This window comes from Xenorhabdus littoralis (genome assembly GCF_033949345.1).
Taxonomy (GTDB): Bacteria; Pseudomonadota; Gammaproteobacteria; order Enterobacterales; family Enterobacteriaceae; genus Xenorhabdus; species Xenorhabdus littoralis.
Genome location: NZ_VCDP01000035.1, coordinates 1 through 115343 on the forward strand (window position 1 = coordinate 1; position 115343 = coordinate 115343).

General features: G+C 42.0%; 100 protein-coding genes, 1 tRNA gene and 1 riboswitch (1 of these 102 running past the window's edge). Of the genes, 57 read left to right on the forward strand and 44 right to left on the reverse strand.

Features of this window, described 5'->3' with window-relative positions; genetic code table 11:
* Positions 1–783: DUF2829 domain-containing protein (locus tag FE394_RS10285; RefSeq protein WP_319926302.1), on the forward strand; the 783-nt coding region annotated here is incomplete at its 5' end.
* A 680-nt stretch (positions 784–1463) separates the two neighbouring features.
* On the opposite strand, the gene FE394_RS10290 is transcribed toward FE394_RS10285, so the two are convergent.
* The 3 genes from FE394_RS10290 to FE394_RS10300 all read right to left on the reverse strand — a co-directional run bounded on the left by FE394_RS10290 (position 1464) and on the right by FE394_RS10300 (position 3615).
* Positions 1464–1540 (reverse strand) — tRNA-Pro (locus FE394_RS10290).
* A gap of 75 nt (positions 1541–1615) precedes the next feature.
* On the reverse strand, positions 1616–3355 hold the full coding sequence (gene yejM / locus FE394_RS10295; protein WP_319926303.1) for an LPS biosynthesis-modulating metalloenzyme YejM: 1740 nt from the start codon (positions 3353–3355) through the stop codon (positions 1616–1618).
* A 32-nt stretch (positions 3356–3387) separates the two neighbouring features.
* Positions 3388–3615: a YejL family protein gene (locus FE394_RS10300; RefSeq protein WP_092548779.1), complete on the reverse strand. Its 228-nt coding sequence runs from the start codon at positions 3613–3615 to the stop codon at positions 3388–3390.
* Positions 3616–3889: 274 nt separating this feature from the next.
* Here FE394_RS10300 and yejK point away from each other — a divergent pair, with 274 nt between their 5' ends.
* Positions 3890–4897 carry a nucleoid-associated protein YejK gene (gene yejK / locus FE394_RS10305; RefSeq protein WP_319926304.1) on the forward strand — a complete coding sequence of 336 codons (1008 nt, stop codon included), beginning with the start codon at positions 3890–3892 and terminating at the stop codon, positions 4895–4897.
* 97 nt (positions 4898–4994) lie between these two features.
* Here yejK and rplY read toward each other — a convergent pair whose 3' ends face one another.
* Both rplY and radD read right to left on the reverse strand, forming a co-directional pair.
* On the reverse strand, positions 4995–5276 hold the full coding sequence (gene rplY / locus FE394_RS10310) for a 50S ribosomal protein L25 (protein ID WP_038235979.1): 282 nt from the start codon (positions 5274–5276) through the stop codon (positions 4995–4997).
* 209 nt (positions 5277–5485) lie between these two features.
* Entirely contained in the window at positions 5486–7243 is a 1758-nt protein-coding gene (radD, locus tag FE394_RS10315) for a DNA repair helicase RadD (protein WP_319926391.1), read from the reverse strand.
* 284 nt (positions 7244–7527) lie between these two features.
* Here radD and rsuA point away from each other — a divergent pair, with 284 nt between their 5' ends.
* From rsuA to FE394_RS10330, 3 genes are all read left to right on the forward strand, one after another.
* Complete coding sequence (gene rsuA / locus FE394_RS10320) at positions 7528–8235, forward strand: 16S rRNA pseudouridine(516) synthase RsuA (protein WP_319926305.1); 708 nt, start codon at positions 7528–7530, stop codon at positions 8233–8235.
* Positions 8236–8271: 36 nt separating this feature from the next.
* Positions 8272–9453, forward strand: a complete 1182-nt coding sequence (locus FE394_RS10325) for a Bcr/CflA family multidrug efflux MFS transporter (RefSeq protein ID WP_319926306.1) — start codon at positions 8272–8274, stop codon at positions 9451–9453.
* Between the two features lie 684 nt (positions 9454–10137).
* Positions 10138–10482 (forward strand): YejG family protein, encoded by a 345-nt coding sequence (locus tag FE394_RS10330; protein ID WP_319926307.1) that lies wholly within the window; start codon positions 10138–10140, stop codon positions 10480–10482.
* Between the two features lie 111 nt (positions 10483–10593).
* On the opposite strand, the gene mepS is transcribed toward FE394_RS10330, so the two are convergent.
* Together mepS and FE394_RS10340 are read right to left on the reverse strand one after the other, a co-directional pair.
* The gene (gene mepS / locus FE394_RS10335; protein ID WP_319926308.1) at positions 10594–11181 is read right to left on the reverse strand and encodes a bifunctional murein DD-endopeptidase/murein LD-carboxypeptidase; all 588 of its coding nucleotides are present in this window, start codon (positions 11179–11181) and stop codon (positions 10594–10596) included.
* Between the two features lie 374 nt (positions 11182–11555).
* Positions 11556–12260, reverse strand: a complete 705-nt coding sequence (locus FE394_RS10340) for a phosphatase PAP2 family protein (RefSeq protein ID WP_319926309.1) — start codon at positions 12258–12260, stop codon at positions 11556–11558.
* A 470-nt stretch (positions 12261–12730) separates the two neighbouring features.
* Between FE394_RS10340 and FE394_RS10345 the strand changes: the two genes are divergently transcribed.
* Entirely contained in the window at positions 12731–13054 is a 324-nt protein-coding gene (locus FE394_RS10345) for a type 1 fimbrial protein (RefSeq protein WP_319926310.1), read from the forward strand.
* Between the two features lie 284 nt (positions 13055–13338).
* Positions 13339–13650: a type 1 fimbrial protein gene (locus FE394_RS10350; protein ID WP_319926311.1), complete on the forward strand. Its 312-nt coding sequence runs from the start codon at positions 13339–13341 to the stop codon at positions 13648–13650.
* Between the two features lie 77 nt (positions 13651–13727).
* Here FE394_RS10350 and yeiP read toward each other — a convergent pair whose 3' ends face one another.
* The 3 genes from yeiP to FE394_RS10365 form a co-directional block, all read right to left on the reverse strand.
* On the reverse strand, positions 13728–14300 hold the full coding sequence (yeiP, locus tag FE394_RS10355; RefSeq protein WP_319926312.1) for an elongation factor P-like protein YeiP: 573 nt from the start codon (positions 14298–14300) through the stop codon (positions 13728–13730).
* A 128-nt stretch (positions 14301–14428) separates the two neighbouring features.
* Positions 14429–15673: a tryptophan permease gene (gene mtr, locus FE394_RS10360; protein WP_319926313.1), complete on the reverse strand. Its 1245-nt coding sequence runs from the start codon at positions 15671–15673 to the stop codon at positions 14429–14431.
* A 165-nt stretch (positions 15674–15838) separates the two neighbouring features.
* Complete coding sequence (locus FE394_RS10365; protein WP_319926314.1) at positions 15839–16258, reverse strand: nucleotide triphosphate diphosphatase NUDT15; 420 nt, start codon at positions 16256–16258, stop codon at positions 15839–15841.
* Positions 16259–16508: 250 nt separating this feature from the next.
* On the opposite strand from FE394_RS10365, the gene fruK reads away from it, so the two are divergent.
* Positions 16509–17447: a 1-phosphofructokinase gene (fruK, locus tag FE394_RS10370; protein ID WP_319926315.1), complete on the forward strand. Its 939-nt coding sequence runs from the start codon at positions 16509–16511 to the stop codon at positions 17445–17447.
* Here the strand turns inward: fruK and nfo are convergent, their stop codons facing one another.
* Both nfo and FE394_RS10380 read right to left on the reverse strand, forming a co-directional pair.
* Positions 17448–18290: a deoxyribonuclease IV gene (nfo, locus tag FE394_RS10375; protein WP_319926316.1), complete on the reverse strand. Its 843-nt coding sequence runs from the start codon at positions 18288–18290 to the stop codon at positions 17448–17450. It abuts the gene before it with no gap.
* A 180-nt stretch (positions 18291–18470) separates the two neighbouring features.
* Positions 18471–19553 carry a YeiH family protein gene (locus FE394_RS10380; protein WP_319926317.1) on the reverse strand — a complete coding sequence of 361 codons (1083 nt, stop codon included), beginning with the start codon at positions 19551–19553 and terminating at the stop codon, positions 18471–18473.
* Between the two features lie 188 nt (positions 19554–19741).
* On the opposite strand from FE394_RS10380, the gene yieE reads away from it, so the two are divergent.
* The 8 genes from yieE to dld all read left to right on the forward strand — a co-directional run bounded on the left by yieE (position 19742) and on the right by dld (position 31587).
* Positions 19742–20605 carry a DNA-binding transcriptional regulator YeiE gene (gene yieE / locus FE394_RS10385; RefSeq protein WP_319926318.1) on the forward strand — a complete coding sequence of 288 codons (864 nt, stop codon included), beginning with the start codon at positions 19742–19744 and terminating at the stop codon, positions 20603–20605.
* Positions 20606–20743: 138 nt separating this feature from the next.
* Positions 20744–22231, forward strand: a complete 1488-nt coding sequence (locus tag FE394_RS10390) for an amino acid permease (protein WP_319926319.1) — start codon at positions 20744–20746, stop codon at positions 22229–22231.
* 273 nt (positions 22232–22504) lie between these two features.
* Positions 22505–23605 carry an ABC transporter substrate-binding protein gene (locus FE394_RS10395; protein WP_419836328.1) on the forward strand — a complete coding sequence of 367 codons (1101 nt, stop codon included), beginning with the start codon at positions 22505–22507 and terminating at the stop codon, positions 23603–23605.
* A 19-nt stretch (positions 23606–23624) separates the two neighbouring features.
* Positions 23625–24710: a FecCD family ABC transporter permease gene (locus FE394_RS10400; RefSeq protein ID WP_319926321.1), complete on the forward strand. Its 1086-nt coding sequence runs from the start codon at positions 23625–23627 to the stop codon at positions 24708–24710.
* Positions 24707–25495: an ABC transporter ATP-binding protein gene (locus FE394_RS10405; protein ID WP_319926322.1), complete on the forward strand. Its 789-nt coding sequence runs from the start codon at positions 24707–24709 to the stop codon at positions 25493–25495. The genes FE394_RS10400 and FE394_RS10405 overlap by 4 nt, the downstream gene beginning before the upstream one ends.
* 157 nt (positions 25496–25652) lie before the next feature.
* The gene (locus FE394_RS10410; RefSeq protein ID WP_319926323.1) at positions 25653–27620 is read left to right on the forward strand and encodes a ligand-gated channel protein; all 1968 of its coding nucleotides are present in this window, start codon (positions 25653–25655) and stop codon (positions 27618–27620) included.
* A gap of 676 nt (positions 27621–28296) precedes the next feature.
* Positions 28297–29673, forward strand: coding sequence for an APC family permease (locus FE394_RS10420; protein ID WP_319926325.1), 1377 nt, complete (start codon positions 28297–28299; stop codon positions 29671–29673).
* Between the two features lie 168 nt (positions 29674–29841).
* Entirely contained in the window at positions 29842–31587 is a 1746-nt protein-coding gene (dld, locus tag FE394_RS10425) for a D-lactate dehydrogenase (protein WP_319926326.1), read from the forward strand.
* An 83-nt stretch (positions 31588–31670) separates the two neighbouring features.
* Here dld and sbcB read toward each other — a convergent pair whose 3' ends face one another.
* Positions 31671–33101 (reverse strand): exodeoxyribonuclease I, encoded by a 1431-nt coding sequence (gene sbcB / locus FE394_RS10430; protein ID WP_319926327.1) that lies wholly within the window; start codon positions 33099–33101, stop codon positions 31671–31673.
* Positions 33102–33310: 209 nt separating this feature from the next.
* Complete coding sequence (locus tag FE394_RS10435; RefSeq protein WP_319926328.1) at positions 33311–33844, reverse strand: hypothetical protein; 534 nt, start codon at positions 33842–33844, stop codon at positions 33311–33313.
* Between the two features lie 692 nt (positions 33845–34536).
* Between FE394_RS10435 and tmaR the strand changes: the two genes are divergently transcribed.
* On the forward strand, positions 34537–34857 hold the full coding sequence (gene tmaR, locus FE394_RS10440; RefSeq protein ID WP_086112913.1) for a PTS system regulator TmaR: 321 nt from the start codon (positions 34537–34539) through the stop codon (positions 34855–34857).
* 70 nt (positions 34858–34927) lie between these two features.
* Here tmaR and FE394_RS10445 read toward each other — a convergent pair whose 3' ends face one another.
* A complete protein-coding gene (locus tag FE394_RS10445; protein WP_319926329.1) occupies positions 34928–35554 on the reverse strand; it encodes an SDR family oxidoreductase in 627 nt (208 codons plus the stop codon).
* Between the two features lie 215 nt (positions 35555–35769).
* Positions 35770–38994, reverse strand: coding sequence for a ribonuclease E (gene rne / locus FE394_RS10450; RefSeq protein WP_319926330.1), 3225 nt, complete (start codon positions 38992–38994; stop codon positions 35770–35772).
* A gap of 558 nt (positions 38995–39552) precedes the next feature.
* On the opposite strand from rne, the gene rluC reads away from it, so the two are divergent.
* Positions 39553–40509, forward strand: a complete 957-nt coding sequence (gene rluC / locus FE394_RS10455; protein WP_319926331.1) for a 23S rRNA pseudouridine(955/2504/2580) synthase RluC — start codon at positions 39553–39555, stop codon at positions 40507–40509.
* On the opposite strand, the gene FE394_RS10460 is transcribed toward rluC, so the two are convergent.
* Positions 40503–41096 (reverse strand): Maf family protein, encoded by a 594-nt coding sequence (locus tag FE394_RS10460; RefSeq protein ID WP_319926332.1) that lies wholly within the window; start codon positions 41094–41096, stop codon positions 40503–40505. The genes rluC and FE394_RS10460 overlap by 7 nt on opposite strands.
* 144 nt (positions 41097–41240) lie before the next feature.
* On the opposite strand from FE394_RS10460, the gene yceD reads away from it, so the two are divergent.
* From yceD to umoD, 19 genes are all read left to right on the forward strand, one after another.
* Positions 41241–41765, forward strand: coding sequence for a 23S rRNA accumulation protein YceD (gene yceD, locus FE394_RS10465; RefSeq protein WP_319926333.1), 525 nt, complete (start codon positions 41241–41243; stop codon positions 41763–41765).
* Between the two features lie 12 nt (positions 41766–41777).
* Positions 41778–41948, forward strand: a complete 171-nt coding sequence (gene rpmF, locus FE394_RS10470) for a 50S ribosomal protein L32 (protein WP_004247080.1) — start codon at positions 41778–41780, stop codon at positions 41946–41948.
* A 28-nt stretch (positions 41949–41976) separates the two neighbouring features.
* Positions 41977–43005: a phosphate acyltransferase PlsX gene (gene plsX / locus FE394_RS10475; RefSeq protein ID WP_319926334.1), complete on the forward strand. Its 1029-nt coding sequence runs from the start codon at positions 41977–41979 to the stop codon at positions 43003–43005.
* A gap of 6 nt (positions 43006–43011) precedes the next feature.
* Positions 43012–43965, forward strand: coding sequence for a beta-ketoacyl-ACP synthase III (locus FE394_RS10480; protein WP_319926335.1), 954 nt, complete (start codon positions 43012–43014; stop codon positions 43963–43965).
* An 18-nt stretch (positions 43966–43983) separates the two neighbouring features.
* Positions 43984–44916: an ACP S-malonyltransferase gene (gene fabD / locus FE394_RS10485; RefSeq protein ID WP_319926336.1), complete on the forward strand. Its 933-nt coding sequence runs from the start codon at positions 43984–43986 to the stop codon at positions 44914–44916.
* 17 nt (positions 44917–44933) lie between these two features.
* Positions 44934–45668, forward strand: a complete 735-nt coding sequence (gene fabG, locus FE394_RS10490) for a 3-oxoacyl-ACP reductase FabG (RefSeq protein ID WP_319926337.1) — start codon at positions 44934–44936, stop codon at positions 45666–45668.
* Positions 45669–45819: 151 nt separating this feature from the next.
* The gene (gene acpP, locus FE394_RS10495; protein WP_004247087.1) at positions 45820–46056 is read left to right on the forward strand and encodes an acyl carrier protein; all 237 of its coding nucleotides are present in this window, start codon (positions 45820–45822) and stop codon (positions 46054–46056) included.
* Between the two features lie 74 nt (positions 46057–46130).
* Entirely contained in the window at positions 46131–47372 is a 1242-nt protein-coding gene (gene fabF, locus FE394_RS10500) for a beta-ketoacyl-ACP synthase II (protein ID WP_319926338.1), read from the forward strand.
* A gap of 169 nt (positions 47373–47541) precedes the next feature.
* Complete coding sequence (pabC, locus tag FE394_RS10505; protein WP_319926339.1) at positions 47542–48369, forward strand: aminodeoxychorismate lyase; 828 nt, start codon at positions 47542–47544, stop codon at positions 48367–48369.
* Positions 48370–48495: 126 nt separating this feature from the next.
* The gene (mltG, locus tag FE394_RS10510) at positions 48496–49521 is read left to right on the forward strand and encodes an endolytic transglycosylase MltG (RefSeq protein ID WP_319926340.1); all 1026 of its coding nucleotides are present in this window, start codon (positions 48496–48498) and stop codon (positions 49519–49521) included.
* On the forward strand, positions 49518–50159 hold the full coding sequence (tmk, locus tag FE394_RS10515; protein WP_319926341.1) for a dTMP kinase: 642 nt from the start codon (positions 49518–49520) through the stop codon (positions 50157–50159). The genes mltG and tmk overlap by 4 nt, the downstream gene beginning before the upstream one ends.
* A complete protein-coding gene (gene holB / locus FE394_RS10520) occupies positions 50156–51145 on the forward strand; it encodes a DNA polymerase III subunit delta' (protein ID WP_319926342.1) in 990 nt (329 codons plus the stop codon). Before tmk ends, holB begins: the two co-directional genes overlap by 4 nt.
* 22 nt (positions 51146–51167) lie before the next feature.
* Entirely contained in the window at positions 51168–51947 is a 780-nt protein-coding gene (locus FE394_RS10525; RefSeq protein ID WP_319926343.1) for a metal-dependent hydrolase, read from the forward strand.
* 27 nt (positions 51948–51974) lie between these two features.
* Complete coding sequence (hinT, locus tag FE394_RS10530) at positions 51975–52328, forward strand: purine nucleoside phosphoramidase (RefSeq protein WP_319926344.1); 354 nt, start codon at positions 51975–51977, stop codon at positions 52326–52328.
* A 70-nt stretch (positions 52329–52398) separates the two neighbouring features.
* Positions 52399–52971 carry a penicillin-binding protein activator LpoB gene (lpoB, locus tag FE394_RS10535; RefSeq protein ID WP_319926345.1) on the forward strand — a complete coding sequence of 191 codons (573 nt, stop codon included), beginning with the start codon at positions 52399–52401 and terminating at the stop codon, positions 52969–52971.
* The gene (locus tag FE394_RS10540; protein ID WP_319926346.1) at positions 52934–53818 is read left to right on the forward strand and encodes a phosphotransferase; all 885 of its coding nucleotides are present in this window, start codon (positions 52934–52936) and stop codon (positions 53816–53818) included. The genes lpoB and FE394_RS10540 overlap by 38 nt, the downstream gene beginning before the upstream one ends.
* An 84-nt stretch (positions 53819–53902) precedes the next feature.
* Positions 53903–54922: a beta-N-acetylhexosaminidase gene (gene nagZ / locus FE394_RS10545; RefSeq protein ID WP_319926347.1), complete on the forward strand. Its 1020-nt coding sequence runs from the start codon at positions 53903–53905 to the stop codon at positions 54920–54922.
* Between the two features lie 504 nt (positions 54923–55426).
* The gene (locus FE394_RS10550) at positions 55427–56731 is read left to right on the forward strand and encodes an NAD(P)/FAD-dependent oxidoreductase (RefSeq protein WP_319926348.1); all 1305 of its coding nucleotides are present in this window, start codon (positions 55427–55429) and stop codon (positions 56729–56731) included.
* An 839-nt stretch (positions 56732–57570) separates the two neighbouring features.
* Positions 57571–58044: a UmoD family flagellar biogenesis regulator gene (gene umoD, locus FE394_RS10555; RefSeq protein WP_319926349.1), complete on the forward strand. Its 474-nt coding sequence runs from the start codon at positions 57571–57573 to the stop codon at positions 58042–58044.
* A 99-nt stretch (positions 58045–58143) separates the two neighbouring features.
* On the opposite strand, the gene mfd is transcribed toward umoD, so the two are convergent.
* The gene (mfd, locus tag FE394_RS10560) at positions 58144–61584 is read right to left on the reverse strand and encodes a transcription-repair coupling factor (RefSeq protein ID WP_319926350.1); all 3441 of its coding nucleotides are present in this window, start codon (positions 61582–61584) and stop codon (positions 58144–58146) included.
* A gap of 197 nt (positions 61585–61781) precedes the next feature.
* Here mfd and lolC point away from each other — a divergent pair, with 197 nt between their 5' ends.
* The 5 genes from lolC (at position 61782) to pepT (ending at position 67262) form a co-directional block, all read left to right on the forward strand.
* On the forward strand, positions 61782–62984 hold the full coding sequence (gene lolC, locus FE394_RS10565; RefSeq protein WP_319926351.1) for a lipoprotein-releasing ABC transporter permease subunit LolC: 1203 nt from the start codon (positions 61782–61784) through the stop codon (positions 62982–62984).
* A complete protein-coding gene (gene lolD / locus FE394_RS10570) occupies positions 62977–63693 on the forward strand; it encodes a lipoprotein-releasing ABC transporter ATP-binding protein LolD (RefSeq protein WP_319926352.1) in 717 nt (238 codons plus the stop codon). The genes lolC and lolD overlap by 8 nt, the downstream gene beginning before the upstream one ends.
* The gene (lolE, locus tag FE394_RS10575; protein ID WP_319926353.1) at positions 63693–64940 is read left to right on the forward strand and encodes a lipoprotein-releasing ABC transporter permease subunit LolE; all 1248 of its coding nucleotides are present in this window, start codon (positions 63693–63695) and stop codon (positions 64938–64940) included. Before lolD ends, lolE begins: the two co-directional genes overlap by 1 nt.
* Positions 64941–65110: 170 nt before the next feature.
* Positions 65111–65950: a Sir2 family NAD+-dependent deacetylase gene (cobB, locus tag FE394_RS10580; protein WP_319926354.1), complete on the forward strand. Its 840-nt coding sequence runs from the start codon at positions 65111–65113 to the stop codon at positions 65948–65950.
* A gap of 64 nt (positions 65951–66014) precedes the next feature.
* Positions 66015–67262, forward strand: a complete 1248-nt coding sequence (gene pepT, locus FE394_RS10585; RefSeq protein WP_319926355.1) for a peptidase T — start codon at positions 66015–66017, stop codon at positions 67260–67262.
* Positions 67263–67329: 67 nt separating this feature from the next.
* On the opposite strand, the gene FE394_RS10590 is transcribed toward pepT, so the two are convergent.
* The 8 genes from FE394_RS10590 to rluE all read right to left on the reverse strand — a co-directional run bounded on the left by FE394_RS10590 (position 67330) and on the right by rluE (position 75419).
* The gene (locus FE394_RS10590) at positions 67330–68451 is read right to left on the reverse strand and encodes a ribosomal protein uL16 3-hydroxylase (RefSeq protein WP_319926356.1); all 1122 of its coding nucleotides are present in this window, start codon (positions 68449–68451) and stop codon (positions 67330–67332) included.
* 125 nt (positions 68452–68576) lie between these two features.
* Complete coding sequence (gene phoQ, locus FE394_RS10595) at positions 68577–70010, reverse strand: two-component system sensor histidine kinase PhoQ (RefSeq protein ID WP_419836329.1); 1434 nt, start codon at positions 70008–70010, stop codon at positions 68577–68579.
* Positions 70000–70683 carry a two-component system response regulator PhoP gene (gene phoP / locus FE394_RS10600; RefSeq protein WP_319926357.1) on the reverse strand — a complete coding sequence of 228 codons (684 nt, stop codon included), beginning with the start codon at positions 70681–70683 and terminating at the stop codon, positions 70000–70002. Before phoP ends, phoQ begins: the two co-directional genes overlap by 11 nt.
* Before the next feature lie 396 nt (positions 70684–71079).
* On the reverse strand, positions 71080–72450 hold the full coding sequence (purB, locus tag FE394_RS10605) for an adenylosuccinate lyase (protein WP_319926358.1): 1371 nt from the start codon (positions 72448–72450) through the stop codon (positions 71080–71082).
* Positions 72451–72502: 52 nt separating this feature from the next.
* Positions 72503–73129 (reverse strand): high frequency lysogenization protein HflD, encoded by a 627-nt coding sequence (hflD, locus tag FE394_RS10610; RefSeq protein WP_319926359.1) that lies wholly within the window; start codon positions 73127–73129, stop codon positions 72503–72505.
* A gap of 2 nt (positions 73130–73131) precedes the next feature.
* Entirely contained in the window at positions 73132–74235 is a 1104-nt protein-coding gene (gene mnmA, locus FE394_RS10615) for a tRNA 2-thiouridine(34) synthase MnmA (protein ID WP_319926360.1), read from the reverse strand.
* Positions 74236–74344: 109 nt separating this feature from the next.
* Entirely contained in the window at positions 74345–74797 is a 453-nt protein-coding gene (locus FE394_RS10620) for an NUDIX hydrolase (protein WP_319926361.1), read from the reverse strand.
* Positions 74790–75419 (reverse strand): 23S rRNA pseudouridine(2457) synthase RluE, encoded by a 630-nt coding sequence (rluE, locus tag FE394_RS10625; RefSeq protein ID WP_319926362.1) that lies wholly within the window; start codon positions 75417–75419, stop codon positions 74790–74792. The genes FE394_RS10620 and rluE overlap by 8 nt, the downstream gene beginning before the upstream one ends.
* 140 nt (positions 75420–75559) lie before the next feature.
* Between rluE and icd the strand changes: the two genes are divergently transcribed.
* The 5 genes from icd (at position 75560) to prfH (ending at position 80858) form a co-directional block, all read left to right on the forward strand.
* Positions 75560–76813, forward strand: coding sequence for an NADP-dependent isocitrate dehydrogenase (icd, locus tag FE394_RS10630; RefSeq protein WP_319926363.1), 1254 nt, complete (start codon positions 75560–75562; stop codon positions 76811–76813).
* Between the two features lie 635 nt (positions 76814–77448).
* Complete coding sequence (locus FE394_RS10635) at positions 77449–78186, forward strand: ankyrin repeat domain-containing protein (protein ID WP_319926364.1); 738 nt, start codon at positions 77449–77451, stop codon at positions 78184–78186.
* A 231-nt stretch (positions 78187–78417) separates the two neighbouring features.
* Entirely contained in the window at positions 78418–78789 is a 372-nt protein-coding gene (locus FE394_RS10640; RefSeq protein WP_319926365.1) for a putative signal transducing protein, read from the forward strand.
* Positions 78790–79122: 333 nt separating this feature from the next.
* A complete protein-coding gene (locus tag FE394_RS10645; protein WP_319926366.1) occupies positions 79123–80244 on the forward strand; it encodes an RNA ligase RtcB family protein in 1122 nt (373 codons plus the stop codon).
* The gene (gene prfH, locus FE394_RS10650) at positions 80241–80858 is read left to right on the forward strand and encodes a peptide chain release factor H (RefSeq protein WP_319926367.1); all 618 of its coding nucleotides are present in this window, start codon (positions 80241–80243) and stop codon (positions 80856–80858) included. Before FE394_RS10645 ends, prfH begins: the two co-directional genes overlap by 4 nt.
* A gap of 96 nt (positions 80859–80954) precedes the next feature.
* Here prfH and FE394_RS10655 read toward each other — a convergent pair whose 3' ends face one another.
* From FE394_RS10655 to FE394_RS10665, 3 genes are all read right to left on the reverse strand, one after another.
* On the reverse strand, positions 80955–81326 hold the full coding sequence (locus FE394_RS10655) for a hypothetical protein (protein WP_319926368.1): 372 nt from the start codon (positions 81324–81326) through the stop codon (positions 80955–80957).
* 112 nt (positions 81327–81438) lie between these two features.
* Complete coding sequence (locus tag FE394_RS10660) at positions 81439–81921, reverse strand: PliI family lysozyme inhibitor of I-type lysozyme (RefSeq protein ID WP_419836330.1); 483 nt, start codon at positions 81919–81921, stop codon at positions 81439–81441.
* A 256-nt stretch (positions 81922–82177) separates the two neighbouring features.
* A complete protein-coding gene (locus tag FE394_RS10665) occupies positions 82178–82369 on the reverse strand; it encodes a hypothetical protein (RefSeq protein ID WP_319926370.1) in 192 nt (63 codons plus the stop codon).
* A 777-nt stretch (positions 82370–83146) separates the two neighbouring features.
* Between FE394_RS10665 and FE394_RS10670 the strand changes: the two genes are divergently transcribed.
* Positions 83147–84601: an alanine/glycine:cation symporter family protein gene (locus tag FE394_RS10670; protein ID WP_319926371.1), complete on the forward strand. Its 1455-nt coding sequence runs from the start codon at positions 83147–83149 to the stop codon at positions 84599–84601.
* Between the two features lie 222 nt (positions 84602–84823).
* Positions 84824–85657, forward strand: coding sequence for an N-acetylmuramoyl-L-alanine amidase (locus FE394_RS10675; RefSeq protein ID WP_319926393.1), 834 nt, complete (start codon positions 84824–84826; stop codon positions 85655–85657).
* A gap of 99 nt (positions 85658–85756) precedes the next feature.
* On the opposite strand, the gene FE394_RS10680 is transcribed toward FE394_RS10675, so the two are convergent.
* Positions 85757–86143, reverse strand: a complete 387-nt coding sequence (locus tag FE394_RS10680) for a helix-turn-helix domain-containing protein (RefSeq protein ID WP_319926394.1) — start codon at positions 86141–86143, stop codon at positions 85757–85759.
* A 181-nt stretch (positions 86144–86324) separates the two neighbouring features.
* On the opposite strand from FE394_RS10680, the gene mgrB reads away from it, so the two are divergent.
* The 4 genes from mgrB to thiD all read left to right on the forward strand — a co-directional run bounded on the left by mgrB (position 86325) and on the right by thiD (position 90209).
* The gene (mgrB, locus tag FE394_RS20120; RefSeq protein WP_319939277.1) at positions 86325–86471 is read left to right on the forward strand and encodes a PhoP/PhoQ regulatory lipoprotein MgrB; all 147 of its coding nucleotides are present in this window, start codon (positions 86325–86327) and stop codon (positions 86469–86471) included.
* A 283-nt stretch (positions 86472–86754) separates the two neighbouring features.
* Positions 86755–88128, forward strand: a complete 1374-nt coding sequence (locus FE394_RS10690) for an amino acid permease (RefSeq protein WP_319926372.1) — start codon at positions 86755–86757, stop codon at positions 88126–88128.
* An 812-nt stretch (positions 88129–88940) separates the two neighbouring features.
* Positions 88941–89150, forward strand: coding sequence for a transcription antiterminator/RNA stability regulator CspE (gene cspE / locus FE394_RS10695; protein WP_319926396.1), 210 nt, complete (start codon positions 88941–88943; stop codon positions 89148–89150).
* Positions 89151–89274: 124 nt separating this feature from the next.
* A riboswitch (TPP riboswitch) is annotated at positions 89275–89367 on the forward strand.
* 44 nt (positions 89368–89411) lie between these two features.
* The gene (thiD, locus tag FE394_RS10700) at positions 89412–90209 is read left to right on the forward strand and encodes a bifunctional hydroxymethylpyrimidine kinase/phosphomethylpyrimidine kinase (RefSeq protein WP_319926373.1); all 798 of its coding nucleotides are present in this window, start codon (positions 89412–89414) and stop codon (positions 90207–90209) included.
* A gap of 90 nt (positions 90210–90299) precedes the next feature.
* Here the strand turns inward: thiD and fbaB are convergent, their stop codons facing one another.
* From fbaB to FE394_RS10740, 8 genes are all read right to left on the reverse strand, one after another.
* The gene (fbaB, locus tag FE394_RS10705) at positions 90300–91349 is read right to left on the reverse strand and encodes a class I fructose-bisphosphate aldolase (protein WP_319926374.1); all 1050 of its coding nucleotides are present in this window, start codon (positions 91347–91349) and stop codon (positions 90300–90302) included.
* 611 nt (positions 91350–91960) lie between these two features.
* Positions 91961–93337, reverse strand: coding sequence for a prephenate-dependent tRNA uridine(34) hydroxylase TrhP (gene trhP / locus FE394_RS10710; protein WP_319926375.1), 1377 nt, complete (start codon positions 93335–93337; stop codon positions 91961–91963).
* A 168-nt stretch (positions 93338–93505) separates the two neighbouring features.
* Positions 93506–93859 carry a YegP family protein gene (locus tag FE394_RS10715; protein ID WP_319926376.1) on the reverse strand — a complete coding sequence of 118 codons (354 nt, stop codon included), beginning with the start codon at positions 93857–93859 and terminating at the stop codon, positions 93506–93508.
* A gap of 148 nt (positions 93860–94007) precedes the next feature.
* Positions 94008–94715, reverse strand: a complete 708-nt coding sequence (gene baeR / locus FE394_RS10720; protein ID WP_319926377.1) for an envelope stress response regulator BaeR — start codon at positions 94713–94715, stop codon at positions 94008–94010.
* Between the two features lie 41 nt (positions 94716–94756).
* The gene (gene baeS, locus FE394_RS10725) at positions 94757–96148 is read right to left on the reverse strand and encodes an envelope stress sensor histidine kinase BaeS (RefSeq protein ID WP_319926397.1); all 1392 of its coding nucleotides are present in this window, start codon (positions 96146–96148) and stop codon (positions 94757–94759) included.
* Positions 96149–96153: 5 nt separating this feature from the next.
* Positions 96154–99264 carry a multidrug efflux RND transporter permease subunit MdtC gene (gene mdtC / locus FE394_RS10730; protein ID WP_319926378.1) on the reverse strand — a complete coding sequence of 1037 codons (3111 nt, stop codon included), beginning with the start codon at positions 99262–99264 and terminating at the stop codon, positions 96154–96156.
* Positions 99261–102425, reverse strand: coding sequence for an MdtB/MuxB family multidrug efflux RND transporter permease subunit (locus tag FE394_RS10735; protein ID WP_319926379.1), 3165 nt, complete (start codon positions 102423–102425; stop codon positions 99261–99263). Before FE394_RS10735 ends, mdtC begins: the two co-directional genes overlap by 4 nt.
* Positions 102425–103672, reverse strand: a complete 1248-nt coding sequence (locus FE394_RS10740) for an MdtA/MuxA family multidrug efflux RND transporter periplasmic adaptor subunit (protein ID WP_319926380.1) — start codon at positions 103670–103672, stop codon at positions 102425–102427. Before FE394_RS10740 ends, FE394_RS10735 begins: the two co-directional genes overlap by 1 nt.
* A 309-nt stretch (positions 103673–103981) precedes the next feature.
* Here FE394_RS10740 and FE394_RS10745 point away from each other — a divergent pair, with 309 nt between their 5' ends.
* Both FE394_RS10745 and FE394_RS10750 read left to right on the forward strand, forming a co-directional pair.
* The gene (locus tag FE394_RS10745) at positions 103982–104182 is read left to right on the forward strand and encodes a hypothetical protein (protein ID WP_319926381.1); all 201 of its coding nucleotides are present in this window, start codon (positions 103982–103984) and stop codon (positions 104180–104182) included.
* A gap of 329 nt (positions 104183–104511) precedes the next feature.
* Complete coding sequence (locus FE394_RS10750) at positions 104512–104991, forward strand: Hcp family type VI secretion system effector (RefSeq protein WP_319926382.1); 480 nt, start codon at positions 104512–104514, stop codon at positions 104989–104991.
* Positions 104992–105183: 192 nt separating this feature from the next.
* Here FE394_RS10750 and mgtE read toward each other — a convergent pair whose 3' ends face one another.
* The 6 genes from mgtE to purM all read right to left on the reverse strand — a co-directional run bounded on the left by mgtE (position 105184) and on the right by purM (position 113085).
* Positions 105184–106647: a magnesium transporter gene (gene mgtE, locus FE394_RS10755; RefSeq protein WP_319926383.1), complete on the reverse strand. Its 1464-nt coding sequence runs from the start codon at positions 106645–106647 to the stop codon at positions 105184–105186.
* 259 nt (positions 106648–106906) lie between these two features.
* Positions 106907–108439, reverse strand: coding sequence for an exopolyphosphatase (gene ppx / locus FE394_RS10760; protein WP_319926384.1), 1533 nt, complete (start codon positions 108437–108439; stop codon positions 106907–106909).
* A 3-nt stretch (positions 108440–108442) separates the two neighbouring features.
* On the reverse strand, positions 108443–110512 hold the full coding sequence (gene ppk1, locus FE394_RS10765) for a polyphosphate kinase 1 (RefSeq protein WP_319926385.1): 2070 nt from the start codon (positions 110510–110512) through the stop codon (positions 108443–108445).
* Between the two features lie 55 nt (positions 110513–110567).
* On the reverse strand, positions 110568–111131 hold the full coding sequence (gene speG / locus FE394_RS10770) for a spermidine N1-acetyltransferase (RefSeq protein WP_319926386.1): 564 nt from the start codon (positions 111129–111131) through the stop codon (positions 110568–110570).
* A 266-nt stretch (positions 111132–111397) separates the two neighbouring features.
* Positions 111398–112036, reverse strand: coding sequence for a phosphoribosylglycinamide formyltransferase (gene purN, locus FE394_RS10775; protein WP_319926387.1), 639 nt, complete (start codon positions 112034–112036; stop codon positions 111398–111400).
* Positions 112033–113085: a phosphoribosylformylglycinamidine cyclo-ligase gene (gene purM, locus FE394_RS10780; protein WP_319926388.1), complete on the reverse strand. Its 1053-nt coding sequence runs from the start codon at positions 113083–113085 to the stop codon at positions 112033–112035. Before purM ends, purN begins: the two co-directional genes overlap by 4 nt.
* Before the next feature lie 226 nt (positions 113086–113311).
* On the opposite strand from purM, the gene upp reads away from it, so the two are divergent.
* Positions 113312–113938, forward strand: coding sequence for a uracil phosphoribosyltransferase (gene upp, locus FE394_RS10785; RefSeq protein ID WP_319926389.1), 627 nt, complete (start codon positions 113312–113314; stop codon positions 113936–113938).
* A 131-nt stretch (positions 113939–114069) separates the two neighbouring features.
* Positions 114070–115343, forward strand: partial view of a uracil permease gene (gene uraA, locus FE394_RS10790; protein ID WP_319926390.1) — the 5' portion only. It continues 37 nt past the right edge of the window; the window shows 1274 of its 1311 coding nt (coding positions 1–1274); its start codon is at positions 114070–114072; its stop codon lies off the right edge, out of view.

Below are 115343 nucleotides of genomic sequence, written 5' to 3' on the forward strand. Positions count from 1 at the left end.
TGTATTACTGCTCCGGTAGGCTCCTTCTCTTGGGCTTTGATTCAATTAAAACTACGCAAGCGTGTTACCCGTTCTGTTTGGGGTGACAAAGGCATGTATCTGGCTATTACGCCACGTGTGAATGAATTAACGGTGGAAGAAGGTAGCGCCTATGCGGTTGATGGTGTCGCGGTTGACACTAAATACGATTACCTGACACATATCGATCTGCGCAATGAACATGGTAACTTTGTGCCGTGGCAGCCAACGCAAGAAGATATGATGGCGTGTGATTGGGAGTTTGTGGGAGAAAAAGTAAAACCGGAGCCAATGCCTGATCCGAAACCAAAACCTGAATTGAATGATAGCATGCTTGTATTTGATCTCACTTTAGGGTCTGGACGTTATAGGGATGGGGAGAATAGCACTAATGACTGGGGATATCTTGTCGATGATAGATACTTAAATACAGGGAAGGAAGCTGCTTTTGGTGCCTTAAATATAATCCAAAATAAGACAAGTATTGAAAAAATAAACATATTTTACTGGAATGAGAATAATCAATCTAAAGAATCGGGTCTTCGTTGGATAGTAGACTCTCTTGAAAATGATCAGAGTTACCAACAAATGCAAGATCTATTCAAAAATAAATCTCTTTATATAACAGTGGATGATATGACTTATAGTCTAGGTAAGCGCTCACCTAATAGCGGTTTGTATGAAGATAATACTGATGCACAAAAACTGAGTTTTATTTTGAAGCAAACAGGCCAAACTAAACGTTTATACTGTAACTGGCGTTAATTTTAATTTATATCCTAAATCCAAGGCTGCGCATTGCGTGGCCTTCTTCATAAAGGACAATCTTCCTCTTTAACCTAACCCCTCGATATCCCCACCATTAAAAACCACTACTCCCACCCTGAGCAGGAATTAAACAAAATCAGCTACTTGCCTAAAGGCGGGATTTCCCGTCTTTATAACCCTTTGATTTCATTAATTTCTGGCACTGTGACGGAAATAAGCAAAATCAACAGGTTACGTTAAAGGGGAGAATTGTCCTCTTTTAACTCTTTGATATATCTTATCTCCTGCATGGTTCAAGTTTCCCGATTTCAAATCGGAAAATTCTTTCAGGTGATTACCCCATATGTTAAAGGGCAGGAATCTGCCTTATGGTGAATCACTGTATTCCTGATATCCTGTCAATGTAGTCAGCAAACCATTGCATCATTGGTGGGGTGGGTGGGTGTGGAGGCAGGGAACAGAAAAATTAAACTGATGAGCATTCATCATAATTATAAAATTGAGAGGATAAAAGGCGGGTTGGCCAGATAATTTTGAATGAGAAGATAATCAAAATATGGTTATTTCTAGCTCAATAAAGCTGTCGTTTTTAGAGAGGGTTTTACACCCATTTTACACCAAGCAATTTTCAGAAATAAAAAAACCAACCCTAACAGGTTGGTTTTTCTGGGGAAATTTGGTCGGCATGATAGGATTTGAACCTACGACCCCCGACACCCCATGACGGTGCGCTACCAAGCTGCGCTACATGCCGATGACTCTTACTATACTACCGCTTTTTATTTTCAAAGCAAGTCCCTAATTTAGTGAGTGGTTGATTTTTAAGCTATTAGTTTGCTAAAAATCGTTTCACTTCAGTTAGTATCTGTAATAGTTGGGTAAGATTTGGTTTGGCTCCCTGAATTTCATCGCCATTTAAATCATACAGATGATATTCTCCATCTTTGGAAAGATAGACGTTATTTTTAGCTGTTGTAATAATCAATGAGCCATCATTACCAGTAATAAGCCAAGGGTTTTCTCTTTGGGCGTTAAAGAGATCTTCGCCTTGTGAGTAGTCTTCTGGTGAATTATTGACGTGTAGTAAACGTTGCATCAGTGTTGTCATAACATCCTGATGACTAGTCAGTTTGTTAATGATTTGTGCTGGTGTGTCCGGCCAGTGAATGATCAGGGGAACATGCATTTGTTTACGATTGAATTTGCCATCAATAAACCATTTTGCTGTACGATCTGTCGTTAGTTTATTTTGTTTAGTTGTAATAACAACGATGGTGTTATGCAGAGCGTCTTTGTTTGTCAGGGTTTCTAAAACATCATTGATTTGAGTATCCAGAATTTTCCGGTCAAATTTACCCAATGGATGAGTAAGGCCATTGATGTCCAAAAATGAGAACCACGGTGTAGAGCCATTACGTAAATTCAGCCATTGACGCCATTGGTCTACGGTTAAGCTATCGTTTTGTTCGTTGGTAATGGGCAGTGAGTAATCAGTCAGGATGGCTTGACGATACAGAGGGGTTTTAAACCCATCTGAAGAGAAGAGACCAAATTGATATCCTTGATGTGTCAGAGCATCGAGAAGTACGGATGATTTCCTTGCATTAAGGATGCCATCCAGATAACCCGATGATATGCCATAAAATAAACCGAACAGTGCGGTGTCGTTATAAATACCCGTACTGAAATGTTGAGTAAACTGGATGTTATTCTTTGCGAAATGTTCCAGAGCTGGCATACCATTGGTGATGTCTTGATTGTCCAGACCATCCACGACAAGCAGAAGAAGATTATAGCCGCGTCCACTATCCTGATAAGACAAGTTATTCAGCGGATAATTGACGCTTAAAGCCGCTGGATTTCCCTGTTGGTTCATTCGGCGCTGGTATTCCTGATGATCCAGTAGACCATGTTTTTCAAGAAACTTACGAGCGGTCATTGGATAAGACAACGGCAAATTTGAGCGCTGCATGGTAATTGGCCGGTAGAAGTTAGCATCCGCCCAGATATACATGAGGTGTGTGGCAATAAAAGTAGTGATAAATATCGCCGCCAGTGGTTTGCCAAATCGTTGGCGATTCAGGCTACGTAATTTTTGCCAACTCCATGTGCCAAAGAGCATCTGCATCAAAAAAATAACAGGTATACAGATGAACATCAGTTGCCATTCTCTTGCCAACTCTCCTTTCTCTGGGTTGGTTACTAAATCCCAGACCAAAGGGGTCAAGTGCAGGTGAAAGCGTACATAGATGGAAGAATCAAAGATCAGGAGCGTTAAGCCTGCCGTTGCCAGTGCCGCGGAAAGAAACCTCAGTAACCGCTGAGACATAACGACAAATGTCAGCGGAAATAAAATAAGTAAGTAGATGGCAAAGACAATGAAACTGAAATGACCAAGCCAACTGACGAACGCATAGATGCGACCAAACAGTGAACCCGGCCAGTCAGATGCAAATAAATAGCGACTGCCCAGCACAAGACTGAACATAATGTTGAACAGTGCGAACCAGTGCCCCCAACTGATCATTTGAGAAACTTTTTCGCGGTAATGCTGACGGCTAGTCACCATATTTTCTTTACATTTAAGGTGTTAAGTAAAAATTAATGCGCTTTATCTTCATTGATTGAAGATTGTAAAGCGCGTGCAAACGAGTCTGCGATGTGCTTGCGCTGTGCAGGAGCAATGCTCGTATTGATCAAATTCGTTACCATATTACCCAAGACCATCAGAGTAAGGTCAGTTGGTGTATGGTTTTTCTCGAAAACATTTACTAATTCAGTTAATAAATGTTCTACTTTTTCATCGCTATAGCGAGATGACTGTGGCATAAATCGAATATCCTGAATGTACAAAGCCCCATATCTTACCGTATAGAGGGGTAACTTTCTGCTTTTTTATGACAAATTAATTTCCTATTGTGGGAGTTGTTGCCATTCTTGAATCTGTTGCATCATTTTAGTCTCTGATGTGTTGAGCGTTGATCTTAAATTGCGGATACTTTTCCATCATTTTGGTTTTTGGTTGCAGCAGAAAGATAACGGTGTTTGAATACGCCGCTAACCGCGAAGCCATATGGCGAAAGTTGCAAGAGGAGTATAAATAATGAGTCTGGAAATTACCCAGATCGCGTTACATCGGTTGATTAAGCGTGATGAGCAAACGTTGGAAGTGGTTTTGCGTGATTCTCTGCTGAATACCAATCAAGTGGTTGATGATATGATGGCTGAGTTACATCGTGTATACAGCGCGAAAAACAAAGCCTATGGTTCGTTCAATGAAGAGAGCGAACTGGCAGAGTCTCTCCGTCATCTGCGTAAAGGAGATGAGGGTTTCCTCGGTTTTAGCCGCGCAGCAACTGTTCGTTTGAAAGATGAATTGGCAAAGTATCCGTTCGCGGAAGGGGGAACGGTGTTGTTCTGCCAATATCGATATCTTGCCGTGGAATATTTGCTGATTGCGGTGCTCAATAGCTGTAACAGTATGTCCGTCAATGATGAACTTGATGTGAATACAACACAATATCTTGATATTCCTCATGCTGATATCGTTGCGAGAATTGACCTGACTGAATGGGAAACTAACCCTGAATCCAGCCGTTACCTGACTTTCTTAAAAGGCCGGGTAGGGCGTAAGGTTTCTGACTTTTTTATGGATTTTCTGGCTGCCAGTGAAGGTATGAATGCGAAGGTGCAGAATAAGGGATTATTGCAGGCGGTAGACGACTACTGTGAGTCAGCACAGTTGGATAAAAATGAACGTCAGGCTTATCGTCAGCAAGTCTATGGTTACTGTAATGAGCAGCTACAAGCAGGCGAGGAAATTAAATTACAAGAATTATCTCAGGAATTGCCTCCACTGGGTGAGCAAAATTTCCAGCAGTTCTCGCAGGAACAGGGATATGAATTGGAAGAAAGCTTCCCTGCTGATAGAGGAACTTTGCGTCAATTAACTAAGTTCGCAGGCAGTGGGGGAGGATTAACCATCAACTTTGATGCGATGCTTATGGGAGAGCGGATTTTTTGGGATCCAGCAACAGATACTTTGACGATTAAAGGTACGCCCCCAAACTTGCGCGACCAATTACAACGCCGAGGCAGCGGTAATCGTTAGTTTCTGTTGGCAATAAAAATTAAGCCTTATAAATAAATAACGCCGCGAATGCGGCGTTATTTACTCGGCGTCCCGATAAAAGCTCGACTGTGGCTAATTAAGCACGCAGGAAATCGATGTGCGTCAGTTTAGGTTTAAACGGATGACGCTGTACTGCCTGCACTTTAACTTTAGTTTCTTTACCATCAACAACCAGAGTCATAACTTCGTAAAATTCTGGTTTGCTTTCGTGGTTGATAACTGCATCGTGATCCAGTTCGATAGAAACTGGTTCTTGGTTACCACCGTAGATGATCGCTGGAAACTTGTTAGCTCTACGCAGGCGGCGGCTCGCACCCTTGCCCTGCTCTTTACGTACTTCTGCATTAATAGTTAACATTATTTTTTCTCTGTAAAAGAAGAAAATAAATCCTGCTACAGGCGACCCAGCAGCAGGTTCGAGATTTGGCTTAACATTATGTATTACGCTAAGCGGGCGGCATTCTAACGAAAAACCGTTATGGCGGCAAATAGAAATGCACTTTATGGCTGTCAATACCCAATGGATTTTAAGTTGTAGCCTGAAAGATGACGGGATATTTAGTCGATTCAGTACAGATCATCTGCTCGTCTGAATCTTCCCTGGTAGTCAAAAATCTTTTCCCGAATCTGCCAGAATTGGCCTTTTTTGCGTGCGACCACAAAATCAGGATGACGTAATGAAGGAAGTTGATGGACAATATCTGTTGCTGTTTTCCACTGAAAAGTAATACCCGGCGCACGTTGATGCTGGCGAAGAAATTGCAGTTCAAATACTTTTTTTTGGGCGGGGGTGGATAAGCGGAACCGTTCTGAGACATCGGCACCATCTTCATCATAGTAGGTAATTTTCAGCCATTCACCTTTGTTGTCATGGCCCGGAGTTAATTGCATTCCGCCACAACGCAGTACCAAAGCATTTTTGAGTTTCAGGGCTGCTTTCAACATATCATCAGGATCGACCAGTACTTCTTTACAACGATGGCAGCGTCGGGCGGCGATATCGTTTTCTGCGCCACAATGTGGGCATGATTTGAAACGAAAACGAAAATCACATTGCTGACGTTTCCCATTTTCGTCTTCTTCCCAACCTTGGCAGCGTCGTCCAAAGTGTTCAATGATTTTTCCATCTGCGGTGCAGGTTCCCCAAAAAGTATTGGCAAATTGGCAGACAGGACAAAAGACCTGTACGGGCTGACTTTGTGAATTGGGTTTGCTACTGCCAACTTCGGGCGTGTAAAGATCGTGAGGATTCCCTGCATAGTCCAGGATCAGGCAATCTTTTTTATCGGGAAATAAACGCAAGCCACGCCCGATGATTTGCTGATAAAGGCTGACCGATTCCGTTGGTCGCAATATGGCGATTAAATCAACATGAGGAGCATCAAACCCTGTTGTAAGTACGGCAACGTTGACCATATAGCGAAGTCGCTGTTCTTTGAATGCAGAGATCAAGAGATCTCGTTCAGATGCTGCGGTATCTGCGCTGACTAACGCAGCTTGCTCCGCTGGCAATAATCGGAAAATTTCTTTGGCATGCTCGACCGTAGCCGCGAAAATCATGACACCTTTTCGATCTTGAGCGTATTCAATGACTTGCTTGATAATATGGGGTGTAATGCGCTTTTGGCGTTTGATTTCCCGATTTAGCTCCGCTTTGTTGAAGATTCCTTGTTGGCTGGTACGCACCTGGCTGAAATCATACTGTACAATCGGCATGTCCAGTCTTTCCGGAGAAACAAGAAAGTGATGTTTAATCATATAACGCAATGGAAGTTCATAAATACAATCACGGAAAAAACTGCGTTCATCACCGCGTATCATGCCATGATGATGATATTGATATATCCAGCCAGAGCCTAATCGATAAGGTGTTGCCGTTAATCCCAAGATACGTATTTGAGGATTGTTTTTCTGAAGTTGCTGGATTATTTGTTGGTATTGACTGTTTTCGTCATCACTAATGCGATGGCACTCGTCAATGATTATCAGTGAAAAATGATGATCGAAGCGATTCAGGTTACGGGCAATGGATTGGATACTGCCAAAAACCACCTTGCCTTCACTTTGTTTTTGATTTAATCCCGCTGAGAAGATATCTGCGTTCAACCCATAAGCACAATATTTATCGTGATTCTGCGCAACAAGTTCTTTGACATGTGCCAAGGCTAAAACCCGACCATGAGCCAGCTTTGCTAATTCGGCTATGACAAGGCTTTTACCCGCACCGGTTGGCAAAACAATAACGGCGGGTTCTTTATGCTGGCGAAAATAACGAATGGTAGCGTCTACCGCTTCTTGTTGATAAGGGCGTAAAGTAAAAGCCATTTTTATGTTACTGTCATAGGTATCAGGTAAAAGATAATTGATGTAGAGAATAACATTTTTCATTTAGCCGTGCTGCTGAGAAAATTCTTGTCATTCTTTTTTAGGGTTAGACGGACTATAACGATTAATTTATTATTGTTATAGTTATTAGCGTGACGATTTTCCTTAAAATTATCCGTTTAATCTCGTATCCCAATAGCGACCTTCAAATTGTTCACAATAGTTTGTTTGCAATATTTAAGGCACGTTTATGTGTGTTTGTTTTTTGTCAGGGACATCTGTTCATGCGATTGGATAAATTTTTATCACAACAGTTAGGTATTAGCCGTAATGATGTAGGTCGAGAGTTACGTGCAGGGTTAGTTACCGTCGATAACGAAGTTATCAAAGCAGGAGCCTATAAATTAAAGCCCGATCAGCAAATTGCCTACGATGGAACGATATTGCAACAACTGGATGGGCCGCGTTATTTCATGTTGAATAAGCCTCAAGGTTACGTGTGTTCGACAGATGATCCGTCAAATCCGACAATTCTATATTTTATTGATGAGCCTGTTGCCCACAAATTACACTCAGCAGGGCGGTTGGATATTGATACCACAGGATTAGTTTTGTTGACGGATGATGGACAGTGGTCACATCGTATTACATCCCCCAAGCATCATTGTGAAAAAACCTACCTTGTGACATTAGAACTTCCAATCTCGGAAGAGACGGAGCAAAAATTTCTAGCAGGGGTGCAATTGAACGGTGAAAAAACACTGACAAAACCGGCAAAGCTGGAAGTTATTGAACCGCAAGTTGTTCGTTTAACCATCAGTGAAGGGCGTTATCATCAAGTGAAAAGGATGTTTGCTGCGGTGGGTAATCATGTTGTTGAGCTTCATCGGGAGCGAATCGGGGAAATTTATCTCGATCCTGAGTTGGCGCCTGGGGAATATAGGGCACTGACTGCTAATGAAATTAACAACATACAGACACCAATAGTGTAATCATCTTTTCTCTTCAACTGATTCAGGAGTAACTACGTGCAACAACAGCGATTGTCCTATTTGGGATTAGTCTTGATCCTTGGTCTACTTTCTATGTTAATGCCACTGGCAATTGATATGTATTTGCCGAGTATGCCAACGATCGCTGAAAATTTTGGTGTTAGTGATGGTTTAGTTCAAATGACGCTCAGTGGCTATATTTTGGGTTTTGCCATGGGGCAAATAATTTATGGACCAATGTCAGATAGTCTGGGGCGAAAACCAATCATTGTAGGCGGTGTTATTGTTTTTGCTATTTCTTCTGCTGCATGCGCTTTAGCACAAGATATTGATACTTTTATTTCCATGCGCTTCTTGCATGGTTTTTCTGCGGCAGCCGCAAGTGTTGTAATCAACGCCATGATGCGTGATATGTTCACGAAAGAAGAATTTTCCCGCAGCATGTCTTTTGTGACGCTGGTGATGATCATTGCACCTTTATTGGCACCCATGTTAGGTGGGATGATGATGATCTGGTTAAACTGGCATGCTATTTTCTGGTCGATAGCGATTGTTGCAGTCATTGCTGTAGCTCTGGTTGCTTTCTTTATCAGTGAAACGTTACCGAAGGAGAAAAGGCAGAAATTTAACTTAAAGACCACCCTGAGGCAGTTTATTATGCTGTTTCGGCAGCGGCAGGTATTGTGCTATATCTTAGCTAGTGGCTTTTCTTTCGCAGGAATGTTCTCTTTTCTCAGTGTCGGGGCATTTGTTTACATCAAGCTAAACGGAGTGCCTGCACAGCATTTTGGTTATTATTTTGGACTGAATATTATTTTTCTGTTCATAATGGCAACTATCAATAGTCAATTTGTTCGTAAATATGGCCCAGTGAAAATGCTGCATGTTGGGCTATTTGTTCAATTTGTCATGGGATTGTGGTTGTTGTTTAGCACTATGTTTGATTTGGGGTTCATTTCACTGGTCATGGGTGTGGCTATTTATATCAGTGGGATATCCATGATTACATCGAACACGATGGCTGTTGTACTAGATGATTATCCTCACATGGCCGGAACGGTTTCTTCGCTGGCGGGGACTATACGTTTTAGTATTTCTGCATTGGTCGGTACTATTTTGTCTTTATTACCCGAAGAAAGTGCGTGGCCAATGGTGGGATCGATGGCGTTATGTGTGACATTGGCTATGCTGCTTATTATCTACGCACGTAAAGCATAAAAAATAAAATACGTTGAAAGGCTGTCTATCTGTAGATGATAGCCTTTCACTTTTCTCAGTATCTATATTTTGTCTATTGGCATTCGTCTGATATTTACTCTCATAAGAAAGATGCATGATTATTTAATTGTCAACCGTTCTAATAAAGAGTGGTTAAGTTTCTATACCTTTCTAAAGCATTTGGAATATCCCAGAAGAGCTGTCGATTATCCTGATAGACAGGAAATAGCGAAAGATCATCAAATAAGCATGAGAATTTGTTAATTCTCTTGTAGTTGAAATCACTTTGGTGTTGTTTTTTTGTTAACTTTTTGTGGCTAAATCTATGGATATAGATGATAATGGTGCTGAAGGTAATTAACTGGTTGTAAAAAAACAATTTTATACTTTTATTGGTATGTAACAAAGTTTGAAAAAAACAAATATGTAAATAAATTTTGAATGAAAAGTTGCTGTTTTGCATAAAAATAAGTTGAATTATTTACCTAAACAGTATAAATATATACAAAATGAGAGATTGGTCTCACTTTCGTTAAGTTGGAAAGTGTAGGACGTAGGGTAATGTAGTTTCTATTTTAACCTTTTGTTTACTTTTTTTTGTTGGGAGGTTATTCGGTTTTGGCGAACCAATAGCCTACATCTGGTGGTTAGATGTATTAATGTTGTTTCTGATAGGAATGATACGTGAATAATATCCAACTTTCGGTAGTACACAGGCTGCCGCAAAGTTATCGGTGGTCATCTGGCTTCGTTGGTACAAAAGTTGAAATTTTACCGACAGAAGAAGCCGATATAGAAAACAGCCTGACGGGGCTGAAACTGTTAAGTCATGAAGGCGAGAAAGCACGAGATATTTTGCATTTTATAAATCAGTCTATTGCTGATATACAAATATTGAGTGCAGTAATTGAGTGGGAAGGAGAACCATGTTTGTTTTTTGCTAAGGATAATGAGAGTGCAGTGATATGCCGCCTAAAGACTTTAGGTGCTGCAATCGCAGAAAACATAACCGCGCTATACCCACTATAGTTTTTTACTCGCTGAATTTTTGTTTACTGATAAAAAACGCTTCCTTTTAGGAAGCGTTTTTTAGTTTCTGCAAGGGAAATTTTTGAATACTACTTTTGCTATATTCGATGGTTATATCTGGGTTTTCATCTCATCTGACAGCACTCGTCTAGCACCGTAGTAGCGTTTATTCCAATAGGTATCGCTTAGTTTAGAAACGATAACTCCGTTACTTGTTGAAGCATGTACAAATTGATTATTGCCGATATAAATTCCGACATGGCGCATACGTATGCCTGTTTTGAACAGCACTAAGTCACCTTCACGCAATTTAGAGCGACTGACAGTTCGGCCTATATATTGCTGCTCTGACGTAGAACGCGGTAGCTCCATGCTAAACTGGTCATGAAAAGTACGCTGTACAAAAGCAGAACAATCAATACCGCGCTTTGTGTTCCCACCAAGCCGATAGGCAACACCTTTCCAGTCCGCATATTGGTTAAGTAGCTTAGACTTAATATCTAATTTGTTAACCAGAGTTTCAAATTCATCCTGAGACGCTTGCAGTAAGAAATGCTTTTGAGAGTTTACTGCATGCGTATCAGTTGATTTATTACGGAGCTTTGAATCAGGTGAACTACATGCAGTCAGTACCACTGCCGCGAGAATTGCGGGTATCAGCCGCAATATGTATCTCAGTATTGGTTGAGACTTGACCATTGTATTAATTTTCCCTTGCAGTCCTTAACATTATTTATCAGCATCATAAAAACACTAAACGTTTTAAAGCCTAGTCAGAAGATGGTGAATTAACAAATTTTCTGTCCTGAAAGTGTGTGAAACAACACATTTTATTAATATATTTACAAAGCGTGTGATTTTAATAAAAGGACTCAGGGAGAGTACATAAATGGTGAGTAAAAAGCGAGAGTCAAAAAGGGTTCTTTACAAAAAATTAGATTAGGAACTAATGAGTTAGAATGGTTTGTTGCTATTTTATACTAGATTGGTAAATGTTATGTAATATGAGGAGATAATGGATATCTCCTCATGTTTATGACGTCAAGTGATGATGACTTAACTTAACTCTATTTTTATTTGGTTCGCCCAATATGTGGCAATTTCTTATCCAACCATGCTGCTATAGTGTCACTTAATGGAGTCAGTAATATCCAGCTCATACCAATCAATGTCAGAGATAAAGAACCGACTGCAATATCTGTAAACCAATGAGCACCTGCCATGATTCGAGGGAGGGCAAAGGTGATCATAATCAGCAGAGCAATGAAAAATGCACCGCGAGAGATGTAGCGCAGAATAAAACTGCTGAAAATCAACAGCATCAGGCCATGATCCCCAGGGAAACTATCTTTTGACGCATCTTTTGTATGCCAGCTTGTGATCTCGCTTATGCGATTGACATTTTCAAATGTCAGTGTCGGACTTGGATGGCTGACAGGAATTTTGTGGCCTATCTGATTAATAATAACAGCCGAAACGAGCATCACGAGACCAATCATGAAAAGTCGACGCTTGCCGGCATAGTCCTGTTTGCGAAATGAACTGTAGTAAAGCAGTCCCATGCATAGAAGTGATATGACATCAAATGCTCTGACATTTGCAATGGCAACAAATAGGGAAAATTTTGAATCTGGCAGTAGTTTCTCATTAAAGAAATAAAAAATGGTGGAATCAATATGAAACCAAAGGCCATGATTCTCAGGCAAATACCATGAGAGAAACAAGGCAATACCAAGGATATTGAGCAAAAGTATGGCTAGCGGGTGACTGCGGGTCATGAGATACCTATTTAACTTAACGCGGAAATGGATTTTGGTAGTCAAATTAACTGGAGGGGCACTATAGCAAAATTTACAGGAAAGCGTAATCGATATGGGAGGCAATGGTTAATGTATCGCTATATCAGCATATTATCATTGGCTATTGATAAAATTTTTTATTGTTAATATAGAAATTCTTCCATCATATCGGAAAAATAGCTAAATCTCTAAGTCAGTACCGATAATATATATTTGGTGCAATATTGGCACCTGACTATTATTAAATAACAATAAATAGATTCCTTCATATCTAAACTTATTAGAATATTATGTTGAATTGAGTTCTGGTTAAATAAAAAGTATAAAGAAATTTTTTCATTTTCCGTTATACCGTTATATAGATAGTGGAGCGTTACACCATTATGTAGTTTTCAAATTGGCGCGGGCTAAAATTGAAAAAAGATAATAATAATCATGATGGAGGTTGAATGCTTATGTTACGAAAAATGACGACTTTTTTGTTTATGTCCTTATCCTATCCTGCAATGGCGAATTCTCCGTCAATTTCTAATTCTGGAACTATTCACTTTAGTGGTGCTATCGTTGACCCTCCATGCCAATTTAGTTGGGATGAAGAACATACAGAAGTGGTCTGTTGGTATAATGGTGAGCAGCTAAGTCAGGATAAAAAAATAGAATATAAAAAGGACGGTAGTTCTTTGTTATCTATGAAAAAACATATCGGAACAGAAGAGGTAAGATGGGTGGGGAAAAATAAAAAATTAGGAATTGTCATTATAACATATCACTAAATTTTATATTAAATTTATTTAATTTTCCGGCGTATTTCGCTTAAGGAATATAAAAAATTGTGAATTTTATTTATGATTTAGTTCAAATAATTATTATTAATAGCAGCTTTCAAATTATTTGATAAGAGTGATGTTTTTATTTTTCTAGCTAAAAAATCACCTTTGATATTTATCAATAAAATGTGCCAATGTTGTATTTTTTTTATGTGAAATAGTTATTATGGAGATGAAGGAATAAAAGGTAACTGAGTTTTAGTTAACGGAAAAACGAAAGTGAGGTGACCATGAAAAATTGTCTTAAATATTTCATTAGCTGCTTGTTGGTTTCATGGCTTTCTTATGGATATGCAGAATCTCAAGGAGGGATAATCCGGTTTTCAGGTGCTATAGTTGACCCAGGATGTCAAGTCGTCGTAACAAATGCTCAAGCCAAGATCTCTTGCTATCGGTTAGGAAAAAATCTCACTGTTAAACAAAACATTTTAACTCACAAAACAACAGGTAATGTCATGCTTCCTGGTAACATAGGTGTTTCCAGTGTGAAGTGGACTGATAACCAGAAACGTGTGGCAATCATTAATGTGGACTATTTTTAATTTATTAAGCAATGAGTTGCTCTTTTGAGCGAGCGATCTTTTCGTCGAAAGAGCAACTTATATTTAAATATATAGAACTAATCACAGCGTCCCATATAGCGACGTTCTGCAATATGAATGCGGATTTTTTCACCTGAACTCAGGTATTCCGGAACTTGAATTGTGAGCCCTGTACTCATCTTAGCAGGTTTAGTCCGAGCACTGGCTGATGCACCTTTAATACCCGGAGATGTCTCTTCAATGACCATATCAACAGTCTGTGGTAATTCAAGAGCCAACAATTGTCCATCCATTGTCAGGACTTGCATTCCCGGCAAACCTTCTTCTGGGATAAATAGTAATTCCTCTTCTATTTGATCTTTTTTAAAGTGATAAGGTGTGAAATCTTCATCGTCCATAAAGACATATTCATCACCATCAATATAAGAAAAATTTACACCACGACGAATTAATGTGATGGTTTCAATAATGTCATCACCTTTGAAGCGCTCTTCCACTTTCTGACCAGTACGGATATCAGTAAAACGCATTTTATACAGAGTACTGGCGCCCCGTGCGCTGGGTGACTGAATATCAATGTCTTTAACTAATAGTAATTTTCCATTGTGGTTGATTGCAGCACCGCGTTTAATTTCATTGGCTTTAGCCATGGATACCTTCCGTAAGAACAGGGAAATAGTGGAATGAAGATTCGAATGGCGACAAAATTACTCGCAGTCAGCCGATTAGGCAAGAGATGAATGAATGCCCCGCTAAAATGCGGGGGCGAAGGGAAACATTAACGATAAGTCGGCAACAAATTAAACAAGGAGAGGATATGCGCTATTGCATTTATCAAACCGAAAAGGATAACAAAGGCTATCAGGAAATTTCCTCCCGGAGCGCGGTAGCTAGATTCAGGATAACGCTTACGACTGGCGCGAGCCATTAATGCAGGAATAATAACTGCCCATATCGTTGCCGCCAGACCGGCAAAACCAATCGCATACAGGAAGCCGTTTGGAAATAACAGTGCCAGTACAGTAGGCGGAGCAAATGTTATCAGGGCTGTTTTAAAACGGCCTTTTCCGCTGTCATCAGATTTAAAAAAGTCTGCCAGATAATCAAATAATCCCAGTGATACCCCTAAGAATGAACTTGATAACGCCATGTATGAAAAAGCATTTAGAAAACGGGCCACGGTTGGATTATTGGATGTATTATCCATCTGTTGCAGTAAGTTACCAATATTGCCACCATCAGCAATAATTTGTTTGAAAGCGTCACGAGGAATATTTCCCTGAATCACATACTGCCACAAAATATAGATCACCAAGGTTATCAATGTGCCGTATAGCAGGCTACAAGTAACAGCTTTACTGTCTTTGTGATAATACTTAACCAGTCCGGGAACATTACCGTGATAGCCAAATGACGCCAGTAGATAAGGTAAGGCTCCCAAAGCGTAAGGTAAATAATTCGTGTCGGTGTTGGCCAGATCGAACAAAATGGTTGTTTTAACTTCAGTAAACATACCGCCGACAGACATGATAAAGGTAATTACCATACCGCCGATCAAAATTATGCTTAAACGATCCACTGCTTTAGTGGATATCCAGACAATAAAGGCAACAATAAAGGCGAATATCAGGCCAGCTACGGACTGTTTTATCGGAATAATATGCTCAATATTATGCAGAATTATTGAGCTTCCCGCTGAAATATAAGCATAGGTCAGGATATACAAAACGAAAGTGATAGATAAACCGGTAATAACGCTCCAACCTTTACCCAATAAGTCTTTGCTAACAGTATGAAAGCTGGAACCAACAGGATAATTCAGATTAGCTTCCAGAATCATCAGGCTAGAAAAATAAAGGCATATGCAGGTATACACCAGTAAAATAATTGATCCTGTAAACCATACGCCTGAGGTGACAATCGGAATGGAAAACATACCAGCGCCGATAGCAGTACCGGCGATGATCATAGCGCCTCCGAATATGGGGGGGCGTTTCAAATTCTGGGTTACCTCAATGGTCATATAGACTCCCTGATGAATGGTGTTACCTTGTACTAGCGAGACGATACATTAATGAATAATATGTGTAAACAAATATTTATGAAGGATAACTAAAGGTTTTTGTCGCATTGTGTATACAAAGGTAGAGGCAGGTTTCACAGTCAACCTGCCTGAATAACACCGATATCAAGTTGCAGAGTAGAATAGCGATTTTTGCCATAGCTTGATGGCATTACGGCTGGCTTCAAAATGAGGTTCAGGGAGGCGATTAGGAACACACCAAATTAATTGTTCACATTTCTCGGGTTCCATTAATCTGGGTTTTCCTCCGGTATATTTTGCCAATAAGCAGACTGAAACAGTGTGCTTTCCTTCTTCGTGATAAGTTTCGATATTATTGCAAATACCGTAAACTTTGGGGTCTTGGATTGTCAGACCAATCTCCTCCTGAATTTCACGGATGGCACATTCTTCAAAGGTTTCTCCGGGATCAACATGTCCACCGAAGATTGACCAGTATGGGGCATGTTGACTGGTACGTTTTCCCAGTAAAACTTCACCCTTATCGTTAACAATAATGACACCAACTCCGACAACAACTGACATTGTTCTATTCCTCCGGACTATATCCATGGTCTTTCAAATTGCAGCTTGAAATCCATTGGGTGTACGCAGTGATTCTGTTTTCATTATCTGACAATAAATCCTTCCTCGTCATATTTTTACTTTTAGATCGAGATAACACAATGATCAATCAAGTAGTAATTTTAACTGAAACGATTCAATTTTGATGTTATAAATAACAGATAAATCTTAATGTTACTTATGACTGTTTATTCAGGAGACACTGGGCAAGATGAGCCGTCGAGTTGCCACAATTACCTTAAATCCAGCTTATGATTTAGTTGGCTTATGCCCAGATATTGTTAAGGGAACCGTTAATCGAGTACAAACGGCAGGGCTTCATGCTGCTGGTAAAGGAAATAATGTTGCGAAGGTTTTGCGTGATTTGGGCATTGATGTCACCGTCAGCGGTTTTCTGGGAGAAGATAACCAAGAGGGATTTCAGCAGTTTTTCCGCGACAATAATATGGAAAATCGTTTCCATTTAGTCTCCGGGCGAACGCGCATCAATGTGAAACTGACAGAAAAACACGGTGAAGTGACGGATTTTAACTTTTCTGGTTTTCATGTGACGCAAGATCAGTGGGAGCAATTTGTCAGTGATTCCCTTATGTGGATAGATCAATTCGATATGGTAGTGGTCAGTGGCAGCTTGCCAGAGGGAATAGCGCCAGAATTATTTGCGGATTGGATGATGCAGTTACGGCAACGTTGCCCTTGCATTATTTTCGACAGTAGCCGTGAAGCCCTTGTTGCAGGTCTCAAGGCATCGCCTTGGCTGGTAAAACCTAATCGGCATGAGCTGGAAGTTTGGGCGGGTAAGCCATTGTCGGATTTGGATAGTGTCATTGACGCGGCCCATCAATTGCGTAATAGAGGGATCGCTCATGTTGTTATTTCATTAGGAGAGCAGGGCGCATTATGGGTCAATGCCTCCGGCGCATGGTTGGCGAAACCACCAGCTTGTGAGATTGTCAGTACTGTTGGGGCAGGAGATTCCATGGTTGGTGGATTGGTTTATGGCTTGCTGATGCGAGAATCCAGCGAACATACATTGCGTCTGGCAACCGCAGTTTCTGCACTTACGGTCAGCCAGCCGAATGTTGGGATCAGGAGCCGAACAGAACTTGCATCAATGATGTCAAGGATCGAACTGGTTTCGGTCAGATAATCAATTCTGCTGAGATTTCAGCCAAGCAATTTCTTGATCCCAAATATCTGGATTGACTGTTTCAAGGACTAAAGGAATTCCATTGAAACGGTCATCTTTCATAATATAGCTGAAAGGTGTTTTACCGATATTACCTTCGCCAAGGCTGTGGTGTCGGTCAACACGACTAGAAAACTCGCTCTTGGCATCGTTCAGGTGCATGGCTTTCAGATACTGGAAACCAACAATTTCATCGAAAGCTTTGAAAGTTTTATCGCAATCTTTTTCTGTGCGTAGGTCATAACCTGCGGCGAAAGCATGGCAGGTATCGATGCAGACACCAACACGTGTTTTGTCTTCAACACCATCGATAATCGCGGCCAGTTGCTCAAACTTGAAACCGAGGTTGGTTCCTTGCCCGGCGGTATTTTCGATGACGGCAATAACTCCCTGTGTTTTGTCCAAAGTGATATTAATGGATTCAGCAATACGAATGAGACACTGATCAACATCTATTTTGTTAAGATGACTCCCCGGATGAAAATTAAGCAGATTAATGCCTAATTGTTCGCAACGCAGCATTTCATCGAGAAATGCTGTTCGGGATTTTTCCAGTGCTTCTGTTTCAGGATGACCCAGATTGATCAGATAACTATCATGGGGAAGAATTTGGTGGCTGCCATAGCCGTAGCGTTCACAATTCGCTTTGAATTTGTCAATGACATCTGTTGATAATGGCGGGGCATGCCATTGGCGCTGATTTTTCGTGAACAGGGCAAATGCCGTTGCATTTAATTCATGAGCGCGGATCACTGCCTGATCAACACCGCCTGAAGCGCTCACATGTGCTCCAACAAATTTCATATTTTATTCTCCTGTTTTTTCATCAACTTGCTTTCTTAAAACTTTGGCCTTCAGAGTAGGAAGTCATCAATATTATGTCATTGTTCGTCCGGCTAATAAAATCTGCTCTATACCCGTCGTCTTTCAAGTTGCCGCTTTGTTGGCTGCAACTCGAAATTCATTGGATATAAAACAGTTAATTCAATAGCATAATAAATGTTGAATAGTTTGATTGATAATTAATCCACCACCCATTAGCCAGATAAACAAAACAAGTGCCAATAGTATAGGTTTTGCTCCAGCCTGACGAATGGCGCTAATATGCGTGGTTAAGCCTAATGCGGTCATCGCCATTGCCAGCATAATGGTATCAACGGTAATGATATGATTGACAAGGGATACGGGTAATAAATGAAAAGAGTTGAAACCTGTTATGGCAATAAAAAATACAGCAAACCATGGAATAGTGATCGGGGATTTTATTCGATTACTGTTGGCTTGAGTTTCCATGCGACTGATATAAGCAGAAAGCAGCAACAAAAATGGTGCCAACATCATAACGCGGATCATTTTGCTGATGACCGCTGCATTTTCAGCATCACTCCCTAACGCATGTCCAATGGCAACAACTTGAGCCACTTCATGGACTGTTGAGCCAGAGAAGATACCAAAGGCTTCCTGAGAGAAGCTAAACCACTGGTAATGAGCGTTGAGTTGATAAAACCATGGATAGATAAAAATTGCGATCGTACCAAAAATCACTACGGTAGAAACGGCGACAGCAACTTTACTGGCAGAGGCTTTGACAACTGGCTCTGTTGCCATAACTGCTGCTGCACCGCAAATGCTGCTTCCTGCTCCAATCAGTATAACTGTTTGTTTATCCAGCTTAAAAATAGTGCGTCCAAGCCATAAAGCGAGAAAAAAGGTCGAAGAAAGCATCATGACATCAATGAGTATCCCAAGTGCACCAACATCCGTGACTTGTTGGAATGTCAGTCTAAATCCATAAAGAATGATGCCAGCTCGCAGTAGGTAGTGCTTAGAGAATTGGATACCACTATCACAAGAGGATTTTAATAAAGGGTATAGTGTATTACCGACAATAATCCCCAAAAGAATAGCAAGCGTCAGAGCACCCAATCCCATCTCAATAAACCACGAAATACTGCCTATATAAATAGCGAGCATAGTCAGGGTTGCGGCTAATGTGAACCCGGGGATTAATTTTAGTACGTTATATTGGTAATTTTTGGTGAGTTCACTGAGCTGATTTTCAGACATGGCGGTTACTCTATAGCTTATATATTTTAGTAATAAGCTTATAGTAGGTCATCAAATCAATAAAATTGATAATTTGTATATATATAACCACTATAATAGATTGATTAGGGGTGACTTTTGTTAAGTTGCATATTACTGTCTAAAATCAAGACTACCTTTCTACTTTATTTTGCTTCCAGCGAGGCCATATGCGTATCACTCTGAGACAACTGGAGATTTTTGCAGAAGTTCTGAAAAGTGGTTCAACGACACAGGCTTCCCGGCAGTTAGCGTTATCACAATCTGCTGTGAGTGCTTCACTGACCGATCTCGAAGGGCAGTTGGGAGTACAGTTGTTTGATAGAGTAGGCAAACGGCTGGTTACCAATGAACATGGGCGTCTGCTCTATCCAAAAGCATTAGCACTGCTTGAACAGACTGGTGAAGTGGAGCAGCTTTTCAAATTAGAATTGGGGGCTCTGCGCTTGGCGGCCAGTAGCACGATTGGCAATTATATGTTGCCTGAAATGCTGGCGAAATACCGTCATGATTACCCTGATACACCGTTGGAATTGAATATCGGCAATACTGAAGATGTCATAAAGGCCGTTGCTGAGTTTCGTGTTGATTTGGGGCTGATTGAAGGTTTGTGCCATGATCCTGAATTGATCACTCAGCCGTGGATGAAAGATGAGTTGGTCATCTTTTCTTCACCGGATAGCCCACTGTTGCAGAGTGATATTACGGTGCAGGATTTGATTAAGGCGCCTTGGATATTGAGGGAAAAAGGCTCAGGGACGAGGGAAGTACTGGATCATCTGTTATTCTCGCAGATGCCTCGATTCAATATTGCGATGGAATTGGGTAATTCGGAAGCTATCAAGCATGCTGTCCGGTATGGGATGGGAATCAGTTGCCTTTCACGGCGAGTTATTCAAGAACAATTGAAGAGTGGGACATTGGCTGAACTTGTGATCCCTGAAATTAGCTTTAGTCGGACTCTTTACCTGATTTATCATCGCCAGAAACATATGTCCAATGCATTGAAGAAGTTACTGAGTTATTGTAACTAATATTGAGAATATAATCGTACAGCTAATAATTAGCTATGGATTATGAAGGTATCTTATAACCATAAATCGCCGCTATTCTGGAGACGAGGATTTGTTACAATTCCTCATTAAATTCATTTTCAATGATATAGGAATAGAATGTCTCAAGAACAACGTACGCCACGGGATCAGGCTCCACAGACTCTGCGTCGTGAATTAAAAGCACGGCATATGGCAATGATTGCCATTGGCGGCTCAATTGGTACGGGGTTATTCGTCGCTTCTGGTGCCACGATTTCTCAGGCTGGTCCTGGTGGCGCTTTACTTTCCTATGCATTAATTGGCCTGATGGTCTATTTTCTGATGACCAGTTTGGGAGAATTGGCAGCGTTCATGCCAGTTTCTGGATCATTTTCGACCTATGGCTCTAAATATGTTGATGAAGGTTTCGGTTTCGCGTTGGGCTGGAACTACTGGTATAACTGGGCTGTAACGATTGCGGTTGACCTTGTGGCTGCACAATTGGTCATGGGATATTGGTTCAATGATGTTCCGGGCTGGGTATGGAGTGCGTTATTCCTTGGCTTGATTTTCCTGCTGAACTTCATCTCAGTCAAAAGCTTTGGTGAAGCAGAATATTGGTTCTCTTTGATCAAAGTTTCTACGGTAATAGTCTTTATTATCATTGGTATTCTAATGATCGTCGGCATAATGAAAGGTGCAGAGGGAGCAGGCTGGCATAATTGGGGAATAGATGACGCACCATTTGCGGGCGGTTTTGCTGCCATGATTGGTGTGGCAATGATTGTCGGTTTCTCCTTTCAGGGAACAGAACTGATTGGTATTACTGCGGGTGAATCCAAAGATCCGGCAAAAAATATCCCACGCGCTGTTCGTAAGGTATTTTGGCGTATTCTATTGTTCTATGTGTTTGCTATTTTAATCATCAGCCTGATCATTCCTTACACTGACCCTAGCTTATTGCGTAATGGAGTAAAAGATATCAGTGTCAGTCCATTCACGCTGGTATTTGAGAATGCAGGATTATTATCCGCAGCAGCGATAATGAATGCGGTGATCTTGACTGCCGTACTTTCGGCAGGAAATTCGGGAATGTATGCTTCTACCCGTATGCTATTCACATTGGCAAGAGAAGGTAAAGCGCCGAAATTTTTTGGTCACTTGTCGAAAGGTGGTGTTCCACGTAATGCACTTTACGCGACAACCATAGTCGCGGGATTGTGTTTCTTCAGTTCCATGTTTGGCAACCAGACAGTATATCTGTGGTTATTGAATACCTCGGGGATGACGGGGTTCATCGCATGGCTGGGAATTGCGATTAGTCACTATCGCTTCCGCAAAGGCTACGTCGCACAAGGTCTGGATTTGAACAACCTGCCATATCGCTCAGGTTTCTTCCCTATCGGGCCGATTTTCGCCTTCATTTTGTGTTTGGTGATCACATTGGGGCAGAATTATCAGGCATTCTTGCAAGATAAGATCGATTGGTACGGAGTCATTGCAACGTATATCGGCATTCCATTATTCCTGATTATTTGGTTCAGTTATAAACTGAAAAAGAAAACTTGCTTTGTCAAATACAGTGAGATGAAATTTCCAGTATTCAAATATAGTGACAACGAGTAATTTGTTAATAAATAAACAATGAATTGTTATTAAACATACATAGATTGATTAACGCATTATTGCTTTTATATAACAAAAAACTGTCTATTCTGTGATGGAATTGGCAGTTTTTATTTTTCATGAGGTTAGAGAAATAATCTAGGCGGTAAATTTAGGTTATACCGACCTAACCGGATTGATAAGTATTCTTATTTGCTTTATTGTTAGCGTCACAATTGTTGTATGAAGAGGCTAACTAAAGTGAAGTTTGTATTTCGAGCAGTAGTGAAAAGTATGAGTATCAGTCTGGTGGCAGGATCAGCCATGATGGCAAGTTTTGCATCTTGGGCTGAGACAGTCACTGATATTGCTGGACGTACTGTTGAGGTACCTGAAAAAGTCAATCGTATATTATTGGGTGAAGGTCGCCTGTTCCATTCTGTAGCGTTATTAGAAGGGAATAAGCCTCTGGCCCGAATCGCTGGTTGGCAAGGTGATTTCCGTAAACTGGACCCACAAACTTACTCTATCTATAAAGCTAAATTCCCTGAAATCGATAATATCCCTTTGATTGGTAATACCAGTGCTGATAGTGTCAGCTCCGAAAAAGTGCTTACACTTAATCCTGATGTCGCTATTTTTGGCTTGTCTGGACATGGTCCGGGAAAAAACAGTGAATTAGTGAAGCAGTTGGAAAAAGCAGGAGTTCCTGTTGTTTTTGTCGATTTCCGCAATGATCCTTTGAAAAACACATTACCTAGCATCCGTATGCTGGGCAAAATCCTGCATCGCGAAGAGCAAGCTAATGCTTACGCTGATTTCTATGAAAAGAATCAGAAGCTGGTAACTGATATTACTGACCGTATACCGGAAGCTCAGAAACCCTCCGTGTTTATTGAACTAAGAGCAGGTTCTAGCGAAGATTGCTGTGGTACTGCGGGTAACGGCAATATGGGGAACTTCATTGACCTAGCCGGAGGTAAAAACATCGCCAAAGCTGTGCTGCCATCTCCACTGGGAACCATGAATCTGGAAAAAGTGATTGTCGAAGATCCTTATATTTATATTGCAAGTGGTGCACAAGATCCGGGTGAAAAGGGTATGGGAGTCCAAATGGGAGCCAAAACTTCTGTGGATGTTGCCCGTGCTAGCCTGAAAACTATTACTGAACGTAATGGCATTAATACACTAACTGCCGTGAAGGAAGATCGTAGCCATGCTATTTGGCATCACTACTATAACTCTCCTTATAACGTTGTTGTGACGCAAGTTTTTGCTAAATGGTTCTATCCTGAAAAATTTACTGATTTAGATCCACAACAAACATTGAAAGAGCTGCACAATAAATTCTTGGCTGTTGAACCAGCAGGTACGTATTGGGTTAGTGAAAAATAAGCAGTAACAGGTAATAAAAATGAGCGTCACTACCGAGTCTATACCAATGGTGAAACAGCAATTGAGTGAGTGCGATATAAAAGCACATTATCGTCATATCCTGCGTCGACGTATTGTATGGATATTGTTCATCATTTTGATGATTGGCACCTCTGTTGTACTGGATTTTACAATGGGGCCATCAGGATTATCACTGCAAACCTTCTGGCAAACACTGATTTCGCCAGAAAGTGTTAATGCAGCAACCCGGGTGATTGTTTGGGATATCCGATTACCCTATGCCTTGATGGCGGTAGTGGTCGGTCTGTCACTTGGGCTGGCTGGCGCTGAAATGCAGACAATTTTAAATAACCCGTTAGCCAGCCCATTTACTTTGGGTGTTTCCAATGCGGCTTCTTTTGGTGCAGCATTGGCAATTGTGCTTGGGATCGGTATTCCCGGAATACCGGATCAGTGGTCCATCTCCGCAAATGCTTTTCTCTTTGCGTTTCTGGCTGCTTTGATGCTTGATGGTATTACCCGTTGGACAAGAGTAGCAACCTCAGGTGTTGTGTTATTTGGTATTGCGATGGTGTTTACTTTCGAAGCATTGGTTTCCATGATGCAATTTATCGCCACGGAAGATACTTTGCAGGGATTGGTTTTTTGGACAATGGGTAGCCTTTCCAGAGCGACGTGGGAAAAACTGGGTATTATGATGTTAGTGTTCTCCATCATGATGCCTATCTCAATGAGTAACTCTTGGAAACTGACAGCGTTGCGTCTGGGAGAAGATCGTGCGACTAGTTTCGGGATCAATATCAGCCACCTTCGTTTAGGAACATTGCTGCGTATCAGCATCCTGACTGCATTAGCGGTTGCGTTTGTTGGCCCAATTGCTTTTATCGGGCTGGTGGCTCCGCATATAGCCAGAATGATGTTTGGTGAAGACCATCGTTTTTACTTGCCAGCGAGTGCACTGATTGGCGGATTGGTTTTATCTATGGCTTCCATTGCTTCTAAGAACCTGATCCCGGGCATGATCATACCTGTGGGGATTGTGACATCATTGGTCGGTGTACCTTTCTTCCTTAGCATCGTTTTACGCCATAGGGGGAATGTATGAATCAGGGGCTAAAAATAAATCAGTGGACGACGGGGTATCCGAAACATCCTGTGATTCAAAATCTGGATGTTAAGTCATTGCCGCGTGGTCAAATCACCGTATTACTGGGGCCGAATGGTTGCGGAAAATCCACACTTCTTCGTTCGTTGGCTGGCTTGAATAAAGCCAGTGGTGAATTGCTGTTGGACGGGCAGGATTTGATGCAAATGAACTTTGCGCAACGTGCTAAGAACGTAGTTTATTTGCCTCAATCATTACCTGCGGGTGTTCACCTTCATGTTTTAGAATCAGTGATTGTTGCCCAGAGAGCATCGGGTGGTGTGAGTAATAGCCAATGCGAGCAAGATGTCATGGAGCTTTTGCGTCAGCTTGGAATAGAGCATTTGGCTTTAAGCTATCTGGATCAATTATCGGGTGGACAAAAACAGTTGGTGGGATTAGCTCAATCGCTTATTCGGCATCCAACCCTATTATTATTAGATGAACCATTAAGTGCTCTGGATTTAAATTACCAGTATCACGTTATGGATTTAGTTGCCCGTGAAACACGTCGTCGTAATATTATTACGATTGTCGTTGTCCACGATATCAATATTGCATTGCGTCATGGTGACCATGTATTAATGCTGAAAAAAGGCGAATTAATCTCCGAAGGTACGCCTGAACAGGTTATCACATCGGATAGTTTGGCTGAGGTTTATGGTATTAAAGGCCGAATTGAATGTTGTTCCCGGGGGGTACCACAAGTATTAATTGATGGTTTAGTGGCAGAATTAGAGAGTTAGAATAATAAAGCCAGAAATATTTTTATTAATATTAAGTTTAATTAATTTAATAATTATAACATTGACAGGGATAATTATTTATCCCTGTGCTGCGGGCGCATGTCGGTTATTTGTGTTTAATTTAAATAATTCTATTCTACCTTTTGGAGAATCGGGAATGGCTGTTTTTGCAAAGAAAAAAATTGTACTAGGCATTATTGCTGCTATTTCATCCAGCTTTGTTTTGGTTGCCAATGCAGCTAATAGTGGCGAAGATAAAATTGTTGTGACTACCGCAGCGGGTTTCCAACAAAAGATTGAAGATGCGCCTGCGTCTATTTCAGTTATTAGCCGTGAACAGCTAGAAACTAAAGCTTACCGTGATGTCACTGATGCATTGAAAGATGTGCCGGGAGTGGTTGTTACTGGTGGTGGTAGTAGCAGTGATATCAGCATACGTGGTATGTCTTCAAAATATACCATGATTCTGATTGATGGTAGACGTGTTGATACACGTAATACTCGTCCGAATAGTGATGGTTCAGGAATTGAACAAGGATGGTTGCCACCATTATCTGCTATTGAGCGTATTGAAGTAGTGAGAGGGCCAATGTCTTCTCTATATGGTTCTGATGCTATGGGCGGTGTGATTAATGTTATTACTCGTAAAACTCAGAAAGAATGGCATGTCAGTCTGAGTGCAGATGCGACTCTGACTGAAAGTAAAAATTCTGGTAACAGCCATCAAAACAGCATTTATGCAGCAGGGCCAATAATTGATGGATTATTGGGGTTAAGAGTAAATGGCCTGTATTCGCATCGTAATGAGGATAAATTCCTGGGTGGATTTAGAAAGCAGGAAATGCGTAATGGTGCTGTAGCCCTTTCTTTGACTCCAGACGAGGAAAATGCCTTTACTTTTGAAGCTGGTCGCTATGAACAGGATCGCGACTCAACTATCGGCAAGACACGTGATTGCACGCCAAAATCTTGTAATGACGATACCAGCCGTTATAAACGCAATAATTATGCTATTACTCATCAGGGCGTTTATGATTTTGGTACAACGACTTCTTATATTCAAAGAGATGAAGCTGATAATCCTGAACGTGAAATGACAAATAACGATACGGTATTTAATAACCATACGACGCTTGTATTTGATGATCATACAGTAAGCTTCGGTGGCCAATATCGTTATGAAGATTTACGGGATAATGGTAATCAACTACCTTCAGCTAAAGATGTTAATAAGCTAACCCGCTGGAGTTGGGCATTAGTCCTGGAAGATGAATGGCAAATGATTAATGATTTTGCCCTGACGGGTGGAATCCGATTAGATAAAGACCAAAATTTCGGCATGCACTGGACACCTCGTTTATATGGAGTGTGGCATGCTGATGAACAATGGACGATTAAGGGTGGGGTTTCTACGGGTTATCGTTCTCCTGATCTGAGGCAAGTAGCTGCTAATTGGGGGCAGGCAACAGGTGGACGGTTCAGTAATGGCATGATTCTAGGGAACCCTGACCTCAAGCCAGAGAAAAGTGTTAATGAAGAAATTAGTATCATCTGGAACAATCAAGATAACTTTAATATTGGCTTAACTGTTTTTAATACTGACTTTAAAGATAAGATTACTGAAGTTAAAGATTGCGAGACAGATTGTAAACTGGGTAGTAAAACTTATGACTTTATTAACAAACGCATAAATGTTGATAAAGCTAATATCCGGGGTATCGAAACCACCATTAATTGGGATATTATTGACAGTTTGTCATTGGCAGCCAACTATACTTATACCGACTCTGAACAAAAAAGTGGTAAGTACAAAAGCCAGCCGTTAAATAAAATGCCAACACATATGGCAAATGCAACGTTGAGCTGGCAGGCATTACCTGAGTTGGATACATGGACTCGTATTAACTTCCGTGGTAAAACCAAAAACTATCAGTACCGTTCCAGCATGAGAGACGGAACTCCTTCCTATACTTTTGTCGATCTGGGAATGAGTTATAATCTGGTTAAAAATGTACGCCTGTCAGGTGGAATTTATAACATCTTGGATAAACGAGTAACTGAAGAATCCCATGACGCAGTTCTCGATGGCCGCCGTTATCAGATTGGCATTAATTACGACTTTTAATTAATATTTCACTTCATTATTAATATTAGTCATAATACTTAACATCTATGTGTAATATCGAATCATCCCTCCATCAATTTCGTGATGAAGGGATGATTTTTTTGTATAAAAATCATCCCCATTAAATAGCAAATAATTTCCTTTTGTGCTAAAAATTTATTAGAAGCTAAGTAGTGAATCTAATGACGTCAAGTTTCAGCACAAACTCAGTAAAAGCCTACTCTACAAGACATTATTGTGTCGTAAAAAATAATAAGTTTTTAGTGTCATAGCCCTTGCTATTTCTGGACTTGAAGTGCAGAATGCGTGCACTAAAAAATAACTGGTGCGTAAATATGCACCAGTTATTTTTTTTGCATTGAGTTATTTTTTACAACACAAAGAGAACACAAAGAGGCCGGATTTTGTTCCGGATCGATACTGACCATAAGCAACCACAATTGAGGCTGGGTTGCTATACTGAGGAATGTAAATATGGAGCAATTATTTTCTTTTGCACTTGTGCCGATTGGCGCTCGTTGCTGCAATGACGACTACGGAGCATGCTCCTTTGTCAATTCATCATCTTCTAATTCTTCATTCTTTTCTGTCTATAGACAGATGCGAAGTCTACCCAGTAACTATCGATTAAGTAGTTGTATCAGTACCCAGATCGAAGTTATGGGAGGATTCGCTCATGTCGCATAATTCAATCACTCTCGATACTAACCAAGCGAATGCTAGTAACCGCGTTCAACTAAGAAGAACGTTGACACTGTTTCAAGTAGTTATGATGGGTCTTGCTTATATCCAGCCGATGACTATTTTTGATACATTTGGCATTGTTTCTGGTCTTACGGGCGGGCATGTCGCGACATCTTATGCAATCGCATTGATCGCAATTTTATTTACAGCCTTAAGTTACGGGAAATTAGTAAAGCGTTTTCCATCAGCAGGTTCTGCCTATACATACGTACAAAAATCAATGAATCCCCATCTTGGGTTTATGGTAGGTTGGTCATCTTTGCTTGATTATCTGCTTATGCCGATGATCAATATCCTGCTGGCAAAAATTTATCTTCAAGCCATTTTTCCGGGAATTGATCCGTGGGTTTTTGTGGTTGGTTTGGCGGTACTAATGACAGTTTTCAACCTGAGTGGCATTAACGTTGTGGCGAACATCAACGGCCTGATTGTGGTTGTTCAAGTTGCTGTCATAGTGGCCTTTGTTGGCTTATTAATGTATGGCGTACATCATGGTGAAGGTACTGGAACATTGTTCAGTATGCGACCATTTACGTCGGAAGAGGCAAAATTGATTCCAATGATAACCGGGGCAACAATACTTTGTTTCTCTTTCCTCGGATTTGATGGTATCAGTTCTTTGTCTGAAGAGACTCCTAATGCGGAAAAAGTTATTCCGAAAGCGATTTTCCTGACCGCATTAATTGGTGGTGTTATTTTCATTTCAGTGTCTTATTTCTTACAGCTCTATTTTCCTGATATTTCCAGGTTTAAAAACCCTGATGAGTCTCAACCGGAAATTATGCTGTTTGTTGCAGGGAAACTATTCCAAGCGATTATTTTGGTATTCTCCTGTGTTACCGTAATGGCTTCAGGTATGGCTGCACATGCAGGTGTATCCCGTCTGCTCTATGTAATGGGACGTGACGGCGTACTGCCTGAGAAAGTATTTGCCTATGTTCACCCGAAATGGCGAACACCGGCAATCAATGTCATATTGGTTGGTATTGTTGCGTTATCTGCTGGTTGGCTGGATTTGGTGACTGCAACTGCCCTGATTAACTTCGGAGCATTGGTTGCGTTTACTTTCGTCAACTTGTCGGTGATCTCTCAATTTTATATTCGTGAGCGTCGTAACAATACACTGAAAGACACGCTGAATTTCCTGATCCTGCCACTTCTTGGTGCAGCGACAGTCGGTGTTTTGTGGATAAACCTTGAAGCAAACTCAATGGAGTTAGGTTTGTTTTGGGGGGGGATCGGTCTCATTTACATGTTCTTTGTAACTCGTAGCTTCCGTCAACCAATGCCACAGTTTACTGAATCATAGTGAGAAATATATTTCAGACAGCACCTTCGGGTGCTGTTTTTTTTGAAGTAAAAAGAGCGTTAATCACACAAAAATAATTAAAAGACGTCATATAATAATAGCAATTCAGCCATACCTAATTTCATTAAGAGCCTGTTTGTCTGGTTCCTGTAAGGTAAGAAAACGATTATGAATGATGCTAAAACTCCCCAGAATCAGCAACTCATTGCTATCCTCACGAATATAGTTGGATCTTCCCATATCCTCACTGAACCACGAAAAACAGAACGTTATCGCAAAGGCTTTCGTTCTGGACAAGGAAATGCCCTTGCGGTTGTATTTCCTGGTTCATTATTGGAGTTGTGGAAGATTTTCAAATCTTGTGTTGATGCCGACAAAATTATTTTGATGCAGGCAGCCAATACAGGATTAACGGAAGGCTCTACACCTAATGGCAATGACTATGATCGTGATATTGTCATTATCAGCACCTTACGTATGGATAAAATCCAAGTTCTTCAACCCGCCAATCAGGTCATTGCATTTCCCGGTAGTACATTGTGGCATTTGGAAAAAGTTTTGAAACCACTGGGGCGCGAACCTCACTCAGTTATAGGCTCTTCCTGTATTGGCGCATCTGTTGTTGGTGGGATCTGCAATAATTCAGGGGGTTCTTTGGTTCAGCGTGGGCCAGCTTACACCGAAATGGCATTGTATGGTCGTGTTAATGAAAAGGGTGAAGCTGAACTTATTAACCACTTGGGAATATCATTGGGCGATACGCCTGAAGATATTTTGACTTGTTTGGAAGAACAACGTTACCGTACTGAAGATATCCAACATAATGACAGGGTTGCATCTGATCATGAATATGCACAGCGCATCCGGGATATTGACGCCGATAGCCCATCACGATTCAATGCTGATGAACGCAGGCTATTTGAAGCTTCAGGATGTGCGGGTAAATTAGTTGTTTTTGCTGCCCGTCTTGATTCATTTCCGGCAGAGCCATCTTCGCAAGTCTTCTATATCGGTACTAATCAGCCTGAAGTATTAACGGAATTACGTCGTTATATTTTATCGAATTTCCAGCATTTGCCAGTTGCTGGAGAATACATGCATCGGGATATTTTTGATATTTCTGAAGTTTATGGAAAAGATACTTTTGTTATGATTGATAAATTAGGCACAGATAAAATGCCCATGTTTTTCAATCTGAAAGGACGAGTAGATGCCGTATTAGGTAAAGTCCCATTTTTACCATCTCATTTGACAGATCGTATCATGCAAGGAATGAGTCGTTTATTACCGTCCCACTTGCCTGAACGCTTGAAAGAATATCGAAATCGCTTTGAACACCACTTAATGTTGAAAATGTCTGGTGAAGGTATCAAAGAGGCAAAAGAGTGGCTGGAAAGTTATTTCAAACAAGCTGATGGAGAATATTTTGCCTGTACATCAGAAGAAGGGGCAAAAGCATTTTTACACCGTTTTGCAGCTGCAGGTGCGGCCATTCGTTACCAAGCCGTTCACAGTAATGAAGTGGAAGATATTCTGGCGCTGGATATTGCCTTGCGACGTAATGATCGTGAATGGTTTGAATCTTTGCCGGCAGAAATTAATAAAGCGCTAGTACATCGTCTCTACTACGGACATTTTATGTGTCACGTATTTCATCAGGACTATATTGTCAAAAAAGGTACGGATGTTTATGCGCTGAAAGCAAAAATGCTGGAGATTTTAAATCAGCGGGGAGCAGAATATCCTGCTGAGCATAATGTTGGTCATCTATATCAAGCGAAACCACAACTTAAGCAATTCTATCAAATGACTGATCCTACCAATACCTTAAATCCGGGAATTGGTAAAACCTCCAAACTGAAAAACTGGGAAGGAGAATGTGGTTGTCAGCACTCTGAAAAACCGCATGACTAGCCAGTTCCTATGTTTATCTCAAATCAGAAAAAGACAAACATAATAGTTTGTCTTTTTCTTTTTTAAAGAACCTGAAATGAATATTATCCTGCCAATTGGATGGCATAATCAAACAGTGATTTCAACTGGCGACACTTTTCTTCATCAGATTGATATTCAATATAAAGTTGATCGATAGTTGCAATATATTGACGGAGGTTTTCCTGCGTTAAGACATCCTGACGATGGCGTAACCAGCGTTGTTGCTCGTCATAATCCAGAGTATTTGGATAGTTTCTGGCACGATAACGAAACAATAGAGCTTTAATCCGTATATCTTGGAAAGTTAAATCCAAGGCAGGCAGATTCTGAGGGGACGTTTTCCGGATAATTTCCATTGCTGTTTTATCGGCATCACTGAAAAATCCACTATATAGCTTAGTATCAACATTATCAGATTCTGGAAATTCTTCAGGATAACCAAACAGTTCAACGACTTTTTCCCTGATTTGTGGGTTATTGCGCAAGAGAGCCAGATTTTGCTCACATTGGTTGCGATCTAATCCTACTCGTTCTGTATCTTCTGGCCGCAATGTATTTTCGGGCGCGATGATTGGACATTTATTGATATGTACCAATTTAATGGGTACCGGATTTTGGCCTGGTTGTAATTTATCACGTCGGGTATACAGGCGCTCACGTAATTTATCCACATTGAGCTCCAGTAACGGAGAAATATCACCTGCCAGATCGCACATGATAATGGCATTACGGTTTGTCGGATGCCATGCCAAGGGCGCAATAAGACTAATATTGCTGCGAAGAGTCCCAAACATACCTGATACATGAATCAGAGGTTTCATTTGAGGAATATCGATTTGATTGATTATTTTCTGCTTGTTTCTTAATTGGAAAAAATAATCAAACAAACGAGGCTGCGCTTTTTTCACTAATTTAGCCATTGCGATAGTGGCATAAACATCGGACATGGCATCGTGGGCATGAGTATGCTCAACACCATTGGCTTTTGTCAGATGTTCCAGTTTGAAGCTTGGCAATCCATCATCATTTTCGGGCCAGATAATTCCTTCCGGACGCAGGGCATAGCAGGCTCGTAATACATCGAGCAGATCCCAGCGGGAGTTACCTTTTTGCCAACTATATGCGTAAGGATCATAAAAATTGCGATAAAAAATGTTCCGGCTGACCTCGTCATCAAAACGAATATTATTGTATCCAAGAATACAGGTATTGGGTTTACTGAATGCATCATGGATTTGACGAGCAAACTCAGCCTCTTTGGCCCCTTTTTTTAATGCTAATTGCGGTGTAATTCCCGTGATCATGACAGCTTCAGGGTCGGGAAGGTAATCATCAGCAGGAGCACAATACACCACTAAAGGTTCTTCAATGATATTGAAATCACTGTCGGTGCGAACGCCTGCAAATTGAGCGGGACGATCCAGGGCAGGGTGTTTACCAAAAGTTTCATAGTCATGAAAATAGAAACTTTGTTGTTCTTTACCGGTGTTCAACGTTGTGTTATCTCCGTTAAATCTAATTTCTTACTTTACGTTTTTTACATGGTAAACCATATTCAGGCCAATCTGAATAATTAGATATGGACAGAGGCTCTTCTTTTACACCTAAAAAGCACACTCGCCATAATCAGATGACGAGTGTTTTAGCCAAGGTGTACTTTTTGATATGAGAGAGTGGCAGGGTGCCCTTCAATTAGATGTTGTTATGTGGTGAGAGAAAGTAGCGCATATGCATGGATGTTAGCAGCATCTGAGTTAAGGTGAACTAAACCTCTATCTAGTAAACGTAAATCTATATTGCTGTTATCCCATACAAGGGGATCAATACGATCTTTAGCCAGCAGATCAGGCACGTAGTATTTTGTGCCTTTTAGTGGCGGTTTTCTTTCAGGCGCAGGAACGTCCCATTCACCAATGCGAATAATTTTGGGATTAGGTTTTAACCTAAATTCCAATGTGTAAGTAAAATTTAAATGTTTGGTGCAATTTTGCCAGTCTTCAGAAGCGCTTTTACGGTATTGAAACCAACGCCATGGTTCATCGTGTTCGATGGATAGTTTTGCGTATTCCTCAATTAAAGTTGCGTGTGGATGTGGGTATGCAGCTATTACTGTGTCAGAGTGTACAAAAACGCCATTAATTTGATATTTACCGTCACTTTGCTCCGTAAGTTTATAAATCTTGTTTTTAACTAAATTGTGCTGGGGGTCATCTTCCCCGATATATTTGACGTACATGTATATTCCTCGATCTAATGCAATGTTCAACTCATCGCAGCCCACTCGAAAATGAGCTAGAGGCTAGTGAAATCTGTGGTGGTTCAAGCTTGATCTGACAGTCACCTTCTGCTGAAATGGTTTTTTCAATGCATTTGGCACTTTTTATCATTCTCTAGATTATTCTTTAACTTATTCTTTAACTTAATTGGATGATTACCCATGGCGGAAAACCCCCTTTTCTGCCATAAGTCGGTTCTTAAGCTCAGATATGAGGTAGCTTTAGAGCTATTGGGTATAGATTCTGCTGTTTTCAACAGACTCGGGTAGCGTTAAAACACGTCTATTGAAATTCCCATAATTTTACCGACATGGGGAATATTACCGAATGTTTCGGCAAGATTTAATAAACCAACTTTGTGTTTTATGATGGAACATGTTCTATGCCTTGACTTGTAAATCTTTTGATGAGGTGGATGGTCATGATGATAGAAAATTCTATGAGAAATTATGAGAAATTAAGTTACCGGGTTGCAGAGCCAAGTGTGTAAGGTCTGTACTGTTGTTGGAAGCTGTACTCATCGCACTGTAACTTGAAATCCATTGGGTATACATCAATAAATTGTCGAAACTGACTTGTCTATGCATGGTTTGAAACTGTATTGTGTAGTTATCATAAGAAATTATCAGTCTGATTAAAAAAGGTGTAAAAAATGGACAACACAAATAAACCAACATTCCACAATGTATTGGAGTTTGTGCGTATATTTCGTCGTAAAAACAAATTGCAGCGTGAAATCGTAGATAACGAGAAAAAGGTTCGGGATAACCAAAAACGCGTATTATTACTGGATAACCTGAGCGATTACATCAAACCGGGAATGTCAGTTGAAGATATTCAAGGAATTATTGCGCACATGCGTAGCGATTATGAAGAGCGAGTTGATGAATATATCATCAAAAATGCTGAGCTGTCTAAGGAACGCCGGGAATTATCTAAAAAACTTAAGGCTATGGATGGCGGGATAAAATAACATCTTGGTTGTTCAAATTTTTATTGACAGTTAACCACGCCGTCGGGCGTGGTTGTCTTTTTTTGGTAACTTAGCTCCAGTGAGGTTTTAATTCTGGATCAACTAAGGTATAAATCTGATAGTAAGTCTGTGTATCCTCGGCCATTTGTACCAATTGCTCTGCTACGTCTTTTCGGCTCACCATACCATGAATTTCTTTTTGATAACGCTGACAATGTCCAGTACCTGATTGGTCAGTAAGACCGCCGGGGCGAATAATTGTAAAATCCAGTGTGCTGGTTTGCAGGTAGCTTTCTGCCAATGATTTATGTCTGACTGATTGACCAAATAATGATTTGGCTCTTGGTGATAATGTCTTCCAACTTTCTCCGCATCCGATGGATGTTACCAATAATAAGCGTGAGATTTGAGCTTGCTCAACTGCGTCTACGATTGCAATGTTCCCATAATGATCTGAATTTCCTCCGCCAATAGTTGAGAAAACAACAGGATTTTCTCCCGCCTGTGTAATCGCTTTTTCTATGCTTTTTTTGTCACAGGCATCACCGTGTATCACGTTAACGCCTATTGCACTCAGTTCCGCTGCTTGTTGTTGATTACGAATTAATGTGGTGACTGGGCGGTTTTGTTTCAGGGCAATAGTCACTAAATGGCGTCCAACGCCTTTTCCGGCACCAAAAATTAGCCAAGGTTTCATAGGCGGGGTGTTCTCCATAAAATAATTCCATCTTAAATGATAATGATAACTATCTAAGTTTATTGGAATCGTTAACTGAAAGAAATGAAGCTGGCACGTTTTTATAGTGTGTAAGGTAAAAAAATGGCTCCTAACAAGAGGAGCCATTTTAGTTTTATAAAGAATAGCTTCACAAGAACTAGTCTTACAAGAAACTACACATTCAGTTATTCGAATTACTGTGGTTTAAACATTGCAGAGGTTGCAATGTTTGTTGCAGAGTGCCCACCTGCGCCACCTTTTCCTTGGAATGGATAGGAAGGACGTTGCCATTCAGTGATAATAACTGGTTGTGCCATCATATCTGGTGCTGGTGCCTTCGTCATTGGGGAATAAGCGTGATGATTTTTTTCCACGACAATCGAAGACTCAACAACTTTTGTCTCTTCCGTTTTAACTTCCTCTGCCTTAGCGCAAGTTTCCGTTGCGACAGTTGGTTGTTCTTCATGATGTTCCTGTTCAACAATAGACGCCACAATGATAGGTTCTGCCGTGTGACGGGTTTCTTCAGAATCATGTGATACAGCATCATACTGTACTGTACTGCCAAAAACTTCTGTCTGATGTTTTTCATCATGATTGATGGCAGTTTTAACAGTTTCAGGCTCTACTTTCACATGTGTGGTGATAGAAGAGATATCGGCAGATTTGGCGCTATCATGAGCAACGGTATCTTGCAGTTCAGCAACCTCAGTAACTTCTTCTGTTGAGGTTGGAGCAGATTCAGTGCTGACAGGTATCAGAATCACGTTTTCTTGTTGTACAGGTACCGTTTCTGTCACTATTTCTTCAACGGTATTAGAGACTTCAAGTTCAGCAGTTGTCACAGGTGCAACAGGATAACGAACCCAAACCTTGCCTGATGCCAGTTCTGGTGATACCACAGCCATTGTTAATGGAACAGGGGATTGAGTCAGGTTACGCTCATCACGATAACGGCGGCGACGTTGACCACTGACACGCAAATGGCGTGGAGAACGGCGGGAACGACGTGGCATTATGTTATCTTGTTGCTCATTGCTTTGTGACGTAATGTTTTGTGAAGCAGAGTTCTGTGATGCTGCGTTCTGTGCGATTGTGTCTTGTGGCGTTACCGATTGGTTAGCCGCTTCAACATTCGTATCAATAATGGCAGGTACAGATACAGGCGCTTTCTTCTCTTCCACGGCTTTCGGCGGTGTGGCTTCAGGCATCACTGCTGGTAAGGCGGTAATGATAGCGTCTTTCTTAACTTCATCAGTAATACGTACTTTCTGCTCAAGCTGACGGCGCTGGCGACGAGGCATGACAGGTTGACGCTCTTCAGCCTCTTCCTCTACAACATCAGGTCTGACTATCGTTTGCTGAGCTTTAGCTTCCAGCTGTTGCTGACGCTTTTCTTCCTGACGGCGACGTTGACGCTCTGCTCGTTGTTCACGGCGTTGTTGTTGCTGTGTTTCGCGAGCTTCATTATTGTCTATAGCAATGTTGTCATCTTGAACATTAGGTTTCTGTTGTACATTGCGGCCTTTGCGTTGTTCATCGCGCTCACGATTGTTACGGGTCTCATTCTCGTTACGTTCGCGACGTTGATTCTGACGGCGAGGATTACGACGTTCTGAGGAGCGGCGATTATCATTACCAGAAGGTTTTTTATCTTTTTCTTGAGTCTGTGTTTCTTCTTCACCACTGAACATCTTTTTCAGGGCACTGAAGAAACGACTGAATAATCCAGGTTTCTCTGTTTGCTGCTGCCTGTTGATTGTGGCGGCTTTTTTCTCTTTTGCTTTTGCTGCTACAGGCGCGGGTGTCTCTGCTGGCAGATCAAACGTTGAAATAGCAGGCTGTTCCGGGCGTTTGCGTTCATGCTGTACATCATCCTGAGTATTTGCCATTTCCGCTTCATGTAATTGTGGAAGCAAATAGCTCAAAGCAGAAATTTCTTCGCCTTTACGCACACGCAGTACAGAGAAATGCGGGGTTTGCATTTGATCGTTCGGAACGATAACAACACCCACACCACCTTGGCGATGTTCTATCGCACTGACAGCCCTACGTTTTTCATTCAACAAGTAGGACGCAATTTGTACAGGAACAATAGCATGAACCTGATGTGTATTTTCTTTCAGCGCTTCTTCTTCGATTAGACGCAGAATTGACAAGGAAAGTGATTCATTATCACGAATAGTTCCGGTGCCGCTACAGCGAGGACAAACGTGATGGCTGGATTCGCCCAGTGACGGACTTAAACGCTGACGAGACATCTCCAGTAAACCAAAGCGGGAGATGCGGCCGATCTGAATACGGGCACGATCCTGACGTACGGCATCACGCAGTCGGTTCTCAACTTCACGCTGGTGACGTACAGGTGTCATGTCAATGAAATCGATGACAATAAGACCACCGAGGTCACGCAGACGCAATTGACGCGCAATTTCGTCGGCAGCTTCCAAGTTAGTATTAAAGGCTGTTTCTTCGATATCCACACCACGGGTTGAACGGGATGAGTTGATATCGATTGAGGTCAGGGCTTCGGTCGTATCAATAACTACTGAGCCACCGGAAGGCAGCCGAACTTCACGTTGGAATGCTGATTCAATCTGCGATTCTATCTGATAATGGCTGAATAGTGGAACTTCACCGCTATACAGTTTGATTTTACTGGCAAAATCAGGACGCCCCAGAGCGGTAATGTGCTGACGCGCTAAATCAAGGATTTTGGGGTTATCAATCAAGATCTCCCCAATATCTGGGCGCAGGTAATCACGGAAAGCCCGTACTATAACATTGCTTTCCTGATGGATCAGAAATGGGGCAGGGTGGCTATCAGCGGCTTTCCTGATTGCTTCCCAATGTTTCAAGCGAAAATTTAAATCACCCTGTAAGGCTTCTGCTGATTTGCCTACACCGGCTGTACGGACGATAAGGCCCATCCCTTCCGGGACGTCAAGAGAAGAAAGTGCTTCTTTTAATTCAATGCGATCATCGCCTTCGATCCGGCGGGAAATCCCACCTGCTCTCGGGTTGTTTGGCATCAGAACCAAATAGCTGCCAGCCAGACTGATAAATGTTGTTAAGGCGGCACCTTTATTGCCTCGTTCTTCTTTATCAACTTGAACAATGACTTCCTGGCCTTCCTTTAGGATATCCTTTATGTTCGGACGGCCATGAGAGTGATAATTACTTGGGAAATATTCGCGAGCAATTTCTTTAATAGGCAGGAAACCATGTCGTTCAGCGCCATAATCAACAAAAGCAGCTTCCAGGCTAGGTTCAATTCGAGTAATTTTACCTTTATATATATTCGCCTTTTTCTGCTCGTGTCCTGGACTTTCAATATCCAAATCATAAAGTTTTTGCCCATCGACAAGGGCAACACGCAACTCTTCCTGTTGAGTTGCGTTGATTAACATTCTTTTCATTCTAACTTACTCATTATTTTTTACATTAGTATAGAGCTGCAAGTAAAAAAGAGACGAGCTACTGGTTACCGATGGCCTCGTGTCTTTTACAAAACCGCCAGCCTCACGGCTATCGTTTGTATAGAGGCGCCTATTTGTGTCGGCGAGTCTGAATTTCATTTAAATACAGCACTCTTTATTGGGATACTGTAATAAATCAGTACAGATTTCCCTCAATCCAGTAAACTGCAACTTACAGCCCATAAATTGTTTGATTAAACATTACGTCTTACGCCATTGCTGCGTTTTTGTTCAATCAAACAGATAACAAACAATTTCAATCTTGCCATTCATAGTTTAGTAAACTGTGGCCAGAAAGCATTATTCCATTGCTATTGGGGTGATAGCAAGGTGACTTTACCGCTTTGGCGGTTTTTTATCAGGAAATAGTGATAAGTTGTTAATCTTTAGTCTTTATCCTGAGGCGTTTGAAACAATGAAGTAAGAAAGCATGATTGTTATGTAGACATATTTAAAAATGAGTAGCGCTCTGTTTGTTGGATAATTAGAATCTCGGCCATGAAAACAAATAATCAAATTGTACAGTTTGTCACTATTGATGACGATGAGGCCGGCCAGCGAATTGATAATTTTTTGCTGGCTCGTTTAAAAGGTGTACCGAAGAGCATGATCTATCGGATCTTGCGCAAAGGTGAAGTTCGAGTTAACAAGGGTAGAGTCAAGCCTGAATATAAATTGACAGCAGGAGATACCATCAGGATCCCACCGGTCAGGGTAGCAGAAAAGCAGGAAGCCCCTGTTTCTGCAAAACTGGGCAAGGTGGCGGCTCTGGCGGAATGTATTGTATACGAAGATGACCATATTCTGGTCATTAATAAACCATCGGGAACGGCAGTACATGGTGGTAGCGGACTGAGTTTCGGCGTGATCGAAGGACTCCGTGCGCTGCGCCCTGAAGCACGTTTTCTTGAATTGGTGCATCGTCTTGATCGCGATACGTCGGGCATTTTGCTGATTGCGAAAAAGCGTTCTGCATTACGTACTTTACATGAGCAGCTACGTTTGAAGCAGATGCAGAAAGATTATCTGGCGTTAGTGCGTGGGCAATGGCAATCCCATTGTAAAGTGGTTGAAGCTCCCTTATTGAAAAATATCCTGCAAAGCGGGGAGAGGGTGGTTAAAGTCAGCAGTGAAGGCAAACCGTCTGAGACGCGCTTCAAAGTTGAAGAGAGGTATGAGTTTGCTACATTGGTGCGGGCTAGCCCAGTAACGGGACGAACTCACCAGATTCGCGTACATACTTTACATGCCGGTCATCCTATTGCCTTTGATAATCGATACGGTGATAGAAACTTCGATGCACAGCTTGCAGGAACAGGCCTTAACAGGCTATTCCTGCATGCCAGCTCATTGAAATTTACCCATCCATCCACAGGAGAAACTTTGCGTTTTGAAGCACCAATGGATGATCGGTTACGGCAGTGTTTAAAAATACTGAGACAAAATAATCACTGAGAATATACCGTCAGTGGGTTTACCCCCTGACGGATAAGCATTTTTGTCAGAGTAATTAACGGTAAACCGATTAGTGTGTTGGGGTCTCTGCCATCAAGTTTTTCAAATAATGTGATTCCCAATCCTTCACTTTTAAAACTACCTGCGCAATTGAAAGGCTTTTCTTTGTTTAAGTAATTGATAATTTCTGTTTCGGTAAGATCTCTGAAATAGACATAAAATAGTTCACAACGAATATCTGTGTCCCCTGTTTTACTATTGAACAGTGTAATGCCGGTATAAAAAGTGACACACTTGCCACTGGATTTTTTAAGTTGTGCGAAAGCGTTCTCAAAATTATGTGGTTTGCCTGTAATTTTGTTATCTAAAACACAAACCTGATCTGAACCTATAATTAGATGATTGGAGTAATCCCGTTGTAATGCGGTAGCTTTTGCACATGATAATCGCATGACTAATTGTTCTGGGCTTTCATTCTCCTGTGGGCTTTCGTCAATATCGGGGGATGCACAGGTAAAAGATAACCCCATTTTTTCCAATAATTGGCGACGATATACAGAAGTTGACGATAAAACAATCGGAAGCATCATTTTTCCATAAAATACGTAGAGAAATATTCGCAGACATTTTAAACTATACGCCGCTTAATAAGCGAATTTTTGGCGGAAAGGTGCAGATGTATGGCCTTTTTCTTTGACTATATCCCATTACAAAGATAATATGCGCGCCTTATGCAGAAGGTAAAATTACCCCTGACCATCGATGCACTTCGAACAGCTCAGAAAAGATTAGACTACCAAGGTAGTTATTCCGCTGAGCAAGTTTCTCGTATTGCAGAATCAGTGGTCAGTGTGGATGGTGATGTTGATAGCTCACTATCATTTGAAATTGATAATCAGCGTCTGGCAGTTGTAAAAGGGCATTCCGATGTGGATGTTACACTTGCCTGTCAGCGTTGTGGCAGTCATTTCAGTCACCATGTTCACACAACGTATTGTTTTAGTCCGGTCACCAATGATGAGCGGGCTGAGGCATTACCGGAAGAGTATGAGCCAATTTACGTTAATGAATTTGGCGAAATAGATTTGCTGGCAATGATTGAAGATGAAATAATTCTATCTCTGCCGGTAGTTCCGGTACATGATTCTGGACACTGTAAAGCGTCCGACGCGGACATGGTGTTTGGTGTACTGCCTCTTGAAGCAGAAAAACCAAACCCATTTGCCGTATTAGCCAGTTTAAAGAAAAGTACTTAAGGAGTAAGGTCAATGGCCGTACAACAGAATAAACCAACTCGTTCTAAACGTGGTATGCGTCGTTCTCATGACGCACTGACTGCAACACATGTATCTGTAGACAAAACTTCTGGTGAAACTCACCTGCGTCACCATGTGACTGCTGATGGCTATTACCGTGGCCGCAAGGTAATCAACAAGTAATTTTGCTAATCATTAGCAAGTTGATATCTTGACTAATCTAACCTTAGCGTTAGATGCTATGGGCGGGGACTTTGGTCCTCGCGTCACGGTGCCTGCTGCATTGCAGGCACTGGTATCTAATCCGCAACTAAAATTATTGTTGGTCGGCAACCCCGAAACCATCTCTCCTTTGCTTGCAAATAAAAATGCTGAGCTGCTCAGCCGTTTGCAAATTATCCCTGCGGAATATGTCGTTTCTAACGACGTAAAGCCATCTCAGGCTATTCGTTCCAGTCATGGCACTTCAATGCGTATTGCACTAAATTTGGTTAAATCAGGTGAAGCGCAAGCCTGTGTGAGTGCGGGAAACACAGGGGTTTTGATGGGGATGGCTAAACTGATGTTGAAATCCATAGAAGGAATTGAACGGCCTGCTCTGATGACAGTGATACCTAATCTAAAACAGCGGAAGACTGTTGTATTGGATTTAGGCGCTAACATTAATTGTAATAGCAGTATGTTAGTTCAGTTTGCGATTATGGGCGCCGTAATGGCAGAGTGTGTTGTTGGCGTGAGTCATCCGAATGTCGCACTACTCAATATCGGGGAAGAAGAATCTAAAGGGCTGGATAATATCCGCGAAGCCGCTATGACCTTACGCAATACTACAGCCATTAATTATATAGGCTATGTGGAAGGGAATGAGCTACTGACGGGGAAGGCAGACGTACTCGTGTGTGACGGCTTCGCAGGTAATGTTACGCTGAAGACGATGGAAGGTTCGATCAGAGTGATCTTATCTCTGGTAAAAGGTCAGCAAAAAAAATCATCTTGGTTGATGAAAATTTTCAAAAAATGGTTACTGAAGCATGTAACAAAGCGGTTTAGCCATTTAAACCCTGATCAGTATAACGGAGCAACTTTATTAGGGTTGCGTGGTATCGTTATCAAAAGTCACGGAGCTGCCAATGAGCAAGCGTTTAAGGCTGCTATTGATCAAGCTGTTCAGGCTGTAGAGAAGCAAGTTCCTGACAGAATTGCTGCCCGGTTGGATGCAGTATTACCCAAGAGTGAATAGACATAAATGTATACAAAAATCTTAGGTACGGGCAGTTATTTGCCTGCGCAGGTGCGTACTAACGCAGATTTGGAAAAAATGGTGGAGACGTCTGACGAATGGATTGTAACTCGTACAGGCATCCGTGAACGCCGTATTGCAGGTGAAGGTGAAAACGTTGCAGTCTTGGGTTTCAAGGCGGCTGAGAAAGCCATTGAAATGGCTGGTATCGATAAAACACAAATTGATTTAATTGTTGTTGCAACAACCAGCTCGACTCACGCATTCCCAAGTGCGGCCTGTCAGATCCAGCAATTTTTGGGAATTCCGGGCGTTGCGGCTTTTGATGTTGCAGCAGCGTGTGCTGGCTTTACTTATGCATTGAGCATCGCAGATAAATTTATTAAAACTGGCGAAGCTAAGCATGCATTAGTGATTGGCTCTGACATTATTTCAAGAGTTGTAGATCCTGAAGATCGCAGTACAATTATCCTCTTTGGTGATGGGGCAGGAGCAATGGTAGTGGGGGCTTCAGAGGAGCCCGGCATATTATCTACCCATCTTCATGCTGATGGGCGTTATGGTGATTTACTGTCATTACCTCACCAAAGCCGGGTGAATCTCGACACACCTGAATATGTTACGATGGCTGGCAATGAAGTATTTAAAGTTGCCGTCCGCGAGTTGTCGAATATCGTTGAGGAAACGTTGGCAGCCAATAATTTGGCTCACTCCCAGCTTGATTGGCTGGTACCTCATCAGGCAAATTTGCGTATCATTTCAGCGACTGCCAAGAAATTGAATATGACAATGGATAAAGTTGTCGTGACGCTGGATCGTCATGGCAATACCTCGGCAGCATCTGTTCCGACAGCGTTTGATGAGGCTGTACGTGATGGAAGAATCCAACGCGGTCAACTTATCTTACTAGAAGCATTCGGCGGTGGCTTTACCTGGGGCTCAGCGCTAGTACGTTTTTAATTTAACAGGAAAATAAACATGTCTGATTTTGCAATGGTGTTTCCCGGTCAAGGTTCTCAATCCCTGGGTATGTTGGCGGATTTAGCCTCAGAGTTTCCGCTTGTTGAGCAGACTTTCGCAGAGGCTTCTGCGGTTTTGGGATATGATTTATGGGCTTTGGTTCAGCAAGGTTCTACAGAAGAACTGAACAAAACGTGGAAAACCCAACCTGCGTTGCTGGCAGCTTCAGTGGCTATTTGGCGAGTGTGGCAGGAGAAGGGCGGTAAAGCACCTTCCATGATGGCGGGCCATAGTCTTGGAGAATACTCTGCGCTGGTTTGTGCTGGTGTGCTTGAATTCCAGCAGGCGATTCAACTCGTCGAATTACGTGGAAAACTGATGCAGGAAGCTGTATCAGAAGGGCAAGGAGCGATGTACGCAATTATCGGTTTGGATAATGAGTCCATTGCAAAGGCATGTGAAGAATCCGCACAGGGTCAAATTGTATCACCGGTAAACTTTAATTCACCGGGACAGGTTGTGATCGCTGGTGATAAAGACGCTGTAGAACGTGCAGGTGCGGCATGTAAAGCGGCCGGAGCAAAACGCGCTTTGCCTTTGGCTGTCAGTGTGCCTTCACATTGTGCACTCATGAAACCCGCAGCCGAAAAACTGTCTGCTGTGTTGCAAGAAGTTGTGTTTAACCAGCCACAATTTCCAGTCGTCAATAACGTCGATGTAAAAATAGAAAATTCTGCTGACGCTATTCGTGATGCACTTGTCCGCCAGTTACATAATCCTGTACGCTGGACAGAATCAGTTGAATATATCGCTGGGCAGGGTATTGAACAACTGTTGGAAATTGGGCCGGGTAAGGTATTAACTGGGTTAACTAAACGAATTGTTGATACTTTAAGTGCTGTAGCAGTAAATGACGTATCATCACTCACAGTTGCTCTGAGCAAAGACTAAGAAAGGCTGAGGAAAACATGAGCTTTGATGGAAAAATTGCACTGGTCACAGGCGCTAGCCGTGGTATAGGTCGCGCTATTGCTGAATTATTGGTTGAACGTGGGGCATGTGTTGTTGGCACTGCAACCAGTGAAAAAGGCGCAGAAGCAATTACTGCCTATCTTGGTGATAAAGGCAAAGGTTTTGTACTGAATGTCACAGATTCAGAATCCATTGAAAATGCACTATCGAATATTCGTGCTGAATTTGGTGAAATAGACATTTTAGTTAATAATGCGGGCATCACTCGTGATAACTTGTTGATGCGCATGAAAGATGATGAGTGGCAAGACATTATTGACACTAATCTTTCTTCGATTTTTCGTCTGTCAAAAGCAGTAATGCGCTCTATGATGAAAAAACGTTATGGACGTATTATTTCCATTGGATCTGTTGTCGGAACGATGGGAAATGCAGGGCAGGCGAATTACACGGCAGCGAAAGCAGGAGTCATTGGGTTTAGTAAATCATTGGCTCGTGAAATCGCTTCTCGTGGCATCACCGTCAACGTTGTTGCACCTGGTTTTATCGAAACAGATATGACCAAGGCGTTGACAGACGAACAACGCGCAAGTATTTCAGCTGGAATTCCTGCCAATCGTCTTGGTGATGCAAAAGAAATTGCCAGTGCTGTAGCGTTTCTTGCTTCGGATGAGGCCGCTTACATCACGGGTGAAACATTGCATGTCAATGGTGGCATGTACATGATCTAAAAAATGAGCGAACCCCCTGTTTTTGATGTATTTTTTGTACAAAAGAAGCAAGATGTGGTTCGACCAGCCGGGATTTGGTTGCATCTTTTCCTGTATTTTATAAACTACGAAAACCATCGCGAAAGCGAGTTTTGATAGGAAATTTAATAGTATGAGCACTATCGACGAACGCGTTAAGAAAATCATCGTTGAACAACTGGGTGTTAAAGAGGAAGAAGTTGTAAACTCAGCTTCATTTGTTGATGACTTGGGCGCTGATTCTCTTGACACAGTTGAACTGGTAATGGCTCTGGAAGAAGAGTTCGATATCGAGATCCCAGACGAAGAAGCTGAAAAAATCACTACAGTTCAGGCTGCTATTGACTACGTTGAAAACGCAGGTAAATAAGCACACATACCTAGGCGGTCATTCGACCGCCTATGTTTTTTGTCCTAAATTTTTTCCCTCCCTGGAGGATAACCGTGTCTAAGCGTCGAGTAGTCGTGACCGGACTAGGCATGTTATCTCCTGTCGGCAATACAGTAGAATCTTCTTGGAATGCTGTTTGCGCCGGACAGAGTGGTATCAGCCTTATCGAACATTTTGACGCCTCTAACCATGCAACTAAGTTTGCTGGTGTGGTGAAAAATTTTAATCATGAAGATTTCAATATTTCACGCAAAGAAGCGCGGAAAATGGATCTCTTCATTCAGTATGGTATTGCTGCAGGCGTACAAGCCATTGAAGATGCAGGAATCGAAGTAACAGAAGCCAATGCTAGCCGCTTTGGTGCTGCTGTTGGTTCTGGTATTGGCGGTTTAGGTCTGATTGAAGACAATCATAATACATTGCTTGCGGCGGGGCCTCGTAAGGTCAGCCCGTTTTTTGTACCGTCGACCATTATCAATATGGTGGCAGGTCATTTAAGCATCCTTTATGGTCTGCGTGGTCCTAGCATCTCCATTGCAACTGCATGTACGTCTGGCGTACATAATATCGGCCATGCGGCTCGTATCATTGCTTATAATGATGCTGATATTATGCTGGCAGGCGGTGCCGAGAAAGCGAGCACAGAATTTGGTGTTGCCGGATTTGGCGCGGCTCGTGCATTATCGACTCGTAACGACGATCCTCAGGCTGCAAGCCGTCCTTGGGATAAAGATCGTGATGGTTTTGTTCTTGGCGATGGTGCAGGTGTTGTTGTTCTTGAAGAATATGAACACGCTAAAAAGCGTGGTGCAAAAATCTATGCTGAAGTTGTTGGCTTTGGTATGAGCAGCGATGCTTATCATATGACATCACCTCCTGAAGATGGCGCAGGTGCGGCTTTAGCGATGGAAAATGCCCTGAAAGATGCGGCTATTTCGCCAGAGCAGGTGGGTTACATTAATGCTCATGGTACTTCAACATTTGTTGGTGATCTTGCAGAAGCCCGTGCAGTTGAGTCTGTTTTTGGTGAAGGCACTAAAGTATTGGTGAGTTCAACCAAATCGATGACTGGTCACCTGTTGGGTGCTGCTGGCGCTGTTGAATCCATTTTCACAATTCTTTCGCTGCGTGATCAAATTGTTCCTCCAACCATTAACTTGGAAAATCAGGATGAGAATTGCCACTTGGATTTAGTACCAGGTGAAGCACGTAAAGTAGAAGGGATGGAATACGCATTGTGTAATTCTTTCGGTTTCGGTGGCACTAATGGGTCATTGATTTTCCGTAAGATCTAAAAACGCGCTGTGTTTATAAAAAGCCTCAACGGATGTTGGGGCTTTTTTATAGCTGTTTTTGACAATTGAATTTTAACGGTCTTTTGCACTGCTAACGCTCCTATACTATTATACCTCCCCCTTAGTAACTAAAGTTATTACGCCTTTTTATTGAAGATAAGAAATCAAAATGACGTATTGGATTAATGGTAATCAGTGCGACCTCTTACCTGTGAATGATCGCGCAGTACAATTTGGAGATGGTTGTTTTACCACAATAAGAATAGAGCGAGGGCAGCCAGCTTTGCTGCCTTTGCATATAAAACGTCTGCAAAAAGGCGTCGAAAAACTGTTTATGCCAGAATTGGATTGGTCTTGTCTTGAGCACCATATCAAACAAGTGGTAGAAGGGTGTGAATCAGGTGTTTTGAAAGTTATTCTTTCCAGAGGTGCGGGGGGACGTGGTTATAGTATTGATGGCACTGTTCAGACCACTCAGCTCCTCTCCTTGAGTTCATATCCTGAACAGTATATTACCCAGCGTCAAAAAGGTGTTTCATTAGAACTTAGCCCCATTTCTATGGGAATTAACCCTCATTTGGCAGGTATCAAGCATCTGAATCGTTTGGAACAGGTATTGATCAAAAGATTCATTGAACAATCCAAAGTGGATGACGCACTGGTTCTCGATAGTGATGGTTTATTAGTTGAGTGTTGTGCTTCCAATATATTCTGGCGAAAAGGAAAAAATGTTTATACTCCTGATCTCAGTCAGTGTGGTGTAGAAGGGATTATGCGGCAGAAAATAATCGAATTATTGGCGGAAAGTGATTATAACCTGTCATGTATTATGCGTTATCCTGAAGCATTAGCTCATGCGGATGAAGTACTCATTTGTAATTCCCTGATGCCAGTGATCCCCGTAAATCAAATTCAAGCACATAAAAATCAACCAGTATGGGAATATCAATCAAGAGAATTACATGAGTATTTATTACCCAAATGTTTAACGCTCTGATGTTTAATGATTGAATGTTTAGTAATCGAATGTTTAAGATCTTAGCTACTGAGTACTCATCATTGAAGTATCAGTCAAAGTCTCAATAAAGGTCTCAATAAAAGTCTCAATAAAAGTGATTACCGAATGAAACTAAAAAAATGCATTTTCATTCTGCCTGTATTGATTATTGTGGTTGCAGCGATAGTGTTTTTCTCTTTTGAGAAAAAAATAGAAAATTTTGCTGATCAGGAAATTAACCTTAATCAAGAACTCATCTTTACTGTACCGGCAGGAACGGGGCGTACAGGCTTAGAAACTTTACTGATTCAGCATAAACTGATTGAGAATAATCAATTATTGCCGTGGTTATTTCGATTTAAGCCGGAGTTGGCAAAATTTAAGGCCGGAACGTATCGCCTGAAATCAGGTATGGCCTTAAAAACTGTCTTGCAACTATTTGCCAGCGGCAAAGAGGCGCAATTTTCTATCCGTTTTATTGAAGGCAGTCGCCTTTTAGATTGGGCAAAAATATTGCAGAGTGCACCATACCTAAAGCATGAAACAGAGAATAAAACACCACAAGAACTCATCGATGCTTTGGGTATGCAAGCGGGTGAATCGCTGGAAGGTTGGTTTTATCCTGATACTTATTTGTATACGGCTGGTACGAGTGATATCGAATTACTCAAGCGAGCCCATAACAAAATGAAAACGATACTCGATCAGGAGTGGGAAAGCCGCGAGAAAAATCTGCCGTACAAGAATGCCCATGAAATGCTGATCATGGCGTCCATTATTGAAAAAGAGACTGCAATTGAATCTGAACGTACTAAAGTTGCCTCTGTATTTGTGAACCGTCTACGTTTAAAGATGCGATTGCAAACTGATCCGACAGTGATTTACGGACTGGGAGATAAATATACGGGTACGATTTTTCGCAGTAATCTCACCATGTTTACACCGTACAATACCTATATGGTTGAAGGATTACCGCCAACACCTATTGCGATGCCAGGATTGGCTTCTATTAAGGCAGCCGCGCATCCAGCAGTCACAGAATACTTATATTTTGTTGCGAATGGCGATGGTGGCCATACGTTCACCACTAATTTGGTAGCACATAATAAGGCGGTAAATATTTATCGTCAGAGGTTAAAGCAGGATAAATGAATAGCAAATTTATTGTAATTGAAGGACTTGAAGGCGCAGGAAAAACGACTGCAATCCAAACGGTGGTTAAAACATTGCAGCAATATGGAATCTCTGACCTGATTTTTACCCGTGAACCGGGTGGAACGCCATTAGCAGAAAAATTGCGCCAGCTGATCAAACAGGGTGTTGAAGGTGAATCCCTGACAGATAAGGCAGAAGTATTGATGATATATGCTGCCAGAGTTCAATTAGTCGAAAATATCATCAAACCGGCATTGTTGAAAGGAACTTGGGTAGTCGGCGATCGCCATGACCTTTCTTCTCAGGCGTATCAGGGCGGCGGCCGTGGTATTGATCAAAATCTGATGGCTTCATTGCGTGAAGCTGCATTGGGTGATTTTTGCCCGGACTTGACTATTTATCTTGATTTACCTCCAGAAGTAGGTTTACAACGTGCTCGTGAGCGTGGTGAATTGGATCGTATTGAAAAAGAATCGTCGGACTTTTTCCATCGTACCCGTGAAAGATATCTTGAGTTAGTCGAGAAAGATGACAGCATCAGAAAAGTGGATGCAACTCAATCATTGGAAAAAGTACAGGATGATATTCGCCATACTTTATTACAGTGGCTGCAACAACAGGAAACACAGGCATGAGTTGGTACCCGTGGCTTAATCATGCGTATCGCCAGTTAGTTGAATCTCATCAACAGGGGCGTGGACATCATGCTATTTTGCTTCATGCACATGAAGGAACTGGAGCAGATGCATTAGTGTATGGATTGAGTCGCTGGTTAATGTGTCAGGACAAACAGGGCATGAAAAGCTGTGGAAAATGCCATGGCTGCCACCTGATGTTGGCAGAAACCCACTCTGACTGGCATGTTCTTGTCCCTGAAAAAGGAAAAAACACGATTGGTGTGGATGCAGTACGCCAGCTCAACGAAAAGCTCTACGAACATTCTCAGCAAGGAGGCGCCAAAATTGTCTGGTTGCCATCAACGGAATCCCTGACGGATGCAGCATCCAATGCTTTGCTGAAAACATTAGAAGAGCCACCCCAAAATACTTACTTTCTGTTGCGATGCCTGAATCCAGAAAATTTGCTGGCAACATTGCGTAGTCGCTGTTTTTACTATTTTCTCTCTGCCCCTGAAATCGCCGTAGGCCTTTACTGGCTACAAAACCAATTTCCCGCTATATCTGCATTGGATATACAAACAGCATTAAAACTTTCTCAGGGAGCACCACTGGCAGCCAAACAGTTACTTCAGACTGAAAAATGGCAGCAGAGAAATGCGCTTTGTCAGGCAATTGAACAGGCATTGAATAAATGTGATACCCTGTCACTTTTACCATTGTTGAATCGCGATGATGTACAGGAATCGTTGCATTGGCTGATCAGTTTGTTATCCGATGCGGTGAAATGGCGGCAGAAGGCGCAAAATTACTGTGTTAACCAAGATCAGCAAACTTTGATCCATCATCTTGCTTTCGCCCAAAATGTGAAAATATTATTAAATATCGTTGATGATTGGGTACATTGTCGTCATCAATTATTATCTGTAGTGGGTATCAATCGGGAATTGTTGCTGACAGAACAATTACTCAATTGGGAAAAACAACTTTGTCCCGCCCAGTAACTTATTTAGACACGAGCACATTATGTTTTTAGTTGATTCTCATTGCCATCTTGATTGCCTTGATTATGAAACCCTGCACAAAAGTGTAGATGATGTGGTGGCGAAAGCTGCTGAACGGGATGTGAAGTATATGTTGGCAGTGGCGACGACATTGCCTGGCTTCCAACAAATGAAAAACCTGATTGGTAAACGAGAAAACGTAGCATATTCCTGTGGTATTCATCCATTGAACTTGGATGAAGGTTACGATTTCAACGAGCTTGCCCGACTGGCTGCGGATGAAGATGTGATCGCTATGGGTGAAACAGGTCTGGATTATTATTATCAGAAAGAAAATGCTGAACTCCAGAGAACGTCATTTCGTGAACATATCCGCATAGGTCGTGAACTGAATAAGCCAGTGATTGTACATACCCGTGATGCAAGGGACGATACACTGATGGTCTTGCGGGAAGAAAAAGTACAAGAATGTGGTGGCGTTCTGCACTGTTTTACTGAAGATAAAGATACGGCAAGAGCTTTACTGGATTTGGGTTTTTATATCTCTTTTTCTGGCATCGTTACCTTCCGTAATGCAGAACAGATCCGTGAAGCGGCAAGATTTGTGCCACTTGACCGAATTCTGGTAGAAACTGACTCACCTTATCTGGCACCGGTTCCTCACCGTGGCAAACAAAATCAACCAGCGTATGTACGTGATGTTGCTGAATATATGGCTGTCTTGAAAGGCATTAGTATTGATGAGTTAGCAGAAGTAACCACAAGAAACTTCTGTGAACTATTTCATGTTGATATTAAATAAAACTAGATGATAAAAAGGAGAATTAAAATGGCAGAAGAAACTATTTTTAGTAAAATTATTCGTCGTGAAATTCCTGCTGATATTATTTATCAGGATGATTTAGTAACAGCATTCAGAGATATCTCTCCTCAGGCGCCAAACCACATTCTGATTATACCTAATGTGCTGATCCCGACGATTAACGATGTTACTGCGGATCATGAACTTGCACTGGGTCGTTTATTTACAGTTGCGGCTAAAATTGCAAAAGAAGAAGGTATTGCAGAAGATGGCTATCGCCTGATTATGAACTGCAATCGTCACTCAGGACAGGAAGTTTTTCATATTCATATGCATTTGGTGGGTGGACGTCCATTGGGCCCGCTGTTGGCCCAATATTAATAATAGATTTAGCAACAGACCCTCATTCACGAGTGTCAATATAAGGCAGCGATGTAACTGGAGTAGATTAATGAAAAGAATTCTCTTTGTTGTATTATCAGCAATGCTGCTGGCGAGTTGTGTATTGGTAGAAGAACCGCAACAGCCTGCTCCTGTTACACCAGTGGAACCAAAGGAAAAACCAGAGCCACCAGCAGAGCCGTCGGAAAAAGTTCCTCAACCTCCCAAGATCCAGTCTATTAATTGGCATAATATCGTTCAGCCATTGGTTGAACAGATGATTAAGGCCAATGGTGTGGAAGAAGGAAAGTTATTGCTTGTTGATTCCGTCAAAAATAACACTAGTGGCTCTTTGCGAACTTTGAAAGCTACAGATGCAATCACTGATGAAGTCAGTAACAAACAGGTCTTTCAGGTTGTTCCGAAGTCTCAGATCCACGTAGCTCGCCAGGCTCTGGGGCTGTCATCGGAAGATAGTCTGGGATTGCGCAGTAAATCCATTGGGCTGGCGCGTTACTTGAACGCTGATTATGTTCTCTATTCCGCAGTTTCTGACAATAAAGGTCAGCGTGATATAGAGATGCAGCTGATGCTCGTCAAAACAGGTGAAATACTCTGGTCTGGTCGTGGTGACGTTCACTAACGATAGCTCTTTATTGATAATACTGCGTCAGCGATGGCCTGACATTCCTGCGGAGTCGTGGGAGGTTAGGCCATTAACGGGTTTGACGCAGGGAAGTTACTATATCACGGATGGGGTGCGTCAGATGGTCGGGCGCGCGCAAACATCATATAGTGAAACACTGGGCGTTGATCGCCAGCGGGAAAACAGGATCTTACGTCGACTATCTCTGACGGGTATTTCTCCTAAAGTAATGGTGATGAGTGACGGCTGGTTATTATTAGAGTGGTTCAGGGGAACAAAAATAGATCCTGATACATTCAACTCGTCTGTGTTACAGCAATCTCTGGCTCAGATAATTACCATTCTTCATAATCAGCCTCAATTAGGATATCCCCTTAAGCTTAAGCAGCAATTTGCATCCCAATGGCAGCAAATTGATCGCCGTCGGTTGTCTCCTCGCTGGTTACGCCTGCATAAATTTTTTATGGCAACCAGAATGCCTACCGCTTTAAAAATAGCCCCTGCTCACATGGACATTCACCCCGATAATTTGTTGATGACCGAAGAAGGGCTAAAATTGATTGATTGGGAATATGCTGCTGATGTCGATATTGGCTTCTCATTGGCTGTACTATTTGAGGGAAACCAATGGGATGAGATACAGCAGCAGGCATTTTTAGATTATTATTGTATCCGGACATCGGGATACTCAGATATCCGACGATTGCAACAGCAGATTAAGCGATGGAAACCGTGGGTCAGCTATATGATGCTGATATGGTATGAAGTGCGCTGGCAGCAAACAAAAGAGCCGCAATTTTTATTACTGGCGCATCCTTTGCGCAATGCTTTTAAACTGGCGTAATAAGTTTAAGGCGGTAAACTCGCAGGTGAAAATTCGCGATAATTAATTACAGATGGCAACCAATAAAGAGAAATGAGGAATGCTATGGGTCCAGTAATGTTAGATGTTGTTGGCTATGAATTGGATAATGAAGAACGCGAAATTCTGCAACATCCATTAGTGGGCGGTTTAATTCTGTTTACCCGCAACTTCCATGATACAAAACAATTACGTGAGTTAGTTCGCCAAATTCGTGAGGCTTCCCGCCATCGTCTGGTGATTGCTGTTGATCAGGAGGGAGGGAGAGTCCAGCGTTTTCATGACGGTTTTACTCGTTTACCTGCCGCACAATCTTTTGCTTGTATGAATGACACACTTCTGGGAGCACATCTGGCAGAAGAGTCTGGCTGGTTGATGGCCTCAGAAATGATTGCGATGGACATTGATATCAGTTTTGCGCCCGTTTTGGATTTGGGTCATAAATGCACAGCAATTGGTGAGCGATCATTCCACGAAGAGCCTGAACCTGCCATGATTATGGCAGAAAAATTTATTAAGGGTATGCATTCTGCGGGAATGAAGTCGACGGGAAAACACTTTCCGGGACATGGAGCCGTGACGGCCGATTCCCATAAAGAAACACCGAGGGATAATCGTTCAATGGATGCTATTAATTGTCATGATATGGTGATTTTTCGCGATTTCATCCAACGTAATTTGCTGGATGCCATTATGCCGGCTCATGTGATTTATCCTCAGATAGATCACCGTCCCGCCAGTGGTTCACCGTATTGGCTGAAATCGGTATTGCGTCAGAAATTAGGGTTTGAGGGCGTCATTTTTTCCGATGATCTCTCAATGGAAGGTGCTGCTGTAATGGGGAATTATGCCGAGCGCGCGAAAGCTTCATTGAATGCAGGGTGTGACATGATTTTGGTATGTAATAATCGGGAAGGTGCCGTCAGTGTGCTGGATAATCTGCCGATTATTAACTCAGATAAAGTCACACGGTTATATCATCAAAGCAAAAAATTTAGTTTAGAAGAATTACAGAGATCTGAACGTTGGCAGCAAGCGAATAAGGCATTACGTGGCCTGTGTGAAAAATGGCTAAGATGTGAATAATTAATGAGTTATATACTCTACGGATTTCAAGATGTAGCCAACAACGTAGAAGCTTGGATGGTGAAGGGTATATAATTTATTCAATAAAATCAGGAATAAGTCATCATCGGTGAGCTTATTCCTTATTCCTTATTCCTTATCCCTTTTTTCAATATCTCTTTCCTTGTACTTCTCCTGATAGCGTTACTTGTCGCATCCTGAAAGTCATATTCACATAATATTAACATTGTAAATGATTTTTACTGATAATTTGGATTATCATCCAATTAATTGGAGATTATCATTAAAATTTTGTGATTGATGTCTAATTAATCAAAAGAATTTGATTGGGGATATTTTTGGTATGACCAACTGACCTGCCATGATATTCTGGAGATATTTGCAGTATGAAATTTGTTTAGCCTGATGTTATTTAAGGACGTTATTGAAGGTCTTTATTCAACTATATGATGAGCTTAATTTCGCACCTTACATAACATTAGTTGTATTTTCAGTGGGGTAGTCATGACAACGCCAAAGACAAGAATTGTCATTATTGGTGGGGGCGCGGGTGGTTTAGAGCTGGCAACGCGTTTGGGACATAAATTGGGACGTAAGCAGAAAGCCGAAATTACTTTGGTGGATCGCAACAACAGCCATTTATGGAAGCCATTATTACATGAAGTAGCAACGGGTTCTCTTGATGATGGTGTTGATGCATTGAGTTACTTAGCTCATGCGAGTAACCATCACTTCAATTTCCAGCTAGGTACGCTGACGAATATTAATCGTGATGAAAAGAAAATCACCTTGGCAGAGATCCGTGATGAAGGCAGTGATTTGTTGGTTCCGGAACGTGAACTGGCTTATGACTTCCTGGTCATGGCTCTGGGCAGCCAGTCGAATGATTTTGGCACGGCGGGTGTGAAGGATAACTGTATTTTCCTTGATAATCCACATCAGGCACACCGTTTCCATAATGAGATGCTGAACTTGTTCCTGAAATATTCTGCAAACCAATGTGCAGAAGAAAAAGTGAATATTGCCATTGTTGGTGGTGGTGCGACGGGCGTAGAGCTTTCAGCAGAGCTGTATAATGCGGTTAAGCAATTTAACAGTTATGGCTTTGAAAGCTTGAATAGTGATGCCTTGAATGTGACTTTGGTCGAAGCGGGCGAGAGAATTCTGCCGGCGTTGCCAACGCGCATTTCTAGTGCGGCTCATCAAGAACTGACTAAACTGGGTGTCAAAGTATTGACTAAAACGATGGTTACCAGTGCTGATGAGCATGGCCTGAATACTAAAGATGGAGAGCTGATTAAAGCATCTCTGATGGTATGGGCGGCAGGAATCAAAGCTCCTGATTTTATGAAAGACATCGGCGGGCTGGAAACTAACCGTATCAACCAGTTAGTGGTGAAACCAACTTTGCAGACCACTCTGGATGATCGTATTTTTGCGATTGGGGATTGTGCATCGTGCCCGAAAAAAGAGGGGGGTTTTGTTCCTCCTCGTGCCCAGTCTGCTCATCAAATGGCAAGCCGTTGCTATGACAATATTCTGGCATTACTGAATGAAAAACCATTGAAAGAATATGTATATAAAGATCATGGTTCATTGGTTTCATTATCTAAGTTCAGTACCGTTGGTAGCTTGATGGGGAACTTAATGCGTGGCTCAATGATGGTAGAAGGTCGTATTGCCCGCATAGTTTATATCTCTTTGTATCGTATGCATCAGGTAGCCCTGCATGGATATATTAAAACAGGCTTGATGATGCTGGTTGGTGGGATAAACCGTGTTATTCGCCCACGGTTGAAATTACATTAATTAGCCGTTAAATGGCTCATCTATAGTGAAGGTAATTCATTTAGATGAGCCACTTATTCTTCTTTGTTATATTTATTGTTACACACGCCATAATTATTCTTCTCTGAATTCTCCTCAATTATTTATTATAATGAATAAGCTGTATTATAATAAATCCAATTATCTATTTGAATTAACTCATTATTTTTTCAGTAAATTTATTTGCATAATGAACTTATCTTTATACATTTGGATAACTAAATTCAACGTCTGTATCATGTATAGATTGCTTACTAATGGTTGAAATAGTTTATCTATATATTTAACTAATCATTGTAATAAAGCCTGTTTTAGTCAGGTTACTGTAGTATCAAATTTTTGATCTGGCTGTTAGTATCATTGATATTGGAAATTATATATCCATTTTATTTGTCAGGTTATTATTTTTGTTAACTGTCCTTACGGATATTTACTTTCTGTATGTGGTGATTAGATGCTTATTAGATATACCTATCTTTTTTAGTTACAGCTTTATTGGTTGCGTTTATTCAGTTTGGCTACGTGATTATGAATTAAATATTTATAAATCAAATGATTATAGATTAAGTGGGTAGGCATGGTTGTAGTTATAGAGTGAGTTGTGCTTCTGAGAAGTTGATCCATTACTGTTGACTGCACCTTGAAATTTATTGGTATAGAGGGAGAATTAAAATTATAAAATCAATAATTTTATTACATTAGGATAAAGGAATGGGACTTTTCTTAAATAATGAATTGAGCGTATTTTTAGTTACCTCTAAATATGAGAAATATTTGTTAATTGAAATGTGTGTAAAATTATTAATATATCAAGGTGCTATGTGGATAAAATAAAGATAAAACAATACGTAATTGGTTTTGTAATTACTATTGCCATCATTGCTATTGCTACAATATTTTATTTTAAATGGTCACAACCCAGAGTTGCGCAGGTATTATCTTCGTATCCTATAAAATCAGCAGTTACTGTTCATCAATCCTATTGCCATATCTCGGCATTTCCCATTCCTAATACAGTAAAAAATATCGAAGGTGGTCTTTTGACCGATTATGAATACCGTATATTATTTCTTCTGACTAGCTTAAAAACAAAGAAGGAATACCCCATTTTAACCCATTCAGCATTAAAAAATTGTGTGGCAGTTGATTTTAAAAAACTAAATATTGTCGGGTATGACGTTATTTATGTTATCGGAGATAAGCCAGGAAAAGTCAGAATACGGTATAAACCAGAAGAAATTATTCCGTTAAATGAGAAAGGTCAATTAATTCTTAATCCACATTCAGAGCAGTGATTTTCTTTTGGATTTACATAAAATATTACACTATTTCGTATGCAGTTCGCATAAAGTTGTATTAGCGAACTACATCGACGAAATAGTGCAATTATCCGATTAGATCTGATGCTGCTCGAAAGCCTCCAATAATTGCCGGATAAAAGATAAGCGGGCGGCCCGTTCTGCTAAATCAGTAATGAATTTCAGTTTAGATGAGCCATCCAGCCGGTAAACGTTAGGTTGTGTCTGTAATAAGCTGATGAGGTAGTTAAGGTCAACTTTGTTGTTATGACTAAACTCGATAAATCCCCCTTTCTCATGTGCTTCAATACGTTTGATACCCAATTCTTGAGCTATCAGACGAATAGCCGCAGATTGTAACAATTGGCGTCCCGGATCGGGCAGTAAACCAAATCGATCAATCAGTTCGACTTTCAGTTCATCCAGTTCAATATTATTCCGTGCACTGGCAATCCGCTTATAGAAAGACAGGCGGATGTTCACATCAGGAATATAGTCATCAGGTAAAAGTACCGGCATACGTAACTCTATATCCGTCTGGCTGTTAGCTAAATCTTCAAGAGAAGGTTCACGCCCATTTTTAAGGGCATCAACAGCATTTTCCAGCAACTCCATATAGAGAGTGAAACCAATGCTGGTCATCTGTCCGCTTTGATCTTCTCCCAGTAATTCACCTGCCCCCCTGATTTCCAGATCGTGAGTTGCTAATGCAAAACCAGCCCCTAAATCTTCTAAGGATGCAATGGCTTCCAGTCGTTTTTGTGCATCACTAGTCATTGCTTTTGGATGTGGTGTCAGCAAATAAGCATAAGCTTGATGGTGGGAACGTCCGACTCGCCCACGTAATTGGTGCAACTGAGCCAGTCCGAAATGATCGGCACGTTCAATGATGATTGTATTGGCGCTGGGAATATCAATCCCTGTTTCAATAATGGTGGTACACACCAACACATTAAAACGCTGGTGGTGGAAATCTGTCATGACGCGTTCTAAATCGCGTTCACGCATTTGTCCATGCCCGACAACGATTCTGGCTTCAGGAACTAATTCTTCCAATCGGGCTTTAGCCTTCTCTATATTTTCAACATCGTTATACAGATAGTAAACCTGCCCGCCACGCAAAATTTCACGCAGAATTGATTCACGCACCACAAGGTGGTCATATTCTCGCACAAAGGTTTTCACTGCCAAACGGCGGGCAGGGGGAGTTGCAATGATAGATAAATCACGCATACCACTCATTGCCATATTAAGTGTACGGGGAATTGGCGTTGCGGTGAGGGTCAGGACATCAACATCGGACCGAATGGCTTTGATACGCTCTTTATGACGAACGCCGAAACGATGTTCCTCATCGACGACCAACAAACCGAGGTCTTTCCAGCGTAGGTCACTTTGCAGAATCTTATGTGTGCCGATAATGATATCCACTTTTCCTTCAGCAGCCATTTCAATGACCTGCTGTTGCTCCTTTGCACTGCGGAAGCGTGACATAACTTCAATGTGTACAGGCCAATTCGCAAAGCGATCGCGGAAATTATCATAATGTTGTTGTGCCAATAGCGTTGTCGGGACAAGTACAGCGACTTGCTTGTTATTGGTGATGGATAAAAATGCAGCCCGCATTGCCACTTCTGTTTTCCCGAATCCGACATCACCACACACCAGTCTATCCATGGCAATAGGCTGACACATATCATCAAGTACAGCGTTGATAGTATGTTCTTGGTCGGGTGTGGTATCAAAAGGGAAGTTCTGGCAGAACAGCTGATACTGCTCTCGATCTTGTTTGAAGGCAAAACCCGGTTTAACAGCCCGTTGTGCGTAAACATCCAATAACTCAGCAGCCACATCACGTACTTTTTCAGCCGCTTTCTGGCGAGCCTTACTCCAGGCATCACCACCCAGTTTATGCAGTGGTGCGCTTTCTTCTGCCCCACCAGAATAACGGCTAATGAGATGTAGGGAGGAAACAGGAACGTACAGCTTATCTTCTCCGGCGTAGGTCAGGATAAGGTATTCTGTCTTAATGCCACCTGCTTCCAGTGTTGTAAGTCCCTGATAGCGCCCAACCCCATGTTCAAGGTGAACGACAGGCTGACCATGCCGTAGCTCAGCGAGGTTACGGATCAGCGTATCGGTATTGATAGTGCGTCGATTATCCTGACGACGACGGCTGACTCGTTCACCGAGCATGTCACTTTCACAAATAAGCGCGAGCTTATTGTCGTCATCAATAAAACCGTGTTCTGCTGCTCCAATCATCAAGAAATAGCCGGGTTTATCGGCATCTATCAATCGATTGATTTTTATCGGATTGATTTTGATTCGTGATAATAATTCTTGCACGGACTCCCGACGTCCCTCGCTTTCCACGGAAAACACGATTTTTCCGCTGAACTGCTCCATGAAATGGCGTAATTTATCCAATGGCGCTTTTTGCTGCGCAGCAACTGATAAATCAGGCAGAGCTTGATACGCAAGATTAGTATTTCCTGCTTTTTGTGGGAGGATTTCACTGCCAAGTTGAATTCGGGGCCAATTTTTCAATGCTGAAAATAGCTTATTGACGGGTAACCAAATCTGATCAGGCGCGAGCAGTGGACGCATGGGATCAATTTTGCGGCTTTCAAAACGCTGTTCCGTATCTTGCCAGAAACGCTCCGCTGAGCCGATTAAGTCCTGCGTAATCAGCAAGGTATTTTCAGGCAGGTAATCAAAGATGGCTGGTAAAGGCTGTTCAAAAAATAACGGTTGCCAATATTCGATGCCTGCCGGCAGCATTTTTTTACTGACTTGTTGATAAATATGTTCAGCATCGCGGCGAACTTCGAATTGCTCACGCCACTGACTACGGAATAGTTCAATGGCATCCTGATCGGTGGGGAATTCATGTGCCGGCAGTAAACTGATTTTTTCCACTTCTGACAGCGTTCGTTGGGTATCCACGTCAAAGGTACGCAGGCTATCTATCTCATCATCAAAAAAATCAATGCGATAAGGGCATTCACTGCCCATTGGGAATAAGTCAAACAAGGCTCCGCGCGTGGCGAACTCGCCATGTTCTAGAACTTGTTCAACACTGCGATAACCTGCTTGCTCCAATTCTGTCCGCAGTCTGTCACGGGAAAGGCGTTGACCTTTGTGCATAACCAGAGCATGTCCTTTGAGATACTTATGTGGACAGACACGTTGCATCAATGTATTGACGGGAAGGATTAGTGCACCTTTCGTCATGAATGGTAAGTGATAAAGCGTAGACAAGCGATTTGAGATGATTTCTTGATGAGGGGAAAAACTATCGTAAGGTAAAGTTTCCCAATCCGACATAATATTTATGGGGGAGTCGGTGAATTGTTGAATTTCATCACGTAATCGCAGGGCATTCTGCATATCTTTTGTCACCAGCAGTACTGGCCCAGAGTGACGCTCAATGATTTCGGCACATTCAACAGCACAGGCGGCACCCGTCAAATGACCCAATTGGCGGATATTACCGCGACGTTCAGGAAGTTGATAACGATATTTTGCTGGCATAAGAGTTTGATGTGTTCTCTAAGATTCAGTCCATTCCCAACACCTTTTTGACCCAGTAGCTTTACAATAAATACGCTGGCAGGTTGAGAGCAAGTAAAAAAAACCACATAACCGGGATGCGGGTGGTTCCATAAAGTATTGCTACCCTTTATTATCCCCGAACACTTTGCTTTGGCAACAGGGGCGTAACAGATTTCATGTTTCAGTCTGTCTCATTATTTATAGGATTGCGCTATATGCGCGGGCGTGCGGTCGATAAATTTGGCCGTTTTGTTTCATGGCTATCAGCCATTGGCATCATGCTGGGGGTGGCAGCACTGATCACTGTACTGTCAGTGATGAATGGTTTTGAACGTTCACTGGAAGGCAGCATTTTAGGTTTTATGCCGCATGGGGTTATTACATCGGAAAAGGGTTCTATCAATCCGGTTGAACATCCGAGCCGTCAGCTCACGGATTTAAAAGGCGTTAATCGCATTACTCCGATTGTGACAGGCGATGTCGTGCTGCAAAGCGCCAGAAATGTTGGTGTTGGTGTCATGCTGGGAATTACGCCTGATGAGTACGCACCATTGGCAGAATATATTGTCGATGCTGATCGTAGTCAGTTAAAGCCCGGACACTACTTTGTCATTCTGGGAGATCAATTGGCTGCAAGATTGGGCGTTAAACGGGGTGATCAGATCAGAATCATTGTGCCAAGTGCCAGTCAGCTGACACCAATGGGCAGAATCCCCAGCCAGCGATTATTCACTGTGGCGGGGACGTTTTTCGCCAATAGTGAGGTCGATGGCACGGAAATGTTGGTTAATCAGCAGGATGCAGCACGGTTGTTACGCTATCCGGTTGGTAACATTACGGGCTGGCGCTTGTATCTCAATAAACCGTTATTGGTTGATGAGCTGAGTCGGCAAACTCTGCCGGAAGGACTGGTTTGGAAAGATTGGCGCGAACGCAAGGGCGAATTTTTTCAAGCGGTCCGGATGGAAAAAAATATGATGGGGTTGTTGTTGAGTCTGATCATTGCCGTTGCTGCCTTTAACATTATTACCTCTCTTTCTTTGTTGGTGATGGAAAAACAGGGTGAAATTGCCATCTTGCAGACGCAAGGGATGACTCGTCATCAGGTCATGGCCATCTTTATGATCCAGGGTGCCGGAGCCGGCATCATTGGCGCTTTGCTGGGTACGGTGCTGGGAGTATTGCTGTCCAGTCAGTTAAATAGCTTGATGCCGCTGGTCGGCCTCCTGACCGAAGGTATTCAATTACCTGTTGCGATTGACACTGCACAAGTAGTCATGATTGCCATCAGTGCCATGCTGATTTCCCTATTATCAACTTTATATCCTTCCTGGCGCGCGGCTGCCACTCAACCTGCTGAGGCTTTACGTTATGAGTAATCAACCCTTATTGCTGTGTCATCACCTGTGTAAAAAATATCAGGAAGGAAAGGTTTCCGCAGAAGTGTTGAAAAATGTCACTTTTTCTATTCAGCATGGAGAAATGATGGCGATTGTCGGCAGTTCGGGTTCTGGTAAAAGTACGCTTTTACATTTGCTTGGTGGATTGGATTCCCCGACTGCGGGAGAAGTATTATTCAAGGGGCAATCACTGAATCAAATGTCTGCCTCTGCACGGGCAGAATTACGCAACAATGAAATTGGCTTTATTTATCAGTTTCACCATTTACTGCCTGATTTTAATGCGCTGGAAAATGTTGCCATGCCTCTATTCATTGGTGGTAAATCGAGTGGTGCCAGAAAACGGCAGGCACAACAAAAGGCATTGGATATGCTGGCAGCAGTTGGACTGGAAAATCGGGCACAGCATCGGCCATCTGAGTTATCCGGCGGGGAGCGTCAGCGTGTCGCGATTGCCAGGGCTTTGGTGAATGAACCTTCATTAGTGCTGGCGGATGAACCGACGGGGAATCTTGATCAACGTAATGCAGACAGTGTGTTTCAACTTTTACAAGAGTTGAATCAACAGCAGGGTACGGCATTTCTGGTTGTGACTCACGATCTGAAATTAGCCAATCAACTGACGCGTCAGTTAGAGATGCGTGATGGGTATCTACAGGATGAATTATCCCTGACGGGGGAGATGTAATGGCAAATCTGCCTCTTGCATTATTTACCGCATTGCGTTTCAGCCGGGGTCGTCGTCGTTCAGGAATGGTTTCTCTGATTTCCGTTATTTCAACATTAGGCATTATGTTGGGGGTTGCGGTACTGATTATTGGCTTAAGTGCCATGAACGGCTTTGAACGAGAACTGAAAAATCGGATACTTTCCGTTGTACCAAATGGACAGATTTATACGGTAGAACAACCTTTTCACGATTGGGAACAGGCGCTTCTCCGGGTAAAACAAACATCAGGTATTGTGGGTGCTTCGCCTTATGTCGAGTTTACTGGCCTGATGGAGCGAGGAGAAAAACTCCATGCTGTCCAAGTGCGGGGGGTGGATCCGGACACTGAAGAGGATGTCAGTACGTTACCTCAGTTCATTCGGGACGGAGCATGGAAAACGTTCAGGGCAGGTAAAAATCAGGTAATTCTGGGGCAGGGAGTAGCGAATGCACTGCACGTAAAACAGGGGGACTGGCTGACAGTCATGATCCCCAACAGTGATCCCAGCCTGAAACTCTTGCAACCTAAGCGTATCCGTTTGCAAGTTGCGGGGGTTTTCCAATTAAGCGGTATGCTGGATCACAGCCTGGCTTTGGTTCCTTTATCGGATGCTCAGCAATATCTGGATTACGGTGATGGCATCACGGGTATTGCCATCAAAGCGGATAATGTTTTTGCCGCAAAACAGCGTGTGGTTGATGCAGGTAATGCCACGAAAAAATATGTCTATATCAGCACATGGATAAAAGATTACGGTTATATGTATAACGATATTCAGATGGTGCGCAGTATCATGTATCTGGCTATGGTTCTGGTGATTGGTGTCGCCTGTTTCAATATTATTTCAACGCTGATTATGGCTGTTAAAGATAAAAGCAGTGATATCGCTATCCTGCGTACACTGGGTGCCAAAGATGGTCATATCAGGGCTATCTTTTTGTGGTATGGATTACTGACCGGAATGATTGGTAGCATCATTGGGGTTGCTGTCGGAATTCTTACGTCATTGAATTTAACCACTATCATTAAAGGACTGGAAATGTTGATCGGACACCAGTTTCTGTCTGGAGATATTTATTTTATTGATTTTCTGCCGTCAGAATTACATATCATGGATGTTTTTTATGTTTTGTTAACGGCATTGATCTTGAGTGTGCTGGCTAGTTGGTACCCTGCCCGTCGGGCCAGTAAACTTGATCCAGCGCGGATTTTGAGTGGTCAATAATATGCCAGAGTATCAACATGTTTCCAAGCGCGCTATTGTGTCACTTGCATCGTCAAAAATGAATCGGCAAAAAAATGCCTAGCCACATCTTCCAGACAAAATATTCCAAACAGAATAGATGTTTGATGAAGAAGAGCAGGCGGGAATAGTCTTCTTAAGGAAACAGTCATATGCAGGTTCGTTATCGGCACAGTAAATTTTATCGAATTAAAAGGTTCCGGCGCCAGCGATTACACAGGCAAAATTTTTACAGGGATATTCGATTGGCAAGTAAAGAAAATAAAAGAGAAAAGCCCTATGTGGTCGTGCTGACGGGGGCAGGGATATCTGCTGAGTCAGGCATTCGGACATTTCGTTCTTCTGATGGTTTGTGGGAAGAACATCGCGTCGAAGATGTTGCTACACCGGAAGGTTTTCAACGTGATCCTGAAATGGTGCAGGCATTTTACAATGCACGTCGGGAGCAGCTCCAACAGTTGGAAATTAAGCCGAATGCTGCACACTATGCTTTGGCAGAGCTTGAACAGATACTCGGTGACCACTTTCTGTTGGTGACGCAAAACATTGATAATCTGCATGAATGTGCAGGAAGTCAGCGTGTCCTGCATATGCATGGTGAACTCCTGAAAGTTCGCTGTTGTCAGTCTGGACAGGTCATTGAGTGGGCGGCTCAGTTAACCACGGAAGATCGTTGCCACTGCTGCCAGTTTCCATCTCCATTGCGCCCTCATGTAGTGTGGTTCGGAGAGATGCCATTGGGCATGGAGCAGATTTACGCTGCTCTATCTGATGCTGACATCTTTATTGCCATCGGAACATCTGGTCATGTTTATCCGGCAGCCGGTTTTGTGCATGAAGCTAAGTTATCTGGGGCGCATACTGTTGAGTTGAATCTGGATCCGAGTCAGGTCGAAAGTTTATTCGATGAAAAACACTATGGCCATGCCAGTCAAATTGTCACTCAATATGTCCAGTCTTTAATTCAGCAGATTAAGGCTGATAAAAGCTGATTTGACGCAATACTTACTCTATTCATCTTCTCCATAATAAAACCCTATTATTTAGGGGGAGAAGATGGATAGATTATTAGAGCGTTTTTTTAAATACATTGCATTCGATACTCAATCAAAACCATCAGCTAAAACTATTCCCAGCAGTGGGGGACAACTGAAACTCGCAAAAGCATTACACGAGGAACTGAGCCAACTTGGTTTTACTGATGTCATCCTCAATGATCAGGGGTGCGTTATGGCAACATTGTCATCAAATGTTGCTTGGCCTGTCCCGGTCATCGGTTTTATCTCTCATCTCGATACTTCATCAGATTTTTCTGGTAAGCGTGTAAATCCGCAAATTTTAGAAAATTACCGTGGTGGTGATATTGCATTGGGCATGGGAGACGAAGTGTTATCTCCTGTCATGTTTCCGGTATTGCATAGTTTATTGGGAAAGACCTTAATTACGACTGATGGAAAAACGTTATTAGGTGCTGACGATAAAGCGGGTATCGCCGAAATCATTACGGCAATGGTGCGTTTAAAACAAAAAAATATTCCACATGGTGATATCAGGATTGCATTCACACCCGATGAGGAAATTGGCAAAGGAGCGCATTATTTTGATGTAGAAACTTTCGGGGCAGAATGGGCTTATACCGTGGACGGGGGCGGGATAGGGGAACTAGAATTTGAAAATTTTAATGCCGCATCAGCGACCATCAAGATTGTGGGCAACATGGTTCATCCGGGGAGCGCCAAAGGTGTGATGGTCAATGCGTTATCTCTCGCAATACGGATTCATCATGCGCTGCCATCAGAAGAGACGCCTGAACATACAGAAGGCTATGAAGGTTTTTATCATTTACAGAATTTAAAAGGCACTGTAGAACGCGCCGAAATGCACTACCTTATCCGGGATTTTGACAGCGTAAATTTTGAAAACCGTAAAAAATCATTATTTGCCATTGCAGAAAAAGTGGGGAAAGGGTTGCATCCGAATTGCTATATTGAACTGACGATTAATGACAGTTATTACAATATGCACAGTGAAATGATTAAGCATCCACATGTTATTGAACTAGCAAAACAAGCTATGTTGGATTGCGGTATTGAACCCGTAATCCAGCCGATTCGTGGCGGTACGGATGGCGCACAGTTATCCTATCGTGGTTTGCCATGCCCGAATATTTTTACAGGTGGGTATAATTATCACAGCAAGCACGAGTTTATTTCGCTGGAAGGCATGGAGCAGGCGGTAAACGTTATTATGCGGATTGCTGAATTGGCGGCAAGCCATGAAAATAATGTGATATCTGCGGATTGATGATATTGATAATATTGATAATGGATAAAAAGACTAAAGGGGCGATTATCGCCCCTTTGTTCACGGATTAATCATTAAAATACCAATAACCACTATTAACCAACGCTGTAAGCAGACTGATAAATCGAACATCATCAATAGCATCGCCCAGCTGTTCGGCATTGACCTTATCATAATGACAAAGTGCATCAGCCGCATGGATGTGAGGCGTATCCATTAATTCACCATTGACGAAACACTGATCGCCAATCCGCAAAACGCGTAATCCACTCAGGCGATTTAACTCTTCCCCTTGTTTCAGCAATTCATAAATCTCATCGCTTTCATAAGGTGGCTCCGGTGGTGCAAGATCCAGCTCATGACGTGATTGAGAGATGAATTCACCGAACCAGTTATGGAAAGTTTCAGGTTGATCCAGCAATTCACGCATCATAGAACGCAGTGTGTTTAGTTCATTTGCCTGAATCTGTGCCGGATTATCACGGAGAGCCAGTTCAGGATCGCTATAGCGATGACTTCCTAGTTCATTTGCCAGCACATAATCAGCAAATCCACTGAATAACTCACGGGCATTAGGTGCACGGAAGCCTACAGAATAATTCAGTGAATCTTCAATGGCATAACCTTCATGTGGGAAACCCGGTGGAATATACAGAATATCGCCCGGCATCATTTCTTCATCAATAATTGCCTCGAAAGGTTCAACCTGTAATAAATCAGGATGAGGGCAATGTTGTTTCATTGGTATTTTTTCGCCAACCCGCCAACGTCGCCGACCTTTGCCCTGAATGATAAAGACATCATATTGATCGAGATGAGGGCCTACACCACCTCCGGGAACCGAGAAAGAGATCATCAAATCATCCATGCGCCAATCAGACAGCTCACGGAATGGTTTCATAAGTGCAGAGGAGGGAAGATGCCAATGGTTGACGGCCTGTACAAGTAGCGACCAATCTTTTTCGCCTAAATGGTCGTAGGTTTCAAACGGACCATGGGAAACTTCCCAGCGTCCATTTTTCTGACTGACCAAACGGCTATCGATTTCATTTTCCATCGCCAATCCCGCCAGTTCATCGGGAGAAAGGGGATCAATAAACTGATGGAAACCCTGTTTAATCAGCAATGGTCGTTTTTGCCAGTGATTCTGCAAAAACGCCTGCCAGTCCAGATTTAGCTGATAATCCATGGTGACATCCTGAAGTGAGGGGTGAATTTCGCGCTATTATAACGAATAGTCAACGACGATATCAGACTTGGTTGAAATATTTCTCGACTGAATCAACAATCATCTAATTATCATCGCCTTTAGTTTTATTGTTCGCGAAATACTACTCTCATCTGGGCACCACCAAGTGGACTCTCTCCAACACTGATATAACCGTCATATTGCTCAACAATTTCAGCCGCTATAGATAATCCCAAGCCCTGACCTGAGCACAGCGTATCAGCTCTCAAACCGCGTTGAAAAATCATTTCCCGCTTGTCTGGTGACACTCCTGCGCCATCATCATCAACAATGATAGTGACAGAATTTTCACATATTGAAGCGGTGACTCTGACAACTTTCTGACAATATTTACAGGCGTTATCCAGAATGTTCCCCATGACTTCCAGAAAATCATTCTTTTCACCCAACCATGTCACTTCGGGGGATACGTCCATCGTAACGTTGACGGATTTATGTTGGTATACCTTTGTTAGAGCACTAATTAATGCATCCAATAAGATTGGGACGGAAGAAATTTGCCTTAGAAGCAGATTATGATCACTACGCATATTGGCCCGATGCAGATAATAGCCAATTTGCTGGGAAATCCGATCAATTTGCTCAAGCATAATGGGTTCAGCTTTTTCAATGGTTACATTTTGGGGATGTCGTAGGGAGCGTAGCGTTGACTGTAATACCGCTAAAGGCGTTTTTAGGCTATGAGTTAAATCAGTTAATGTCGTGTGATATTTTTCATAGCGTTTACGCTCAGTACTTAATAAAGTATTTAAATTACTGACCAGCGCTTTTAGCTCTGTGGGCGGATCTTCATCAAGCTTTTCTCGTTCCCCCTTTTCTAAAGAGCGAATTTGAGCGATCAATGACTTAATTGGCTGAAGACTCCAATCAGCAGCAAGCCAAATCAGAGGGATGACCAGAAGCAGGTTGGCTATTAATACATAACCAAACCATTCCCAGACCTTTGCTGATTCCTGTATATCTTGTGGAATAGTATCAATGATGACAATCGTTAATGCAGGCCGACGATCTGTTTTGGCATAACTATTGACGGCAACAGAATAGGTTAATAATACCTTTTTATCGTCGCTTTTCTGTTTTTCTCTACCTTGATTCTTTATATGGAAAATATCTTCCTTCTCTTTGAGGTAAATATCTAATTCATATAATCCATCTTTTTTTAACCAACGAGAATCTATCTTTTTTTCCAGCTCAGGCATATTGTATTGACGCCATAGAATATTCCCTTTATCGTCATAAATCAGAGCCAATGAGAGGGGATTGATGGCAAAATCTTTAGGAGTAAGAATTTCTAGCTTGTTGTTCTCCCATGTAGAAAGTGTGAAAAATAAATTACTTTGGCTACGGAGTATAGAATAGCTAGTTTTATCAAAGCTTACCAAATACCCGACAATGGCAACAAGGCCGTATGACAATGTCAGGGCGAGAATAATAGCAGCCGTCGCCATGAGAAACCGAGTTCTCAGGGAGAAATATTTTTTAGGGAGCTTAGGCATCATGCTCTTTTACATCAAAACGATAGCCTTGACCACGGACAGTAACAATGACGTCTTCGGGCCATTCATTCAATATTTTTTTCCTTAAACGCCCCATTAATACATCAATTGTATGACTTTCGCGTAATTCAGCGTCCGGATACAACTGGCGCATTAACGATTCTTTGCTGACAACTTTGCCATTATTGCGCATCAAAGTTTCGATAATTGTATATTCAAAGGCAGTTAATTTAATATTGATATTATTAATAGAAAACTCTTTCCGAGATAGATCAATTAAAAAGGGTGGAATCTCAACGAGTTGAGAGGCCAGTCCACTATTGCGCCGCATTAAAGCTTGTATGCGAGCGCTAATTTCTTCTAAATGGAAAGGTTTAGTTACATAATCATCTGCTCCGGCATTTAATACAGTGACTTTTTCTTGCCAGCTTTCACGGGCTGTAAGTACAAGTATAGGTAAATTAACCTGTTCACTGCGCCAACGCCGTAACATGCTAAGCCCATCTTCTCCCGGTAATCCCAGATCGACAATAGCAATATCAGGATTACTTTCTTTAAGATAATAATCAGCTTCTCTGGCATTCTCCGCGGCATCGACTTGATGCCCGATATCCCGCAGTTGTACGGTTAAGTGATGGCGAAGTAATGCGTTATCTTCAACGATCAAAATCCGCATAATGATTCCTTATGCTAATTAGTAACGTTTACCAAATAAATTTAAAATAGCTAAGTAGTCAGATTCGTCAATAAAAACTAAATAAAATTATAGATATAATATTATCACTAGACTTAAGTATAGTAACTATTTGGCTTTTGTTAGTATGTTAAAGAGTGAAATATTTAAAAACAAACGTTTAGATTGAAATAACCAATGAATTTACAATCTATTTATATTGTATATAGGGTTCTGTAGTTTGCCTGGAATAGTGATCAAAAATTTCCAAAACTGATTGACAATCGTGCCATAACGGATGTAGGTCTTGCGGGAAAGTTGTTGATTTGCAGGGGAGCCGTAAATTTTGGGGTTGGTGAATATGAGCGGGATAGCTCCCGCCCATGGACATAAAAAATATTATTTTAACTTATCAACCAACGAAGCAGCATAACCAATGTAGTTTGCTGGTGTCATAGCTTTGAGGCGCTCTTTTTCTGTATCAGGAAGCTCAAGGCTATCAATAAATGCTTTCATGCCTTCTGCATCAACACGTTTACCACGGGTCAGTTCTTTCAATTTTTCATATGGTTTTTCAATAGCATAACGACGCATAACGGTTTGGATCGGCTCTGCTAAAACTTCCCAGTTATGATCCAGCTCATTCAGTAAGTGCTGTTCATTAATTTCTAACTTATTTAGCCCTTTCATAGTGGATTGATAAGCAATCAGGGCATAACCTAAACCTACACCCAAGTTGCGTAGTACGGTTGAGTCTGTCAGATCACGCTGCCAGCGAGAGACAGGAAGTTTACTGGCAAGGTGCCCCAGAACCGCATTTGCCAAACCCAGATTTCCTTCAGAGTTTTCAAAATCAATTGGGTTGACTTTATGCGGCATGGTGGAAGAGCCGATTTCCCCTGCAATGGTTTTTTGCTTGAAGTGATTCAGGGCGATATAACCCCAGATATCACGATCAAAATCGAGCAGGATAGTATTGAAACGCGCTATACAATCAAATAATTCTGCAATGTAATCATGGGGTTCGATTTGAGTAGTATACGGATTCCACTGAATGTCCAGTGAGGTAACAAATGATTCGCTGAACTGATGCCAGTCAACTTCTGGATAGGCTGACAGGTGTGCATTATAGTTACCGACCGCACCGTTGATTTTACCCAGAATTTCTACCTGCCCAAGCTGGCTGAATTGGCGCTCCATACGATAAACCACATTAGCCAGCTCTTTGCCGATGGTAGAAGGCGTGGCCGGCTGTCCGTGTGTACGTGATAGCAGCGGTAAATCCCGGTAATCATGCGCCATGCGCTTGATAGTATCAATTAATTGTCGCCATTGAGGCAGAAGAACTTCCTCGCGAGCTGTTTTGAGCATCAAGGCATGTGACAGGTTATTGATATCTTCTGATGTGCAGGCAAAGTGAATAAACTCTGCAACTTGATGCAAGGCTGGAATGTGCGCAACCTTTTCTTTCAGAAAATATTCAACGGCTTTAACGTCATGATTGGTTGTGCGTTCAATTTCTTTGATGCGCAACGCATCCTGCTCATTGAAATTTACAATAATTTCATCAAGGTAAGCGTTTGCGTTTACATCAAAAGCAGGGACTTCTATGATTTCTGTTGTAGCGGCCAGTTTTTGCAGCCAACGTACTTCGACCTGCACACGAAATTTCAGTAAGCCGAACTCACTAAAAATAGTGCGTAGTGCGCTGACTTTATCGCCGTAACGGCCATCAATCGGAGAAACAGCGGTCAGTGAGGATAATTCCATTGGTAGCAACTCCCGGTTTTTATTTAACAATATATGTTTAGCAATTGTTCTTTTAACAATGAGCAAGAATGTCTTTTGCCTGTCGGATCAGGCGTTGACGAGAAAACATGATTTGCAGGCGACTGCCGCCGACTTGCTGCCATAAAACAGCACTGCGGATACCTGCCAGCAACGTAGATCTGACTTTAGCCTGGATCAGCGTGTTACGTAATACGTCAGGTGAACCTGTAACTTGGATGCGTGGCCCTAGGGGGCTGATAACATCAACATAGATCCCTGCAAGGGCGTTTAGCATTCCCTCAGACATGGGTTCAAAATAGGCTTGTTGGCGTTCTAACTGATTAATGCGATTATTTAGCTCATTAGCAGCGGAGGAATTTTTATTCAGCCGACGTTCCAGTGATATCAAACTCAGCATATAGCGCGTAAGATCGGCTGAAACACCACTGTGTGAACCGTTGAACATACCCAACATCGCATCAAGACCAATTCGCAGGTTGCTGACATTGTTGCCAAAAACATCCAATGTGGATGCCGGATTCATATTCAGGATACTGTTGGTCATCATTTCAAGAGCATCAGTATCACACTGACCTTCATTGGCAAGTGTCTGTACCAGACGACCGGACTGGCAGATACCTGCCAGTGCCAGTGTAATGTCGTAATAATTCTTAGCCACAATTACTCCTGTATACGTTGTTCGATCACACCACCACCGAGACAGACTTCACCTTGATAGAACACGGCTGATTGACCTGGTGTGACAGCGGCAACAGGGCTATCAAAACGAACTTCAATTTTATCTTCGCTCAGGGGAACGACAGTGCAGGGAATATCGTGCTGACGATAGCGTGTTTTGACCACACAGCGAATTTCTGTTTCCAATGGTTGGAGATCAACCCAATGAAGTTGCTGTGCAATCAAACCGACAGACATCAGGCGAGGATGCTCATGACCTTGCGCGACAATCAATGTATTATTTTCTACATCTTTATCAACAACATACCATGGTTCTTCGCTGCCATCTTTAGTGCCACCGATCCCTAATCCTTTGCGTTGACCCAGTGTATGGTACATCAGGCCGGTATGTTGCCCGATAGTTTCTCCATCCACCGTCACGATTGGACCTGGCTGGGCCGGCAGATAACGCCCCAGAAAATCACGGAACTTACGTTCACCAATAAAGCAGATACCGGTCGAATCTTTTTTCTTCGCTGTTACCAGACCCTGCTCTTCGGCAATACGGCGTACTTCAGGTTTTTCCAATTCCCCAACAGGAAACAGGCTCTTGGCAACCTGCCGGTGGCTTAAGGTATATAGGAAATAACTTTGATCTTTATTGCCATCCAGACCGCGAAGCAATTGGCTTAGACCATCTACATCCCGACGGCGAACATAGTGCCCCGTTGCGATATAGTCAGCGCCTAAATCTTCTGCGGCAAATTCTAGAAACGCTTTGAATTTAATTTCTTTATTGCACAGAATGTCTGGGTTTGGGGTTCTGCCTGCTTTATATTCAGCAAGAAAAAGTTCGAATACATTATCCCAATATTCGGCTGCAAAATTAATGGTGTGTAACTCAATGCCCAGTTTGTCACAAACTGCTTGGGCATCGGCAAGATCGGCGGCAGCTGAGCAATACTCTTCGCCATCGTCTTCTTCCCAGTTTTTCATGAACAGGCCAGCTACCTGGTAGCCCTGTTGTTGCAATAGGTAGGCGGAAACTGATGAATCAACACCGCCGGACATTCCGACAATGACTTTTTTCTGGCTGTTATCTGACATGGATATATCTCACTGCGGAAAAAAACAAACGCGATACTTTAGCACGTTGGCAAACAAGGTGCATCAAACGTCTTTATGCTCTTTTTATTCGATTTTTTATTTAATGTAATCATTGGGTGAACGGTGAACCATAGCTATCCAGTATTGATAGTGGATAAGCCTTGTGTTCCAGATAACAGCGGACGCTTTCTGCAACTAGCGGTGACCGTAGCTGTGGACTGTTAAGAATTTTTTCTGCACTCAGCCAGTGGCAGCAATGGATATCGCTATCTTGTGGAGAGGTCTCCGGGATTTTTTCTATTTCAATCAAAAACAGAAAACGGATAAACGGAGTTCCGTCAGGTGCAATCCACTGGTGCAGTTTTAAAAATGCTTGTGGTTGGGCACTAATGCCGGTTTCTTCCCATAACTCTCGTTTTGCAGCTTCAAGCAACGTTTCGTTCGCCTCAAGGTGACCAGCAGGTTGATTCCACAAATACTTGCCATCGATTAGCTCTTCGACAACCAAAAATTTATTTTCTGCATGAACAATACAGGCAACGGTGACATGTGGACTAAACAAGATTAATTTCTCTCCATTCTCCCGGGAGTAATGCCCCTAGTTGTATTGAACCCATACTGAAACGGATCAGGCGCAATGTAGGAAAGCCAATATGTGCCGTCATTCTGCGTACTTGGCGGTTTCGGCCTTCATACAGCGTAATTTTGAGCCAACTTACCGGAATGCTTTTTCGTTCCCGAATCGGGGGCGTTCGTTCCCAGAGCCATTCAGGCTCTCCCACTAATTCTGCTCCAGCGGGTAGAGTGAGGCCATCTTTTAATGTAACACCGCTGCGTAACTTGTTCAGTGCCACTTCATCAGGAATACCTTCAACCTGAACATAATAAATTTTGGCTGTTTTTTTATTGGGCTGGGTTAGTTCGGCCTGCAATTTACCATCATTGGTCAACACGAGTAGCCCTTCGCTATCACGATCCAGACGCCCTGCGGCATAAACATCACTAAATGGAATAAAATTTTTTAAGGTGGTTCTTCCCATTTCATCAGTGAACTGCGGTAGCACATCATAAGGTTTGTTAAAAATCAATACCCGACGAGGACCTGTTAGCTTTTTTATTGTGTTGTTACTTTTTCTTTGGCTGAATCGGTTAAGTTGGCGTTTTTTAAAAGAGATATTTGTCATGATAAGGCATTGTGGGGAATTAGGGTGCGTATTATACCTTAAAACTGTGACCATTGGCGTTTGCAGAATATTCAAGTAGTATTGACACGTCCCTTACAAAAAATTAACAAGGCATTGCGCTTATTTGAAAGGAGAGGTTAATGGAAAGCAAAGTAGTTGTTCCGGCGGAAGGTAAAAAAGTTACTATTGATGCCAAAGGTAAATTAAATGTTCCGAATAACCCTATAATCCCCTATATCGAAGGGGATGGCATCGGTGTTGATGTTACGCCGGTCATGCTTAAAGTTGTTGATGCTGCGGTTCAGAAAGCTTATAGCGATGAGCGCAAAATTTCTTGGATGGAAATCTATACAGGTGAAAAATCCACGCATGTCTATGGTAAAGATGTTTGGTTGCCGGATGAAACGTTGGATCTGATCCGTGAATACCGTGTTGCAATTAAAGGTCCTCTGACAACTCCGGTTGGTGGTGGTATCCGTTCTTTGAACGTAGCCCTGCGTCAGCAATTGGATTTGTACATCTGCTTGCGTCCAGTTCGTTACTATCAAGGTACGCCAAGCCCTGTTAAACAGCCTGAACTGACTGACATGGTCATCTTCCGCGAAAACGCTGAAGACATTTATGCGGGTATTGAGTGGAAAGCGGGTTCAGCGGAAGCGGATAAAGTCATCAAATTCCTACAGGACGAAATGGGTGTCAGCAAAATCCGTTTCCCTCAACAGTGTGGTATCGGCATAAAGCCATGTTCAGAAGAGGGTACCAAACGTTTAGTGCGCGCTGCGATTGAATATGCCATCGATAATGATCGTGAGTCAGTGACTCTGGTTCATAAAGGCAATATCATGAAATTCACTGAAGGCGCATTCAAAGATTGGGGTTATGAACTGGCTCGCACTGAATTCGGCGGAGAATTGCTGGATGGTGGTCCATGGGTGAAGATCAAGAATCCTAAGAATGGCAAAGACATCATCATTAAAGATGTAATTGCAGATGCTTTCCTGCAACAGATCCTGCTACGTCCGGCTGAATACGATGTTATCGCGTGTATGAACCTGAATGGTGACTATATTTCTGATGCCCTTGCTGCGCAGGTAGGTGGTATTGGTATCGCACCAGGTGCAAACATTGGTGACGAGTGTGCGCTGTTTGAAGCAACACACGGTACTGCACCTAAGTATGCAGGTCAGGATAAAGTAAACCCAGGCTCAGTCATCCTCTCCGCTGAAATGATGCTGCGCCACATGGGATGGGTCGAAGCGGCTGACTTAATCATTAAGGGAACAGAAGGCGCGATTGCTGCCAAGACTGTGACTTACGATTTTGAACGCCTGATGGATGGCGCTAAACTGCTAAAATGTAGCGAGTTCGGTGACGCAATTATCTCTCACATGTAATTGATTGCTTAGCTGAATTAATAACGGGGGCTTAAGAGTTCCCGTTTTTTATTGTTACGCTTGAAACGTCAAACAGCCTGCAAAAGGTGATTGATTATGGCGTTGTTAAGGGCGAAGAATAGCGCCCTTCGCTGGGTTTTAGATGATCTTATATATTTTCTTCTTGTTGTTTATTTTTATCGGATTGGGAGATATTTGACACTAAGCGTTCTATAGGCCATTCCGTAAATGCAAATGCCCAGTAGGTTACGAGGCTAAATCCTGGCAGAGTTAAACAGATAGCCATTCTCCAGTCATAACCCGCTTTTTTAGCGATTTTATATGAAGGAATGAACCAAATTAACCATGCGATAAAAAAACAAACTCAATACAGTTAGAACGTCAAAATCATAGCCCATAAATATTACCCTCTAATATCACTAGTCAATTTTTCAATATAAATTTTAGCCAGAGTTTAAAAACACGCCTATTAACCAGCATGTTATTTTCAAAAGTTTTTCACATTTTGAAATGTATCGAAGACTACAAAGATCTGCAAGGGAATGATGAATGCCGTGAGCGTTAGCAATATTTGGCAGATGATATATATTGTCCAATAAATTAAATGTAGTTTTATATTGGTTAGTGAGGAAATAATGAAAAAAATAATAATTCTTTCCACGTTATTATTTACAACAATTAATGTAAATGCTTATGCAATAAATGATAATAACTCAGATAAATATAAAAAATTCAGGTTGGATTACACAGAAATGGTTGAACTGGCTAGTTCGCAAAGATTACCTCATAGAATTTTTTATGAGAAACCATCAACTGGAGAAAACAGCAAGTGGTTTGATGCAGTTAAACAGGGGGATTTAGATACTATCAAAAAAATGGTAGAAAATGGTCACGATATTGAGATGAAAGATACGGGGAGTCTGGATCAAACCGCATTAGGCTGGGCCGCTTTTATTGGTTATGAAGATATTGTTGATTATTTATTATCAAAGAATGCTAATTTATGGGCAACAGATAGAGGCGATGTTCATCATGCATTGAAATCAGCAGTGTTAGGTAAAAACACGAACATCGTCAAAAAAATACATAACTTAATGAAAGATCAACTTGATTTAAATGATCAAACCATTGAGGAAGATGGTGAGACGTCGGTAATGATTGCGGCAAGTAATAATCGAATCGATACCGTAAAATATTTGATTGAACAGGGTTCGAATTTGAATCTATTTACGATCACGAACGATGTAAATATGCCATCTTATGATCAAAGCGCACTGTCATATGCTTGTCAGCGTAATTTAAAAGAGATGCAAAAATTGTTGATTGATAACGGAGCTGTGCATCATAAGACCCAGAAGCCATCGTGTGATTAATATCCCAAGCCTCATTAATTAATTATTAGCGTTAGTCTATATCTTTCCTCTTTCAAGTTGCAGTGCGATCAACAAAACGGCAACTTGAAATCTGTGTATGCCCAATATATCGAAAAAGCCTTAATTTATTGAATCAATCTGGGGGTGGCATTCAATAATGAGTTATACTGATTGATAAATGAACTGATCTATGGTGTGCTTATGTGGAATAGCCATCTTCAAAGAGGAAATATGCAGTTACTGGCAAATTTTCTGTCACCGATAGATGCTCACATTATCTTAGGCAGAATGTTATCAGAAGGTATCTGCGCAATAGTTATAGATGAAAACATCGTTTGGAATAATTATATGTATTCTCAGGCACTGGGTGGTGTGAAACTGCTTGTTCATCATGTTGATATGGAACGGGCGAAAGCGATACTTTGCAAAATTGAAGATAATCACTATTTGTTAGATAACGCAGAAATCAATGTAGACAAGACGAAAATACGATCATCTCGATATCGCTCTACTGTGTTAATAAATACTTTTTTAGTACTTTTATTGTTTTTAATGACGGATATAGCATTACCTATAAAGGTGGATTCTTATTCTTCTCTGTAATGCATAAATGTATATTTTACTCTATTCCCTCTCTTTTATTTATTGTTAATTAAAATAACATTTAAAGTAATCACACATCGGAATTGGAAAAAATAAATTTAAACAAAATACTAGCAATCATTATAATACTTGAAGTATGATGCAACGACTGCAAAAAAGCAGCTATTCACTAATCCCCATTAATAACTGAAAAGGAGAAATTCACTATGACGACAATAATAATGACTCTTTTCAGGCCAGCCCATAGCTAATTACTAAATCAGATATTTCAGTATTGCTTGGCTAGGAAGGCCTGTCACACCTTTACTTTTTCATTGATCATAAGGTTGATCTATGGGCAATACTTTGCATTTGGCTGCACCGAACGTACAGCTTATCGTAACAAAAAATACTTGGCTGGAAGATAAAGCTATCCAGCAATTAGAAACAACCGCGAAACTTCCTGATATGGTCCGTGTAGTCGGACTACCTGATCTTCATCCTGGAAGAGGCTACCCAGTTGGTGCCGCATTCTTCTCACAGTCACGGTTTTATCCCGCACTTATCGGTAATGATATTGGTTGCGGTATGGCGTTGTGGCGGACAGATTTAACATTGAATAAATGGTCATTGGATAAGCTGGAAAAACGGCTTGGTTCTATTGACACGCCTCTGAAACCAGAGGATTTACCTGATGATATACCTGAGTATTTTTGTCATTCACCGGGAACTATTGGTGGCGGCAATCATTTTGCTGAATTACAACAATTGGATGAAGTTTATCAACCCGAGCTGCTTGATGAATGGCAACTGAATAAGCAGCAACTGTTGTTATTAGTACATAGTGGTTCACGTGGCATGGGGCAGATGATCCTTGAACAGCATGTTAGCGAACATGGACATCATGGGTTGATGGCATCTAGCCCGCAGGCGCAAAGTTACCTTCAGCAGCATCAACAAGCACTGGATTATGCTTTTTTTAATCGCCAATTAATCGCAGAAAGGATGTTAGGCCGTTGGCGAACTAATGGAGAGTGCCTGTTTGATATTTCACATAACTTACTTGCTCCATATACTATTAATGGTGTTGATGGCTGGTTACATCGCAAAGGGGCAACTCCTTCTGATCAAGGCTTTGTGATTATTCCGGGATCTCGTGGAGATTATAGTTACTTGGTTCAACCATTTTCTAGTGAACGTAGTTTATTTTCCCTTGCTCATGGTGCAGGAAGGAAATGGATGCGGGGTGAGTGTAAAGAACGTTTGAACGGACGTTATAGTCCTGTGCAATTATCCCGTACTGCATTGGGAAGTCGGGTAATCTGCTTAGATAATCAATTGATTTATCAAGAGGCACCAGAGGCCTATAAGCCGATCAGTGGCGTAATGGATGCTATGTTACAGGCTGGTTTGGTGAAATTGATAGCACGGCTTAAACCTGTTCTGACATATAAAACACGAGGAGGCAATGAATGAAATTGTTGCAGATCTCCTCGGCTCAAGGGCCTGAAGAATGCACGTTAGCTGTCAGTAAGGCATTGGAACGCCTGATCCAAGAAGCTCAGAGATTGAGCGTCGTCGTAGATATTTTGGAAGAAGAACGAGGGTCGCGTGCTGGTACATTGCGTTCTGTGTTGGTCGTTATTCATGGAGAAAATGAACAACAACTCTTTGAGTGCTGGAACGGCACTATTAAATGGATTTGCGAGAGTCCGTGGCGAAAAGGAATTGGCCGTAAGAACTGGTTTATTGGTGTGGCACAATTTGAACCGATGCAGGAAATAGTGGAAAGCGAAATTAGGTTTGAGACATTAAAAGCTTCCGGACCTGGTGGTCAACATGTAAATAAAACCGAATCCGCAGTTCGGATAACGCATGTTGCCAGTGGCATAAGCATCAAAGTACAGTCCGAACGTAGTCAATATGCCAATCGTCGGCTTGCTCGTTTATTGCTGGGACATCGGCTTCAGCAATATCAAAATATTCATCAAGCAGAGATCAAGGCAGAAAGGCGCTTATTTCATCATAAGATTGAAAGAGGGAATGCGGTGCGCACTTTTGTCGGGATGAAATTTATTCCCCAGAATTGATATATTCAATGGATTCCGAGCTGTAGTTTGAAAGGCGACGGGTATACAACTTAACGAAATAGAGCGACGAGACATGAGCCGTCGCTCTACAAGAGTTTATTTGATACCTTGAGATAAAGCCTGCTTTGTTTGTTCTTTGCATGCTTTAACTGATTTAACCAGCGATTGATCAAAATCGTGATGACTTTGGAATGCCTGTTTATTTTTTCTGACTTCAGTAACCGTCTGTTTGATAGATGCAAGAAATTCATCCTTGTTGCTATGGATTTCTTTTAGATCAAATCCCTTACCTCTCAATTCTCCGAATGCTTTTTGGGCTATCGAATCAGGTGATTCATTGGTTTTGAATGCTTCTACGGAGGCTTTCCCAAATAATTCACAATAAGTTTCCGCTGTTTTATCTACATTTGCATGTGCGGCATAAGAGAAGAGTGAAGCAAGGAAAAGTGGCAGTAAAATACGTTTCATAATTTCCTCTCGATAGGCTATACCATGATAGTAATGACAACATTAACAATAGTACATAATTCGTTATTTGTGACGGTTCCCTATAGGGGAAACGGGTGTATTGAGACGATATTTATTGGTGCTTTTGTTCTACACATTCTCCTCTTTTACATAGTGTCCGGAGTGATTTAATCGGATCATTTTTACCGTTGATATTGATGCGAGTGAGGAGTTTGACGTTTTTATCTGTAATCTTAAGAGCATCTACTTCAAGATAATTTCCAGAACCTACCGAAAGTTTGGAAATAATTAACTCCTTAGAACCATCACCATTAATATCAGCAAATGTCACCCTTGGTTTATTGCTATCGTCAAATACCGAGCCGTCACGGGAAAAAACGGCTCCGGTTTCAAATTCAGTAAGGTCTTTATCTTTGAAAACAGCTATCGAATAACTGCCAATTGACTCACTTTCCAGATCGCCAACCGACAGAACAGCAAATCTTTTATCAGGTAAGTTAATCAATGTTCCATCTTTTGCAATGGCTGGTGTTGATAACGATAGGGCAATTAAGGAAAGAATAGCAATGGTTCTCATGATGTTACTTATACACATAAGCAGTACTCCATCGTCTGTTGTTTTGTTTAACATACTCATGGGATGAGATTTATATCGTAGCACGAAATTCGGAGGTCCATATTTCTAATGGAAGGCATGGTTAAGAATCGGTTTGGTATCAGAAATATAGTATTTATTTCATACAAAAAAATATTATTTTATCTTATTGTTTTTAATGGGATTAAAATGGGTCACACGGACGAACGGGAGTGGTCACTCCCGCTACTTTATTAATTTCGACATACATTAGGCTCTATGTGCTGTTTTTTTCTATTTTTCCAACAATCTTATTGTATTCTTTCCAAACAACGGATACTGGTGAACTTAAACAACAAATAGAGATTGAACCACCTGTTGCAGGGTGATATTCGTACTTCGATTTTCCTCTATAAACTCGCTTGGGCAGCATGTTGTCTGCGGGATTTTTTCTTTTTCGCTCTAACATCAATTATAACCTCACTTGCAGATTATCTGATGGCCAGATAGTGAAATATTAACATCTTACTAACCTATTATTGTTGTTACCTACCGTAAAAATAACAATTGAAAATTTTAATATGGGATGGTGGCTTTTTCCAACTATCACAGTATTAAAATTTAATAATCTCCTTTGAAGAAAGATGTTGCTATATATTTTCGTAAATATTGGAAATTTCAATATTAAATTTTGTAACTATTTCATTAATTTTAATAAAGATAGTTATTTCTATAATGGGAATATAACGGATGTTAACAATCTAAATTTGTTATATACATTTTACATGATATAGGTAGTAACCTGCCATTAACACATGCTTTTTATAAGGTCATTGTATTGATATTACTTTATGTTAGTTGTGAATTAGTTTCTAATTGGTTTTTAATTTTGAGTAAAATTGTTAATTAATTTATGCCTTGTACTTATATTTTGTTGAATAATTAATCTGTATTTTTTGTTGAAAAAACGCACTTGATAGGCTTGCAATGAGGGAGTAAACGTTTGCGAGGAAAAGTAAAAATGTTCACGAATGCTAAAGTAAATGTAAAAAATTCATTAAAAGTTACCCATTGAAATCGATATTGTGTTACATTCTTTTCGTTTTTACTGGCTGGTATCTCTGTGTTTTTTGGATACGAAATTGTGTTACTTGTTAAATTAGAAAGGAAATTAAGCACAATAAAATTTCACTGGATACTTCATTATGGTCAGCTAATGTTTGCTAATTAGTAAGGGGAAAATATCTTGACGGACCTGATTAATTCTATTAACAACTTCCTTTGGGACTACATACTAATATACTTGCTCCTTGGTATTGGCTTTTACTTTACACTGCGTTCTCGTTTTATACAGCTTTGTCATTTTGGTCACATGTTTTCAGTTTTGAAAAACAGCAAGAAATCAGATGAATCTGGTATTTCATCTTTTCAGGCTTTATGTACCAGTCTTGCTGCTCGTGTAGGGACCGGTAACTTAGCAGGGGTCGCCATTGCAATTACTGCGGGTGGACCAGGAGCTATTTTCTGGATGTGGGTAGTTGCGTTTATTGGTATGGCAACTTCCTTTGTGGAAAGCACACTTGCCCAGTTGTACAAGACGAAAGACGATAAAGGAAATTATCGCGGTGGCCCAGCCTACTATATGGAAAAAGGGTTGAAGCAGCGATGGATGGGAGTACTGTTTTCCGTCTTTCTCATTATCGCGTTTGGTCTTGTATTTAATGCTGTTCAGGCAAACTCAATTGCGAATGCAGCTGCCTTTGCCTTTGATATCAAACCAATTTATGTCGGCATTGTATTAGTTATTATTAGTGGCGTTATTATCTTCGGTGGATTACGTTCTATTGCCCGTGTCGCCGAATTAGTTGTTCCGTTTATGGCTGGTGCTTATTTAATATTGGCGTTTTGGGTTGTTGGTCACAATATTGAACGTATTCCAGATGTATTCGCACTAATTATCAAGAGCGCTTTTGGTCTTCAGGAAGCGGTAGCCGGAGTAGTAGGCTATGGTATTTCTCAGGCAATGCTACAGGGTGTTCAGCGTGGCTTGTTTTCGAATGAAGCGGGAATGGGTTCTGCACCAAACGCTGCTGCGTCTGCCTCTCCATATCCACCACATCCGGCTTCTCAGGGTTATGTACAGATGTTAGGGGTGTTTATGGATACGATTGTTATCTGTAGCGCCACAGCTGTCATTATCCTCTCTTCTGGTATTCTCAACGAAAACGTTACTGCCATCAGCGGAATTGAACTGACTCAGCGAGCATTGTCGTCGGCTGTTGGGCATTGGGGAGAGACATTCATTGCTATTGCTATCTTCTTCTTTGCCTTTACATCTATCATTGCCAATTACGCTTATGCTGAAAGTAATATGATATTTCTGGAGCGCAACCAGACAGCGGGTTTATTTATTCTGCGTCTGGCTGCACTGGGAATGGTTATGTTCGGTTCGCTGGCAGATGTTCCTCTGGTTTGGAATATGGCTAATGTATCGATGGCATGTATGGCTATTGTTAACTTGATTGCCATACTTCTGTTGTCAGGCGTAGCAATGAAGCTGGCGAAAGACTATAACCAACAGAGAAAATCAGGGCGGCTACCAACATTCAATATCAAGGATTATCCAGAAATTCAACAGCAAGTTGAAAAGGGTATCTGGGATAATAATGTTTCGCCTAACAGCGAGAAGAGTAATAGCTGATACTAATAGTTGTATATCCATATCTAGGATATATCAGTAATAAAAGATTACTCATATGAGATAATCTCATCAACCGGGCATTCGAAAACTTTTCGGGTGTCCGGTTTTTATTTGTTCTAAAGAACCTGCCTGAAAGTAAAAAACATCACATCTACTTTAGTTTCATCTATTATATAGTTATTACAACATTATCCTTTTCTTTCAAATAGCTGACCGATCATGATCAGAAGACTGATAGTATGCGTATTTATCACATTGTTGGTGGGATGTTCTCATTCTCCTGAGCGTGAAAACAGAAACAATTATATTGTTGACTACTCCTATCCTTATTCGACTAAACAGAATATTGATTCGGTTAAATTCCTTGTTTTGCATTATACCGTGTTGAATGATAAACGATCTTTACGGGCTTTAACGGGGGGGCAGGTCAGTGCTCATTATCTCATTCCCTCACAGCCAAAATATAAGAATAAAGAACCGATTGTTTTTCAATTGGTTTTAGAAAAGGAAAGAGCCTGGCATGCAGGAAAGAGTGAATGGAATGGATACCGAAATTTAAACAGTCACTCTATTGGTATTGAAATTGTTAATTGCGGATTTAAACAATATTTAATCAAAAAAGAGTGGTGTTTATATCATCCATCACAAATTGATGCCGTAATTCGATTGGCAAGGGATATTATTTATAGACATCAAATTAAGGCTGTAAATGTTGTTGGTCATAGTGATATAGCACCGCTTAGAAAAGAAGATCCCGGTCCTGTTTTTCCGTGGGAAATACTTTATGAGCAAGGGATTGGTGCTTGGCCTGATCAGATGACCGTTAATAAGTATTTAGCGGGCAGAATTCCTAATATGCCCGCATCAGTGATTTCAATACAGAAAGCATTGGCTCTTTACGGTTATGGTATTCCACAAACAGGTTTATTGGATGACGCAACTCGTAAAAATATTCAAGCATTTCAGATGCATTTCCGGCCATCAGATATCAGCGGAACTCCCGATGCGGAAACAGAAGCGATTGCTTTGGCGTTGATCGAAAAATACCAGCAATGATTTATGATTAATTAAGTGTTCGAATATTGCACTGATTTTAGAAAAATGTTGAGTGAGAAGATGGCGGCCTCGGTAAATGGCCGCTGATAACTCTGAGCTTCATGATCCGCAGTTATAAGTCAGATGCAAGGGAAGTTTAACTTCGAGTTCAATGTCTATACTTTGGCGGAAATCATAAGGTGTAATGCCGTATTCTTTACGGAACATATATGTGAAATGAGATTGAGAGCCGAAGCCGAAATCAAGGGCGATATCAAAAATAGGCAAAGAACTGTTTCTCAGCAGGTATACAGCACCAGCCAAGCGGCGTTGGCGAATGTACTTTCCAAGCGATATTCCAGTGATTTCCTTGAATATTTTCTGCATGTGCCAAAGCGAGTAGCCAGAGTAAGCAGCAAGTTCTTCAAGATGAATGACACGGCCAAGATGGTTTTCTATCCATTTACTCAGTGCGTATACAAGTGCTAAGTGGTTATCTTGTGGCATTGCAGTCTTAAGTTGATTAAAGGTTGAGGAAGTATACACAACTTCTTTTCGAGATGACAAAATCTAAGCTTATAGGCTTCGACAATGAATAAACAAAAAATAATGTAATAACTGTATAAAAACCTACTATAATATTTGATTGTAATGTGAACTACAATTAAATTATTCCGAGGTGGTCTAGTTGAGCATTAAAAGAACAGCCTTAACATTATGTCTGATATTAGCATGTCTATTTTTGTATTTGTTGGCACTGGATCTACACTGCGATCAAGGTAATGAAGGATTTGAATTAGGTGTATGTTCTATTACCCAATACTTGCCTTTTTGATATTCGCCTCGACCATCATCCTGCCTGTATGTGTGTTAACATACATTTGCGGTATTCATTCTTTGAAAATGATGTTTTAATATTCACTTGACTCGAATTCACAGACTAAATATCGCGTTAAATCAGAACCCACCTAGTTGTTACAATAAATGGCGCATTTTGTGCTCGACAAGTTTTGTGGAAATTGGGAGAGTAGGAAGATTTCTTACTCTACTCAGGTTCAAAACAACAAATAAAATAGCTTTTAATGAGACAAGTTCTAAGTATCGTAAAAGAGGACAAGATGGCAGGACAACAGGAAGAACAACCTACGCTTAAGCGTGGTTTAAAGAACAGGCATATTCAGCTTATTGCCCTCGGTGGTGCAGTAGGTACGGGATTATTTTTAGGGATTGCACAAACCATAAAAATGGCCGGACCCTCAGTGCTTCTCGGGTATGCGATTGGTGGATTTATTGCATTCTTGATTATGCGTCAATTGGGTGAAATGGTTGTTGAAGAACCTGTTGCAGGTTCATTTAGCCATTTTGCTTATAAATATTGGGGAGATTTTGCTGGTTTTCTATCAGGCTGGAATTACTGGGCAATGTTCATTCTGGTCGGAATGGCAGAGTTAACGGCTGTTGGTATCTATATCCAGTATTGGTGGCCGGATGTGCCAACATGGGTTTCTGCGGCAATATTCTTTGTACTGATTAACCTTGTTAATTTGGTTAATGTCCGGTTATATGGTGAAACTGAATTTTGGTTCTCTATCATTAAAGTCACTGCCATTATCGGCATGATTCTTTTTGGCAGCTATTTGCTGATTAGTGGAAATGGTGGCCCACAAGCCAGCGTGACTAACTTATGGCAACAGGGTGGTTTTATGCCAAATGGGATCACTGGCCTGATTATGGCAATGGCGGTGATCATGTTCTCATTTGGTGGACTGGAAACGGTAGGGATTACTGCGGCAGAAGCGGAAAATCCTGAAAAAAATATACCCAAAGCAACTAACCAAGTAGTTTATCGAATTCTGCTGTTTTACATCGGCTCATTGGCTATTCTGCTTTCACTTTATCCGTGGGGAAATGTAGTAGAAGGCGGTAGCCCATTTGTTCTGATCTTCCACGATTTGAATAGCTCTTGGGTGGCGAATATCCTGAATGTGGTTGTATTGACGGCTGCCTTATCTGTTTATAACAGCGGCGTGTATTGTAATAGCCGGATGTTATATGGTTTGGCTAAACAAGGTAACGCTCCTCAAATTCTGTCTAAAGTAAATAAGCGTAGTGTACCTGTTTTGTCTATTGGGCTGTCTGCATTGGCAACATCGGCTGGTGTATTGATTAACTATGTCATGCCGGGTAAAGCATTCGAGTTGCTGATGGCTTTAGTGGTGACAACGTTAGTCATTAACTGGATTATGATTTGCTTAGCCCATCTGAAATTCCGTGCAGTTAAAAATAAAGAAGGCGTGAAGACTAAATTCCAGGCTTTGTGGTATCCATTTGGAAACTATCTGTGTTTGGTATTCTTAGCATTCATTCTCATCATTATTTTGATGATGCCATCAATTCGTATTTCAGTCATCCTGATGCCATTCTGGGTTGGCGTATTATGGGTGGGTTATATGTTTGCTAAAGCAAATAAGGCAAAGAAACAGATTAGCTAGTTGAAGTGTCAGCTCATCATTCCGAACCTTTTTCAGCCGGGGATCATACCCGGCTGATTGTTATAGTCTGTATTATCTTCATTAATCCGTTGAATCTTCTGCGGGAATGTCTGACATAGATCAGCATTTTTCAAGCATTTGCCATCAAACATCTATTATCAAACATCTAAGATATTTCATTATACTATTCTATTTTTTATTCACCGTAGGTGAAACGATTATTCAGTATGATTACGGGTAAATAAAAAATCATCTGGCCGGCCTCACGTTAATCTCATAACTATTCCCATTAACTATTCCTATAATATAGGTGTCATTATTATTAAAATATTATATTTGAACAATATTTAATAAATGATAAACAAAAAGTAAGCTTTTTATATTCAAAATGCTTATATTGTATGGTTTACAAGTCTTGAATAGAGTGAGTTGGAATATTATAGTTATGTAAAATGGATTTTGGATAACTATAACTCTCTATGTAATCCTTTAATAGGCGTAAGAAACAGAATTATATATTAAATCCATAGAAGATGTTTCTTCGGGTTAAAATTTTCTTTTTACATTAATTCATATTGTTATATACCGTAAATTGTATTGGATAATTTTAAATTGCAATGGATGTTAAGGAATTCAAATATGTGCGTTGGCTCCAGCGCCTGAAAAAAATGGCTTGCGCTTATATAAAGAGTATGTGATAAAACACATGGGTAAACGAAGTATTGTTCTGTTAATAAATAACAGAAATGAATACGGGTTTGTTTATTTTTATGCCAATCGGCGAATTAAGTGATTCAAAGGAAATTTTTGAAATGGCAAAAATCACTGGTACTGTGAAGTGGTTCAACGAGTCTAAAGGTTTTGGTTTTATTACTCCGGCTGATGGCAGCAAAGATGTATTTGTACATTTTTCTGCAATTATGAAAGATGGGTTTAAAACATTGTCTGAAGGCCAGCAAGTTGAGTTTGAAATTCAGGATGGTCCTAAAGGTCCGGCTGCTGCAAACGTTATGTCTGTATAGTAATAAATTTACTTTGGTTGGTGTTTGATTGCTGACTAAATATATTTATCGTTAGTTTTATTTTATTATCTGACGATAAACTATTGAAAATATCACTCTATTGGGATACTAATAGAGTGATTTTTATTTTGACTCGGGGCGTTCTTGATTGAACTGAGAAGTACCCGTATTACCTGATCTGGATAATGCCAGCGTAGGGAAGTCGTGGTATCTCTTTTTTCGATATCTGCTTTTCTTTGGCTGGTGGTAGGAATCACCTTCATGAGAATTAATTCATTAACTATCGCAGGCACAGATCCTAGCGGTGGTGCTGGTATTCAGGCCGATTTAAAAACCTTCTCTGCGCTTGGCGCTTACGGTACATCGGTCATAACCGCGTTGGTTGCCCAAAATACAATGGGTGTACAGTCAGTTTATAACATTGACCCCTCTTTTGTGTCTGCTCAGTTAGAGTCAGTGCTTTCAGATGTCAGAATAGATAGCGCCAAAATTGGTATGTTATCCAATGCTGCCAACATCGCTGTAGTTGCAGAATCATTGCATCGTTATCCTATCCCTCACATTGTATTGGATACTGTTATGGTAGCGAAGAGTGGTGATCCGTTGTTATTACCGGAAGCTATTACGGCAATGGTAGAACAGCTACTGCCAATTGTTTCTCTGGTTACGCCAAATTTGCCGGAAGCGGCGGCGATACTGCAATGTGATCCGGCTAAGACAGAAGATGAGATGCTACAGCAAGGGCGTGAATTACTCTCAATCGGATGTCAGTCAGTTTTATTAAAAGGCGGGCATTTGAGCGATGGAGAAAGCCCTGACTGGTTTTTTACCCCTGAAGGTGAGTGGCGTTTTACTGCTCCCAGAGTGAATACACATCATACCCACGGAACGGGCTGTACTTTATCTGCCGCACTTGCTGCATTGCGTCCTCGTTATTCCGATTGGCAAAGTACGGTTCCTGTAGCAAAAAAATACCTGCAAAATGCACTGACTCAGGCGGATACTCTAGAAGTGGGGCAGGGAATTGGGCCTGTACACCATTTTCATCAATGGTGGTGAATTAAGGAGTAAGGAGCGTTTGTTACCAGATAATGGGGATAGCCATATCCCCATTATGAAGTGTGAAGCATGAAAAGTTAAAAAATCCGGTTATGCGATGGTGATTTTTTTGTCCAGATACACATCCTGAACGGAGTTGATTAACTCAATACCTTCTTTCATTGACTTCTTGAACGCTTTACGACCAAGAATCAATCCCATTCCTCCGGCACGTTTATTAATGACAGCGGTGCGGACTGAATCACTCAAATCGTTGTCGCCAGAAGCGCCGCCAGAATTAATTAATCCAGCGCGCCCCATATAACAGTTAGCAAGTTGATAGCGAACTAAATCAATGGGGTGTTCAGTGGTCAAATGACTATAGACACGTTTGTCCGTATGGCCAAATCCGATGGCATTATAGCCTCCGTTGGTTTCAGCCATTTTTTGCTTAACGATATCGGCACCGATAGTTGCTGCAAGATGATTTGCCTGACCTGTTAAATCTGCGCTGGTGTGGTAATCAATCCCCTCTTTCTTGAAAGCTGAATTGCGCAGATAAGCCCATAACACAGTAACCATGCCTAACTCGTGAGCTCGTTCGAAAGCTGCTGAAATTTCTTCTATTTGACGGCGTGATTCGGGTGAACCGTAATAAATAGTTGCACCAACCGCAACGGCGCCCATTTCAAATGCTTGTTCGACGCTGGCATATAAAGTTTGGTCATATTGAGCCGGATAGGTCAAAGTTTCATTGTGATTGAGCTTCACCAAGAATGGGATCTTATGGGCATAACGACGAGAAACAGACGCCAGAACGCCGTAAGTTGAAGCAACACAGTTACAGCCCGCTTCAATAGCCAATTCAACAATATTTTTAGGATCAAAATAGAGGGGATTAGCGGCAAAAGAAGCGCTGGCGGAATGTTCAACACCTTGGTCTACCGGCAAAATTGAAAGATAACCTGTACCTGCCAGACGACCATGATTCAGCAAGGTTTGCATGGATCGCAGGACAGTATTGGGACGATTATTTTCGATCATCACTCTGTCGACAAAATCTGTACCGGGAAGGTAGATATTTTCACTTGGGATGGTACGGCATTGATGTTGCAATAAACTTTCTGCGTCTTTTCCTAACAAATTAGCGATATCAGTCATGATTAACTCCAGTTTGCAAAAGGCGCTACTGATTGTTGTTGATATTTATGTTAATCACAAGGCGAGTAGAGAGGGAAGCTGTAGTGGATCGCTTCAGTTAGGCTACAGTCACACACAAAGTATTAAAAATGCACTCCGTTTGTAGGAGGGTAAAGTGAAATAATTTTTATCTGATAGGATGAATAATACACATTGAATTATTTTGTATTTGAATATGTCGAATAGTATTTTCTGAAAATTTCCTTCATTAAACTGAATGAATATCAATGGTATTTATCATGAGATGGTTTTCATGTTTCATAATAAATGGCGTTATTAATATGTAGGTAATATATATTCAAGCTAAAATTGAAAGGCATTAAATTTATTTATGATTTAAGATTGACGGGTTATTTATAACCAATTGAATTTATTGTTTTTTACATCTATTTCAGATAAAAGAAAAGGCCAGCCCAAGGGAGATTGAGCTAGCCAAGGAGGTGGTTCCTAGTCTTACAGTAAAACTTTTTTAGTTCTTCATTTTTCAGAGCCGATAATACGAGAAATAAAATAGTATTGATGTGATCTGTTTCTAAAAAAACAGAATAATTTCTTTAAAATCTTATTTTGAATTATTTTTCTGATAATTTCTGTGGATGAGGTGTTCTGGTATTACCTTTCTTCAGATTCCGGACAAGTAAGGCATGGTTCAGATCAATTTCTTCAGGAATAGGAAGATAAACGATATGCCCATCTCCCGGTGCAACATCTACCGATTGACCTTTTTTATTTGTTATGGATTCTAACGTGAAGTTGATATTACCTGATGGAGTCATGAGTTCCAGATGATCCCCAACAAGAAATTTATTTTTCACGGCGACTTCAGCTAACCCATTGACTCTATTACCCGTCAATTCCCCCACAAATTGCTGAGTATCTGACACAGAATAACCGTATTCATAAGTTTGGTAGGCATCGTGAGTATGGCGGCGCAGGAAGCCTTCTGTATAACCACGATGCGCCAGACCTTCCAACGTTGTCATTAAGGTCGGATCGAAAGGTTTTCCGGCAACGGCATCATCAATGGCACGACGGTACACCTGAGCAGTACGGGCACAATAATAGAACGATTTTGTCCGGCCTTCAATTTTCAGGGAATGAACGCCCATTTCCGTGAGTTTTTCTACATGTTCAATCGCGCGTAGATCCTTAGAGTTCATGATGTAAGTACCATGTTCATCTTCAAACGCTGACATATACTCACCGGGACGTTTGGCTTCTTCAATCATGAATACTTTGTCAGTTGGGATGCCTTGGCCCAATGTCGGTTCAAGATTTTTGACAGGAATAGGATCGTGCGTATGAACAATATTCCCGACAGCATCTTCCTTCCCTTCCTGTACCTTGTATTCCCAGCGGCAGGCATTAGTGCATGTTCCCTGATTGGGATCGCGCTTGTTGATATATCCTGATAACAGGCAGCGACCGGAATAGGCCATGCAAAGTGCGCCATGAACAAAAACCTCCAGTTCCATCTCTGGCACTTGCTGGCGGATCTCGGCAATTTCTTCCAGTGAGAGTTCACGGGAGAGAATGACACGAGTCAGGCCCATTTGCTTCCAGAATTTGACCGTGGCCCAGTTAACTGCATTAGCCTGAACGGAAAGGTGAATATCTATTTCAGGAAATGCTTCACGAACCATCATAATCAGACCTGGATCGGACATAATCAGCGCATCAGGCCCCATTTCCACGACGGGTTTCAAATCACGGATAAATGTTTTCAGTTTGGCATTATGTGGTGCGATATTGACGACAACATAAAAACGCTTACCTAACCCGTGCGCTTCTTTGATGCCCTGAGCCAGTGTCTCATGGTTAAATTCATTATTACGGACACGCAGGCTATAGCGGGGTTGCCCGGCATAGATAGCATCTGCACCATAGGCGAATGCATAACGCATGTTTTTCAGGGAGCCGGCAGGAGAAAGTAATTCAGGAATAAACATATTATTAGCGTTCTCGGTCTGAGTTCAAGTCAGCCCTTATCCTCTCAGCTTTATCATTACTAAGGGTAAGGTTAAAGGGAAAGGAATTTTAGCGCTTATTTCATCATTAGCACAAATATATTATTGCCGCCGGAAGAAAGCGCGCCGTTAATACGGCGCGAGTCATAACTATTTAGCTATGCTTGGCTTGGTTAAATCATGAATACTTTCTGTCGGCCCGATTTTCATGACAGATTGTATGCACTTCTTCACACTGGTTTCATTAGCATAAGATTCACTGACACCAATGATTTGGTGATTCCGGGCTTTCAGAACAAAATAAGATTTGCCTGATTTATTTTTCCTTACTTCATGGCGTGTTTTATCGGAAGAGTTAACCCGCACTGAATTAATGCCTTTATTGGCAGCGGCTTTGGTAGTATACATTTCGCTGTTCAGAATAATGTCACCATTTGCTGCTACCAGATTGAAATAAAATTGCCCGTTCTTTGCTTTCTTAAGATCATAATGCCCAGTAGCCATAAGAAATTCTCCTGATTGGGTAATTATCAGCTTAAGTCTAGCTTGAATTTTGTACAATGTAGCGGGAAGGTAAAAAATTTATGCTTGAATAACTATTATGCTTGAATAACTATTATGCTTGAATAACTATCAGGAAATGTGAATGCAGTTACATCAAACGACAAATTTCTGCTTCCCAACGATAACCCAGTCCATAAATCGAGCGTATAAAAGATTTATCTTCATCCAATTGTTCTAATTTTCTGCGCAAATTCTTAATATGACTATCGATGGTGCGGTCATTCACAATACGATGATCGTCATAAAGATTATTCAATAGCTGATCGCGGGAAAAGACCCGTCCCGGCTGACTGGACATAATCTTGAGTAAACGGAATTCAACGGGGGTCAGTTCAAGCACCCGATCAAGATAACGAGCCTGAAAATGATTTTCATCAATGGTCAGTGCTCCCTGCTCGCTAACAATATCTTGTGGACGATAGCAACGACGCAAAATGGTCTTCACTCTGGCGACCATCTCCCGTGGGCTATAAGGTTTGCAGATATAATCGTCAGCACCGATTTCTAAACCAAGAAGCCGGTCAATCTCCTCTGTTTTCGCGGTCATCATCACGATGGGAATATCAGAAAACTTGCGGATTTCCCGACAGACCGATAATCCATCCAGCCCCGGTAACATAAGGTCAAGCAAAATAATATGGGGTTGTTGCTTTTGAACATGTGCAATGACTTCATCCCCGCGTTTCAGCCATTGAGTTTGGTAATCTGCGGATTGCAGATAATCTATCAGTAGTCGTCCCAGCTTAGGTTCATCTTCAACGATCAGAACAGTATATTGCGTAGCATGTGTGCTCATTGTTTTTCAAATTTATATTTTTCAAGTTAATGTGTTTCAAGTTAATGTTTTTCAAGTTCAGAGGATTTAAACAACGGCAATTCTACGTGAATTCTAATACCACCTAAAGGTGATCTTTCTGCGTGGATAGTGCCATCATGGGCTTCGACGATGTTATAACAGATTGCCAATCCAAGTCCTGAGCCGCCGCTTGCGCGGTTACGGGAAGATTCACAGCGATAAAAACGGTCAAAAACATGCTGGCATTGTTCCACGGTCAGCCCGGGAGCACTGTCCTGCAAATCCAATATCCATTTTTGCTGATCTGAATATTCCCGGATAACGACTTTTCCGTGTTCGGCGGTATAGCGCAGGCTATTTTCCAGTAAATTCAGGAAGAGTTGCATTAGTCGGCTAGGATCTGCAAATAGTGTCACATTTTCTTTTAAACTCAATGCTAACTTAATTTGTTTATCAGCAAAGCGGTCTTGATAATTCGCTGCGGAGATTTGCAATAACTCGCTGACATTAACAGACTCTTTTCTGTAGGCCAGTGAACCGCGATCGGAAAGGGACAATAAATGCAGATCATCGACCAGCTTTGTCAGGGTAGCGACTTCCGTGAGCAGAGAATGAATAGTTTCCTGTGTTGGTTGTCTCACGCCGTCCTGCAAGGCTTCCAGCTCACCACGCAGCACAGAAAGCGGGGTACGTAACTCATGGGAGATATCCGCCATATAATCACGGCGCATCTGCTCATTTTTTTCCAGTGTACTGGCAAGTTGGTTAAAGTTTGATGCCAATGTACTTATCTCATCCTTGCCGGATGGAATGACACGGACACTGAAATCACCGGCAGTCAGTTTATGTGTGCCTTCGACTAACCGTTTGACAGGTCTTAAAAGACCCCGGGAGAGAAGAAAAGTGACAATCAGCGCCAGCAGGGTTGTAAAACCGGCAATAATCCAACTGGTGAATTGTTGCTGGCGGGCGAAACTGATATCAGCCTGAAGGCTGATTTTGTCTGACGCGCTGACAATTACCCAACCGACAATATTATTCTGATAAGTCACGGGTTTGCGATAGCTTTCTGCCGGAATATCACGGGGATGGCCTACCAGACGCTTCATCTGAGCGTCAACAACCCAGAATTGCGTCCGCCAGCCACGGGGTGACGGCCCTTGATGACTATCATTATTTTGCTCAATAGTACGGAGAATCTGAAAGATAATGCGATCATCTTGGGTTAAAAACTGCCAATTGCCATATTGCTGATATTGTTCCGTTAATGCTTCCGCCAGCATACTTGCACGCATTTGGCTATTTTGCTTGATATAGCCAATAAAACCATGCTGGAAACTGAGGCGAACGCCCCAGTGCATAATGATCAATACCAGCATGCAAGTGGCAAAAATAGCCAGAAACAGTTTACTGCTGATACTTGTTTTCCTCATGAATTTCATGATGGTTTCACCATCTGTGCTTTTTTCATGTGTAACTTTGCGATTCGACGATGCCGCCATTTTTCACTCAGTCGGTCAAAGAACAGATATACAACCGGAGTCGTATATAGCGTAAGCAGTTGGCTCATCACCAGACCACCAACAATCGTGATCCCTAATGGGAAACGTAATTCAGCACCATCTCCGTTGCTCAGTACCAAAGGCAAAGCACCAAACAGAGCAGAAAGCGTTGTCATCATGATCGGCCGGAATCGCAACAAACAGGCCTGAAAGATTGCTTCCTGAGCAGTGAGCTTACCGCCACGCTGTGCTTCAAGGGCAAAATCCACCATGATAATGGCATTTTTCTTGACGATACCCACCAGCAACATAATTCCAATCATAGCTATCAGGCTAAATGGCGTATTGAACAACTCCAGTGCCATCAGCGCACCCACTCCCGCAGAAGGAAGGGTAGAAAGGATAGTCAGCGGATGAAGATAACTTTCATACAGCACGCCAAGAACCAGATAAACCGTCACAATAGCCGCGAGAATCACAAACAACTGGGATTTTTCACTGTCCTGAAAATCCTGAGCTGTACCCGCGAAAGAACTGCGCACTGATGAAGGAACACTTAATTCAGTCATTGTTCTTTCTATCGCGCTGATGGCATCGGACAGCGTATAACCCGGCGCAACATCAAAAGCGATGGTTGAAGCGGCGGAAAGTCCTTGATGGAAAACGTCCAGTGGCGCGTTGGCGGGACGCCAGTGGGCAAAATAGGACAGTGGAATGCGCTCACCCTTGGCATTGATAACAAACATCTTCTCCAATGCGCTGGGATCTTGGTTATATTGCGGTGCAACTTCCATTACCACCTTATACTGATTCAGCGGTTGGTAAATCGTGGAGATCTGCCGTTGCCCAAAGGCATTGTAGAGTAAACTATTCGCATCAGCGACATTGATTCCCAAACGAGCCATAGTGTCACGATCATAAGTAATCGCGATTTCAGCACCTTTGCTTTCGTCGTCTTCATCGGCGTTCACATCCACCAATTGAGGCAGTTTTTCCAGTGCCTTTTTGATAGCCGGACTCCATTTCTGCAGTTCACCAAAATCATCTGACAACAAACTAAACTGATAGGTGGATTTAGCCCCGCGTCCGCCGGAACGGAGATCCTGCACAGGAATTAAATACAGGCGGGTACCTGCTTCATTGCTAAGTTTGCTTCTTAAACGAGTTACGACTTCCTGAATACTTTCAGAGCGTTCTGCCCGCGGCTTTAAGGAAATAAACATAAAACCAGTGTTGATGCTGTCACCACCCGTAAACCCGACGACATTATCCACTGTTGGGTCAGTATCGATGATCTGCATAACACTTTTAATTTTTTCACGCATAGCCTGAAATGAAATGCTTTGGTCAGCAACCACAAAACCTATCATCTTTCCTGTATCTTGCTGTGGAAAAAAGGTTTTTGGGATGCTGATATAGAGCCAGATATTCAGGGCGATAATGCCGACTAATGACAGTAATACCCAACGAGTGTGATTGAGGATCCATTTTAGTGAACGGGCATAACCCTGCTGAATTTTTAACAGAATTTTTCCAAAGCCCTGCGTCTGTGTTTGCGCTTTTATCGGCGATGATTTAAGCAAATGCGCGCACATCATCGGAGTCAGGGTTAATGAAACCAATAATGAAATGCCAATCGCGGTGGCGAGAGTAACAGCAAAATCCCGGAATAATCTACCCAGTAATTCATCGATCAGCACAAGGGGAATGAACACAGCCATAAGCGACAGACTCATGGCCAGCACAGTGAATCCAACTTCCCTTACTCCCTTAAGGGCCGCTTGCATCGGTTTCATTCCGGCATCAAGGTGACGGGAAATATTTTCCAGTACCACAATGGCATCATCGACAACAAATCCGGTGGCGATGGTTAATGCCATCAATGAAAGATTGTTTAAACTGAAGCCACATAAATACATGGCGGTGAAAGTACCAATGAGTGATACCGGAACCGCAATTGCCGGAATCAGCGTAGCCCGGCCTGAACGTAAAAACAGAAATACCACCAAAATCACCAAGGCCACCGCGATGGCAAGTGCCCGTTCAACTTCGTTCAGAGAGGCCTGAATGGCTGGCGAGCGATCCTGTGCAATATTCAGCTGAATATTGGCGGGCATTGATGCTTGCAGAACAGGGAGCTGAGCACGGATGCGTTGCACGGTAGCGATGATATTCGCACCTGCTTCACGGCGAATAGTGAGAGCAATGGCAGATTTATTGCCGGACATGGCTGCTGCCCGAACATCCTCGACAGAATTCTTAACATTCGCGATATCCTGTAAACGGACAGGAGCGCCATTATTATAACGCACAATAATAGAGCGATAGCTCTCTGCTGTTTTCAGTTCGTCATTGGTTTGTAATTGCCAATTATATTTATCAGAATCGACATAACCAGTGGGTCTTCTGACATTGGCCTCGCTGATGGCTTTGCTGACATCATTGAGTGAAACGCCTTGATTAAAGAGGGCGTTGGGATTCAGCTCAACACGTATTGCAGGTAATGAACTACCGTTGACATTGACTTTACTGACACCTTCTACCTGGGAAAGTTTTTGGGCCAGTCTGGTAGAGGCGAGGTCATACAGTTGTCCTTCACTATAATCGTCTGAGGTGAGGGTCAGAATCATGATCGGGGCGTCTGACAGATTAGCTTTATAATACCGTGGCTTGCTTGGCATACCAGAAGGCAATAAGCTTTGTGCGGCATTGATGGCTGCCTGAACATCCCGCGCTGCACCATTAATATTCCGGCTGAGATCGAATTCCAGAACAATATAAGAGCTTCCCAGCGAGCTGGAGGAAGTCATCTCTTTTACTCCAGCAATTCTGCCTAATGAGCGCTCCAGAGGTGTCGTTACGGAGGATGCCATTGTTTCCGGTGACGCGCCAGGCATGGAAGCCTGGACTGCAATCACAGGAAAATCAACCTGTGGCAGCGGTGCCACAGGCAAAAAGATAAAACTCAGCGCGCCACACAAAGTAATGGCTAAACTCAGCAAAGTGGTGGCAACTGGCCGCTGGATAAATAGGGCGAAAAATTTCACAGCGGCTCCTGATGATTAACAGAGGATTGATCGAGCCTTGCCTGATTAGGGTGTTTATCCTGCGTATTTTTCCGGTATTTGTGTGCTAATTTATCAAAAAGCAGATAAATAACAGGTGTTGTGAACAGCGTCAGAATCTGGCTCATGATCAGGCCACCTACCATACTGACCCCTAACGGACGGCGCAGCTCTGCACCGATGCCGGTACTGAGCATCAGTGGTAATGCTCCCAGCAATGCTGCCATTGTCGTCATCAATATCGGTCTGAAACGTAACAAACAAGCTTGATAAATGGCTTCATAAGGAGTCATGCCTTTTTCACGCTCAGCCGCCAGCGCAAAATCAATCATCATGATGGCGTTTTTCTTCACGATACCAATCAAGAGAATGATCCCGATGATGGCGATAATATCCAATTCATAGCCACCAATCATCAAGGACAATAATGCTCCGACGCCGGCGGTAGGCAGGGTCGATAAGATTGTAACCGGATGAATAAAGCTCTCATACAGTACACCGAGCACGATATACATAGCGACGACCGCAGCCAAAATCAGCCAAAGGGTATTACTGAGTGAATTCTGGAATGCCAGTGTCGCCCCTTGAAACTGAGTGATGATATCTTTTGGCATTTGGATAGCCAGCTCCGTTTCTTTGACGACATTGACCGCTTGTTCAAGGGACGAGTTTTTCGCTACATTGAACGAAAAAGTAACGGCAGGGAACTGCTGTAGGTGATTGATGGATAAATTCCCCAATCGTTGCTCAATAGTGGCAATAGTATTGAATGGCACCATTTTGCCATCGTTTCCAGTCAGATAAAGGTTATTGAGCGCTTCCAGCCCTGATGAACTTTTTGTATCTTGTTCAAGGATAACCCGATACTGATTTGCTTGTGTGTAAATGGTTGAAATCAAACGTTGGCCGAATGCGTTATACAGCGCATTATCCACTGCTGCCATGGAGATCCCTAATCGGCTGGCCATATCACGATTCACGTTGAGATAAGCCACCAATCCCTGACTTTGCCAATTATTGCTGATATCGATCAACTCAGGTCGTTGTTGAAGCGCATTCTGCAATTTAGGGATCCAGACGTTGAGTTCATCAAGCGAAGTTGCCTGCAATGTAAATTGGTATTGCGTGCGGGATACTTGAGTATCGATAGTCAGATCTTGTGTCGGTTGCAGATACAACTTAACGTCAGGGACGTTGGCAATACGTGCTTGCAGACGGGGAATAACTTCGTCAATGCTGTCTTCTCGCTGGTCAAACGGCTTTAGCGTTATTTGCAGACGCGCATCGTTCAATGTTGCATTGTTACCATCAACACCGATAAACGTCGTAACATTGTCCACAGCAGGATCTTGTAACAACAGAGTGGTGACCTGCCGCTGTTTATCTGACATTGCATGGAAAGAAATGGATTGTGGCGCTTCCAGTGAACCCTGAATCAGGCCATTATCCTGCAACGGAAAGAAACCTTTCGGGATCATGACATAGAGTAGGACAGTCAGAACCATTGTACTGAATGCAACACCAAGCGTAATCCAGGGATGGTTTAATACCCGTTTCAGGAAGACAGCATATATCTCAATCAGGCGATCAAAGAAACGTTCACTGGCCCGTTCAAAACGATTGTGTTTAATGTCAGCTTCTGACTTCAACATTCTTGCGCACATCATTGGCGTAAGTGTTAATGACACAACAGCAGAAATTAAAATGGCAACCGCAAGGGTTATGGCAAATTCCCGGAACAGGCGGCCGACGATATCTCCCATGAACAGCAACGGGATCAATACGGCAATTAATGAAAAGGTCAGGGAAATAATGGTAAAACCGATTTCGCCGGCTCCTTTCAGTGCGGCTGCCAGCGGTTTTTCTCCCCGCTCAATATAGCGGGAAATATTCTCTATAACGACAATGGCATCATCCACTACAAAACCGGTTGCGATGGTTAGTGCCATTAAGGTCAGATTATTGACGGAAAAACCGCAGAAATGCATAACGGCAAACGTGCCCACCAAAGAGAGTGGGACAGCAATACTGGGGATCAAGGTTGCTGTGACGTTGCGCAAAAACAGATAAATCACCATAACGACCAGCGCGATAGCCAACAGCAGTTCAAACTGAACATCCTTGACTGAATTACGGATCGTGATAGTACGGTCTGTCAGCATCTCCACATTGACGGATTTGGGCAGACTACTGATCAATTCTGGCAGCATCTTACGGATATTATCCGTAGTCTCGATAACATTTGCCCCGGGTTGGCGTTGCACATTGATAACGATGGCGGGCTTTTCATTGGCCCATGCCCCCAATTTATCATTTTCTGCACCTTGCTCAATGGTAGCAATATCCCGCAAACGAATGGGGCTGTCATTTTTATAAGCCACGATTAAATTGCGGTAATCATCTATAGACTTCATTTGGTCGTTAGAAGAGATGGTGATCGAACGTGTTGGCCCGTCAAAGCTGCCTTTTGCTGAATTCACATTCGCTTTCATGATAGCAGAACGGATCTCATCACTATCTAACCCTTGTGAGGCGATGGCCTGTGCATTCAATTTCACGCGCACGGCAAGGCGCTGTCCTCCTGCCAGTGTTACCAAACCCACACCACCGACTTGAGAAATACGCTGGGCAACACGGGTTTCCACCATATCTTGCACCTGCGTCATGGGCAGGGCATCAGAGGTTACGGCTAGCGTCAAGATCGGCGGATCGGCCGGATTAACCTTGCTGTAAATCGGGGGATAGGGTAAATCTTCAGGCAATAGATTGCTGGCCGAGTTAATCGCGGCCTGTACATCCTGCTCTGCAACATCCAACGGCAATGAAAGCTGGAATACCAGCGTGATAACCGAGGCACCTCCAGAACTTCTGGATGACATTTGCTTCAAGCCGGACATTTGCCCAAACTGGCGTTCCAGTGGTGCTGTTACAGCAGAAGTCATAACATCAGGGTTAGCACCGGGATACAGAGTGACTACCTGAATGGTCGGATAATCCACCTGAGGTAACGCAGAAACAGGCAACATCCGATAACCAATGAAACCTGCCAGCAATATCGCCACCATAAACAGCGTCGTAGCAACAGGACGCAGGATAAACAGGCGAGATGGCCCTCCGCCTGTCATTGGCGCATCAGACTGCATTACGGATTCTCCACATTATCGTTTGACTGATTGTTTGACTGAGTTGCGTCTTTCTGCGTTTTGTCGGCATTCGTTGAGATTGTCAAAGGTTTGACAATCTCAACTTTGACACTTTCGGTCAGTTGGTCAATACCATCAGTGACGACTCGTTCACCTGACGACAGGCCAGTATTGATAATCACAAATTGATTGTTTTGCAGCCCCGCGATCACTTTATGTTTGCTGACCTTATTTTCTTTATCCACTTTCCAGACAAAATTACCCGAATTTCCCATTTGTAAACCGGCAGTTGGGATCACAACTGCATTTTTCAGTGTATCGACTTTCATCTGAATATTGACGAACTGATTAGGGAACAACATATTGTCTCGATTATTGAACCGGGCCTTCATTTTGATCGTACCAGTGGTGACATCGATCTGGTTATCAATACTAAGTAGCCTGCCTTGTGCCAATTGTTGTTGATTATTGCGATCCCATGCTTTGACATTGACACTTTCGTGGTTTTTCTGCGCCTTTAACACCGTAGCGATATCGTTTTCAGGCAGGGAAAAAAGCACATCAATAGGATCGATTTGTGTAATCACCACAATCGGAGTTCCGCCTCCGGCAGATACGTAATTACCGATATCAATCCGTTTTAAACCGACCCGGCCAGAAATAGGCGCAGTGATGCGGCTGTAAGTTAATTTTAGTTTTGCTTCGTCAATATCTGATTGATCTGCTTTCAGGCTGGCTTCGCTCTGACGAACCAAAGAAATTTGCTTATCCAGATCTTGCTGGGAAATAAGTTTATTTTTTGCCAATTGTTGGAATCGGCTCAAATCCTGTTTGGCATTGATCAATGTTGCCTGATCTCTGGCATATTGACCTTGCGCTTTTGCCAGTCTGACTTGAAAAGGACGGGGATCGATTTCTGCCAGCAAGTCTCCTTTTTTGACGTATTGTCCCTCATTAAAATGCAGTGCCATTAACTGACCTTCCACAAGGCTGTTGACAGTTACTGTATTTGCTGCCTGAACCGTTCCCAATCCGCTTAAATAATGGGGCACAGATTTTAATTCAGCCGTTGCGACCTGAACGGGTGTCTGAGCTTGATTAGGTATATTTTGTTGTGTCTTTGCATCCTGAGTTTTACCTGATGTTGCAGACGTATTGAAGTATTTCCACGCAAAGAAGACAGCCGCAACGATCGTGGCCAGAACCGCCGCGAGACGGAAAAAGTAGGAACGGTTTTTGTTATTCATTAGCTCGACATTCTCTCAATGTTGTGGCGGTAATCGCTCATGCGGGCATCTTATGCCAAATTAGGTGCAAGAATATATTATTAGTGTAACCACTGGGAATTATCCAATAATGAAGAAAATATGAAGGTTATGTCAAAAAGATCATATTTTGGATAGTGATTTCTCCCGAGGCGGGGATGAGGAATCATATGATTTATCGGAAATTATGTTTAAGAACGTATAGTTTTCTCTTCATGGTCTATTATGACATACAAAGAAGATAGATGAATATAAATGATGATAGTTAATCCATAGGGTATAAAATGCATTATGTCCACCGTGTTACTTAATAGCAGCAATGATAAAAAATCAGATCTAACGATAGTAGGTAATATGAAAAAGTTAGCAATAATATGTGTTATATTTTTCTTTTTATGCGGATTTACCCAGGTATCAGAAAATAATATTCCGAAAGATTTGCAAGAGTATATAGATAATGCGGAAGACTGCCAGCACCTTGCAGGTGAATGAGATAATAATTTACCTGATGAACAAAAAAAAGAAATAGAAAAGGGTATCGACCAATATTGTACAAAAGTAAAAGAATTACAGAATAAACTCAGAGAAAAATATAAATATGATGCTGAAAAAAGGGAAATAAGAGAGAGTTATGATATCTAATCTGGTCAATGTTATATTGACTTTAATGATATAAAGTGCGATTAAGCTAATTTAAGATTTATCTCTTATTGTATAGTGATGTCTATCACACTTTTTTCTATCCAACTGGCTGAATTTAGAGATATATTGGCACTGCTTCATCATTAGTTAATGAATCTTAACCACAACAGGAAGTTATTATGGCAAATATGATCTATTTAACATTGCAGGGAGACAAACAGGGGTTAATTTCACAAGGTTGCTCCTCTGTTGAATCCATTGGCAATAAATATCAAGCGGGTCATGAGAATGAAATTTTTGTATTAAAACTACATCATTCCATTCACAGAGAACAAAATGTTAACCATAGTCCAATTGTATTTGTAAAACCGCAAGATAAATCATCACCATTATTGATGATGGCAATTTCAGATAATGAAACACTGAATCTGAAATTCGATTTTTATCGTACAGCTCAATCAGGATCACAGGAATTATATTATTCCATCGAGTGTCGTGATGCGACAATTCTTGAATTATCGCCAAACTATCCACATAGCGTTAACCATTCAGAAGCACAACCAGAAGAAATAGTCTCTATTAAATATAAAGACATTATTTGCCATCATCATATGGCGGGAACTTCTGGCTATAGTGTTTGGGACGATAGAGTATACTAATCACTCAGTTAGCATACTTAATATAAGAGCCTACAAAGATAGGCTCTTATACCCGTTGTCTTTCAAGCTACAGCTTTGTTGGCTTCACTCACTCACCCCAGTCACATAATTTGCTATGTTCCTGGGGGCTCTCTTCCTTGCCGTCGTGCTGCAACCAGAAATCCATAGGATATATACTTAATGTAAAAATATTCAGACCAAGAACAGGGTTGCCAGTCCCAAAAAGATAAAAAATCCGCCGGTATCCGTAATTGCAGTAATCATCACGCTAGAGCCAATCGCGGGATCTCTTCCCAGCTTCATCATAATAAAGGGGATTAATACACCCATCAGTGCCGCCATCAGCAAGTTTAGTATCATTGCCATTGTCATGACGCCACCCATTGCCAGATCACTATAAAGCAGATAGGTGACGACGCCCATTATCCCACCCCAGATAAAGCCGTTGATCAGGGCAACGCCAAGTTCCCTTAATATCAGATAAGAAAAACTGCCTGTCTGGATTTGATGGAGTGCCAGCGCCCGCACGATCATCGTGATAGTCTGGTTGCCGGTATTGCCCCCAATTCCTGCAACGATGGGCATCAAGGCTGCAAGAGCAACAAGCTGGGAAATAGTATGTTCAAACAGTCCAATCACCCGCGACGCAATAAATGCCGTGCACAGGTTAATAGCGAGCCATGTCCAGCGGGTTTTAACTGCTTGCCCGACCGGAGCAAAAACGTCTTCTTCACGACTCAATCCCCCCATACGCCGGATATTGGTATCAGTTTCTTCACTTAAAGTATCAACGATATCTTCGACAGTCAGACGTCCCATCAAACGCCCGTTATTGTCTATCACGGCGGCAGAAATCAAGTCGTAACGTTCAAATGCGCTGGCTGCATCTTCGCCTTTTTGCTCAGGCAAGAAAGTCACCGTATCCGTGTTCATCACTTCGGAAACCAGCTTATCCGGTATACTGATGAGCAGCGTAGTGAGTGGAAGTTCTCCCTGAAGACGATTTTCACGATCAATAACAAAAATCTTATCTGTCGCTTCTGGGATAGAGCCTCGGGAACGTAAAAAACGCTGAACTGTACGGAGTGTGATATTGCCTCGCACGGTGATGAATTCAAAATCCATCATCTGACCGATACTGTCTTTGTGATACTGCAATACTTCACGGATACGGTTACGCTGGCTCGGTTCGAGATAAGTCAGCAGTCGATGCGTAGTATCACGCGGAAGGTGTTCCGTTATGTAGGCCTGTTCATCTACATGCAGAGTACCAATCGCGCGCAACAGCTCAACGTCAGACATATCTTTGATCAGGTTATCCCAGATAGGGATGGAAGCTTCTACCAGAACCTCACCACGTTGGCTATTATCGATCAGGCGCCATAAAGCGAGACGCTCATCATAGGGCAAGGCTTCCAGAATATCCGCAATGTCGGCTGTATGCAGGCTAACCAGTAGCGCACTGATTTCCTCGATTTTTTCCAATAACTGCTCGTCACTGATGGCAGCATGTTCATCAGCCTGACCCAATAATGTATCGACGAATAGCTTATCGTGGATGAGTAGTGAAAGCAGGCGTTGACGTACATGTGCCAGTTTTTGGGAATGCTGGTTGGCAACAGTCGTATTATCAGGTGTAAAGGCCGATTGTGACATGGTGTACCTTTAAAGCAGAAAATAGGGCAAAAAACAGGCGATCACAATAATATCACCGTACATTTGAGATCTATTGGTTATTATATTCTTTTTTCGAGCTACTGTACGGCTTCATTGATTGCTGTTGTGTTTGCTGGTGATGGTCTAATGCCGCAATGAATGAATAGATAAAGCGTCCAAATAAAATTACAAAGCTGATAAGCAGGATTAATTTTGTAATCTGAACAGTTTTCTTTTTCTCTTTCATAGAGTGATATCGCTAAGTCGATTCCTCTTCAATGTGTAAATTCCAGCCCATGACATCATCCCAATAATCCTGCTCTTTTTCTAAATCAAGCTGTACGAGGGCATTTTGCGTTAAATAGTTTTTGGGCAGGTAGAGTGTCCAATGACCAGTGTCGGTTTCTAATCTTAGTGTCTGTGGTGTCGTGGTAGATTGGCGTTGATTATTCAGCAATGTTGCCAGTCGCAATATCTTAAGCATAGGAAGATACTGTTTTTTCTTAAACAGATAGAAGCGGGGATGCTCGTGTATCTTAATTGCCTTGCGATGATAGCGTACCAGTGTTGCCAGCAATGATTGCTGTTCTTGGTTGAACCCCGGTAAATCAGTATGTTGCAGAATATAAGCAGAATGACGTTGTAACCCGCTCAAATTGATGCTTAAGCCAACTTCGTGCAGCATGGCAGCCCACAGAAGGATGGATTCCAGTTGCGGCTGTACCCGCTTGGGGTTCTGTGTTGCCCATTGTTCGTAAAGCGTATTGGCGGTGATCCAGACGCGGTCGGCTTGTTCTCGGTCGATATTATAGTGTTCGGCAAGACTTTTGGCGGTTCGCTGGCGAATGTCCTGATGACGAAAGCGATCTTCCATTTCGTAAAGTACACCTTCCCTCAACGCACCCTGTGACAGGCGTAATTCCTGAATATGCAGAGCATCGAAAATACCACACAATATTGCAAGGCCGGGCACAAAAGTCTGCTTGCGGTCATTGGACAATCCCGGAAGTGCCAGAGATTTGAAGTTTTTGTATTTAAGAACACGCTTCACCAGCATGTTGAGGCGCTCTGGCGTAATCAGGCCATCTTTCTCATCCAGTTCTACCAGTAGTTCGTGGACAGCCTTGATAGTCCCGGATGCGCCCAGAGCAAAGTCCCAGCCTTTTGTTCGAAATTGCCAGACAAGATTTTCCAGCTTTTGTGCCGCCTGAAGGCGGGCTTTACGGAAGTTTTGCTCATTAATTATGCCATCAGGGAAAAACTGGCGGGCAAAACTGACACAACCCATACGGCGGCTTTCAATCAGTAAGGGTTCGAAATCTTCACCAATTACTAATTCTGTGGAGCCTCCGCCAATATCAATGACCAATTTACGGCCTTTTTCCGGTTGAGTGTGTTCAACGCCCATAAAAATCAGACGTGCTTCTTCATGGCCAGAAATGATTTCAATGGGATAGGGGATAACTTCTTTTGCCTGTTTTAAAAACTCTTGTGTGTTGGTGGCTTCACGTAAGCTATGAGTTCCCACCAGACAAACATTATCCGCAGAAAAACCCTGTAATCGTTCTGCAAACAGGGAAAGGCAAGCGAGGCCACGGTTTATGGCTTCTTCGCTTAACTCATTTTCGCTGTTCAAACCATCAGCAAGATAAACCCGTTTCTTTAAACGTCCAATAACCTGTAGTGCGCCATTAACAATACGGGCGATTACCATATGAAAGCTATTGGAACCCAGATCAATCGTGGCAATTTCTTGGGGTTTTGGTGTTGGATTGTCGTGTTTCAACGGCATAAATCAGGCTCTTGGTTCCGGTTGTTCAAGGTTTTTCAGATAATCATAAACAGCAAGCTGCGCGCGGATTTTACGCTTATTCCCTCTGGGAATATAGCGATTGCTCAACTCCTTATCAATATAGCGGGCCTTGACGGTATCACTGAACTGCAATTCAAGAATATCAATAACTTGTTGTTTTAACATGGGGTCGAGCAAGCAAACCGCAACTTCAATGCGATAGTCGATATTGCGGGTCATCCAGTCGGCTGATGAAAGGAAAACTTTTTCATCGCCTTTATTGGTGAAAACGTAAACGCGATCATGCTCGAGGAAACGATCGACAATACTGGTGACATGAATATTTTCGCTAAAGCCGGACTGGTTGGGAACCAAAGAACACATGCCTCGTACCAGAATACGAATTTTGACACCAGCTTCTGAAGCATCATACAGGCGATCTACCAGATCTTTATCCACAAGGTTATTGATTTTTAAGGTAATACTGGCTAATTCACCTGCTTTGGCATTCTCAATTTCCTGATCAATCAGTTGGTTGAGCATGGCTCGTGAATTTTGGGGGGATACCATTAAATTCTCAAATGTGACCGGACGATAAGGATTTTCAATAAAGTTAAATACCCGGCGAACTTCATTGGTGACTTCAGGTTTTGCGGTTAACAGAGAATAATCGGTATATAAACGTGCTGTTTTTTCATTGAAATTCCCTGTACCAATATGGGCATAACGGATAATTTCCCCCGCCTCAAGACGCGAAATGATAAACAGTTTTGCGTGAATTTTTAGGCCGGGAGCGGAGAAAATGACATGAACGCCTGCTTCCGTCAGGCGCTTAGCCCAATGAATATTGGCTTCTTCATCAAAACGAGCCTGTAATTCCACCACGACCGTGACTTTTTTGCCGTTATGCGCCGCATGGATCATTGAATCAATAATCCGGGAGTCTTTTGCAACGCGGTAGATATTAATCTTGATGGAGATCACGCTAGGATCGAAAGAGGCCTGCCGCAGCAATTCCAGCACATGTTCAAATGTGTGATAAGGATAATAAAGCAGCACGTCTTTTTCACGAATGGCATCGAAACCATTGCGGAAATGATCGAACCAAGTATGACGCAGCCGTGGCATGGGTTTGTTCAGGAGGTTGCGGTTTCCTTCGTTGGGGAATTTGATGAAATCTTTAAAATTATGATAGCGGCCACCGGCAATCACAGAGTCATCATTGGACAGCCCCAGTTTACTGCGCAGCAACTCCACCATTTCATCGGGCATATTACGCTGATAGACGAATCGTACCGGCTCTGCTGTCAGTCTTTGTTTCAGTGTAGAGGACATCAGTTCCAGCAGGCTGGATTCCATTTCTGTTGCCAGATCATATTCAGAATCACGGGTCATCTTCATGGAGTAGACGTTCAGAGAATCATAATCGAAGAATCCCTTGAAAATTTCATCCAATGTATAGCGCAGAATGTTATCAAGCAAGATCATGGACTTGCGTCTGCGTGGCATTTCAGGAGGCAGATTGACGAAACGAGGGACTTTGTCTGATGGAATTTCCAGCAAGGCATATTTCGTTTCTTGCCCACGGATAATTTCAACGGCCAGATAGGTATAATCATCCTTCAAAAACTCAACCAGATTGGTTTCTGGATTGATGACAATCGGTGTAATGTGCGGACGCAAGAACTGTCGGAAATATTGTCGCAGCCAGATTTGTTGGTTCGGGGATATTTGTCGCTCATTAATCAAAAAAATCTGATTACGAGCCATTTCCAGCAGCAGCTCGTTATAAAGATCATCGAATTCCTGATCGATTTTCGCGACTTTAGCCTCAATTTTTTTCAATAAGTGGCGGGCACTGGTAGCAGAACCTCTTACTTCACTGATAAGAATGCGACGTTTTACATCGGCAAAACGAACTTTATAAAACTCATCCAGGTTATTGGAGTAGATCCCTAAAAACCTCATTCTTTCAATCAGCGGATTGCTTTTGTCAGCCGCTTCCTGAAGTACACGTTCGTTGAAAGAGAGCCAGCTGAGTTCTTTTTCGGTATAGAGGCGATCGTGGGACATTACTACTCCATTGGTTTTCCATTCAGTTTACTGGTTAGCGTTCAATGACCTGTATTTAATAGGCCAGTATGCTGGTCTGGGATTCACGGGCTTTATTAGCAAAATAGTGATATTGGAAAGTACACATCCGAATGGCTGTATGATAAGAGCCGTTCACAAAAAATTCATCGATTAATTCACCTTCGGTATAAAATCCTAACTTATTGTATACATGAATTGCCTTCGAATTCTCTTTATCAACAATCAGATACAGCTTGTAAAGATTCAGCACAGCAAAAGCGTATTCCATCGCAAGTTTAGCGGCCTGAGTAGCATATCCCTGTTCTTGATAGGCTGGGGCAATGATAATCTGAAATTCTGCACGGCGATGGATATAATCAATCTCGACTAACTCCACTAACCCGACTTTGGCGTTCTGGCTCTCGATGATAAAACGTCGCTCACTCTGATCATGAATGTGTTTGTCATAGAGATCACATAATTCCACAAAGGCTTCATAAGGTTCTTCAAACCAATAGCGCATGACACTGGCGTTATTATCCATTTGATGGACAAAAGGGAGATCTTCCCGTTCAAGGGGGCGTAAATTTACGAGTGGATTTTCTGAACCACTGGACATTGGATACCTCAGGGTTTTTAAGAGATTGTATAAATTAGTCTCACTCTAAATATATTTGATATTGAGTAATATTCGAGTAATTAATTATTGAAACATAAATAATTATTTTCGGATTAATATTTTTAGATGATTAAATAACCAAAGTTCTGCGGGTGCAGAAAAGAAATTAATCCGAAAGGACAACTTACAGCAAAGTATCATTTTAATACAGGGACTTGATAAAACTTCCTGATACTGAGCTGTAAGTTAAGATTTAGTAACTTGGATTATTCTGATGCATAACCTTGCGGCGGCAGAACTTTGCCATCTATTAGCGCGGTATTCCCTTCCATCACCAAACGCCCATTCAGAAACCAGCCAATGACCAGAGGGTAAATAGTATGCTCCTGGGTTTGGATGCGACTAATAACATCTTCTTCCTCATCTCCCTCAAAAATGGGGACTTTGGCTTGCAGAATAACAGGGCCGCCGTCTAACTCTTCGGTAACAAAATGGATAGAAGTACCATGTTCTTTATCACCATTCTCAATGGCTTTCCGATGAGTATGCAGGCCGGGATATTTTGGCAATAGAGAAGGGTGGATATTCAGTAGCCTCCCCTGATAGTGCTGCACAAAATCAGGCGATAGAATTCTCATGTAACCAGCCAAAACCACTAAGTCTGGTTCATATTGGTCAATGGCCTTGAGTAAAGCAATATCATAGCTTATGCGATCCGCATAAGCTTTTGGATCGAGAAAATGGGCGGAGATACCGGCTTGTTCAGCACGTTGCAGGCCATAGGCGTCAGCATTATTACTGAAGACTGCCGAAATATGCCCATTAATCCGGTTTTGCTGGCAGGCATCTATGATGGATTGAAGATTACTGCCATTGCCTGAGACTAAAACCACTATTTTTTTCATGACTTGCCTTTGCTGATGACAACAGGTTGTTCATCAGCGTTGAGTCCGGCAATTGAACCAATCTGCCATGCGTGTTCACCAGCCGCTTTTAAATGCGAGATAGCCTGTTCTGCCTGAGATTGGGGTAGCGCGATAATCATACCCACGCCGCAGTTAAATGTGCGGTACATTTCGTGGTCACTGACATTGCCTGCCTGCTGTAACCATGTAAAAATTGCAGGCCACTGCCAACTGTCAGCATTGATTCTGGCCTGCATATTTTCAGGCAGAACACGAGGAATGTTTTCCCAAAAGCCGCCACCCGTCAGGTGTGAAATTGCATGAACCTCAATTTTTTCAATCAGTTCAAGAACAGATTTAACATAAATCCGAGTTGGAGCAAGCAGATGATCTGCCAGAGACTTTCCTTCAAGCTCAGTCATTTCAGGATTTGTCTGGCTCACTTCGAGGATTTTGCGGACCAGAGAATAACCGTTGGAGTGTGGTCCACTGGATGCCAGCGCAATCAGTGCATCTCCGACCTGAACTTGGCTGCCATCAATAATTTCTGATTTTTCGACGACGCCGACACAAAAACCAGCAACGTCATAATCTTCGCCATGATACATGCCGGGCATTTCGGCTGTTTCACCACCGACCAACGCACAGCCAGACTGTTTACACCCTTCCGCAATACCGGTAATCACACTGGATGCGGTATCAATATCCAGTTTTCCTGTGGCAAAGTAATCCAGGAAGAAAAGTGGCTCAGCGCCCTGAACAACCAGATCATTGACACACATAGCGACCAAATCAATTCCGATGGTATCATGGCGTTTCAAATCCATGGCCAGACGCAGTTTGGTGCCAACACCATCAGTACCAGAAACCAAAATAGGTTCACGATATTTCTGAGGCAGGGCACATAATGCGCCAAAACCACCCAACCCTCCCATGACTTCCGGACGGCGGGTCTGTTTTACGACACCTTTGATACGATTGACTAAGGCATTACCAGCATCGATATCGACACCAGCATCTTTATAGCTAAGAGAGGTTTTGTTGGTCACTGCGTAGCTCCCAGGCGGTTACATTTGAATGAATAAAACAGAGCGGGGTTGATTCTAACAGTCTAAGCAAACGTTTGCGATAGCTTTGTAAAGGTTTTATGTCAGATAAAAAGAGAAGAAAAACACTTGTGATTGATAAAAGTCAATAGATTGATAGTGGCACAATGCCTAAAAGGAGGTATAATCCCGCGATTTTTTTATCTGCTGGCTAGATTAGGAGAACCCCATGAAGATCGTTGAGGTTAAACACCCGCTTGTTAGACATAAACTTGGCCTGATGCGAGATCATGATATAAGCACCAAACGCTTTCGTGAATTGGCCTCAGAGGTAGGTAGTCTTCTGACATATGAAGCAACTGCTGACTTAGAAGTTGAAAAAGTGACCATCGAAGGATGGTGCGGTCCGGTAGAGATAGACCAGATTAAAGGAAAGAAAATTACGGTAGTGCCAATCCTGCGGGCAGGATTGGGCATGATGGATGGAGTGCTGGAAAATATTCCAAGTGCGCGGATCAGCGTGGTTGGCGTGTATCGTGATGAAAAAACACTCGAGCCCGTGCCTTATTTTCAAAAATTGGTTTCCGATATTAATGAACGTATGGCGTTGATTGTCGATCCAATGTTGGCAACAGGTGGTTCGATGATTGCCACTATTGATCTATTGAAGAAGGCGGGTTGCCCTGCGATCAAGGTTCTGGTTTTGGTTGCTGCGCCGGAAGGTATCGCCGCATTGGAAAAAGCCCACCCGGATGTTGAACTTTATACTGCCTCGATCGATGAACGCCTTAATGAACATGGATACATCGTCCCTGGCCTAGGGGATGCAGGCGACAAACTATTCGGTACTAAATAATATGTACAGCCGACTGAGAAGTCGGCTTTTTTTTGTTTCTAGCAAGATGATATATACCCAATTGCTTTCAAATTGCGGTGCTGCCAACAAAACAGCAATTTGAAAGGTAAAGGGATAAGAGGATATGAGTAATGACCCGTCGGACCATTGGGATAGATGAGAGACCTTCTCTGGCACAAACTATTCCATTAAGTTTACAGCATCTATTTGCCATGTTTGGGGCAACCGTTTTGGTTCCCATTTTATTTAAAGTTAATCCCGCCACAATTTTGCTCTTCAACGGCATTGGAACATTACTGTATCTGGTTATTTGCAAAGGGAGAATTCCAGCTTACTTAGGTTCCAGTTTTGCGTTTATTTCGCCTGTGCTGTTGTTACTGCCTCTGGGATATGAATTGGCATTGGGCGGGTTTATTGTTTGTGGCTTTTTGTTCTGTTTGGTTGCCCTGATTGTTAAAGTTGCGGGAAGAGGCTGGATCAATGTGATGTTCCCACCTGCGGCGATGGGGGCTATCGTTGCGGTCATCGGCTTGGAATTAGCGGGTGTTGCTGCTGATATGGCGGGTTTGCGTCCGGCGGCAGGCACGGATGTCAATCTGACCAATCTGACTATATCCCTGGTGACGTTGGGTGTGACTATCTTGGGTTCGGTGATGTTCCGTGGTTTTATGGCGATTATCCCGATTCTGATTGGTGTGCTGGTGGGTTATGCGTTGTCATTCTTCATGGGTGTTGTGGATTTGACACCAGTACGTGAAGCACCGTGGTTTGCATTACCGACGTTTTATACCCCGCGTTTTGAGTGGTTTGCCATCATGACGATTTTACCTGCCGCGTTGGTGGTCATTGCAGAACATGTTGGGCATCTGGTAGTGACAGCAAATATCGTTCAGAAAGATTTGCTGCAAAATCCGGGTTTGCATCGTTCGATGTTTGCGAATGGTTTCTCAACGATATTTTCGGGTTTCTTTGGCTCAACACCGAATACGACTTATGGTGAGAACATTGGTGTTATGGCGCTCACCCGAGTTTATAGTACATGGGTGATTGGTGGTGCTGCGATACTGGCAATATTGCTTTCTTGTGTCGGTAAATTAGCTGCTGCGATCCAAGTGATCCCCGTTCCCGTTATGGGCGGTGTTTCTCTGCTGTTGTATGGTGTGATTGGCGCATCAGGTATTCGCGTTTTGATTGATTCGAAAGTCGATTACAGTAAGGCACAGAACTTGATCCTGACCTCCGTGATCCTGATTATTGGTGTTAGCGGGGCGAAAATTCAGATTGGTACAGCAGAATTAAAGGGCATGGCATTGGCAACGGTTGTTGGCATTGGTTTAAGTCTGCTTTTCAAATTAATCAGTATTGTCCGTCCAGATGAACCGTATATTAGTTCCTCTGTCGAATC

Excerpts from the sequence above, each read along its gene's own strand:
- yejM (WP_319926303.1), bottom strand. The coding sequence starts at position 3,355 with ATGGTGACTAGCCGTCAGCATTACCGCGAAAAAGTTTCTCAAATGATC.
- FE394_RS10300 (WP_092548779.1), bottom strand. The coding sequence starts at position 3,615 with ATGCCACAGTCATCTCGCTATAGCGATGAAAAAGTAGAACATTTATTA.
- yejK (WP_319926304.1), top strand. The coding sequence starts at position 3,890 with ATGAGTCTGGAAATTACCCAGATCGCGTTACATCGGTTGATTAAGCGT.
- rplY (WP_038235979.1), bottom strand. The coding sequence starts at position 5,276 with ATGTTAACTATTAATGCAGAAGTACGTAAAGAGCAGGGCAAGGGTGCG.
- radD (WP_319926391.1), bottom strand. The coding sequence starts at position 7,243 with ATGGCTTTTACTTTACGCCCTTATCAACAAGAAGCGGTAGACGCTACC.
- rsuA (WP_319926305.1), top strand. The coding sequence starts at position 7,528 with ATGCGATTGGATAAATTTTTATCACAACAGTTAGGTATTAGCCGTAAT.
- mepS (WP_319926308.1), bottom strand. The coding sequence starts at position 11,181 with ATGGTCAAGTCTCAACCAATACTGAGATACATATTGCGGCTGATACCC.
- FE394_RS10340 (WP_319926309.1), bottom strand. The coding sequence starts at position 12,260 with ATGACCCGCAGTCACCCGCTAGCCATACTTTTGCTCAATATCCTTGGT.
- FE394_RS10345 (WP_319926310.1), top strand. The coding sequence starts at position 12,731 with ATGCTTATGTTACGAAAAATGACGACTTTTTTGTTTATGTCCTTATCC.
- FE394_RS10350 (WP_319926311.1), top strand. The coding sequence starts at position 13,339 with ATGAAAAATTGTCTTAAATATTTCATTAGCTGCTTGTTGGTTTCATGG.
- yeiP (WP_319926312.1), bottom strand. The coding sequence starts at position 14,300 with ATGGCTAAAGCCAATGAAATTAAACGCGGTGCTGCAATCAACCACAAT.
- mtr (WP_319926313.1), bottom strand. The coding sequence starts at position 15,673 with ATGACCATTGAGGTAACCCAGAATTTGAAACGCCCCCCCATATTCGGA.
- FE394_RS10365 (WP_319926314.1), bottom strand. The coding sequence starts at position 16,258 with ATGTCAGTTGTTGTCGGAGTTGGTGTCATTATTGTTAACGATAAGGGT.
- fruK (WP_319926315.1), top strand. The coding sequence starts at position 16,509 with ATGAGCCGTCGAGTTGCCACAATTACCTTAAATCCAGCTTATGATTTA.
- nfo (WP_319926316.1), bottom strand. The coding sequence starts at position 18,290 with ATGAAATTTGTTGGAGCACATGTGAGCGCTTCAGGCGGTGTTGATCAG.
- FE394_RS10380 (WP_319926317.1), bottom strand. The coding sequence starts at position 19,553 with ATGTCTGAAAATCAGCTCAGTGAACTCACCAAAAATTACCAATATAAC.
- yieE (WP_319926318.1), top strand. The coding sequence starts at position 19,742 with ATGCGTATCACTCTGAGACAACTGGAGATTTTTGCAGAAGTTCTGAAA.
- FE394_RS10390 (WP_319926319.1), top strand. The coding sequence starts at position 20,744 with ATGTCTCAAGAACAACGTACGCCACGGGATCAGGCTCCACAGACTCTG.
- FE394_RS10395 (WP_419836328.1), top strand. The coding sequence starts at position 22,505 with ATGAGTATCAGTCTGGTGGCAGGATCAGCCATGATGGCAAGTTTTGCA.
- FE394_RS10400 (WP_319926321.1), top strand. The coding sequence starts at position 23,625 with ATGAGCGTCACTACCGAGTCTATACCAATGGTGAAACAGCAATTGAGT.
- FE394_RS10405 (WP_319926322.1), top strand. The coding sequence starts at position 24,707 with ATGAATCAGGGGCTAAAAATAAATCAGTGGACGACGGGGTATCCGAAA.
- FE394_RS10410 (WP_319926323.1), top strand. The coding sequence starts at position 25,653 with ATGGCTGTTTTTGCAAAGAAAAAAATTGTACTAGGCATTATTGCTGCT.
- FE394_RS10420 (WP_319926325.1), top strand. The coding sequence starts at position 28,297 with ATGTCGCATAATTCAATCACTCTCGATACTAACCAAGCGAATGCTAGT.
- dld (WP_319926326.1), top strand. The coding sequence starts at position 29,842 with ATGAATGATGCTAAAACTCCCCAGAATCAGCAACTCATTGCTATCCTC.
- FE394_RS10435 (WP_319926328.1), bottom strand. The coding sequence starts at position 33,844 with ATGTACGTCAAATATATCGGGGAAGATGACCCCCAGCACAATTTAGTT.
- tmaR (WP_086112913.1), top strand. The coding sequence starts at position 34,537 with ATGGACAACACAAATAAACCAACATTCCACAATGTATTGGAGTTTGTG.
- FE394_RS10445 (WP_319926329.1), bottom strand. The coding sequence starts at position 35,554 with ATGAAACCTTGGCTAATTTTTGGTGCCGGAAAAGGCGTTGGACGCCAT.
- rne (WP_319926330.1), bottom strand. The coding sequence starts at position 38,994 with ATGAAAAGAATGTTAATCAACGCAACTCAACAGGAAGAGTTGCGTGTT.
- rluC (WP_319926331.1), top strand. The coding sequence starts at position 39,553 with ATGAAAACAAATAATCAAATTGTACAGTTTGTCACTATTGATGACGAT.
- FE394_RS10460 (WP_319926332.1), bottom strand. The coding sequence starts at position 41,096 with ATGCTTCCGATTGTTTTATCGTCAACTTCTGTATATCGTCGCCAATTA.
- yceD (WP_319926333.1), top strand. The coding sequence starts at position 41,241 with ATGCAGAAGGTAAAATTACCCCTGACCATCGATGCACTTCGAACAGCT.
- rpmF (WP_004247080.1), top strand. The coding sequence starts at position 41,778 with ATGGCCGTACAACAGAATAAACCAACTCGTTCTAAACGTGGTATGCGT.
- FE394_RS10480 (WP_319926335.1), top strand. The coding sequence starts at position 43,012 with ATGTATACAAAAATCTTAGGTACGGGCAGTTATTTGCCTGCGCAGGTG.
- fabD (WP_319926336.1), top strand. The coding sequence starts at position 43,984 with ATGTCTGATTTTGCAATGGTGTTTCCCGGTCAAGGTTCTCAATCCCTG.
- fabG (WP_319926337.1), top strand. The coding sequence starts at position 44,934 with ATGAGCTTTGATGGAAAAATTGCACTGGTCACAGGCGCTAGCCGTGGT.
- acpP (WP_004247087.1), top strand. The coding sequence starts at position 45,820 with ATGAGCACTATCGACGAACGCGTTAAGAAAATCATCGTTGAACAACTG.
- pabC (WP_319926339.1), top strand. The coding sequence starts at position 47,542 with ATGACGTATTGGATTAATGGTAATCAGTGCGACCTCTTACCTGTGAAT.
- mltG (WP_319926340.1), top strand. The coding sequence starts at position 48,496 with ATGAAACTAAAAAAATGCATTTTCATTCTGCCTGTATTGATTATTGTG.
- tmk (WP_319926341.1), top strand. The coding sequence starts at position 49,518 with ATGAATAGCAAATTTATTGTAATTGAAGGACTTGAAGGCGCAGGAAAA.
- holB (WP_319926342.1), top strand. The coding sequence starts at position 50,156 with ATGAGTTGGTACCCGTGGCTTAATCATGCGTATCGCCAGTTAGTTGAA.
- FE394_RS10525 (WP_319926343.1), top strand. The coding sequence starts at position 51,168 with ATGTTTTTAGTTGATTCTCATTGCCATCTTGATTGCCTTGATTATGAA.
- hinT (WP_319926344.1), top strand. The coding sequence starts at position 51,975 with ATGGCAGAAGAAACTATTTTTAGTAAAATTATTCGTCGTGAAATTCCT.
- lpoB (WP_319926345.1), top strand. The coding sequence starts at position 52,399 with ATGAAAAGAATTCTCTTTGTTGTATTATCAGCAATGCTGCTGGCGAGT.
- nagZ (WP_319926347.1), top strand. The coding sequence starts at position 53,903 with ATGGGTCCAGTAATGTTAGATGTTGTTGGCTATGAATTGGATAATGAA.
- FE394_RS10550 (WP_319926348.1), top strand. The coding sequence starts at position 55,427 with ATGACAACGCCAAAGACAAGAATTGTCATTATTGGTGGGGGCGCGGGT.
- mfd (WP_319926350.1), bottom strand. The coding sequence starts at position 61,584 with ATGCCAGCAAAATATCGTTATCAACTTCCTGAACGTCGCGGTAATATC.
- lolC (WP_319926351.1), top strand. The coding sequence starts at position 61,782 with ATGTTTCAGTCTGTCTCATTATTTATAGGATTGCGCTATATGCGCGGG.
- lolD (WP_319926352.1), top strand. The coding sequence starts at position 62,977 with ATGAGTAATCAACCCTTATTGCTGTGTCATCACCTGTGTAAAAAATAT.
- lolE (WP_319926353.1), top strand. The coding sequence starts at position 63,693 with ATGGCAAATCTGCCTCTTGCATTATTTACCGCATTGCGTTTCAGCCGG.
- cobB (WP_319926354.1), top strand. The coding sequence starts at position 65,111 with ATGCAGGTTCGTTATCGGCACAGTAAATTTTATCGAATTAAAAGGTTC.
- pepT (WP_319926355.1), top strand. The coding sequence starts at position 66,015 with ATGGATAGATTATTAGAGCGTTTTTTTAAATACATTGCATTCGATACT.
- FE394_RS10590 (WP_319926356.1), bottom strand. The coding sequence starts at position 68,451 with ATGGATTATCAGCTAAATCTGGACTGGCAGGCGTTTTTGCAGAATCAC.
- phoQ (WP_419836329.1), bottom strand. The coding sequence starts at position 70,010 with ATGATGCCTAAGCTCCCTAAAAAATATTTCTCCCTGAGAACTCGGTTT.
- phoP (WP_319926357.1), bottom strand. The coding sequence starts at position 70,683 with ATGCGGATTTTGATCGTTGAAGATAACGCATTACTTCGCCATCACTTA.
- purB (WP_319926358.1), bottom strand. The coding sequence starts at position 72,450 with ATGGAATTATCCTCACTGACCGCTGTTTCTCCGATTGATGGCCGTTAC.
- mnmA (WP_319926360.1), bottom strand. The coding sequence starts at position 74,235 with ATGTCAGATAACAGCCAGAAAAAAGTCATTGTCGGAATGTCCGGCGGT.
- rluE (WP_319926362.1), bottom strand. The coding sequence starts at position 75,419 with ATGACAAATATCTCTTTTAAAAAACGCCAACTTAACCGATTCAGCCAA.
- icd (WP_319926363.1), top strand. The coding sequence starts at position 75,560 with ATGGAAAGCAAAGTAGTTGTTCCGGCGGAAGGTAAAAAAGTTACTATT.
- FE394_RS10635 (WP_319926364.1), top strand. The coding sequence starts at position 77,449 with ATGAAAAAAATAATAATTCTTTCCACGTTATTATTTACAACAATTAAT.
- FE394_RS10640 (WP_319926365.1), top strand. The coding sequence starts at position 78,418 with ATGCAGTTACTGGCAAATTTTCTGTCACCGATAGATGCTCACATTATC.
- FE394_RS10645 (WP_319926366.1), top strand. The coding sequence starts at position 79,123 with ATGGGCAATACTTTGCATTTGGCTGCACCGAACGTACAGCTTATCGTA.
- prfH (WP_319926367.1), top strand. The coding sequence starts at position 80,241 with ATGAAATTGTTGCAGATCTCCTCGGCTCAAGGGCCTGAAGAATGCACG.
- FE394_RS10655 (WP_319926368.1), bottom strand. The coding sequence starts at position 81,326 with ATGAAACGTATTTTACTGCCACTTTTCCTTGCTTCACTCTTCTCTTAT.
- FE394_RS10660 (WP_419836330.1), bottom strand. The coding sequence starts at position 81,921 with ATGTGTATAAGTAACATCATGAGAACCATTGCTATTCTTTCCTTAATT.
- FE394_RS10665 (WP_319926370.1), bottom strand. The coding sequence starts at position 82,369 with ATGTTAGAGCGAAAAAGAAAAAATCCCGCAGACAACATGCTGCCCAAG.
- FE394_RS10680 (WP_319926394.1), bottom strand. The coding sequence starts at position 86,143 with ATGCCACAAGATAACCACTTAGCACTTGTATACGCACTGAGTAAATGG.
- FE394_RS10690 (WP_319926372.1), top strand. The coding sequence starts at position 86,755 with ATGGCAGGACAACAGGAAGAACAACCTACGCTTAAGCGTGGTTTAAAG.
- cspE (WP_319926396.1), top strand. The coding sequence starts at position 88,941 with ATGGCAAAAATCACTGGTACTGTGAAGTGGTTCAACGAGTCTAAAGGT.
- thiD (WP_319926373.1), top strand. The coding sequence starts at position 89,412 with ATGAGAATTAATTCATTAACTATCGCAGGCACAGATCCTAGCGGTGGT.
- fbaB (WP_319926374.1), bottom strand. The coding sequence starts at position 91,349 with ATGACTGATATCGCTAATTTGTTAGGAAAAGACGCAGAAAGTTTATTG.
- trhP (WP_319926375.1), bottom strand. The coding sequence starts at position 93,337 with ATGTTTATTCCTGAATTACTTTCTCCTGCCGGCTCCCTGAAAAACATG.
- FE394_RS10715 (WP_319926376.1), bottom strand. The coding sequence starts at position 93,859 with ATGGCTACTGGGCATTATGATCTTAAGAAAGCAAAGAACGGGCAATTT.
- baeR (WP_319926377.1), bottom strand. The coding sequence starts at position 94,715 with ATGAGCACACATGCTACGCAATATACTGTTCTGATCGTTGAAGATGAA.
- baeS (WP_319926397.1), bottom strand. The coding sequence starts at position 96,148 with ATGAGGAAAACAAGTATCAGCAGTAAACTGTTTCTGGCTATTTTTGCC.
- FE394_RS10735 (WP_319926379.1), bottom strand. The coding sequence starts at position 102,425 with ATGCAGTCTGATGCGCCAATGACAGGCGGAGGGCCATCTCGCCTGTTT.
- FE394_RS10740 (WP_319926380.1), bottom strand. The coding sequence starts at position 103,672 with ATGAATAACAAAAACCGTTCCTACTTTTTCCGTCTCGCGGCGGTTCTG.
- FE394_RS10745 (WP_319926381.1), top strand. The coding sequence starts at position 103,982 with ATGTCCACCGTGTTACTTAATAGCAGCAATGATAAAAAATCAGATCTA.
- FE394_RS10750 (WP_319926382.1), top strand. The coding sequence starts at position 104,512 with ATGGCAAATATGATCTATTTAACATTGCAGGGAGACAAACAGGGGTTA.
- mgtE (WP_319926383.1), bottom strand. The coding sequence starts at position 106,647 with ATGTCACAATCGGCCTTTACACCTGATAATACGACTGTTGCCAACCAG.
- ppx (WP_319926384.1), bottom strand. The coding sequence starts at position 108,439 with ATGCCGTTGAAACACGACAATCCAACACCAAAACCCCAAGAAATTGCC.
- ppk1 (WP_319926385.1), bottom strand. The coding sequence starts at position 110,512 with ATGTCCCACGATCGCCTCTATACCGAAAAAGAACTCAGCTGGCTCTCT.
- speG (WP_319926386.1), bottom strand. The coding sequence starts at position 111,131 with ATGTCCAGTGGTTCAGAAAATCCACTCGTAAATTTACGCCCCCTTGAA.
- purN (WP_319926387.1), bottom strand. The coding sequence starts at position 112,036 with ATGAAAAAAATAGTGGTTTTAGTCTCAGGCAATGGCAGTAATCTTCAA.
- upp (WP_319926389.1), top strand. The coding sequence starts at position 113,312 with ATGAAGATCGTTGAGGTTAAACACCCGCTTGTTAGACATAAACTTGGC.